Genomic DNA, 115,343 nt, shown 5'->3' with positions numbered 1-115,343 from the left:
CGGTCGTGGGCGACCCGCGCGGCCCACAGCGACCCGAACCGCGCCGGGCGCAGCAGCAGGGCGCTCGCCGCGCGCGCCGCGATGGCCTCCTCCAGGGCGGAAACCGAGTGGACCTCGACGGCGACCGCGGACGACACCCTGCCCTGCAGCTCGGCGTGCATGGCGAGGTCGGGAGGGCCGTCAACCCCGCCGAAAGGCCGCTCGATCGCCGTCACGTCGTAGGCGTCCAGGGCCTCCAGCGCCGTGACGTCGGTGTACCCGCCGAGGGCGTCCACCGCCAGCGCCAGCGCCGGGTACGCCTGGCGCACCGCCCGCACCGGCTCGACGTCCCAGCCCGGATGCACGTCCAGGGTGACGTGGGCGTATCCGGCGCCCACGTGGCGGTTGACCCGCGCGACCATCGCCTCCAGGGATCGCTCCGCGGGCAGGCGCACGGTGGCCACCACGGACGTGCGGGTGCCGCCGATCGCGTGGGCCAGCGGCACGCCGCGCATGCGGGCCCACAGATCCCAGCAGGCGAGGTCCACGGCGGGGCTCGCCGGGACCGCGGCCAGATCGTTGGGGTGCTCCCAGTCGACGCCGAGCAGCGCGGGCCCGAGGGACTCCTCCAGCGTGGCCCAGGTCTTGGCCAGCACCTGGTCGCGGTCGCTCCGGCCCTCGCCGGTCTCGCGGTCGTCCGGGTCCCGCTCGTCGTCGGCGGCCTCCGCGTGGACGGCCCGCGGGCGGTCGGGGCCCTGCACGACCTCGCCCCAACCGGTCATCCCCCCGTAGTCCGTGAGCTTCACCAGGATGCTCTCCGGGCGCCTGCCATAGGGCAGGACGAGCCGGAAGACCTCGAGCTCGCGGACGCGTGGCATGGAACCCCCTAGTCGGACACCTGCCCTTCCATGGTGCCCGCTGTGCGGATCCAGTCCAAACGCGGGCAGAGGTCACGACCGGTCGCCCCTGGTGAGGGCCTGGCCCGTCGGTCCTCAAGTCACCGCCGGACGCGCCCGGCCGTCACCGTGGCGAGGGCCGCCTGGCCCGCGATCACGCCGAAACAGACCAGGTAGACCCACCAGGCGGTGTCCAGACCGGCGAACACCGCGCCGGTGACCGCGATGACCACCACAGAGAAGACGGACTCGCCGATCTGCAGCGACGAACTGTTCACGCCTTCCTCACCCGGCTCGGACAGCTCCAGAGTCAGCACCGACAACGTCGGGTAGACCAGGCCGATGCCGAACCCGGCGACCAGCCACGCCCCGAGGCCCACGGCCAGCGGCACCACGTCGAAGACCAGCAAGGACGTGCCCGCTATGCCGGAGGCGAGCAGCGCGGTGCCGAGGCGCAGCAGCCTCGTGCGGTCGTAGCGCCCGCGTCCCTGGATCCACGAGGCCAGCGACCAGCTCAGCGCCGACCCGGTGAGGAAGAGCCCGGCCTGCGTCGGGCTCAGCCCGCGCTCGCCGGTCAGCATGAGCGGGACGAACACGTCCGCCGCGAACGACGCGCCCGCGGCCAGGCCGCGCAGCAGGACCACGGCGGGAAAGCCCCGCCCGGCGCGCAGCGTGCCGCGGGGAAGCAGCCGGGGCAGGGCGAAAGCCAGGATCAGCAGGCCGGCCGCCGGCAGGACGAGCCCCCGCCCGCCGAGGCCGCTGCCGTACTGCAACAGGGCCGCGCCCACGGCGACCACGCCGCCCCAGACCAGCCTCATCCCGAACCCGGCGGAGGGAGCGGCGTCCGTCCTGGGCGGCGGGGTGATCCGCCCCGCGAGGCCGCGCCAGAGCAGCAGCGCCGCCGGGGCGACGAAGATCGGGATGCCGAGGAAGACCCACCGCCAGCCGGCGTGCTCGACCAACGCCCCCGTGATCGCCGGGCCCACGACGGACGGAAGCACCCACGCCGCCGCGAGCAGGGAGAACGCCCTCGGATGCATCGCCGGGGGAAAGACCTGGGCGACCACGACGTACAGGGCCACCGAGAACAGGCCGCCGCCGATGCCCTGGACGAACCTGCCGATGATCAAGATGTTCATGGTGGGGGCGAAGCCGGCGATCAGCAGTCCCAGCGTGAACCCGCCGACCCCGGCCCACAGCGGCGCCACCGGCCCCCGGACGTCGCTCCACCGGCCGCCCGCCACCGTGGCGATCACGCTGGCCGCCATGGACCCGCTGAAGGCCAGCCCGTACAGGGATAACCCGTCGAGCGCCTTGGCCACCACCGGCATGGCGGTCGCCACCGCCAGGTACTCGAACGCCAGGAGAAGGACCAGCGCGACCATGCCGATGCTGATCGCCCGATAGGGGCGGCTGAGCACACCGGGAGGAGGCGCTCCGACGGGGGATTCGGTCACCACTGAAGACACGTCCCCAAGCTAAGCCCCCACCCCCATCTCCCACATCAGCCGCCCCCTCCGCCTTTGGTCCTAGGCCACCGAGCCCACTCGAACGCTCACCCCACGCCGACGCCGGCCGTCGCGTGGTCATCACCGGCATCGGCCCTGCCCACGGTCCGCGACCACCCCGCCGGACCATCCGATGGCCCGGCCGATGCTCCGGCCGGGCCCGCCGTCGAAGCCCCGAAGGCGCCCGAATTTCGTCCCATTTGTCACAGGAGCCACGGGGTGAGGCGCCTGACCGGATCTGGCCACGCACGGGATTGCGGCCGATTTCACCCTGCTGAGCTGGGACTTTCTCCCATCTGTAACGGACGCGGCGGCGGCCCCCCGAACGGCCCCGATTTTGTCAGAGGGCGCCGCTAGTGTGCCGCTCGTGATCGAACGTTGGAGCCGTGATCAAGTGCTCGCGCTCGCCCCCGACGCCTCTTCCCAGAAGGGCGCGCAGAGCGTGAGCACGCCGGCGAAGTGGTCGGCGACGGGCGCCGGGCAGGGCGCGCTGTGGGGCGAGTGCAAGGGCAGTGGCGCGTCGCCGTACCGCGCGTGCGTCGACTTCGGCGAGCCCGCCTACCGCTGCTCGTGCCCCAGCAGGAAGTTCCCCTGCAAACACGCGCTCGGCCTGCTGCTGCTCTGGTCGGCCGACGGCGTGCCCGCCGACGAGGCCCCGCCCGCCTGGGTCTCCGAGTGGCTGGAACAGCGCCGTGCCCGCGCCGCCAAGGCCGTCGCCGCGAGGGCGCCCGAGCGATCGGCCGCCGGGTCGGAGGCCGCCGGCGCCCACGAGGCGAGCCCAGGTGACACCGCCGCGGCGGAACGCCGCGCGGCCCAGCGTGAGGAGCGCGTCGCCACCGGGCTGTCGGAGCTCGAGCGGTGGCTGGCCGACCAGATCGGCCAGGGCCTTTCTGGGGCGCGGCAGAACGCCCCGGCCCAGTGGGAGGATCTGACGCGACGGCTGGTGGACGCCCAGGCGCCCGGGGTGGCGGCGACGGTCTCGCGCCTCACCCGGGTGCTCACCGAGGACGACTGGCCGGCCCGCCTGCTCGGCGAGTACGGCCTGATCAATCTCCTGGCCGTCGGCTACCGCCGCTCCGAGGAGCTGCCCGCCTCGCTGCGCGACACCATCAGGTCCCGCGTCGGCTTCCCGGCGTCCCGTGAGGAGGTGCTCGCCGGTCCCGCCGTGCGGGACGAGTGGCAGGTGCTCGGCCTGCGTGACGAGGAGCAGGATCGGCTCGTGTCGCGCCGGGTCTGGCTGAAGGGGCGCTCCCACGGCCGCTTCGCGCTGGTGCTGACGTTCGCACCGGTGGGCCAGGCCATGGACGCGTCCCTGGTCACCGGCACGACGATCGACGCCGAGCTGGTGTTCTACGCGGGGGCGTCCCCGCTGCGGGCGCTGGTGGCCGTGCGGCACGGCGCGGCGCCGTCCGGGGTTCCGGCGGGTTCGGGGGTGCGCGAGGCGCTCGGCCAGGTGGCCGCCGCGCTCGCCGGCGATCCGTGGGCGGACTCCTGGCCGGTGCTGCTGGGCGACGTCGTCCCCGCCGCCCGGGGCGAGCGGTGGCTGCTCGCCGACGCCGGCGGGGGGCCGGGTGACCAGGTGGAGGGCATGCCGCTGCATCCCTCGGCCGGTCCCCCCTGGCGGCTCCTGGCCGTGTCGGGAGGCCATCCGGTGACGGTCGCCGCCGAGTGGACCCCCGACGGCCTCCGCCCCCTCACCACATGGGACGAGCACGGCCAGGTGGTCGTCTTATGACGCCCCCTGCCGCCGGTCCGTCCATCGACCTTGCCCGTCCGCTCGTCCGCGGCGCCTACGCGTCCTCGCGTGGCCGGCGCGGCGTAGAGCGTCATGAGAAAGAGGGGTCCCGGTGACCACGATCGACGAGTGGGAGCGGCTGGTGTCGGCCGCGCTGGTCGGCACCGACCGGCGCCCGCGGCCCGACCTGCTCGGCCAGGCCGCGGCGCACACGGTCGGGGCGCGCGCGGGGCAGCGGCTCCATAGGGGCGAGCCGCTACCCGCCGCGCGCGCCGAAGAACAGCCGCCCGTGCCGCGGGCGGCCGGCGAGCGCGTGGCACGCATCCTCGACGGCGAGCATCCCCGGTTGCTCGCCGAGTGGCTGGAGGCCGCGGCAGGGCGGGGGTATCGCCTGCCGGCGAAGCTCATCCCCCGCGTGCTGGACCATGGCACGCGCGACCGTTCGCTGCGGCCGTCCATCGGCGTCCTGGCGGGGGCCAGGGGCCGGTGGCTGGCCTCGCTCAACGAGTCCTGGGGCTACCTGCTGGAGGAGGCCACGATCTACGTCCGCGAGACCGGCCCGAAGTCCGGGACACCGCCGGAGGCCGTCCCCTCGCCCACGACCGTCAGTGGCGGCGGCGACGCCGTGGCCACCGCCACCCCGGACGACGGCGACCAGGACGGCGGGGCCGAGCCGGAGGTGGTCCACCCGCTCTGGGAGTTCGGCACCCGAGGGGACCGGCTGTCGTTCTTCCGCGGCCTGCGGGCCACCACTCCCGCGAAGGCCAGGGCCCTGCTGCTCCGAGGCTGGGACAAAGAGGCCCCGGAAGACCGCGCGGCCTTCGTCAACGCCCTGGCGGACGGGTTGTCGATGGCCGACGAGCCGTTCCTGGAGGACGCGCTGGACGACCGGCGCCGCGAGGTCAGAAGCCAGGCCGCCGACCTGCTGACGCGGCTCCCGGAGTCGCGGCTCGGGGGCAGGATGTCCGAGCGCGCCGCGCGCTGCCTGCGCGTGGTGGGCGGCCGCCTTCACGTCGAGCCGCCGGAGTCGTGTGACGCCGCGATGGAGCGCGACGGCATCCGTTCCCGTGCCCCGGCGGGCACCGGGCAGCGGAGCTGGTGGCTCCAGCAGGTCGTCGCGCACACGCCGCTCCCGTTCTGGACCGGTCACCTCGGGCTCTCCGTCAAGCGGATCGTCGCGCTCAACACCGGCGACTGGGCGCGCGAGATCAGGCTCGGCTGGGAACGCGCGGCCGTCCTGCAGAACGATCCGACGTGGGCGCGGGCCCTGTTCGCCGTCGAGCCGCTCAGCGACCTGCTCGCCGTCCTTCCTCCCGCCGAGCGTGCGGACAAGGCCGCCGAGCTCGTCCGCGAGCAGCCGGTCGACGGCCAGTTGATCATGATGCTGGGCGGCCTGCCGGCGCCATGGGGGCCGGCGCTGGCCAGGGCGGTGATGGAGAAGATCGTCGACACCGCGGGGCGCCAGCCGTGGAACCTCGCGGAGCTGGTACGCCTCGCGGGCGAGCGCGTCGACCCGGCGATGCATCAGATGACCGCCCGGCTGTCGGCCGAACCGCCTGTCCAGGAGGTCGCCGCCACGCTGCGCTTCCGCTTCGACATGCACGAGGAACTCCGCCCATGACCACCTCCCCCGCCCTCCGGCCCCGTCGATCCCCCTTCGAGGCGTCGCCGCGGCGTGCCGGTGGTCGGCGCAGGCGCTCCTATCTTCCCTTTCCAGTCCTTTCTCGGCCGATGCCGCGCACCGGGCCGGGCACCTGAGAGCGAGCTGAAATCGATATGACCGTTCTGCGCCCCCATGCGGAAGACCAGTACGCCGAGGAGCTCGAGATCCTCGCCAAGTCGGACGACCGGCCGCGGCCGCCCGGGTGGCGGCTGTCGCCCTGGGCCGTGACCACCTACCTGCTCGGCGACGGCGACCAGATCACGCCCAAGTACATCGGCCCCCGCCGCATCGTCGAGGTGGCCGTCGCCACCCTCGCCACCGACCGCGCGCTGCTGCTGCTCGGCGTGCCCGGCACCGCCAAGACCTGGCTGTCGGAACATCTGGCCGCGGCGATCAGCGGCGACTCCACGCTGCTCGTCCAGGGCACGGCGGGCACGGCGGAGGAAGCCATCCGGTACGGCTGGAACTACGCCCGGCTGCTCGCCGAGGGCCCGTCCCGCGAGGCGCTGACGCCGAGCCCGGTGATGCGCGCCATGGACGAGGGGCGGCTCGCCCGGGTCGAGGAGCTCACGCGCATGCCCTCCGACGTGCAGGACGCGCTCATCACCGTCCTGTCGGAGAAGACGCTGCCGATCCCTGAGCTGAACGAGGAGGTCCAGGCCGCGCGGGGCTTCAACGTGATCGCCACCGCGAACGACCGCGACCGCGGGGTGAACGAGCTGTCCAGCGCGCTGCGCCGCCGCTTCAACACCGTCGTCCTCCCGGTCCCGGCCAGCGCCGAGGAGGAGGTCGACATCGTTGCGCGCCGCGTCGCCCAGCTCGGCCGTTCCCTCGAACTGCCTCCCACGCCCACCGGCCTGGAGGAGATCAGGCGGGTCGTCACGGTGTTCCGCGAGCTGCGGTCCGGGGTGACCTCCGACGGCCGCACAACGGTCAAGTCCCCGAGCGGCACCCTCAGCACGGCCGAGGCGATCTCGGTGGTGACCAGCGGCATCGCCCTGGCCGCCCATTTCGGCGACGGCGTGCTGCGCGCGGGCGACATCGCGGCGGGCATCGTCGGCGCCGTCGTGCAGGATCCGGTGTCCGACCGCGTCCTCTGGCAGGAGTACCTGGAGACGGTGGTCCGTGAGCGGCGCGACTGGCGTGACTTCTACCGGGCGTGCCGCGATGTCTCCTGACGAGCCGCGCGCCCCGGCCGCGCCGGGCACCGCGCCGTCCGGCCGGCACAGGAAGGACGGGGGCGCGGCGCCGACGTTCACGGTCCTCGGCGTGCGCCACCACGGCCCGGGCTCGGCGCGCGCCGTGGCGGCCGAGCTGGAACGGCTGCGGCCCGACATCGTCCTGATCGAGGGCCCGCCCGAGGCCGACGATCTCGTGGCGCTGGCGGCCGATCCGCAGATGGAGCCGCCCGTCGCGCTGCTGGCGCACGTGCCGGGTGACCCGTCCAAGGCCGCGTTCTGGCCGTTCGCGACGTTCTCGCCCGAATGGCAGGCCATCCGGTACGCCCTCCGCGCGGGCATCCCGGTCCGCTTCTGCGACCTGCCGGCGACGCATGGCCTGGCCGGCCCGCCGGCCGGCCAGGTCCCCCCGCCCGTCGCCCCCTCCGTGGACGCCGATCCCCCGGGCCCGGCGACCATGCCTGCCGACGACGAGGACGCGGAACGGGCGGACGGGCCGGGGGACCCGGTCGTGCACCGTGATCCGATCGGCGAGCTCGCCCGCGCGGCGGGGTACGACGACCCGGAGCGCTGGTGGGAGGACGCGGTCGAGCATCGCGGCGACACCCCGTTCGAGGTGATCGCCGAGGCGATGGCCACCGTGCGGGAGGGGTACGTCCCGCACGAGCAGGAGGCGCGGCGCGAGGCGTACATGCGCCGGACGATGCGCGCCGCCGTCAGGGACGGCCACCGGCACGTGGCCGTGGTGTGCGGCGCCTGGCACGTCCCGGCGCTGCTCGACCCGGGCCCGGGCGCGCCCGACGACCGCCTGCTCAAGGGGCTGCCCAAGGTCAAGGTGGAGATGACCTGGGTGCCGTGGACGCACGGGCGGCTGGCCTCCTGGAGCGGCTACGGCGCAGGCATCACCTCGCCCGGCTGGTACGACCACCTGTTCTCCGCGCCGGACAAGCCGATCGAGCGCTGGCTGGCCTCGGCGGCGGCCGTCCTGCGGGACGAGGACCTGCCGGTGTCCTCCGCCCACGTCATCGAGGCCGTCCGCCTGGCGCACAGCCTCGCCGTCGTGCGGGGGCGCCCGCTGGCGGGGCTCGGGGAGGTCACCGAGGCGGTCCGCGCGGTGCTGTGCGAGGGCGACGAGTTGCCGGTGGAGCTGATCCAGCGGCGCATGGTGGTCGGCGAGCGGCTCGGGAGCGTGCCGGACAGCACGCCGATGGTCCCGCTCCAGCGCGACCTGCGCGACCGGCAGCGCCGCCTGAAGCTGCGTCCCGAGGCGCTCGACCGCGAGCTCGACCTGGACCTGCGCAAACCCCTCGACCTGGACCGCAGCCGCCTGCTGCACCGTCTCGGGCTGCTCGGCGTGCAGTGGGGGACGGCGCGCGAGGCCCGGGGCAAGGGCACCTTCCGCGAGTCGTGGACTCTCGCCTGGCGGCCGGAGTTCGACATCGACCTGATCGAGGCGAGCGGGTACGGCACCACCGTCCCCGCCGCCGCGACCGCCCGGGTGCGTGAGCTCGCCGATCCGGGTTCCCCGCGGACGGCCCGGCACGCGGGGCCCGGGCCGTCCGCCGCGCCCCCGGCGAGGACGCTCGCCGAGCTCACATCGGTCGCCGAGCGCTGTCTTCTGGCCGACCTGCCGGGCGCGCTCCCCCACGTCCTGTCGTCGATCTCCACCCGGGCGGCCCTGGACAACGACGTCACGCACCTGATGGCGGCCCTGCCCGCCCTCGTGCGCACGCAGCGGTACGGCGACGTCCGCGGCACCCCGGCGGCGGGCCTGTCGGTGATCGTCGACTCACTGCTCGGCCGCATTCGGGCGGGCCTGTCGGCCGCCGTCACCGGCCTGGACGACGACTCGGCGCGCGCGATGCTCGGGCACGTCGACGCGGTGCACGCCTCGGTCGGGTTGCTGGAGTCCGGCCGGGAGGGGTGGCTGGCGGCGCTGCGCGGGGTGGCCGAGCGGCACGACGTGCACGGGCTGATCAGCGGCCGGTTGACCCGCCTCCTGCTCGACGCCGGCACGATCCCGGCCGAGGAGGTCGCGCGGCGCATGTCCCGGGCGATGTCGGCGGGCACGCCGCCCGCGCAGGCGGCGGCCTGGGTGGAGGGGTTCCTGGCAGGAAGCGGCCTGCTCCTCGTCCACGACGCCGGCCTGCTGGGCCTGATCGACACCTGGCTCACCGGCCTGACCGGCGAGGCGTTCGTGGACGTGCTGCCACTGCTGCGACGCACGTTCGGCGCGTTCACCCCGCCGGAGCGCCGCGCCATCGGCGAGCGCGTGTCCTCGGGCGAGTCCGGGCGGGTCGCCGCCCTGGAAGCGGACGAGGAACTCGCCGCGCCGGCCGTCCGCACGGTACTCACGATCTTGGGAAGCGATCTCATGTCCGCGACCACCTCAGACAGGAGCGCGTGATGGACGAGCGGTTGCGCAGGTGGCGGCTTGCCCTCGGCGGCGACGCCGACGGCACGGGGTGCGCCCTGAGCGGGGACGACGCCCAGATGGACGCCGCGCTGGCCGCGCTCTACAACGGCGGGCGCGGCTCGGGGCAGGGCGCGGGCGGTCACGGGGACGCCGAGCGCGGCGCGGGTCTCGGCGCCTCGGCGCCGCGCGTCGCCCGCTGGCTCGGGGACATCCGGTCGTACTTCCCCTCGACGGTCGTCCAGGTCATGCAGAAGGACGCGATCGAGCGGCTCAACCTCACCCGCCTCCTGCTGGAGCCGGAGATGCTGGAGGCCGTGGAGCCGGACGTCCACCTCGTGGGCACGTTGCTGTCCCTCAACCGGGTGATGCCCGAGACGGCCCGCCGGTCGGCCCGCGCCGTGGTCGCCAAGGTCGTCGCCGACCTGGAGCGCAGGCTGGCGCAGCGCACCCGGACGGCCGTCACCGGGGCGCTCGACCGGTCGGCCCGCACGCACCGGCCGCGCCGGGCCGCCGACATCGACTGGGACCGGACGATCCGCGCCAACCTCAAGAACTACCTGCCGGAGCGGAACACGGTCGTGCCGTCCCGCCTGGTCGGGTACGCGCGCCGTCAGCAGGCGGTGATCCGCGAGGTCACCCTGTGCATCGACCAGAGCGGCTCGATGGCGGCGTCGGTGGTCTATTCGAGCGTGTTCGGGGCCGTGCTGGCGTCCATGCGGGCGCTGCGCACGTCTTTGGTGGTCTTCGACACCAGCGTGGTGGACCTGACCGACCAGCTGCACGACCCGGTCGAGCTGCTGTTCGGCACCCAGCTCGGCGGGGGCACCGACATCAACCGGGCCATCGCCTACTGCCAGGGGCTGATCACCCGTCCGTCCAACTCCATCTTCATCCTGATCAGCGACCTGTACGAGGGCGGGGTGCGGGAGGAGATGCTGCGCCGGGTCGCGGCGATGACGGCGGCGGGGGTGCAGGTGATCGTCCTGCTCGCCCTTTCGGACGAGGGTCAGCCCCACTACGACCGCGACAACGCCGAGGCGCTCGCCGCGCTGGGCGTGCCGGCGTTCGCCTGCACGCCGGACGCCTTCCCGGGGCTCATGGCCGCCGCCATCGAGCGCCGCGACATCGCTCAGTGGGCCGAACGCACCCTCGCCGTCCGCACCACATAGCGCCACGCCGTCAGACGCTGGGTCAGACCCCACCGGGAGGCGCCCACCTACATCCTCACGGTCAGCCGACGCGGGCGCCGATCGGGGCTGCGTAGGCTCCGTCGGCCAGGTCGGCGGCCCTGGTCAGCAGGTCGGTGTATACGGTGGGGTCGTCCGCGTCGATGACCGGGAAGCCGATGCCGAAGTCGCCGTTCACCCAGCGGGTCCGGATGCCGGGGTTGGCCATGTTCGTGCCGTCGTGAAGGAACACGTGCGGGCTGCAGTTCACCCGTCCCTCGCGCGACGCCTCGAACTGGTCCATCACCATGCGCCGGGCGCGGCCGTCGTCCAGGGCCGCCGCCAGCGCCTCGACGTCCACGACGCCGGTCCGCGCCGCGACCTCGAGGATCTCGTGCCGCAGGGAGATGCACCGGCCCTCCGCCCAGAACGCCTTCCGAAGTGCCAGGTCGAGCTGCTCGCCGGCGTGCATGCTCTGCGCCTTGGCCGCCTGCACCGCCTCCAGCGGGGGCAGCATGGTGACCGGGTAGGACCAGTCCGGGCCCTGCCAGAGCCGCCACCCGGCCTTGGGCTCCAGGGCCCCGATGACCGCGACCTCGGAGTCGACGCCGGGCCGCTCGTTCACGGTGCGGTTGTACAGCTCCAGCGGGAAGGCGCGGTGGTCGAAGAAGATCCGTCCCTCCAGCCCGAGCCGCCGCCGCGCCTCGTGCAGCCGGTAGACGCCCAGGTGGGCGAACGAGCAGTTGAGGTCGGAGAACACCACGATCGTGTCCGGTGTCGCGGGAAGCCGGGGGTCGAGCGTCATCGGTGGCTCCTTTCGAGCGGCGCGGCCGTGCCGGTCTCCACCTCGGGGGTTCGCTCCTCGGGGAAGAGCCGCCACAGGGCGTAGTACAGGACCGCCGCGGTGACGAACGGCACCAGGCAGCTCAGGTCCACGCCGTTGGCGAGCGAGGCCAGCGGGCCGGTGTAGACGGTGTTGCCGACGAACAGCAGGCCGAGGATCACGGCCGGGACGAACGCGCCGAGGGCGCGCAGGTTGACCCCGCCGGTGAACCAGTACAGGCCCTGCCGCGCGCCGGTGGTGAAGCCGTACAGCTCGTCGGGGACGTAGCGGCCGCGGCGCAGCGAGAAGCCGACCAGCATGATCGCCGTCCAGGGCGAGACCAGGACCAGCAGGATCAGCACGAAGGCCGAGATCGAGTCGATCGCGTCGAAGGCGATCGCGCCGATGTACAGCGTCGCGATGCCGATCAGGGACACCAGCCACGTGACGGTGGCCCGGGGCATGCGCCACAGCATCGAGTGGGCCGACAGGCCCGCCGCGTAGATGCACAGGGCGCCCTGCGGCAGCGTGCCGGCGAAACCGAAGGCGATGACGACGACGCCGAACCACTGCGGCACGACCTCGGCGGTCCCGACGATCCACGGCACCGACATGTCGGTGAACAGGCTCGTGACGTAGGCGCCGACGAGCAGCGCGATCGCGTTGCTCAGGTACATCGCCACGCCGTTGTAGGCCACCGCGGCCCGGTCGCTGGTCGCGGGGGACAGGTAGCGGCTGTAGTCACCCTGGAAGGTGGAGTACGAGACCGGCAGCGTCGCGCTGAACGACACCGCCAGCAGCCAGGTCTTCCAGAAGTCCCCCAGGACGTACTCGCCGCCCTCGAAGCCGAGGGAGAACTTGGGCAGCAGCACGGCGACCAGCGCCAGCAGCACCAGCCCGCCGATCACGGTCATGGTCTTGTACGTCGCGAGCAGGGCCTTGTGGCCGTAGACCGCGAGGACGACGACCGCGACCGCCACGACCGGCATGGTGATCGCGAGCCCGGTGGACCCGGTGGACGTGCCGAACAGTCGTTGCCCGGCGACCAGGATCGCGGTCGCACCCGTCCACACCGCGATCGCGAAGAAGCCCGTGGCGACGACGATCGTGATCACGTTGGAGATGATCCGGCCGCGCACGCCGAAGTGGGCGCCGCTGGAGACCGGGTCGTTGGCGCCGGTCCGCTTGCCGAACCGCACGAGCGGCGCGAACACCGCGGTGCCGATCAGCAGCCCGACCAGCACCGAGCTGACGGTGGCCCACCATCCCAGGCCGAAGGTGATGGGGATGGACCCCAGCACCACGGTGCCGAAGGAGAACTGGGCCGAGTGCCACACCCACATGAACTCGCGGGGCGAGTCGGTGCGCTCGGACTCGGGGATGCGGTCGACGCCGTGCGCCTCGACCCGGCCCGAGCCCTGCGGCTCGGGCGCCGGAGCGTCCGAGGCCGCAGGACTCTTGGGGGTGATCTCGCTGACGGTCATGACGGCTCCTCCTCGCCGCCGGTGCCGGACTGAGGCAGCGGGGCGCCGTCGGGGATCACGTTGACCCCCAGCGACCCGCAGGGCGGGCCGGCGACCTGCCGGCCCGTGACCAGGTCGAACGTGGAGTAGTGCAGCGGGCAGCTGATCCGCAGCGTGCGCGGGTTCACGCGCCCGTAGCGCATGAGCCCTTTCCGGTGGGGGCACTGGGATTGGATCGCGATCCGCTTGCCGCCGACCTCCACGAGCACGAGGTCGTCGGTGAGCTGCCGTAAGGAGGGTTCCTCCTGTTTGACGGCCGGACCGTCGACGGTCGTGGTCATGACGCCTTGGCCTTCCCGATCGCGGCCTCGGTGGCCTCGGCGACGGCCTGGCTGGTCAGCTCGACACCCGTCCACACCTTGGCCAGGTCGACCTCGCGCTCGGTGCCCAGCAGGCGGATGGACTCCTTCATCTGCCGGCTGTGGAAGCTGTCGATGTACAGGTGCTCGGCGTAGTACTTGTCGTTCTCGATGCCGAGCCGCTTGGACGCCGCCGCGTAGGGCTTGAAGGCGTACAGCACGCTGGACTCGAAGTAGGAGTACGCGCCGAGGAAGTACTCGGGGTCGGGCGACCGGTCGGCCAGCCAGTGGAACAGGTTGACGTACGCGAAGCTGGTGTCCTCGACCCGGTCGGCGTAGTACTCGAGGTCGGTGGGCAGGCCGAGCTCGGTCATGAGCTTGGCGTAGATCGCGGAGTGCTCCAAGTCGTCGTTGCCGCAGCCGAATTCGTCGATCAGCACCCGCAGGACCGCCATCCGGGACCTGGACGGCAGCCTGCGGATGATCCCCAGGTGCGACTGCGACTCCACCAGGCCGTCCACGGCGAACTCCGAGACGACCACCTTGAACTGGTCGAGCGTGGCCTCCTCGGCGAGCCACTGCTCGCCGTCGGACGGGTTGGCCTCCTCCTCGTCCAGGCGCTCGCGGAGCGCCTGGGCGAAGTCGGTGCGGGTGTCGAAGCGGGGGGCCTCGGCCTCGAACTTCTCGGCGCGGGCCACCACCCAGTTCTTCTCGATGTCCCAGATCTCGGCGTACTGCTCCGGGGTCGGAACGGAGCGGTTGTACTTGTACAGGCGGCGCTGGGCGCTGTCGGACGGCTGGACCTTCATAACTCCACGCCCTCGACGGCCAGGTCGGTGTCCAGGATGCCGCGCTGGAGCAGCTCCTTCTTGGCGTGGCGGTACCAGTCGTCCAGGAAGAGGCCGTAGCGCTCGCAGGTGGCGTTGATCTCCTTCTGGCGCGCGGCCGAGGGGTCGGCCAGCATCGCGTTGGCGAGCTCGGGCTCCAGGTTGGCCAGCGGGCCGATGAAACCGTCCACGCCCGCGGCCTCGTGCAGCAGGTTCTCCCAGCCCTCGAACACCGGCACCTTGATGCGGGCGGCGATCAGGCTGCGGGTGAACTCGGCCGAGCCGCTGGACTCCTTGATGCCGACCACGTCGGGCAGCTCGCAGATGCGCAGCAGGGTCTTCAGCTCGATCTGGTTGCCCGACAGGGCCTTCTCGTTGTAGATGAACAGCGGGATGAACACGGCCTCCCGCAGGTCGGCGTAGTGCTGGTAGATCTCCTCCTGGCTGAGGTCCGGCTGGAACGGGGTGGTCACCGCGACGGCGGACGCGCCGCACGCCTGGGCGACCTTGGCCCGCTCGATGACCTGCTCGGTGGAGGGGAGCTGGACGCCGGCGATCACCGGGAGCCCGGCGGCGTGGCGCACTGTGTAGGTCACCACGTCGCGCCACTGCCGCTCGGACAGCTTCCAGCCCTCACCGGTGGTCAGCGCGGGCATGAGCCCGCTGACGTGGGGGCGAAGGGAGTCCACCAGGCGCCGCACGCTCGGCTCGGACACCTCACCCGAGGCGGTGAGCGGCGTGACCAGGGGGACGATGGTTCCTGAGTACATTGAAGGGCACCTCAGAGGTCTTGGGGATTGACGCGTAGTTTCAGGGAGGGCTCGTAGAGCCGCTCCAGGTACTCGGGGAACTCGGGCTCCCCGTCGACCGGCTCCACGAAGCTGACCGGCAGGTCCTCGCGGTCCCGCAGCCGGGGGCCGGCGGTGACGACCGTCGCGTCGCGGTTGATCGCCATCGCGACGAGCAGGCGCTCGTGCAGAGGGAGTCCGGCCAGCGACTCGTTCTCCAGGGCGGTCCGCAGGTCCCGCTCCTCGTAGCCGATCCGCTGGATCTTCATGTCGGTGTGGAGGACGTCCATGAAGGGGTAGTAGGCGTCCTGCTCCTCGCGGCCGTACAGCCACACCAGGGCGTCGCACTTGCCGACCTGCTCCTGGTTCAGGACGACCCGCTCGTCGGCCAGGTGCCGGGCGAAGAAGCCCTTGCAGGCCCGTCGCACGTCGTCGTCCTGGCTGTGCATGCCCATGAACAGGGCGGCGTCGATGAAGATCTCACTTGCCATGGCTGAGCAGCGCCTCCCTCATGTGCCGCATCGCGAAGGCGAAGATCTCGGGGCGGCGGGCGAGGGCGATGCGGATGAAGCGCTCACCCTTCTCCGGCTGGTTCCAGAAGAAGTAGGTGCCCGGCAGCACGTAGACCTCGCGCTCGAACAGCTTCGCCTGCAGCTCGGTGGCCGTGAGGTTCTCGTCCTTGATGCGGAACCAGGCGACGCTGGTCTTCACGACCGGCTCGATGTACTCGAGGATCGTCCCCTCCATGGCCTCGATGGCCGCGGAGCGGTTCTGGATGATGACGTCGCGCACCGACCCGAAGTCGTCCTCGATCGAGTCCTCGACGTAGCGGGTGAGCATGTTCAGGACGAAGGGCGAGACGTTCAGCAGGACGGCGGTCTGGATGTTGTAGACCTCTTCCTTGATGTCCTCGCTCACCGTCAGCATGGCGGCCTTGGCGTCCTGGACCGGCCAGGTCTTGCCGGTGTCCTCCAGGGCCATGTAGGTGACACCGGACTCCTCGAGGAGCTTGTAGATGTCGACCCGGCCGATGTTCTTGTCCGCCAGCGCGAAGGAGGCGAAGCAGAAGTCCATCATGAGCAGCTTGTTGTGGTCCTTGCAGTAGCGCACGACCTCCTTGAAGCCCTCCAGGCCGTCCTTCAGGAGGCTCGTGCCGGTCGGGTTGTTCGGGTCGACCAGGTAGAGGGCGTCGGTGTCGAGCTGCTGCAGGTTGGCGTAGATCTCGGAGGGGTTGTGCAGCCACTCCTCGGGGAGCGGGCTGAGCGGGACCTCCATGTGACGGAGCAGGTCGACCAGGTTGTCGAAGCACGGCTCGATGAGGCCGACCGACATCTCACGCTGCTGCAGGTACATGCCGGCGACCATCGTGGAGACGCTGGCCGAGTAGGAGAGCCAGGTCTTCTTCATGGCCCGGGCGGTCGGCTGCTTGTGCAGGCGGAAGAAGGCGTCGATGAAACGCTCCTCGAAGTACGCCTGCTGGTTCTCCTCGGCCTCGTACCAGATCTCGGGGAGCTGGAGCACGATCTTGTCCTGGCTGCCCGACTGGCGCTGGTGGGTGTGGGCGTCGGCCAGGTTGTACCGGGTCTTCAGAGCCTGGATCTCGTGCTGGGTGAGGTCCACGAACGTGGAGACGTCCGGGGTGTCGGAGTTGGAGACGACGGACTCTTCCAGCATGGCGTTGATGCCGCTCACGGCGAACACCTTTCTTTGAAATGACGTGGGATTTCGCTGAAACGGTGGGGCGTGGGGAACTGTGGACCGCCGGGGGGAACATCCGCGTGTGGGTTCGCCATTCCCGGGTCTTTCTCTGGAAACCGGCCCGCGGGCTTTCGCCTGCTTTTCACTGCCTGTAATTTCCAGACGTGAGACATGCTAGGCAGCCGATTCTTCGTGAGTCAACACTCGGTCGAACGGGGTGCCGCCGGCGTTCAGCTGTGGAGTGCGTGGTTGAATGTTCCGGGTCGTTCTTCGGCCCTCGCGTAATCGGGAGACCGCCGCTGTGGGGCGCGCCTTCCACAGTTGGACGCGGGTTCTCGAAAGCGAGGAGCCGGCGGGCATGTGAGGAATTCGAGTGAGGAATTCGTGGGTCCTGCCGAGTCCGCGGGAACGGGCCCGTCGCCCCTCAGGCCGCAGGTCAGGTACGGCCCGAGGAGCTCGGGAGTCACATAGAGGAATCACATGAGGGAGTCACGTGGACGGATCGCCCGAGTGGTCGGGTGGAGAAGTGGCGCGCCGTCGGACGCGATAACACGGATCGCGCGCATGTAATGCCGTCGCCGGAAAGCCGGATCGTTCGACCGAATGGCTGCATCGGCAGGGCAGATGAGGAGAGGGGCGGCGCGGGGCGGCGCGAAATAAGACGCGAAAGAGGGGGCGCGGCCAGAGAAAAGGCAGGAGACGGCCGGGTGCGACCGGCCACAATGGGCGTGTGCGGCCGGTCCTCGGCGAGCTGGGCCGAAACAACTCAGGAGGGTATGGCGGGCATGACGGACAGGGCGACGGTCACCGGGGGACGGTCGCCCTGTCCGTGTGCTGTGTCTTTACCGCGGTGTACGCCGCTCAGGCGGCCGACCGCTTGAGGATGTCCTCGTACACGGCCGGGTCGTCGGCGTGCACGACCGGCCAGCCGATGCCGTACGCGCCGGTCCAGCCCACCTGGATGCCGGGGTTGGCGTGGTTCGTGCCGTCAGGCAGGAAGAGGTGCGGGCTGCAGTTGATCCGGTCGGACTTCGCGAGCGCCGTCTGCTCGGAGAGCGAGTGCCGCGCGCGGCCGTCGTCCAGCGCCTCGTTGAGCGCCGCCACGTCGACCACGCCGGTGGATGCGGCCGTGTCGAGGATGACCTTGCGGTGGCTGATGCACCGCGACTCGGCCCAGAACGCCTTCCGCAGGGCGAGGTCGAGCTGCTCGGAGGCGGCCCATCCCTGCTCCTTGGCGGCCTGGACGGCCTCCAGCGCGGGCAGGGTGGTCGACGGGTACAGCCAGTCCTTGGCCTGCCAGAGCTGCCAGCCGGCCTCGGGCTCGTGGCTCGCCATCCGGCCGACCTCGCTGTCCGTGCCGGGCCGGGGGCTTGGCGCGTCGTTGAGCATCTCCAGCGGGAAGGCGCGGTGGTCGAACTGGACCGCGTCGGTCAGGCCGAGCCGCTCCCGGGTCACGTGGAGCCGGTGGATGGCGATGTGCGCGAACGAGCACCAGATGTCCGAGAAGATGATGATGCGTCCGGGCTCCGGGGTGGGGTTCGCCTCGACGGGATTCACTGTGGTCACGTGTTCACTCCTTTGTGATCAGGGAAAAGGTAGCCACGCGGCGGGTCAGGAGGCCGTGACCTCGGCCAGCGTGTCGTGCGCGGCGAGCAGGGTGGCGGCCTCGACGTCCTCGCCCGGCAGCCACGGCCGCTGGGTCGGGACGGCGCGCACGGTCCCCAGCAGTTCCTCGATGCGGTCCTCCACGGTCAGGCCGTGGGCGCTCAGCACGAGGCGGGGACGCAGGAGCGCGACGCTGTCCAGCAGGGCGTTCCACTTGTTCTGGTCCACCAGCGCGGTCCAGGGGGCGTTCGCCCGGGTGAACATCGACACGCCGTCGAGGTAGTCGGTGCGGGAGACCTCGGCGGCGTTCTCGGCCAGCTCGGGAATGACGGTGCCGAGGCTGTCCGCGCTGAACAGCGCCTCGCTCCGGTGGTCGTACACCGCGAGCGTCGAGGGGGAGTCGAAGGACGGGGGACGCAGCAGGCTGATCTCACGCCCGCCGAGGTCCAGCGTCCGGCCGGGGTTGACCTGCACCACGCGGTGGGCGGGCACGTCCCACTCCTCGCCGAGCCGCGCGACCGACAGGCCGTTGGTGATCAGCTTGGCGTGCGGGGCCGCCATCAGGACTTCCTTGAGATTGCCGGCGTGGTCGCGGTCATCGTGCGTGAGGATGATCCAGCGCAGGTCCTCGGGCTCGACCAGCGACCACAGGGCGTTCTCGAAGTGGCCCCGGTCGATCGCCATGCCGGTGTCGACCAGGATCGGCTGCGCCGAGCGGATCAGGAAGGCGTTCACCGGCAGCCGGCCCGCGCCGGGGATCGGTAAGGACGACGGGAAGGTGAAGACGTCCGGAGCCGCCAGGTAGGTGGCTCGCAGGTTCGAAGGCACGGAGGAGTCCTTTCGGAGTTCGGGGAGTCTCAGGGCCGGGCAGCTGGGATGCCTTCTCGCGCTGAGATGTCTCAGGCCTGAGGGAATCTCAGGCCTGAGGAATCAAGAGGCCGGGTCGGGCTCCGGCTGTGCCGCGTCTATCTGGTGGTACCGCGTCGATCTGGTGGATCCGAGTGGCCCTGGACGGGTCCGGATGGTCCTGGTGCGGTCCGAGCTCGGGGGATCGGCCGAGCAGATCATCCGGGTGATCTCAGGTGAGCTGGACGAGCACCGACCCGGCGATGAGCAGGGCCAGTCCGCCGAGGCGGGGCAGCGTGAGCGGGCGGCGGGGCATCCGGAACAGGCCGTAGTTGTCGACGACCGCCGAGGCCACCTGCTGGCCGGTCACCGTCAGCGCGACCGTGGTCGCGGCGCCGATGGTCGGGATCAGCATGAACGTCGCCGTCACGTACGCGGCGGCGCAGGCGCCACCGAGCCAGCCCCACCACGGCATGCGGCGCAGCGGCTCGAACTTCGGCGCCGGGGTGCGGCGGGTGGCACGCAGGAGGAGCAGGGCGACGAGGATGGTCAGCGTGGCGACGATGAAGCTGAGCATCGCCACGGTCACCGGGGCCTGCAGATCCTTGCGAAGCTGGGCGTTGATCGCGCCCTGGATGGGCAGCACGGCGCCGGCGATGAGGCCGAGGATGATCCAGCCTCCCTGGCCGAGGCCGGAGCGCTTCGGAGCCGGGGCGGGCGCGGCGGGCCTGGTGGCCGTCGCGACCGAACCGCCGCCGCCCACGGTGACCGCGACGGGGGTGGCGACCGCCGGAACCTTCTGGGCGACGAGCTGGCTGCGGATGATGACCGTGATGCCGACCAGGACCGCGATGGCGCCGACGACGATGCCGGCGCTGATCGGCTTCTGCTCGATGCCGATAAGGCCCAGCAGGTCCAGGCCCAGGGAGGCGAACATCTGGCCCGTGACGAACAGGCCGACCGCGGCCAGGGCGCCGAGGCGCGGGAAGAGCAGGATGCCGCTGGTGATGTAGAGCGGGCTGGCGAGGCCGCCGAGCAGGTGCCAGAACGGGACGTCCGGCACCAGGTCGACCGCGGTGATCGTCCCGACGGCGACGGCCAGGACCGCCAGGAGCGCGGTCGCCACGCTCAACTGGAGGGTGGAGGCACCATACGGGGTGCCGACGGCCTTGTTGAGCTGGAGGTTCACCGAGGCCTGCACGGCTAACAGGCAGCCGATCAGCAGTGCCGAGGCGAGGAGGAGGGCATGCATTTCGGAATCCTCATCGACGGAGAAGTGGACATTGGGTCCGGTTAGCTGTCCCCAACAGTACGACACAAGTGGACGCGATGTCCACATGACTCAGTTGAACGCCCTACGATGGGGGTATGAGCGAATTGCATAACGGTGCCGACGGGAACTCGGCGAAGAAGGAGACTCCGACACGTCAGATCGGGTCGGTGCTCGGTCCCGCCCTCCGTGAACTCCCTTTACTCCAGTTTTCTTCCACCGAACAGGCCAGCCCTCCGGTTCAGGAGCGCGCGGACGCCGCGCGCAACCGGGCACGGGTCCTGGAGGCGGCGGAACGGCTGTTCGCGACGATGGACGCGCGCGACGTGACCATGGAAGAGATCGCGCGTGCCGCCGGCGTGGGCCGCGCGACCCTCTACCGGCGGTATCCCGACCCCGCGTCCATCTGCATCGCGCTGCTCGACGAGCACGAGCGGCGCCTCCAGGAGGATCTGCTGCGTGGCGAACCGCCGCTCGGTCCGGGCGCCCCGCCCACCGAACGGCTCGTCGCCTTCTACGAGGCCTCCGTTGACCTGCTGGAACGTCATCTCCACCTCATCCTGGGCGCGGAGACCGGCAGGGCCAGGTTCGTCACGGGTGCCTACGATTTCTGGCGCGTGCACGTGCGCATGCTGCTGGTCCACGCCGAGGCGCCGGACCCGGACGGGGCGGTGGACCCCGTCCTGGCCCCGCTGGCGCCCGAGGTGTACCGGTTCCAGCGGCGCACGCTGGGACTTTCGAAGGAACAGATAACCGAATCGCTGATCTGGATGGCGCGCCGTCTGACGGACCGCGCGTGACGCCGCTTTCCGGCCCGGCCCCGGGAAACCTCCCGCTCAGAGCCGGGCCGTGCGTCCCGCCCCTTCGGGCATCGGATTCGCCGATGACCGGATTCGGGACGTGAATGGGTTTCTGCGGAGGGACATGAATCACTTCTATGGGCGAGCGGCGGGCATCGAGTTCGCCTATGACCGCCTATGGAATGTGAATACGCCGGCCGCCGGTCAGCCGTCCGCGGAAAAGGCGTGGAAGCGGACGTGCAGCGGGCGCGCGTCCGGCGGGGCCTCGCCGGGACGGCGGACGTACTTCATCAGCAACGCCGTGTAACCGCTCCCGGCCGGCACGTGGCAGGCCGCCCGTCCCGCCGGGGACGAGGGCGTCCTGGTGAGCTGCGTGGCGTCGCCCGGTTTCGACGTCGCCGGCTTCCGGGCCCTGCGACGCCTGACCTTCGGTGTCCTCGACGGAGCGCGCGCCCCGGTAGCCCGCGGGCCGGAGGCGCGCTCCCGGCGGCGGGGCCGATCAGTTGATCCGCTCCAAATAGCCGTTGTCGACCAGCCACTTCACCGGGACCTCGTCCCGCGTCTGCGGCGCCTCGGCGATCAGCCTGCTGACCAGGTGGTACTGCGAGCCTCCGCCCGGCTGCTGGAACGCCGACGCGATGGGGCCGAAATCGGCGGCGAAGTCCCGGCTCACCCGGTAGGCACGGTAGTTACAAGGATATTCCGGGGAATCCGGGAACGTGTCCAGGTTGGTGGGCGGAATGCTCCGTTCGGCGTACGGCGTGCCATAAGGGGCGAGGAAGGCACCGAATTCGCTTCCGAAGCGGTCCACCCGCTCGCCGATGCGCAGCGTTTTCGAGGCGATGAGCGGCCTGCCGTTGGAGTAGCCGCCGGAGTGGGCGAATCCGAAATCAGGCGGGTAACGGTACGAATTCTTTCCCCAGTCCCAGTACCGGTTCAGGAACTTCTGCGGAGGAAGCCCGCCGAGCGGCTCGTAATCGGCCAGAATCCTGCCCAGGATGCCTTTTCTCGGCAGGCTCATCGGCCCGAGCCTCGGATCCTCATTGATGTAGGGGGCCGCGCAGACCGGCTCGTCGGGAGTGGAGGTCCCCCCGGCGGACTGCGACACCGCCACGTCGGCGGCGTCCCCACCGGGCGCGTGGACAGCGTGAGCCGACGCGACGGGCGCAACAGGTACGGCCGTGTGAACGGAGGCCGTCCTCGTCACGGAATCGGTTCGGGTGCCCGCCTGGGCCGGCACGCCGGCGAGGGAAAGGGCGGTGATGCCGATGGCGGCGGCCAGCGACGCGCGTCGGCGAAAATTTCGCAACGGATCCTCCTGATCGATGGGTGCGAATTCGGGCACGCCTCCCTGGATCCATCGATCGCGACGGATCAGGGGAAACGGGTTGATTGACGAGATCCGCCTTGTTCGACCTGGAGGGTTTTCGCCCGTTTCTCCGGCGGCACGGCACCGGCCGCCCGGAATTCGGCCCGCTCCAGAAAGCGGTGACAATCGATCTCGTGCGTACCCGTATCTTGATCAGGAGTTTCGCGAGCACGGCAATGAAACGACAAAGATCGGACGCCAAAGCGCGCGATCCACTTCAATGTCAGTCACATTCGGAAATGCCGAGTGCGGCGTCTTTCACACCGGCCTCGGGACGATGGGTGTGGTTGCCCGCCTCGTCCCGGGCCGTGCTCACCGGCGGGACGCCTCCGTGGTCCATCCGCCTCCTGGACCCCGGGCGGCCGCATCGCCTGGCCTGGGAGCGCAGCGCTGCCCGGCCCCGCCGACCACCGCCGAACCCTGTTCGCGAGGTTCGTGACGACCGTCCCTGTGGACGACGCGAAGTTGTCCACAGATGGCGGGGGGCGTGTTGGGGAAAGCCGGTTCAGGCGGAAGAATGCTGGCAAGAGCCCACGTGAGGAGGTCAACGGTGACCCGCCAGATCAGCTCCGTCATCGGTGGCAAACCGGCCGACGACGCCACCGGCCCGGCCTATGAGTCGGTCAACCCGGCACGCACGTCCGAGACCGTGGCCAAGGTCCGGCTCGCGAGCGAGGCGACGTTCGCCTGGGCCTGCGGCGTGGCCTCGGCCGCCCAGCGCGAGTGGGCCGCCGTCCCCGCGCCGGTGCGCGGCCGGGTGATCGCCTCGATCGGGCGGCTGGTCGAGGCCAACGCCGAGGCGCTGGCGCGCCTGGTGACCGCCGAGATCGGCAAGCCGTACGCCGAGGCGCTCGGCGAGGTCCGCGAGATCGTCGACACCTGCGACTTCTTCCTCGGCGAGGGCCGCCGCCTCTACGGCCAGACCGTTCCGTCAGAGATGCCCGACAAGAGCCTCTTCACGTTCCGCGTCCCCGTGGGCGTCGCCGCGGTCATCACCGCGGGCAACTTCCCGGTCGCGGTGCCGAGCTGGTATCTCGTCCCCGCCCTGCTCTGCGGCAACGCCGTGGTGTGGAAGCCCGCCGAGCACGCCGCGGCCTCCGCCCACGCGATGTACCGGCTGTTCGCGGCGGCCGGGCTGCCCGACGGTGTGCTCAACATCGTCTTCGCCGACGGGCCCACCACCTTCGCCGGGCTGGACATCGCGCTCGGCGAGGGCACCGTCCAGAAGGTCGGCTTTACCGGCTCCACCGCCGTCGGGCGGCGGATCGGCGAGCTGTGCGGGCGTCACCTCCAGTCGCCGTGCCTGGAGCTCGGCGGCAAGAACCCCATGGTGATCATGCCCGACGCCGATCTCGACCTGGCCGTCGAGGGCGCGCTGTTCTCCGGGTTCGGCACGGCCGGGCAGCGATGCACCTCGCTCGGCACCGTCCTGGTGCACGAGTCCGTGCACCAGGAGTTCGTCGGCAGGTACGCGCGGGCCGTGGCCGGAGCGAGCGTCGGCGACCCCGCGGGCGACGTGCTGTACGGCCCGATGCTCGACCAGCGGTTCGCCGACCGCTACGAGGACTACCTCGGCTGGATCGAACCGCACCACACGGTCGTCACCGGTCCCACGGGGCGGATCACCGCCGACAACCCCCGCGCGGGGTTCGACGGCGCGGGCGGGCTGTACTACCACCCGGTCGTCGTGGACGGGGTGCGTCCCCAGGACCGCCTGTTCCTGGAGGAGACATTCGGCCCGATCGTGGGGGTGACGTCGTTCGCCGGCCTGGACGAAGCGGTCGAACTCGCCAACCGACCCGGGTACGGGCTGTCGTCCTCCATCTACACGACCGACCCGAAGTCCGCGTTCCGGTTCCGGGCCGGCATCGGGGCCGGCATGGTGAGCGTCAACAACTCGACCTCCGGCGCCGAGGCGCACCTGCCCTTCGGCGGCAACGGGAAGTCGGGCAACGGCAGCCGCCAGTCCGGGCAGTGGGTGCTCGACCAGTTCACCCGCTGGCAGGCCATGAACTGGGACTACTCAGGCCGCCTGCAGAAGGCCCAGATGGACGTCGCCGAAATCATCCCCGACCTGGACTTCAAGCTTTGACTTCCTCCCCACGCCTAAAGGCGGGGGAGTCCAACCTTCACAGGTCGGGGTTCCTGCTTCCCAGGCGACCGCACCCGGGAGGGCCCGGAGTGTCTGACGTCACCTCCACAGGCGGACACGGCAAGACCTGCCGCCAGGATGTTCTTCGCGGCGTTGACATCCCTGTCGTGCCGGGTGCCGCAGCCCGGGCACGTCCAGTGCCGGGTGGACAGGCAGTCTCCCGTCACCCGGGGGAATAGTTGAATCATCAACTTCTGTTGTGAGGAGTATTCTACGCCAGAGCGGCGCCACACCGGGAGGCCCACCCTCGCGGCCCACGCCGCCATCCCGAAGGAGGGACCATGCCTGCCGTAACTGTCGACAACCCCTTGACCCTGCCGCGCGTGGCCGCGTCGGCGGATGCCGTGGCTCGTCCCGTGCTGGCCGTGACGACCGCGCCGAGCGGATTCGAAGGTGAGGGTTTCCCCGTCCGTCGGGCGTTCGCGGGGATCAACTATCGGTACCTGGACCCGTTCATCATGATGGACCAGATGGGTGAGGTGGACTACCAGCCTGGGGAGCCGAAAGGGACCCCGTGGCATCCCCATCGTGGCTTCGAGACCGTCACCTACATCATCGACGGGATCTTCGACCACCAGGACTCCAACGGCGGCGGCGGCACCATCACCAACGGCGACACCCAGTGGATGACGGCCGGCTCCGGTCTGCTCCACATTGAGGCGCCGCCGGAGCACCTCGTCATGTCGGGTGGTCTCTTCCACGGTCTGCAACTGTGGGTGAACCTCCCGGCGAAGGACAAGATGATGGCCCCGCGGTACCAGGACATCCGCGGCGGCCAGGTCCAGCTGTTGACCTCCCCCGACGGCGGGGCGCTACTGCGCGTCATCGCCGGTGAGCTGGACGGCCACGCCGGTCCCGGCATCACGCACACGCCGATCACGATGATCCACGCGACGCTGGCGCCGGGCGCGGAGATCACCCTGCCGTGGCGCGAGGACTTCAACGGCCTCGCGTACGTGCTGGCCGGGCGCGGGTCGGTGGGCACTGAGCGGCGTCCGATCCACCTGGGCCAGACCGCTGTCTTCGGCGCCGGCTCCTCGCTGACCGTCCGCGCGGACGAGAAGCAGGACGCCCACACTCCGAACCTGGAGGTGGTCCTCCTCGGCGGGCAGCCCATCCGCGAGCCGATGGCGCACTACGGCCCGTTCGTCATGAACACCCAGGAAGAGCTTCAGCAGGCGTTCGAGGACTTCCAGAAGGGGCGACTGGGCACGATCCCGGCCGTGCACGGGATGTCTGAGGGCGGACTGTAGGGCTCGCCAGGACCATATACGGACGAGTCCCGTCAGGAATCGGGAGCGGCTAGTCTGCCCCCATGCCTACCGCACTCATCACGGGCGCGACCGCCGGTCTCGGCGCCGCCTTCGCCCGCAGGCTCGCCGCCGACGGCTTCTCGCTGGTCCTGGTGGCCCGAGACGGCAAGCGCCTCGACGCGACGGCCCGCACGCTGCACCGCCGGTACGGCGTGCGGGCCGACGCGCTCGCCGCCGACCTGTCGGACGAGAAGGGCGTCGCGGCGGTGGAGGACCGGCTCGGCGAGGGCGTCGACCTGCTGGTCAACAACGCCGGGTTCGCGCACGGCGGCGAGGCCCTCGAGGTGCCGGTGGCCGAGGAGGTCACGATGCTGCGCGTGCACTGCGAGGCGGTGCTGCGGCTCACGCTGGCCGCGCTGCCGGGCATCCGCGCGCGCGGCCGCGGCGGCGTCATCAACGTCGCCTCGGTGGCGGCCTTCATCGCGGACAGCACCTACAGCGCGTCCAAGGCGTGGGTGGTGAACTTCAGCGCGGGGCTGGCGGCCAAGGTGCCGGAGCCGCGCGTGCGCGTCATGGCGCTGTGCCCCGGCTTCGTGCGGACGGAGTTCCACGAGCGGGCGTCGATCGACACCTCCGGCATCCCGGACTTCCTGTGGCTGTCGGCCGACCGCGTGGTGGACGCCGCCATGCGCGACTTCGCCCGCGGCGTGACGGTCAGCGTGCCCGACGCGCGGTACAAGGTGATCTCGGCGGTCGCGCGGCACGTGCCGCTCGGCGTGATCGACCGCGTCTCCTCGCTCATCGGCCGCTGAAGCCGCGTCGCCCAAAGCGTCGCCCAAAGCGCCACACAAGCGCCGGCCAACCACCACCCAGGCGCCGCCGCCACGCCGTCCGGACATCACCGCAGGTCATCACGGGTTCTCCCATCACGCGGGCGACACGCGCGCACGCGGCGAATGATCGTCGCGGCGCGCGCGGACGCCTACAGTCTGGCCACGTAGCCGAACTACGGGGGGTCCTGACATGGGCGACAAACTGGTGGTGATCGGACAGGGGTACGTCGGCCTGCCGCTCGCCATGCGCGCGGTGGAGGCGGGGTTCGACGTCGTGGGGCTCGACGTCGACGCCTGGAGGGTGAAGCGGCTAAACGCCGCCGAGTCCTACATCGAGGACGTCGGCGACGACGTGCTGGCGGAGGCGCGCCGCTCCGGCCGGTACCTCGCCGCAACCGACTACTCGCGGGCGGCGGACTTCGACGTCTGCGTGATCACGGTGCCGACGCCGCTGCGCGACGGCGTCCCGGACCTGCGGCACATCACCGAGGCCGGCCGCTCCATCGCGCCGTTCGTCCGGCCCGGGGCGACGGTCGTCCTGGAGTCGACGACGTATCCGGGCACGACGGAGGAGCACCTGCGCGGCGTGCTGGAGGAGGGTTCGGAGCTGCGCACGCCCGAGGACTTCTCGCTCGGGTACAGCCCCGAGCGCATCGACCCGGGCAACCCGCGCTGGCGCCTGGAGAACACCCCGAAGATCGTCTCGGGCATCGACCCGGCGTCGCTGCGCAAGGTGCAGGACTTCTACGAGCGCATCGTGGAGCACGCCGTGCCGGTCTCCTCCCCGCGGGTGGCCGAGCTGTGCAAGCTTCTGGAGAACACCTTCAGGCACGTCAACGTGGCGCTGGTGAACGAGCTGTCCATCTTCGCCGAGCAGCTCGGCATCGACGTGTGGGAGGCCATCGACGCGGCCTCGACCAAGCCCTTCGGCTACATGCGGTTCACGCCGGGGCCGGGCGTGGGCGGGCACTGCCTGCCGATCGACCCGTCGTACCTGTCGTGGAAGGTCAAGCGGAGCCTGGGGCACAACTTCCGGTTCGTCGAGCTGGCCAACGACATCAACGACCACATGCCGGACTACGTGGTGCACCGGCTCTCGCTCTCGCTGAACCGGCAGGGCAGGCCGATGCTGCGCAGCAAGATCCTCGCCCTCGGCCTGGCCTACAAGAAGAACACCGGCGACATCAGGGAGTCCCCGGCGATCGAGGTGGTCAAGGCGCTGATCAAGCTCGGCGCGGAGGTCAAGGCCGCCGACCCACACGTGGACGCCCATCCGCTGCCCGGCGGGCTCTCGCTGGTCGAGGCGACGGCCTGGGAGATGGCGCAGGCGGACATGGTGGTCGTCCTCACCGACCACGACCGCTTCGACTACGAGATGGTGCAGCGGGCCGCCGCGTATGTCTTCGACACGCGCAACCGGTGCAGGGGCCCCAACGTCGAGCGCCTGTGATCCTGCGGGCGGGCGGGTACGGCGCGGGATAAAAGGCCGGTAAGAAGATCGCCGCCTGAGGGCGTCCGGGCCTGTTCCGGCAGGTCAGGACCCCTAGCTTTCGCCCATGACGACGAATCCGCCGGCCGGCGCCACCGCGCGCGGCCGGATCGCGCCGGCCGGTGGTCCCTCACCGGCCGGCACCGTGGCGCCGCCGCGGCCCGCGCCATCGGGCCCTCCGGCCGCGCCTTTCTCCCGGCGAGGGCGCCTGGGAGGTCCGGCGCGCCGCCTTCTGACCTCCCGATGGGTCCCCGGCGTCGTGGCGGGCGGCTTTCCCCTCGCGGTCCTCGCCCACTACGGCGTCTCGGCCCGGGACCTGGCGTTCTTCTGCGTCTATCTGGCCGTGTGCGTCGCGGTGCCCGGGACGCTGCTGGTGCGGGCCGCGTACCGGGGACGCCGCACGCTGCCCGAGGACCTCGCGCTCGGCCTCGCGACCGGCTACGCCGCCGAGATGTTCGCCTACGTCCCCGCGCGGGCGTTGGGCGCGCCCCTGCTCGTCCTGGCGTGGCCGGTCGCGGTGTACGCCGCGTTCCTGCTGGTCCCCCGGCTGCGCCGGTTCTGGAGGGCGTGCCCGCGCCGGGACGCCGCACCGTGGCAGCGGTGGTTCGCGGCCGGGACGGTCGTGTACCTGACCGCATGGAGCGCCTTCATCTGCTTCCGGGTCACCGCGCCGACCTGGCCGGAGGCGGGCTGGTCCCACGTCGACCTGCCGTTCCATCTGTCCCTGGTCGGTGAGCTGAAGCATCACATGCCGCCACAGCTCCCCATCGTCGCCGGCGAGCCGCTGAACTACCACTGGTTCGCCTACGCCCACATGGCGGCGTCGAGCTGGATCACCGGGGTGGAGCCGCTGACGCTGGTCACGCGCCTGTCGGTGCTGCCCATGCTGGTGGCCTTCGCGGTCATCGTCGGCATGACGGGCCGCCGGGTCATCGGCTCGGCGACCGGGGGCGCGATGGCCGTGGCCGGGACGCTGCTGGTGGCGGCGCCGAGCCTGTACGTGAACGCCAACGGCCTGATGCGCTGGACCGGCGTGCTGCACGTGCCCTGGAACAGCCCGACGCAGACCTTCGGCGCCCTGCTGTTCGCGCCCGTGATGCTGCTGCTCGCCGACCTGCTCGCCCGTCCGGGAGGGGGCCGTGCCCGGTGGGCGCTGCTCGCCGTGCTGCTGGTGTCCGTCGCGGGGGCCAAGGCTCCGTACCTTCCCCTGCTGGCGTCGGCCCTGGCGTTGGTGACGGCCGCCGAGGGGGTGCGGTCGCGCCGTCTGCCGCGCACCGCGCTCACGGCGCTCGGCATGACGGCGGGCGCCCTGGCGTTCGCGCAGGTCGTGCTGTTCGCGGGGGCCCGGGGGGGGATGACGATCGACCCGCTGTCGGTGGTCCGCGCGACGTGGGCGGAGCTGGCGGGACGGCAGGCCACCGCCGGGCTGGTGGCGGGGTTCGCCCTGGTGTACGTGATGTGCTGGGGCGTGACGTGGTGCGGCGCGCTCGGGCTACTCGCCCGGCCCCTGCTGCTCCTGCGCCCCGCCGTGACGCTGATGCTCGGCCTGTCGGCGGCGGGGGCCGCGCTGATGCTGCTGCTCGGCAGCGCGGGCGACCTCAACCAGGGGTACTTCCTGCAGTCGTGCTACCCGTACCTGGCTGTGCCGGCCGCGTACGGCCTGGTCACCGCCGTACGCAAAGGCCGGCCGGGCATCCGGGCGATCGTCGTCGCGGCGGTCGCCGGGACGACCGTGGCGAGCGTGGTCCGCGTGGCGTGCGGCGTCCAGGTCCCGCTGCCGCCCGGAGAGCGGAGCGTCGGCCTGTTCCTGCCGTTCGCCGTCCTGCTCATCCTGATCGGCGCCGCGTCGCTGGTGGCCGCGTCCCTGACGGAACCGAGGCGCGCGGCCACCTGGGCACTGCTGGTCGTGGCCGTCTCGGCGGCCGGCGTGCCCGCCGCCTGGCAGGCGCGCGTGCTGACCCATCTGAGCCACGGCGCGGACAGCAACCTGAACGCGGCCGACCACCCCACGCCCGAGCAGATCCCGCGCGGCGCGCTGCGGGCGGCGCGGTGGCTGCGCGCGCATTCGGGGCCGGGCGACCTGGTCGCCACGAACGCGCACTGCCGGTGGGGGTACGAGCGGCCGTGCGACAGCCGCCACTTCTGGGTTTCGGCCCTGACCGAGCGGCGCGTGCTCGTGGAGGGCTGGGCCTACACCGCCGCCAACCTGGACCGGGGAAGGCTCGACCTGCCGTTCACCGAGCGGCCCTTCTGGGACGCCGCGCGCCTGCGGGCCGGCGACGCCGTCTTCGAGGCGCCCTCGGCGCGGGCGGTCGCGGCGCTGCGCGAGCGGTACGGCGTGCGCTGGCTGGTCGCCGACGAGCGGCTCCTGGGCCGTCCGGAGGAGGTCGGGCGCTTCGCGTCCCTCCAGGTGCGCTACGGCGACTACGCGGTCTACCGGATACCGGGCTGAGGGCCGTCAGGCACGCCCTCCCGAGCGGCGCTTCAGCGGCCGCCACCACGCCTGGTTGGCCCCGTACCAGCGCACCACCTCGGCGAGCCCCTGGTCGAACCCGGCCAGGGGCTCGTACCCGATGGACCGGATCTTCCCGCTGTCGACGGCGTACCGCCGGTCGTGCCCGGGACGGTCCTCGACGTGGTCCACCATGTCCCAGCCGGCGCCGCAGGCGTCCAGCAGCCGGCCGACCAGCTCGCGGTTGGTGAGCTCGACGCCGCCCCCGACGTTGTACACCTCGCCCGGCGACCCCTTCTCCAGCACGAGCTGGATCGCCCGGCAGTGGTCGTCGACGTGCAGCCACTCGCGGACGTTGAGGCCGTCGCCGTACAGCGGCACGCGGTCGCCGTCGAGGAGGTTGGTGACGACCAGCGGGATCAGCTTCTCGGGGTACTGGTAGGGGCCGTAGTTGTTGGAGCAGCGGGTCACCCGCACGTCCAGGCCGTAGGTGCGGTGGTAGGCGCGGCACAGCAGGTCGGCGCCCGCCTTGGCGGCGGAGTAGGGCGAGTTGGGCAGCAGCGGCTCGTCCTCGTCCCACGCGCCCTCGGCGATCGAGCCGTACACCTCGTCGGTGGAGACCTGCACGACGGTGCGCACCCCGGCGTCCAGCGCGGCCTGCAACAGGGTCTGGGTGCCGAGCACGTTGGACACCACGAAGTCCGCCGCGCCGGTGATCGAGCGGTCGACGTGGGTCTCGGCGGCGAAGTTCACCACCACGTCGTGCCCCGGGACGACCCCGGCGGTGACGCGCGGGTCGGCGATGTCGCCGTGGACGAACGTGAAGCGCGGGCTCGCGGACACGGGGGCGAGATTGGCCGGGTTGCCCGCGTAGGTGAGCTTGTCGAGGACGGTCACCCGCGCGTCCTCGTAGCCGGGGTAGGCGCCGGTCAGCAGGTCGCGCACATAGTGGGAGCCGATGAACCCGGCCCCGCCGGTGACGAGGATCTTCACACGCTCACCTTCATTTCGCCCGCGTCCCTCCGCCGAGCCGGCGACGGGACGCCCGTCCCGATCATGACGGGCTCAACCTACGCCGGGGCGGAACCGCGGGCCCGCGCCCTCTCGCGCCTTTGCCGAAACGCGTTCGACACCTTGCCGCGCCCAGGGGTGGGTACAGGGGTGGGCCCAGCGGTGGGCACCGTCAGCTGGTGCTGAAGAGCACGTCGACCCAGTAGTTGGTCATCTGGAAGGTCTGGGTGGGGAACACGTTCGTCGAGCTGTACGCGTAGACGCCGTTCGGCCCGTCCGTGCCGCTGGCGAGGGCGGTCAGCGGGGGGTTCACGTACGACGTGGTGAAGAACGGCCGGTTCGTCGCGTAGTTCCCCGACGGCGCGAGGTAGGAGGCGACGTAGGTCGTGCCGGCGGTGATCGGGACGGGGTTCGCGAAGGTCACCTGCTGCCAGCCGGACGATGTCTCGTTGGTGAAGGTGGCGCTGGCGAGCAGTTGACCCGTGTTGCTCCACAGGCTCCCGATGTGCGTCCCGGTGTTCCCCGCGCCCTTGTAGAACCGGATGCCCTTGATCACGCCGTTGACCGATGACCGGATCTTCACCCCGAGCACCACCGACTTGGGGTCGGGCCAGGACGGGTTCGCCGGGACCGTCGAGTCGTTCCACAGGCTGCTGGTCACGGGCTGCACGAAGATGACGTCCGTCCAGTAGTTGGTCGACTGGTAGGTGCTCGTCGGGAAGGTCGTGCTCGCCGCGTACGTGTACACCCCGTTGCCGCCGTCCGTGCCGTCCGCGAGGGCGGTGAGCGGCCCGTTCACCACCGCCTGGGTGAAGTACGGCGTGTTCTTGGAGTACATGCCCTGCGGGGCGAAGTACGACGCCACATATGTGGTGTTGGGGGTCACCTGCACGGGAGTGGAGAAGACCACCGACTGCCACCCGTTGCCCGTCTCGTTGGTGAACGTCGCCCGCGCGAGGAGCTGCCCGGTCGAACTCCACAGGTTGCCCACATGCGTGCCGATGTTCCCCGCGCCCTTGTAGAACCGGAGGCCGTTGATCGTGCCCGCGGTCGAGGTGCGGAACTTCACCCCGATCTCAACCGAATTCGGGTCGTTCTGCGCCGCGATGGCGGGCACCGTGCTCGGCGACCAGATGGAGTTGGTGAAGAGCACGTTCACGTTCACCGAAGCCGGCGTCGGCTGGATGTTCCCGCTGTCATCGATCGCCCGCGCCATGATCGTCGCCGGTCCGGCCACGGTGGGCGTCCAGGTGAACTGCCAGGTGTCGCGCCCGATCGCCTGCCGCCAGGTCGCGCCGCCGTCCAGCGACACCTCCATGGCCGCCACGACGCCGCCCCCGGTGTCGGTGGCCGTTCCCTGGATGACGGTGGACACGCCGCTCAGCAGGGACGCGCCGCTCGCCGGGCTCGTGATCGTCGCCACGGGAGGCGAGGTGTCCGTCGAGGGCGTGGCGATGACCAGGCCGGGCTGGATGCTCGCGGGCTGCGCCCCCATGTCCGCCAGGATGTTGACCGTGAACTGCTGCATATCGATGTCCGTGGGGGTGCCCGGCCGGTCGTGGACGGCGTCCAGGCCCCAGGACCATTGGGTGGTGCCGGTGCCCAGCACGAGCGCGCCGCTGCTGTGCTTGTAGAGGGTGAGTTTGTTGGTCGCCACCCCGGCCCCGTAGACGCTGCCGAAGTTCAGCAGGTACCTCTCCGACAGGGCGATCGTGGTCGAGGACATGTTCACCAGCCCGGGGGGCCGGGTGGCGTTGTCCGGCGCCTCGTCCCATTCGTAGCCGAGCACGCCCGCGGGGAACGTGACCATCTGCCCGGGTTGCAGGTTGGCGACGCTGGTGTTCTTCCACTCCCGCAGGCTCGCGAAATCGGCCGGGACGGTGGTCGCGTCGTTGGCGATGCCGTTGACCATGAAAAGGGTGCCGGTCAGGGCGTTCTCCGGCCGGCCGCCGTCCGACGGCGGGGAGAAGCGGGGGTCGCGCCAGGTGCCGGTCCACTGCGGGCTGGGATCGATCTTGGCGTTGGCCAGCGTCTCCTTGTAGCAGACCATCGTGCGGAACGGTGTCGACGTCCCGTCGATGCTGGGCTCCCACCGCGTCTTCCAGAAGATCTCGTTGCCGGAGAAGAAGGCGAGGTTGACCCCATTGTTCCGGGCGTTCTCCACGTTGGTGCGCATCTCGTTGGACCAGTACTCGTCGTGGCCCACCGACATGAACGTCTTGTGCTCCAGCAGCTCGGCCGGGCGCGAGGCGGTGTCGATACTGGTGGTGTAGCTGACGTCGTAGCCGTTGGCCTCCAGCCAGCGGACCATCGGGTACTCGGAGTTGTAGAAGAAGCTCTGCGGCGAGACGTTGGGGTCGCGGGTGAGGATCGGCCGGTCGTAGCTGACCTTGTAGGCGCGGCCGGCGGGCTGGCCGGCGTACAGGCTGTTGCCGCCGTAGGTGTTGTAGGCCTGCCAGGTGGCGTCGGAGGTCTGCATGAGCAGGACGGACCCTCGCGCGTCGTCCCGCACGACGAAGATGATCTGGCTCGCCCCCCCAGTGTCCTGCCGTACCAGTTTGGCTATGTAGACGCCGGAGACGGCGGTCGGCGGCACCACCCACGAGGCCGAGACGGCCCAGTTGCCGCAGTCGACCAGCCCGGTGGTGGAGTCGCTCACGCAGGTCGGCTGCCTCTGCGGCAGCGGGACGGACGGGTTGACCGTCGTGATCTGCCGCGCGCCCATGCCGCCGTAGTAGCCGATGCGGTAGATGTCCAGGCGGTAGTCCGACGAGGTGGTGGCGATCTTGAAGTTCACCGTCTCGCCGTGGTTCACGCTCATCTGGGTGGCGTAGCCCTGGATCGAGGGATCACCCGCGCCGACGATGTCCCACTGACTGGGAGGGTTGCCGGGCAGGCTGTTCTCCAGGCAGATGACCGAGGTCGGCGGGCAGACGGCCGCCGAGGCCGGGCGCCCGCCGTGCGAGCCGGGCGTCACGGCCCATGCCGCTCCGAGCGGGCCCGACGTGGCGAGGACGACCGCCTGGAAGGCGGCCAGCGCCCCGCGAAGCGTCCAGCGCCAAGGCCTTGACATTCCACCAGCATGATCCGCCACGAGCGCTCCCCCTGCGACGATCCGTGGCCGCCCCCGCGGGCCACGCGAAGCCCGTGAGCATGAAGGACGGACACGAAAGCTCGGGCTTCGGCAGGATCGTAAGGTCCCGCACCCGGGTGAACGTCGACGTACTTTCCGTGTCGAGGCAGGTCAACCGATGTTTATCGGTACCACTCCGCCCCTTGACCGCGGCGCCGGAGTTCACCGCAAAAGAAATTCACCGCCCTTTACCGGAACACCGGGCGTGCCCCGCATATCACCTCCAGGGGACGTGATCACAATCAGTGACGGCGGCTACTTATTCATAAGCCGCATCACTCCACATTGGGGATAAAGGATCAATTCATGATACACAGAACTCGTTTTCGGGTTCCGCGGCCGAACACCGGTCGTACCTGGCTGACGGCGGCGCTCACGGCCGTCCTCATCGCGACACCGCTCACCGCGAACGCGGCGCGGCGGGCGCCGGTGAACCTCGGCACGGCCGCCACGTTCGCGGTCCTCGCCGGCACCGCGGTCAACAACAACAACTTGACCGCGGTCACCGGAGACCTGGGCGTGAGCCCCGGCGGCACGGTGACCGGTTTCCCGCCAGGCACCGTGACCGGCACGATTCACGCCGGTGACGCCACCGCCGCCACGGCCAAATCCGACATGGTCGCCGCCTACAACGACATCGCCGGCCGGACGCCGGTCACCACGGTGGCCGCCGAACTCGGAGGGACCACTCAGGGGCCGGGCATCTACACGCCGACCGGCGGCGCGTTCACCATCACCGGGACGCTCACCCTCGACGCCCAGGGCGAGCCGGACTCGGTCTTCATCTTCAGGTCGACCACGCTCACCACGGCGACGGTGAGCAACATCACGCTCATCAACGGCGCGCAGGCCAAGAACGTCTACTGGCAGGCGACCGACTCGGCGACCCTCGGCGTCAACTCCACGTTCCGCGGCACCGTCATGGCGGCCAACACCGCGAGGGCGTTCCCGGGCGCGTCCGTCTTCGGCCGGCTGTTCACCATCAACGCCAACGTCATCTTGGACGGCACCACCAACGGCCCGGCGACCCACATCGCCCTGCCCAACGACCCGCAGACGACGACGGCGCTGACGTCGTCGGGCAATCCCGTCGCGCGGGGCCAGGTGGTGACCTTCACCGCCACGGTGAGCGCGGTCGGCGGCTCGCTGACCCCCCAGGGCCAGGTGCTGTTCAAGGAGGGGACGACGACGCTCGGTTCCGGCTTCCTCGACCCCTCGGGCGTGACCACCTTCAGCACCTCGTCCCTGTCGGTCGGAACCCATCCGATCCAGGCCGTCTACCTGGGCGGCGACGTCTTCGCCAGCGAGGCGCTCGTGCACTTCGCGCCGAGCAAGTCGGGCATCCTCAACCAGAACATCTCCGCGAGCCTGTGGGACAGCACGGCTACCCCGGCGGTGGCGTCCTATCAGGATCCCAAAGCGGTCGCGCTCGGGGTGCAGTTCCAGGCATCCTCGGACGGGATCGTCAGCGGCATCCGTTTCTACAAGGGGGCGCAGAACACCGGGACCCATGTCGGGAGCCTGTGGACGAGCAACGGGACGCTGCTGGCCAGCGCGACCTTCACCGGCGAGACGGCCTCCGGCTGGCAGCAGGTGAACTTCGCGGCGCCCGTCGCGGTCACCGCGAACACCACTTATGTCGCCAGCGTCACGACCCCCGCGGGGCACTACTCGGTCACGCGCCCGTACTTCACCCTCCAGTACAACAACAATCCGCTGGTCGCACCCGCGAACGGCGGCGTCTACGCCTACGCCGCGACCAACGCCTTCCCGACCAGCACTTTCCAGTCGTCGAACTACTGGGTCGACGTGGTCTTCACGCCCGCCGCCACGTGAGTCGGAGCGCACACGGATGAGCCCGTCCGGTCCCCTTCGCACGAACGCGGCCGGACGGGCCCGCGCCGGCCGACCGGGAGGTCCCCGGCCGACCGGCGCGCCCGATCCCGGCCGGATCTCAGACCTTCACCTGGATTCTGCTGTGGTCACCGACCATGAGTTCGTGGGTGTTGGCGACACCGGCCGCGCGGCTGACCTGGACGTTGCGCCCGATCAGCGAGTGCGCGATCCGCGAGACGCCGTCCACGGAGGAGCCGTCCAGGATGATCGAGTACTCGATCTCGGCGTTGCGCAGCTCGCAGCCGCGGCCGATCGACGTGAAGGGCCCCACGTACGATGAGACGATCTTGGTGTCCGCTCCGATCACGAGGGGCCCACGCAGGACGGAGTTCTCCACCACAGCGCCGGGCTCCACGACCACCCGTCCCGACGTCTCGCTCAGCGCGTCGATCGTGCCGGCGATGTCCGGTTCGACCGCCTCCAGGACGATGCGGTTGCACTCCAGGATGTCCTGCAGCCGACCCGTGTCCTTCCAGTAGCCGCTGACCAGGTGGGAGTGGACGCCGTATCCGTTGTCCACGAGCCACTGGATCGCGTCGGTGATCTCCAGCTCGCCCCGCGCGGACGGCTTGATCGCCCGCACGGCGTCGTGAACGGCGGGAGAGAAGGTGTACACGCCCACGATCGCCAGGTTGCTACGCGGGTGGTCGGGTTTCTCCTGCAACGCCAGGATCTCTCCCTGCGGCCCGAGTTCCGCGACCCCGTAGTACTGCGGCTCGGCCACCGGCGTCAGAAGGATCTGCGCGTCGTAGCCGCCCCGCCCGAACGCGTCGACCAGTCCGGTGATCCCTCCCACCAGGAAGTTGTCCCCGAGATACATCACGAAGGGGTCGTCGGCCAGGAACTCCCTGGCGATCAGGACGCAGTGCGCCAGGCCGTGGGGCGCGTCCTGGGGGATGTAGGTGACCGCGAGGCCGAAATCCGACCCGTCCCCCACGGCCGCCCTCACCTCGTCACCGGTGGTTCCGACGATGATGCCGACATCGGTGATGCCGGCGTCACGGATGGCCTCCAGCCCGTAGAACAGCACCGGCTTGTTGGCGACCGGGACCAGTTGCTTGGCCGAGGTGTGGGTGAGCGGCCGCAGCCGCGTCCCCTTGCCTCCGGCGAGTACGAGTGCCTTCATCGCTCATCGAATCCTTAAGTCACGACCGCCCGCGGTCACGAAACGCCCACAGGCGATTCATCGCATAATTCAGCGGCAGGCTCGTCACCATCAGGATGAACTGCGCCGCCAGTATCGGCAAACCGGCCCATTCCACGAGAACAGGAAGCCCCGCGAGGGACCACGCCAGGAATCCGATGCCCACCGCATAGAAGCGGACATAACCGGCGATCCAGGATTCCTTTCCGCCGGGAAAGACTACCAGCCGGTACCACGGATATACCATCACCACGGTCAGGAAATGGCTTGCCACCACCACGTACAGATAGGGAACGGCGCGACCAAGAAGTCGCAATCCGGCGACCAAGATTACGTAGTAGAGCAGAGCCGTGAGAGCGCCCCCCGCGAGGTATGTGATGAGGTGGCCGCCGGGCATACGGACGAGCCTGGCTATTTTGGGAACGGCACCCCGGTCGAGGCCGATCCGCTGTCTGGTTTCGACCATTCGGATTCCCCCGAACCGATGACGGACGGTCGCGTCCCCAACATCGTAATCGTTATGCGCATCGTGAACGCCGAACAACGGGGGAATTCAATGTCAGTGTCGGTGGTCGTTCCGTGTTATCGCTCCGCGCGCACGCTGCCGAAACTCCTCGACAGGCTCATGATCGTGCTGGACGGCATGTCCGTGCCGTACGAGGTGATCCTGGTGGTGGACGGAAGCCCGGACGACACCTGGGACGTCGCGGCGAGGCTCGCCGACCGGTTCGGGCCCGTGCGCGCCCTTCACCTGTCCCGCAACTACGGCCAGCACAACGCGCTGCTCGCCGGGGTGAGAGAGGCACGGCTGGAGGTCATCGTGACGCTGGACGACGACCTGCAGCATCCACCCGAGCAGATTCCGCTCCTGCTGGCCGCCCTCCACGGCGACCGCCTCGACCTCGTCTACGGCGTGCCGCACGAGGAGGAGCACGGGCCGCTGCGCAGCCTCGCGTCCCGGTCGGTCAAGGCCGCCATGGCGGGCGTGCTCGACGTCCGCACCGCGCGCATGATCAGCGCCTTCCGTGCCTTCCGCACGCACCTGCGCCAGGGATTCGAGGGGCTCACCGGACCGTACGCCTCGATCGACCTCGTGCTCTCCTGGGCCACGACCCGGGTCGGGTCGGTCAAGGTGCGCATGGACCGGCGTGACCACGGGCCCTCCAACTACACCCTCCGCATGCTGTGCCGTCACACCTCCAACATGCTCTTCGGTTACAGCTCCCTGCCGCTCCGCGTGGCCAGTTACCTCGGCTTCCTGGTCGGGGTCGTCGGACTGGTCCTCGGAGCCACCGTCCTGTGGAGCTTCGCCGTGGGCGCCACCACGGTGGCCGGGTTCACCAGCATCTGCTCGATGATCACGCTGTTCTCCTCGGCGCAGCTCATGTCCATCGGCGTCCTCGGGGAGTACGTCGGCCGCATCCACACGAGCGGGATGGGACGGCCGACGTACGTGGTCCGCGAGCGGATCGGTTCCGGCGCGGCGGCGAGCGTCCCGTCTCCGGCGGGCCCCATCGGGCTCACGAGGACGGGATCAGCCCCTTCCGCACCAGATGAACGGTGAGCAGGGTTCGTACCGGCTCGAATCCGTACCTGGCCCAGGCGCGCTGCACACCGGTGTTGTGGCCCTGGGTGGAGATGACCACCTCGGTGCCGCCGCGGGCACTCGCCCGCTCCTCCACGGCCGCGAGGAGGTGCGCGTACCGGTTGCGTCCTCGCTCCCCCGGCACCACGCCGGCCAGGAGGATCTCCGTCGCCGGCCCGTCGTCCGCCACGGTCGCCAGCCCGATCACGCGGCGCTCCCCTTCCCCCGGCCCCGGGCCGTACAGGGCGAGGCAGTCCCCCGCGGCGACCGGCCCCCGGGTCCAGTCCGCGTAGCACTCGCGCAGGTCATACGCCTCGAAGAGCGGATCGGCCCCATAGTGATTGCGGTACCCGGCGAAGATCTCGCCGACCAGCGCGCCCGCCGCCTCCGGGTCACGAAGCTCCCCCGTCCGCAGGCCCGGCGCCTGCGGCGCCCCTCGCCCTCGTCCCACGGCGAGACGCCAGTAGACCAGGGAGTCCGCCAGCAGAACGGTGCGGCCGGTGGTGAGCAGCTTCGCGAACCAGTCGATCCGCTCCGCCGGGTACCGAAGGACGATCACATCGGCTGCCGACTCCAGGATCGCCGCGCGCACCGGCGCGAACGACGGGTCGCTCTCGCCGCGCACCGTCAGCCGCTCGACCGGCCGTCCGAAGCGCGCGGATTCGAGCGGGGACGCCAGCGTCCGCACCGCCAGTACCTCCCGCGGGCCCATCAGGAGACCCGGTAGGAGGTCACCGCGTCGATCACGCGCCGCAGTTCCCGTTCCTCCAGGCCGGGGTACAGCGGGAGCCGGACCTGCCGGTCGGCGACGCTCTCCGCGACCGGGCAGCCGCCCGGGGCCGTCCGCCCGTACCTCTCCCCGGCCGGCGAGTTGTGCAGCGGGAAATAGTGGAAGACCGCCTGTACGCCGTGCCCGGCGAGGTGGCTGATCAGCGCCTGACGGTTGGCCATGTCCGGAAGCAGTAGATAGTAGATGTGCGCCGGGTGGGCGCATTCCGGCGGGACCACCGGGCGCGCGACCCCGTTGTCGTGAGCCCACGCCGCCAGGCTCTCGTGGTAGGCCCGCCACACGTCCTGCCGCCGCCGCTGGATCTCGCCGAACGACTCCAGCTGTGCCACCAGCTGTGCCGCGAGCGGCTCGGCCGGCATGAAGTTGGAGCCCACATCGACCCATCGGTACTTGTCCACCTGGCCGCGGAAGAACTCCCGCCGGTTGGTGCCCTTCTCCCGGATGATCTCGGCGCGCCAGGCGAGGTCGTCGTCGGCGACCAGCAGCGCGCCTCCCTCGCCGCACTGCACGTTCTTCGTCACGTGGAAGCTGAGCGCGCCGAGGCTTCCGAAGGTGCCGAGCGGCCGATCCCGGTAGGACCCACCCAGTCCGTGCGCGTTGTCCTCGACCAGCGCCAGGCCGTGGCGCTCCGCGAGCTTGGTGATCCGGTCCATCTCACAGCCGACGCCGGCATAGTGCGTGACCACGATGGCGCGGGTCCGCCCGGTGATCGCGGCCTCGATCCGCTCCTCGTCGATGTTGAGGGTGTCGGGACGGCAGTCCACGAACACCGGGACCGCGCCGCGCAGCACCCACACGCTCGCCGTGGACACGAAGGTGTACGACGGGACGATCACCTCGTCGCCCGGGTCCAGGCCGAGCAGGAGCGTCGACAGGTCCAGGGCCGTGGTCGCGGAGGTGGTGAGGACCACGTGCCCGGCTCCCGTGATCTCCCGCAGCAGCCGGGCGGCCCTCTCTCCGAACGGCCCGTATCCGGAGGACAATTTTCCGTGCATGGCCTCCGTAACATAGCCGAGCTGGTTTTCCGCGACGAATGTCCGGTGGTACGGGATCGCCGTCATATCTGTTGTGCTCACGAAAAACAATGAACACCGAGGCGGGCCGGAGTCGCACCGCCGAATGACCGCGCTTTGGCAAGTCCTTGCTCAAGCAGTCACCGGCCCTTCCACGCGGTGTCCGCCGGCCAAGTGACAGCGAACGGGCATATCACGCGTCGCACTCCAAAAGGCCGAATGCGACGAACGGCCGGAGGCGCCGCACCGGAGCGCGGCGGGCCGGTATCGGCGCGCCATTTCGATATGCTGGCCGAATTCAGGCCCGATGCCCTCGCCGAAAATACGGCTCGGCACGTCCGCATCGCGGTCGACGCGAGCCGGAGGTCGGAAATGAGCACCAGCCCGGGCGGAGTGGCGGCCGCCGGATGACCGGCGCGGCGAGGGCCCTGGTCCACACCATCGCTGCCCGGGGGGTCGTGACCGCCTCCTCGGCCGTGATCAGCGTGATCACCGCGCGCACCCTGCTCGCCGAGGGGCGGGGAGAGTACGCGGTGCTGATCGCCATCGCCTGGGCCGGCCTGGTACTCGGCGGGCTCTCGGCCGAGCAGGGGCAGGTGGTCCTGTGGGCCGACGCCGGGCTCCGTCCCGCGCTGACGGCGAACGCCCTGGTGCTCGGCATCCTCATGGGCGTGCTGACCGCTCCGGCCGTCGGTGCCGCCATGCTCCTTTCCGGATGGAGCGGCTCCTGCGCCGCCGTCATGCTGGCGGCCGTCCCGATCCTGATCGTGTGGGAGTACCTCTGCGGCATCGCGTTGCTGCGGGACAGGGCCCGCATCCTGAACAACGGCACGATGATCGGCTGCCTGGTGTGGTGCGCCTCGGTGATGGCCGCCGCGATGGCGGGATGGCTTACGGCCAAGGTGGCCTTCGCCCTGTGGGCGGCTTACGAGCTGGTCACCGTCGTCTACTTCGTGCACGCGCTCCGGCCGCGGCTGAGGGATTTCGACCACAGGCCGGCCCGTCGCACCGTGGGCGTCGGGCTGCGTTACCACCTCGGCCTCGTCTCCACGCAACTGCTTCCCCGGGTGGACGTGCTGATGGTGAGCGCGTTCTCCTCCACCGGCCAGGCCGGGCTCTACGCCGTCGCCACCACGCTCGCCGACCTGGCGCGCATACCGGTCGAGGCCCTGGTGAAGGTCGCGATGCCACGGCAGGTGGAGGGAGACCACGAGCGCGCGGTGGAGGTGACGCTGCGCGCGGTGCGCGCGGCCTTCGTCATGGCGCTGGTCACGGCCGGCGGCCTATGCGCGCTGGCGTCCGCGCTCGTCCCGCTCGTCTACGGGGACGCGTTCCGCGGAAGCGTGCTCCCCTTCCTCTGCCTCGCGCCCGGGATCGTGTCGGCGAGCGTCGCGCGGCCGATCTGGATCTTCCTGCTGCGCCTGGACCGGCCCTGGGTGGTCACCTCCATGTCGGTCGGGGCGCTGGTGCTGGACGTGACGCTCAACGCGCTGCTCATCCCCCGCTGGGGCGCCACGGGGTGCGCGGCCGTGACCGGCGTCGTGCTGACCGTGCTGGCCGGCACGCAGTGCGGGTGGTTCCTGCGGGCCACAGGAACGCCGGCGCGGCGTCTGCTCCCGCGGTGGCCGGAGATCGCCGTCGCGCTGTCGGCGGCGGCACGGGCGGCCGGCGACACCCCTCTCGCCGGGCGCGTCCTGGCCGGCCGGCGCGCCTCACGGGTGCGTGAGCCGGACGCTCACGAGCGGTCCGGCAGCCGGTAGACGGCGTAGTCGCCGGACCGGAACCGCAGGCCGGCGAGGGCGTCCAGAGAAGAGCCGGGACCGGTGAGGCGCAGGTCGACCAGCAGCCAGCGAACGTGGTACCGGTCGCGCAGCAGGCCGAGGGAGGCCGCGGTGGGGGTGTTGACGGCGGCGTCGTTCAGGCGCAGCAACTCCTGGTCCCAGAAGGGCGGGTACCGGTAGTCCTGGCCCGGCCGCCACCGGTCGTTCGCCCGGGTGGTGTAGCGCCAGCCCTCGACCAGAACGCGCCGCTCCGTAAGCGCGGCCGCCCAGAACTGACCGGCGTCGCACGGGTCCCGCCGTCCCCAATGGCAGTGGGAGTTGGTGGCGACCAGGTCATCGGGGGCGGAGTGGTCGCGCAGCCAGCGCGCCGCGGCCAGGGCGCCCTCCGGCACCGCGTCGGACTCCGACGCCACGGCATGGCCGACCTTGCCGAGGCCCTTCGCCGCGACCTTACCGGGAAGCCACAGCATCAGGCCGTATCCGCAGGCCGTGAGGCCGACGCCGGTGGCGGCGGCGGTCAGCAGGGCCGTGGCGCGAAGCCGTCCGATGGTCACGGCCAGCACGGCGCCGGCCAGGCCGATGCCGGCGAGCACGGTGAGGTAGGGCAGGAACAGGGTGATGGCGGGCCGGCCGGGAGCGAGGGGGACCGTCACGTGCCAGGCGAAGGCGACCAGGCAGACGCCCAGGACGGCGGTCACCAGGGCGCAGGCGGTCGCCCACGCGGGAACACGCGCGCGGCGCAGCAGGACGCGGGCGCCGTAGACGCTGACGATGACCAGGTAGGGGTAGACGGCGAACAGGAAGAAGAACTGGCTGTAGCCGGGGTGGTGGAAGAGCAGGGTGACCGCGTGCCCGGCGGCGGCCATGGCGAGCATGAACACCACCGCGGGCCGGGCGAGCAGCCGCCGGTCCGCCAGCAGCCCGGCGGCTCCGCACCAGGCGAACGCCAGGCACAACGCCAGCAACGCGCCGACGCCGAGCAGCCAGAGCGGGCCGGCGCCGGGCTGCCCGCCGAGTTCCTGCCAGCGCTGGCGCATGGCGGAGACCGGAGACAGAAGGATGCCTTGGCGGGCTTGCCCGAACAGCACGAGTTGGGCGTAGACCGTGCAGGCCAGGGTCATCGCCGCCGCGAGCAGGCCGGGCCACCGGGGCCCTCGCCGCAGCGCGGCCCCGACCGCGATCATCGCGACCAGCCCGGCCAGCAGCAAGGGCAGGAAGACCGCCTTGGCCCCCATCACGGCCACCATCAGCACGGCGGCCACCGTCCAGAGCCCGGCCCGCGACGGTACCCTCAGCGCCTGCGGCCCGGCTCGCCCGGTCAGCTGGTCCAGAACGAGAACGGCCAGCGCGGCGAACAGCAATGCGCCGAAGGTCTGCGTGGGACTGCGCCAGGCGGTCGACTGGACGCCGCCCCAGCCGAAGACCATGGTGGAGCTGAGGTACAGGCTCGGCGTGCCCACGAACACGGTGCCGGCCAGCACCGGCGCGGTGATCCCCCATGACCCGGCGACCCGCCGCGCCGTCATCGCGATCAGCACCAGGAACGCGGCCAGCATGGGCAGCACCGAAAGCCGCAGCACCAGGACGACAAGCTCCACCCCGGTGACCCAGCTCGATGCCGCGACGTGCGCGTAGGCGAACCAGTGATACAGCAACGGCTCGCCCGCCACCATCGGCGTCCGCGGCGGCACGTGGTGCTTCAACTCCGCCGCCAGCGCGAGATGGAACGGCTCGTCGTAGTCGCCCGCCCCCATGGCCGGCCAGCTCAGGGGGTTGTTACGGAAGAACGGGACGGCGCTCCACACGGTGAGCCCGGCGAAGGCGGCCGCGATCGCCCATGATGACCGGAGCGGCGCGCGGACCCGCGCGCCGCTCCGCCAGAACCGCCGCAGCCCGGGAACCAGGAGGAAGACCAGGTAGGTGGCGACCGGCCATGCCAGGACGAGCCGCGGCGCCCCGAGCGCGCGGGCGGGGATGTAGGTGAGGACCTCGAGGGCGTATCCCACCACCAGGCCGAGCGCGACCTCCTCGGCCACCGTACGCCGGCCCCGGTAGACGGCACGGACCACCAGCGTCCCCGGCAACGCGACACACAGCGCCAGGTACGCGCAGAACACCGCGATGTCCCGGCCCGGGGTCCCGAACCACGCCGCCATGGCCACGGCCACCAGTAGCCCGAACAGAGCCGGCGACCACACCCGCACCCGGGACGGCCGTTTCGGTGACGGCCCGCGCCCGCCCGGGCGCACCTCCGTCGGCGCGGTGTCGACCAGAAACTCCGACCGGCTCTCGGAGCCGGGGAACGACGAGGTATGGGCCATGCGGCAATTCTGGTCGGCGGGCTCCCGGGGACGCCCTTTCGAATACGCGCCCGACGGTATTGTTGCCGGTTCTTTGCCCGCGACCGCGAATGCCGCCGAAAACGACCGGTCACCGGTGCAGGCGGCAAGACGTTACGGGCGGATTCGGGAGCGCGCGCGGCGAATGGACGGACTCATCACGGAGGAACGGCCGGGGACCGGACGATACTGGCGCCGGACGATCTGGGCCGTCCGGTCAACCGCGACTATGAACATGGCAGCGATTCGGAAACTCGGCCGAAGCGCCGCGGACGGTCGTCCGGTGTGGGTGTACCTATGTTTCTTCGAACGTGCAGCCGCCGTGACACCGGGAGATCGCGTAATGGAAAACAGCCGCTCCATGGCGCGGAGCCAGGTCGCGACGGTGAATCCCGTCGATCCGCCCGGGAGCCTGAACCTCTCCTTTCTCCTCGGCACGGGGCGCTGCGGTTCCACGCTGCTGTACAAGGTGCTGACCCAGCATCCCCTGCTCGGTTTCCCGACCAATCTCGACGATCGGTACGGACGCCTCACGCCACCGCTCCGGCGGCTGGCGGCGGCCGTGCACCGGTGGTCGCGGCCGGGCTTCCCGCCGAAACGGGTACGGCCGAGCGAGGCGCAGGCGGCCCTGACCCGGGAGGTGTCGCCGCTGGTCGTCGACCCGTTCCGCGAGCTGGTGGCGGCCGACGTCACGCCCTGGCTGGCACGGCGGATGAGCTCGTTCTTCGAGGAGCGGGCCGTGCGCGAGGGGGTGGACCACTACGTGCACAAGTTCACCGGCTGGCCGCGCGCCGGCTTCCTCCTTGAGATCTTCCCTCAGGCTCGCTTCGTGCACATTCTGCGGGACGGGCGGGCGGTCGCCAGCTCGTGGACGCGGATGCCGTGGTGGCGGGGGCATCTCGGCCCCTGCGGCTGGCACTACGGGCCGCTGCCGGACGCGTACGCCGAGGAATGGGACCGCGGTGGGCGGTCGATGATCCATCTGGCCGGGATCGGCTGGAAGATCCTCATGGACGCGTACGAGCGCGCCCGGGCGACCGTTCCCCCCGACCAGTGGCTCGAGATCCGCTACGAGGACCTGGTCGACGATCCGCGCAAGCACATGATCATGATCCTTGAGTTCCTCGGCCTGCCGTGGACCTCCCGTTTCGACCACGGCTTCGGCCGTCACAGGTTCGAGAGCAGGCAGGTGGACGCCTTCCGCCGCGACCTCACCCCCGCCCAACTGGCGCTGTTGAACCGTTCTCTCGGCCCGCACCTCGGTGAACGGGGTTACGCGTTCTGACCGCGATATCGGATGTATGCAGGGGGCTCATGATGCAGACCACAGTGAAAAGGCTCAACAGGAAGATCGAGGTCGCGCGACGGCACGGAGCCGACAACGTCGCCAAGGCCCTCGTGGGAAAGGCGGTGCAGTTCCCCCTGTCGCTCATATTCGGCGGCGACCGATGGCACCTGCGGGGATTTCACACCACCAACTACAAGAAGATGGCGGTCGAGCTCGCCCGGACGGTGCCCGGACGGCTGGACGTCGTCGCCGAGGTGGGGTGCGGCCTCGGCGAAATCCTCAACCGGGTTCCGGCCGGACGCAGGCTCGGCTTCGACATCGACCGCGGCGTCATCGCCTGGGCCCGGTTCCTGCAGCGGTCGCGCCGGCCGAGGGCGGAGTTCGCCGTGGGCAGCTTCGACGCGCTGATCAAGCACGATGTCCGGGAGATCGACCTTCTGATCGCGATGGGCTGGTTCCATTACATGCCCGACGAGTGGATCGAGCACCAGACGCGCGCGCTGCTCGCCCTCAAGCGGGTCAGGTACGTGATGGTCGACGAGTTCCCCGAGCAGAAGGGCCGGATCGAGCGCATCTTCGACGGCTTCGGCGTCCGGGTGGACAGGCGTCACGACTGGCAGGACGACAAGCACCTGCTGCTCTACCGCTGCGATGTCTGATCCCCGGCCACCGGCCTCCGCGGCGGGGACCGGACGGAGCGACACCGGGCCGCGGCGGCCCGCCTTCATCATCACGATCGACGTCGAGGAGGACGACGCCTGGAGCGGCTCCGCGACGGGCACGACGCGGAACGCCGCCTTCCTGCCCCGTTTCCAGGCGCTGTGCGACAGGTACGGCCTTCCTCCCACCTATCTGGTCGACTGGACCATGGCCACCAGCCCGGCCTTCCAGGAGTTCGGCCGCGCGGTGCTGGAGCGCGACCGGGGTGAGCTGGGCATGCACCTGCACGCCTGGACCACGCCTCCGATCCTGCCGTTGACCGGGGCGGACCACCGGTACAAGCCGTTTCTGACGGACTATCCGGAGCACGTGATGGCCGCGAAGGTGACGACCGCGACGAGGGTCCTGCAGGACACCTTCCAGATCGCGCCGGTGAGCCACCGTGCCGGGCGGTGGACGCTGGACGAGACCTACGCGCGGATCCTCATCGAGCACGGGTATCTGGCCGACTGCTCGGTGACGCCGCACATCTCCTGGCGCGGCACCTCCGGGGCGCCCGGCGGGCGCGGCCCACGGGACTACACGGCCTTCCCGGAGAAGCCGTACTTCGTGGACCCGGGAGCGCTGCACAGAGCGGGTGGGTCGCCGCTGCTGGAGGTGCCGATGACCATCGTGCCCCGCCGCTACGGCGCCCTGGTGGAACGCACCCGCGCCCTGCTGTCCCGCAGCGGCCCGGCGGGACGCGTGGCGGGCAGGCTCTGGCCTTCGACGACCTGGATGCGCCCGAACGGCAGGAACCGCCGCGAGATGATCGAACTCGCACGGCGCGCGGTGCACTCCGGGCACGATCACGTCGAGTTCATGCTGCACTCCTCGGAGCTGATGCCGGGCGGCAGCCCGTACTTCCGGACCTTCCGGAGCGTCGAGGCGCTCTACGACGACATCGAGTCGCTCTTCGCGTTCGCCGCCGGCGCGTTCGAGGGGCTGACCCTCGCCGGATACCGGGCCCGGTTCGCCGCGAACGCGGGGCGGCCGCCGGAATCCGCGGCCGGGCCGCGACGGACCACATAGGCCACATAAGGGACAGAGGGAGACGCCGTGCGCCCCGTGCACGTCTGCGAAGTGATCAAGTCGCTCGCCAGGGTGGGCGGTGCCGAGGTCCTGCTCACCCGCCGACTGTGCGCGGCTCCCCCGGGCAGGCGCTACACCGTCGTGTGCCTGGAGGCCACCCCAACGCTCTTCCTGGAGCGGCTCCGGCGGCACGGCGTGGCCGTCGTCGACCTCACCTCCTGCCCCCGCCCGCTCAGGATGGCCCGGCTGGCGGCCGTGGTGCGGCGGCTGCGCCCGGACGTGCTCAACGTCCACTCCCCCCTGCCCGCGTCGGTGCTCCGGCCGGCCTCCCTCCTGTGGCGCCACCGGCCGATGCTGGTGTCCACCGTGCACAGCGTCCGGTTCCGCCTGCCGACCCTGCTCCTCGACCGCGCCACCGGGTGGCTGGACCACCACACCGTGGCCGTCTCCCCCGAGGTCGCGCGGAGCGTGACGACCCTGGGCGCGCGCCGCCTGTCGACCCGCGTGCACGGTGTCGACGTGGCGGAGCAGCGCCGCTGGGCGGCGGAGGCGGCGCTGATCAGGAAGGAGTGGGACGTGCCCGAAGACGCCTTCCTGATCGTGCACGCCGGCAACTTCCGGGCCGTCAAGAACCACGGCTTCCTCATCGAGGCGGCGGCCGAGCTGGCGGCCTCTGGGGAGACGCGCGCGACGTTCCTGCTCGCCGGATCGGGCCCGCTGTTCGCCGAGACGGCGCGGCGCGTCGCCGATCTGCGGCTCCCCCGTGTGCGCCTTCTCGGCCACGTGCCGGACGCCGCGCGCCTCATCGCCGCCGCCGACCTGCTGGTGCTCTGCTCCACCTACGAAGGGCTGCCGGTCGTCGTCATGGAGGCGCTCGCCGCGGGCGTTCCCGTGGTGTCCACCCGCGTCGGCGGCATCCCGGACCTCGTCGAGTCCGGCCGCAACGGCCTGCTCGTCCCGCCGGGCGATCCCAAGGCGTTCGCGGGGGCGATCCTGCGGGCGATGCGGCCGGACGTGCACGCCCGCTTGCGCGAAGGCGCGCGCGAGAGCGCGGGGACGCTCGACATCGGGGAGACCGCGAAGTGGTTCGACCGGTTGTACGACGAGGCGCCGCGCCGATCTCAGGTCAAGCCCGCCGGCTGAGCGGCCCGCTCCATCTCCGGCGGGGCCTGCTCCTCAGGAGGCGTCCGCGTCCACGCGAGCGCGCACAGCAGGCTCGTCACCATGACCAGGGGCATCCGCTGGCGGGCGATCAGCCCGATGTTGGCCATCGTGGTGGCGTAGACGAGGGCGCCGGGGATGACGAAGAGCAGGAGGATCAGCAGCATCCTGCGGTCGCCGCGCCACAGCCGGCGGGCGCCGGCCACCCCGAAGAAGAGCAGCACGTACCACACGCACGTGTCGATCTTGCCCAGTTGCAGCGCCAGGCTGCCGGGGGTCCACGGGAACGGGGAGAGCAGCGTGTAGACCAGCTTGGGGCCGAGCGCGCCCCACGCGAGGCCGCCGTCGTCGAAGGCGATGCCCGACCCGTGCCGCCACCCCGACAGGCCGGCGTTGGAGTTCTGCGCGGCCGGCGACTGGGCGTACTCCAGCTGGTTCCGCATCGCCTCGACCGGCTCGCTCTGCATCACGAACTCGAACTGGAACAACACGACCATCGCCAGGGCGGTGAGGGCGACCAGGCTCCGCACCGAGACGACGTGCTTCAGCCCGCTGATCCCGAGGGCCAGCGGGAGCACGCACATGAAGGCCATGTAGGGGCGGACGTTCCACAGCGCCCACAGGAGCGGCACGAGCATGAGCAGCCTGCCGAGGCTGAATCGTCGCGTGAGCGAGACTCCGACGGCCAGGGAGGCCACCACGAGCAGCGCGTTCAGGCCGTCCTTGTAGGTGTCGGAGGTGTGCAGCAGGAAGGCCGGCATGAAGGCCACCACGACGAGCAACCAGAACGCGGCCCGCTCGTCCGCGCCGAGCATCCTCGCGAACCTGTACATGACCACGCACAGCACACAGGCCATCAGGGCCATGAGCGCCGCGGAGGCCAGCGGGGCGGGGCCGTCGCAGATGTATCTGATCAAAGCCAGCAGGTTGCAGTGGAGCGCGGCCCCGTAGAGCCGCCCGGCGCCGCTGACCGTGACGTACGAGATGCCGTCCCGCCTCCACTGGTCGGCGATCTCCTGTGCCCACAGGTCGTACAGGACGTTGTCGCCGCCGTAGTCGAAGAGAGCGCCTCCCCTCAGCGACATGTGGGCGGCCAGGCGGGCCATGAAGGCGACCAGCAGCACCGGCAGCACCCGCTTCGCCGCCGTCGCGTCCAGACCGGCGCGGACGGCCAGGACCAGCGTCGCCGTGATCGCGACGACGATGAGAAATTCCATGAGGACCGGCTCCCCCCGCGCGGTTCGAGATCACACCCGGGGCCGACGGTCGCGGAACGCCCTGGATGAAGGCACTTCGCACGACGCTAGTGCCGGAGCGAGGCGGGAGATCGCCGCGGTCGCCTCGCCTGGCACGACGATGACCCGCACCGTGCGGACTTTTTCCCCCGCCCCGGCGGCCTTCGCGGACCCCGAACGGCTATTTCCCCTTCAATCCACAACTGTGCCACCGCCGGGTCATACGGCGGACAAATACGAAAACCACTGGAACGGATACTCCATCGAGCGGATCGCACCCGCTCCGCCACAAACCGGCCATGAGTGAGTACCGAATAAGGAAACACTTTTGCGGCCACCGCGACGGTGCGGCGAACGGAATAAATGGCGAGCTAGCTTCTTCGACGTGACCAGGCCCACCGCCAAGGAGCGCGCGTGAAGTCAGACGACCGGATCCGAGTCATGGAGATAATCGCGCGGTTGAACGTCGGCGGGCCGGCGACCCAGATATCCGGGTTGATCGAGCGGCTGAACCGCCGTGAATTCGACCACCGCCTGTACACCGGGTACGTCGAGGAGGACGAGGCCGACCATCTTCGGCTGAGCGGCTTCCCCGGGCACCCGGGCGCCCCTCCTGCCGAAGGTGAGCCGGACGGCCCGGCCGCGCGGGTGCACCGGGTTCACGGGCTCGGCCGGGCGATCAGGCCGTCCGACGACCTTCGCGCCCTGGCCCACCTCGTCGCCGCCATGCGCCGCTTCCGGCCGCACGTCGTGCACACCCGGACGGCCAAGGCGGGGGCCCTCGGCCGTCTCGCCTCCCTGTTGTCGGGGGTCGGCTCGGCCCGGGTGCACACCTTCCACGGTCACCTGCTCGACGGGTACTTCACCGGGGTCAAGCGCGCGGCGTACGTGCGTTCCGAACGCCTGCTGGCCTCGGTGTCGCACCGGCTGGTCACGGTCGGGGACCGCGTCCGCGAGGACCTTCTGGCCGCCGGGATCGGCACGCCGGGCCAGTACGTCGTCATCCCCCCTGGTGTCGGCGTCCGCGCGCTGCCGGCCCGTGAGGAGGCCCGGCGGGCCCTGAACCTCCCCCCGGACGCGCCCGTCGTGGCCTTCGTGGGGCGGCTGACCAAGGTGAAGCGGCCCGACCGCCTGCTCGCCACGGCACACGCCGTCCTCGGGTGGATCCCCGGCTGCCGGTTCGTGGTCTGCGGCGGTGGCGAGCTCCGCGAGGAGGTCGAGCTCGCCGCGGCGCGGCTTCCCGGGCCGGTCGTGTTCACCGGCTGGCGCGGCGACACCGGGACGGTCTACGCGGCCGCGGACGTCGTCCTGCTCACCTCGGACAACGAGGGCACGCCGCTCACCCTCATCGAGGCCGGCATGGCCGGCGTGCCGGTCGTGTCGACCCGCGTGGGCAGCGTCGGGGAGGTGGTGCTGGACGGCCGTACCGGTCTGCTCGCCGGCCGTGACCCCGCCGAGCTGGCGGGCCACGTCGTGCGGCTGCTCACCGATCCCGGGCTCGCCCGGACGATGGGCGAGTCCGCCCGCCGGTGGACCACCTCGGCCTTTCCCACCGAACGCCTGGTCTCCGACACCGAGGACCTTTACCGGTCGGTCGCGCGCGGCCGCCGGCCAGAAACCACGGAGGTAGACAGATGAGAGTGCTCGTGACCGGCGGGGCCGGGTTCATCGGCGCGAACCTGTGCCGGGCGCTGGCCGCCCGGCCCGACGTCGAGCGGATCACGGTCCTGGACGACCTCAGCGGCGGGGACCTCGTCAACCTCGCCGGGGTCGACGCCGAGTTCGTGCTGGGAAGCGTCCTGGACCGGCCGCTGCTGGCCGAGCTCGTCGCCGGCGCCACGACGGTGATCCACCTCGCGGCCATACCGTCCGTGCCCCGGTCCCTGAAGGATCCGATGACCTCGCACGCCGTCAACGCCACCGGCACCGTGAACGTGCTGGAGGCGTGCCGGCGCACCAGGCCGCATGTGATCGTCGCGTCGTCGTCCTCGGTGTACGGGGACAGCCCAGAGGCGTTCAAGCACGAGGACCTGCCCACCCGGCCGCTCAGCCCTTACGGCGCCGGGAAGCTCGCCGCCGAGAGCTACACGCTGGCCTACGGGCAGAGCTACGACCTGCGGGTGCTGGCGTTCCGGTTCTTCAACGTCTACGGGCCGCTGCAACCGGCCGACCACGCCTACGCGGCCGTCGTGCCGGCGTTCGTCTCGGCGGTCCTGCGCGGCGAGCCGGTCCCCATCTACGGCGACGGCACGCAGGCCCGGGACTTCACGTACGTCGAATCCGTGACGGGAGTGCTGGCCGACGCGGCGGCCCGGCGCGTGACCAGCCCCGTGCCGGTCAATCTCGCGTTCGGCACGCGCGTCTCCCTCCTGGAGCTGAAGCACACGCTCGCGACCGTGCTCGGACGTCCAGTCGAGGCCACCCTCCTGCCGCCCCGGACCGGCGACATCCGCGACTCGCGATCCTCTCCCCGGCTGCTCGGAGAACTGTTCCCGGACCTGCCGCCCGTCCCGCTGGAGGAAGGGCTCCGCCGGACGGTGGCCTGGTTCCAGACGTTCCTGCGCCCGGTGACGGGCCACGAGATCAACGCGGCCATCTGATGGAACACGGCCACCGAATCGACCACCAAGCACGTCCTCGCACGCTCACAGGAGAAGCCGTGAACGACTCGCCAGGGAAGACCTACCTGATAACCGGCGGGAGCGGGTTCATCGGATCCCATCTGACCGATTCCCTGCTCGCCCGGGGTGACTCCGTGTTCATCCTGGACAACCTGTCGACCGGGCGCCTCGCCAACATCGAACACGTCATCGGCCATCCGCGCCTCCGGTTCGTCCAGGGGTCGGTGCTGGACGAGCTGATCGTCGACGAGCTGGTGCACCGGTGCGACGTCGTCGTCCACCTCGCCGCGGCGGTCGGCGTGAAACTGATCGTCGAGCATCCGCTGCGGTCACTGACGACCAACATCCGCGGGTCCGAGATCGTCATCGAGGCGGCGCACCGCTACCGCCGGAAGATCATGATCACCAGCACGAGCGAGATCTACGGGAAGAACTCCGGCGGCCCGCTCTCGGAGCTCTCCGACCGCGTGCTCGGCAGCCCGGCGGTGGTCAGGTGGGCCTACAGCACGGCCAAGGCGGTCGACGAGATCCTCGCCAACGCCTACCACAAGGAACGCGACCTGCCGACCGTCATCGTGCGGCTGTTCAACACGGTCGGGCCGCGGCAGAGCCCCGCCTACGGGATGGTCATCCCGCGCCTCATCCGGCAGGCGCTCGGCGGCACGCCGCTCACCGTCTTCGGGGACGGCACGCAGACCCGGTGCTTCGCCCATGTGGCGGACGTGGTGGTCGCGCTGCAGGAGCTGCTGGACCGCGAGGAGGCGATCGGCGAGACGTTCAACGTCGGCGCCTCGCACGAGGTCACCATCCTGGAACTGGCCAAGATGATCATCGAGCTGACCGGGACGACCAGCGGGATCGACAACATCCCGTACGCCGAGGCGTACGAGACGGGCTTCGAGGACATGACCCGCCGGGTCCCCGACACGGCGAAGCTGCACGCCCTCACCGGATGGACGCCGCGGCGCTCACTCCTCGACATCCTGCGGGAGACCATCGTCGAGGCCCGCGGCGAGCTGGTGACGTCGCTGAGATGAACGCGTTGACCATCCTCGTGACCGGGCTCGCCGGTTTCCTGCTCACCACGCTCGCGACGGGGCCGCTCGGCCGGCTCGCGACGCGCTGGGGACTCACCGACCGCCCGGGCGGATACAAGGCGCACGCCCGCCCGATCCCCTACCTCGGGGGAGTCGCGATCATGCTGGGCACCATCGCTCCCGTGATCGTCATCGTCGGCCTGAACGATTTCACGCTGGCCGTGGTGATCAGCGCCGCCGTGGCGGTGGCGCTGCTCGGCCTGATCGACGACATCGCGCCGCTCTCCCCCCTCACCCGGCTCGGCGTCGAGTCGGTGGCGGCGGGCGGGGTCGTGCTGAGCGGGATCCAGGCCCCCGTCACGGGCGGCTGGCTGGACGTCCCTCTGACGATCCTGTGGATCGTCCTGATCACGAACTCGTTCAATCTGCTGGACAACCAGGACGGCGCGCTCGGCGCCATCACGACGGCGGGGGCGGCCATGCTCGCCGTCACGGCCTTCGCCGCCGGCCGGCCGATGATCGGCATGCTGCTGACCGCGCTCTGCTGCGCCGGACTGGGATTCCTGCTGCACAACTGGGCGCCGGCCAGGGTGTTCATGGGCGACTCCGGCTCGCTGTTCATCGGCTTCGTCCTCGCCTGCTCGGCCACGGCGGTGGTGACGGACCACGGCCTCGACCAGGTGATCGGCAGTCTGCTCCTGCCCACCTTCGTCGCCACGATCGACACCGGGGTGGTCCTGCTGTCCCGGGCGCGCGCCGGACGTCCCTTGCTGCTCGGCGGCACCGACCACCTGTCCCACCGCCTCAACGCGCTCGGCTTCGGCGTCCGGCTCACGGCCGTCGTCCTGGCCGGCGCCGCGGCCGTGTCGGGCGCGCTCAACCTGGCGATGACGCTGAATCTCACCTCGCCCCTCGTCACCACGGTCGCCGCCGTCGCCGCGGCCATCGTGCTCATCGGAATCCTGCAGAAAGCGCACAGCCCGGTGCCGGGCCACGCCGGCGAACCTGCCGTCAGCATCACTGAAAGGCGTTAATCAGGTGCAAGGTCTCTACTACCTCCGGCTCATGCGCGCGCATTGGGCGGTCATCGCGCTGACGCTGATCGTCTCCGCCGCCGCGGCCATGGCCATCACCGCCAACACGCCGCCGAAGTACGAGGCACAGATCAGCATGCTGGTGACGGGGTACGACAAGGAGGGCAGTCTCGCCACCGCCATCCAGGCGGGCGCGCTCTCCCAGCAGCGGGTGCAGTCGTACGCGAACCTCGTGCCCAGCCGGCGGGTGGTCGGCCAGATCACGAGCCCGGACGACGTCGGGCGCGTCCAGGCCGCCGTCAAGGCCGAGGCCATTCCCATGACCACCCTGATCAGGGTCACCGTCACCGACAAGGATCCCGCCCGCGCGGCACTGCTGGCCAACAAGCTGGGCGTGGCGTTCCCTCGGGTGATCGGCCAGCTCGAGCGCCCCAGCCGGTCGAGCCCTTCCACGGTCAAGGTGACGGTGGTGGACCAGGCGAGCGTCCCGGCGAGACCGATCAGCCCGCGCCCGCTGACCAACCTCGTCATCGCGGAGCTGATCGCGCTGATCGTCGTCTTCGGGGCGCTGGTGCTGCGCGATCGCATGGACACGACCATCAAGACGGCCGAGACGCTGCAGGCCGTGTCGAAGAGCCCGACCATCGGGGTGATCGGGCGCGAACGTGACGCGCAGCGGCATCCCCTGATCCTCCGCGACCGCGGCAGATCGTCCAGGGCCGAGGCGTTCCGGGCGATGCGCACGAATCTGCAGTTCATCAGCGTCGACCGGCGGCCGCGATCGCTGGTGATCACCAGCTGCCTCGCCGGGGAGGGGAAGACCTCGATCGCCGTCAACCTCGCCATCGTGCTCGCCCAGGCCGACTGGCGGGTCATGATCGTGGACGCCGACCTGCGCCGCCCGCGCGTCGCCGACCACCTCGGCCTCGAAGGGGCGGCGGGACTCACCGACGTGCTCATCGGCTCGGCGTCGCTGGAGGACGTGGCCCAGACCTGGGGACCGCCTTCCCTCACCGTGCTGACGAGCGGTCAGATCCCGCCGAACCCCAGTGAGCTGCTCAACTCCCAGGGGATGTGCAAGCTGCTCGGCACGCTCACCGAAAAGTACGACATCGTCATCATCGACACCCCCCCGCTCCTGCCGGTGACCGACGGAGCCTCGCTGGCCGCCGTCTGTGACAGCACGCTGCTCATCGCCCGGCACGGCAAGACACGCGCGGGGCACATCGCGCGCGCGACCGAGATGCTGTCGTCCATCAACGCGCGCGTCGTGGGAACCGTGCTGAACTTCGTGCCGACCAAGGCCGACGGCTCGTACGGCTACGAGGACAAGTACGAGCCGGATGACGGCGCTCAGCGGATGCCGGTCGAGGTCGGGGCGGCCCCGGCGGTCAGCGTCGCGAGCGGGGCCGACAGGCCGGCGACGATCAGCCGGGCGGCCGACCTGTAGGCGAGCATCGAGCCGCCGAATGGGTCGGGGACGTCAGGGGCCTCCACCCGGACCAGCCCGCGCAGCGGCCGCGCCCGGGCGAGGAGGGCGTGTGCCCGCCGCGCCGGGTCCCCCGCCTGGGCGATCTCCACCGCTGACCGGGGCCGCGCGAGCACGGCCCCGGTCAGCGCGCCGAACTCGACGATGGTGAAGACCCGGCCGGCGATCCGCGGACGGCCCTGCACCACGAGGCCGCGATGCGCGGTGGTGGCGGTCAGGATCAGGTCGGCCTCCTCCACCATCCGCGAGGTCAGCCGGCGCGAGGCGAACCCCGAGGGATCGCCGCCCAGCTTCTCCAGCACACGCGCCGCCCTGCGCGTCATCGGCCGTCCGGAGACGGCGCGCACGCCGGCGCTCTCCACGACGACGGGCGAGCACGCGCCCAGCACGGCACGGGTGTACCGCTCGGCGATGGCGGAGCGGCAGATGTTGCCGGTACAGACGAACAGCAGGCGGAACCGTCCCTCACGTGGCGCGATACCGCCCGGATCAGGGCGGGCAGCCATTCCGGTCCTGGGTGATCCGGGTGTCCTGCGAACGGGCCAGGGGCTGCACCGGGACCACGGGGGACGCCCCGGAACCCGGTTCCACGAGGTCGAGTTCCCATGTCCTGGACTGCCCGGGGGCCAGCTCCAGGAGGGTGGAGTAGACCGGGTGGGACCTCTCGGCCTCCTTGATGGCCGTGACGGGGCGGCCGTCCAGGCGGGCCCCGGTGAGCTCGGTGCCGAGCCCGGCGTACAGCGACACCCACAGCAGGTTGGACCCGGGCACGTGGGGAATCCCGGGGCTGTCCAGCCTGCCGGTGACGTAGGAGGGCAGCGCGACGCGGGGCACGTCGTTGGTGAGCCGGATCCGCACGCGCGTCTGCCGCCGGCCGCCCCGGCAGGGGCCCAGCGTGTACTCCAGGGAGCGGTTCAGGTAGTAGTCCAGCTTGCCACCGGCCGAGTTGTTGACCACCAGCCCGGCGTACGGTCCCGGCAGGCGCGGCAGCACACCGCCGAGCGCGGTGGCGGACAGGCGCCGCTGCTCGGCGTCGCGGCGGCTCCATATCTGGAGCCTGCGCTCCTCGGCCATGGGCTTGAGCACGGGCAGCACGTGGGAGGGCCCGGGGAAGGACTTGGGCAGCGCCTCGCCGACGGCCGTGGCGATCGCGATGAGGAAACGCTTGCGCCTCACCGGGTCGGGATAGCGGGCGTAGGCCGCGCGCTCGGTCAGGTCGACGACGTTGGAGGTGGTCACCTGCTCCCCGCCCGGGAGGGTGACCGGCCCGACCAGGCCGAGCACGTAGGACAGACCCACCGGGTCGATCGCGATGGCGCCGTCCAGCCGCCGGCCGGTCTGGCGCTCCCACATCGCGGTCCAGGTCTTGGCGGCGTAGGGGAAGTGCGGGGAGAGATTGGAGACCGAGAGGAGCCGGGCCGCGCCGTCGCCGTACCGCGCGCGAAACGCCGGGCCGTGGTCGGTGACGGGGCGGGCGCTGGAGCTCAGGTCGTTGTCGGCGGCCAGCCGCGTGACGCGGACACGGCCCCGGTCGGCGGAAAGGATACCGAAGGCGCCGACGAGGCCGCCGGTCCCCCGTGACTCCGCGTTGGTCTGGAAGGCCAGGAAGTAGCGGCGCGGGCCGTCATCGCCCAGCATCGGAGGGATCAGGTCCGCGGCGGTCGCCGCACCGCCGACCCAGCCGCGCAGCCGGTCCAGCTCGTACAGGACCTTGCTCCGCGTCTCGTCCACGGAGGCCACCCGGGTGCGCGCGGGGGTGGCCGCCAAACGGTCCCGCGCCCGCGTGAGCCGGGCGGCGGCTCCGTGCAGAACCGGAGCCGCCCCCCTGAGACCGGCCAGGAGCCGGTGAGCGTCGTCCGCGGAACCGGACTCGGCCGTGAGGATGGACGTGCCGACCCCCTGAAGGCCGGTCAGCACGCCGGTGATCTCGGCCGCGGACTCGGCCAGCCCCCTCACGGTCATGGCGCCGTCACCCATCACCGGCAGGTGGGTGAGCAGCGACCAGTCCGCCCCGCCGGTGAGGCGCCGCGCCTCGGCCGCGTGGCGGTGGGCGTCGGCGAGCGTGACGGCCACCCGGTCGAGATCACGGGCGCTCATCACCGCGCGCAGGTGCATCAGAGCGTCCCTGGTCGCCTGCAGGTGGTCGCGCACGCTGAGCCCGACATACGCCGACCAGCCCCCGTACGACGCCACGACGAGCACCGGCACGAGGGAGCCGGCGACGAGCCACCGGCGACGTCTAGCGTGCACCAGTGGATCGGCGGCGCCGCACGGAGATCAGGACACCGGCGGCTCCGGCGACCAGCAGGGCGCCACCGACCCCTGCCAGCGCGGTCACGGGCGCTCCCGTGAACGGGAGCTGCTTCCCGGCGTGCTGTCCGCCCGCCTGCTTCTCACCGGCAGGCTGGTGACCACCGGCCGCGGGCGCTTCCGCACCCCCGCCTCCAGGACCACCGTGCCCGCCGTCGTGGCCGACATGGCCATGGTGGTCCGAGTGGTCACCGCCTCCGCCGCCGTCGTCGGCGTTCTCCAGGTGGAGCAGCTTGTCGGCCTTGATGATTTCCTGATCACCATCTGAATCGTGGTGGTTCCTGTCGGCCACCGTGGCGACATGGTCGGCATGGTCATCCTGCTCGGCGTCGGGCTCGTTCGTCACGGCGTCGTCGTGCTCCTTGCCGTCCTCGTCATGGCCGTGCTCCTTGCCGTCCTCGTCGTGATGGTGGTGGTGGCACTTCTTGCATTCGCTGGCGTCGCGGGTGACGATGTTGCTCGCCGCCGACTCGTTACCCTGGGCGTCCCGCGCCCTCACGAAATACGAGACCGTGTCGCAGCACCGGCGCTTGTCGATGTATGTCAGGACATTGCCGGGCACCGTGGCGATCAGGTGGAACGACGGATCGCCGGCGTAGATGTCGTAGGCGACCACGCCAGGGCGCGGCGGGTAGCCGTCCTCGGGCGGGTCCCACTTCAGCTTGATGAGTTTCTTGGTGATCTGGAAAAGTCTCAGATTCCTCGGCGCGTTCGGCTGCCGGATCTCAAGGCGGAAGGGCTCCGCACGCACGACAGGCGTCGAAGCGGTCGGCCCGGTCGGCGCGGTCGCGGCCACCGCCGCGGCACCCGTCCCCGACCCCACGGCACCGGCCAGGACCAATGCCAAGAACGTAGGTATAGTGCGTTTCCCAGCCATTCAGGACTCTCCGATGGGCGCGGTTCCGGCTGCGGGAGACATCGCCCGTAAGCCGAGCGGGATGTCGACGCAACCGTTCTACGCACCCAAGCGGAAAGGCGGACACCCGGCGCACCGCTTTTGCGGAACCATCACATGCCATTCCTCCTTCCTTGACCGCGAAAAGCCGTGAAACGCGAAAAAGCCCCCGCCGTGGGAGGGGTGCACGGCGGGGGCTTCTCGCCCGGAAGGCTGGTTCGCGGGGGGCGCGGCGCCGCGAGGGGCGCCGCGCGGGACCTCAGCGGCCGACGTTGACCGGGTGGCCGATGGCCAGACCGCTGTCGGTGTCGAAGAAGTGCAGGTTGTGGGTGTCGACCGCCAGCTCGATGTTCTGGCCGGGGCGGACGTGGCTGCGCGCGTTGACACGGGCCGTCCACAGCGACTTGTCGCCGACCAGGGGCAGCGCGGCCTCTTCGTCCTCTCCGGAGTCCTGCGCGGCGACGGTGTCCTTGTGCTCGACCGGCGGGGCGTCGATGAGGAACAGGACGTTGATCTCGCTGCCGAGTTCCTCGGTGACCTCCGCGCGGGTCGGGATGCGGGCCCAGCCGCCGGAGCTGCCGTTGGCGGCCGCGGCGTCCTCGAAGTCGGAGGGGCGGATGCCGAGGATGAGCTTCTTGCCGAGGTACTGGTCCAGGCCGGGCTTCTCGGCGAACGTCGAGTCCGGCACCGGCAGCTTGTAGCCGGCGAAGGCCACGGCGGCGCCGCCGTCGCCGCGCACGAGCTCGGCGTTGACGAAGTTCATGGACGGGGAGCCCATGAAGCCCGCGACGAACAGGTTGACCGGGCTGTCGAACAGGTTCTGCGGGGTGTCGACCTGCTGGAGCAGGCCATCGCGCAGGACGCAGACGCGGTCGCCGAGGGTCATGGCCTCGACCTGGTCGTGGGTGACGTACACCGTGGTGACGCCGAGGCGCTCGTGCAGGGTGTTCAGCGAGGCGCGCATCGACACGCGGAGCTTGGCGTCCAGGTTGGACAGCGGCTCGTCCATGAGGAAGGCCTGCGGCTCGCGGACGATGGCGCGGCCCATGGCGACGCGCTGGCGCTGGCCACCGGACAGGGCGGCGGGCTTGCGCTTGAGGTACTGGTCGAGGCCGAGCATCTTGGCGGCCTCCTGGACGCGCTTGGCGATCTCGGCCTTGGGCATCTTCCGCAGCTTCAGGCCGAAGGCGAGGTTCTCCTCGACCGTCATGTGCGGGTACAGCGCGTAGTTCTGGAAGACCATCGCGATGTCGCGGTCCTTCGGCGGCAGGTGGTTGACCACCCGGTCGCCGATGGAGATCTCGCCGCCGCTGATGTCCTCCAGACCGGCGACCATGCGCAGCGCCGTGGACTTGCCACATCCCGACGGGCCGACGAGCACCATGAACTCGCCGTCCTTGATCTCCAGATTGAGGCCGTTAACGGCCTTCACCCCGCCGGCGTAGATCTTGTCGACGTTGCGCAGAACGATTGATGCCATGGCAGTCCTTCGTGCGTCCGGGTGCCCGCCGGATGTGGATACGTTTTCATGAATCTCATCTGAACCGGACATCTCTGTCAAGCCCCTGTGAAATATAAGCTCTTCACACTCTTCGGATAGGGCCGCGGCCTGGACGATCGATGAAACCCATGATGGAATCGTTTCCATGAAGATGAGCGAGCAGCGCCGCACGACCATCAAGGACGTCGCCGAGGCGGCGGAGGTCGGAGTCGCGACCGTCTCACGCGTGCTGTCCGGCACCGGCTCGTCGAGTCCGGCGACCCGCGAGAAGGTGCTGGCCGCCGCGGCGCGGCTCGACTACCGGCCGAGCGCGCTCGGGCGCAACCTGCGCCGGCGGCGTACGGGCGGCATCGGCCTGCTCATTCCCGACATCACCGACACCTTCTACGCGCGGCTGGCCGACGGCGTGCTCGCCTGCGCGCAGTCCGCCGGCGAGCCGGTGATGATCGGCACCACCGGCGACGACCCCGAGCGTGAGGCCGAGCTCATCGGTTCACTGATCGAAGAGAGCGTGGAGCGCGTGATCGCGGTGCCGTCCGGCGACGGCGAGATGTGGGGCCCGGCGTTCCGCGCCGGTCTCGACGTGGTCTTCGCCGAACGGCCCGTGCGGGGACGCGAGGACGTCCCCGCCGTCGTCACCGACGACCGTTCGGGCGTGCGCACGGCGGTCGAGTACCTCGCCGCGCTCGGGCACCGCCGCGTCGCCTTCCTGGCGCGCCACGGCCAGGAGCAGCGCGTGCGCGCCTTCCGCGAGGCGATGGGCACGCTCGCTCTGCCCGTCGACGAGGAGCTGATCGTACGGGCGCGCGCGACCCGCGACTCGGCGTACGCGGCCGCGGCCGGCCTGCTGCACCACCGGTCCGACCTGACGGCGGTGCTGGCGGGCGGCAACCTGCTCGGCGAGGCCGCCGTCCTCGCCGCCCGGGAGCTCGACGTGCGCGTGCCGCGCGACGTGTCGATGATCATGTTCGACGACGTGCCCTGGGCGGAGCTGTGCTCACCACCGCTGACGGTGATCTCCCAGCCCGCCCAGGACATGGGCTACCGCGCGGCCGAGCTCGTCCTGCGCCAGGGCCGCCGCACGCGCGGGGTGACCCTGCCGACCGAGCTGATCGTCCGGGGTAGCTGCGGCCCGCGCCGCTAGCCGATCGCCTTCTCGATGGCGCCGGTCACGGCCGGGTCCTCGGGTTCGGTGCGGGGACGGAAGCGCGCGACCACCGCGCCCTCACGGTCGACCAGGAACTTCTCGAAGTTCCACTGGATGTCGCCGGCCTCGCCCTCGGCGTCCGGCGCCTCCACCAGCTCCGCATACAGCGGGTGGCGGTTCTCGCCGTTGACCTCGGTCTTCTCCAGCAGGGGGAAGTCGACGCCGTAGTTGGTGGCGCAGAACTCCTCGATCTCGGCCGCCGAACCGGGCTCCTGCCCCATGAACTGGTTGCAGGGCACGCCGACGACCGTGAAGCCGCGGTCGCCGTACCGCTCCTGCAACCGGACGAGACCCGTGTACTGCGGGGTCAGCCCGCATTTGGACGCCACGTTCACCACGAGGACGGCCTTGTCGCCGGCGAGCCGGCCAAACGTTGTCGGCGCGTCGTCCAGCGTGCGCACCGGAATATCCCTAAGACTCATGAAGCCACCCTAATCAGGCGTCCGCCTCGCGCGCGGCTCGCCGTGTGCGAAACCGCCTCCGTCCTTGCTCCACGGGGCCCTCGCCGCGAAACCTCAACCGCGCGGCATTTCCGGATCACGCGGTGATCATCCCCGGCGCGACGCGCGCCAACCGGGTCCCGCGAGACGGCAGAGATGTCCCACCTCGATGGCAAACAACCGTCCGTAGCGTGTCGCGGAACGCGGGCGCCGGGCGGGCCACCTATTAGAAACCGCCGTAGAACACGTCGCGGCGCCTTCCGGGAGACATCTCTGTCTTCAACCGACTCCGGAAAGGCCACGCGGACGTCGCGGCGCCCGAGCCACGGGCGCGCGACGAGAGACGGCCGCCTCGCGCGGCCCCCTCCGCACGCGACCCGATGAATAGGACAGAATTGGACAGTAAACGCGCTATTCATGGCGCCGTCGCGGCCCTCATCGTCACCGCCGTCCTGAACGCGGCGGCAGGTGCGGCACAGGCCCTCACCCGGGCGGACAGCACGGCCGACGCCGTCACGGAGACGGCGGAACCGACGGGCGCACTCGCGACGGCGGCCCACGCCACCACCGGCACGCCGGCCGAAGCGCAGGCCGGCTCACATACCGAGGCGCGAGCCCGCGCGCAGGCCGACACGCAGGCCGACACGCAGGCCATCGTCACGGCGCCGGCCGTCGTGACGCCGGGCGGCATCGGCGCACGGGCCACGGAGGCGGTGAGCGCCGTCACCACGGCCCCCGTCACGTCCGCCCAGGCCGCCCACCCGGCCCAGACGGCCGGAACCGCGTCCCCGGTCCACCCGGTCCACCCGGTCTACGCCGCCTACTCGGCGTACGTGGCCCCGATGACGCAAGGGGCCCAGGCGCCCCACACGTCCGACACATCCGGCGCGATCGGCGCGATCGACACGGTCGGCGCGATCGACACGGTCGAGAACGCCATCGGCGCGGCCGAGAACGCGCCCGTCCCGGCCATCGCGGCGGCGCCCGCGAGCGTCCCCGCGGCCCACCCGGCCTGGACGCCCGTCCGGCCGGTCTGGACGCGGGCGGGCGCGGTACGGCTACCGTCCGCCCCGGCCCGCGGGCAGGCCGCGCACGCGAGGCTGAGGTCCAAGCCCGCCGCGAAGACCGCGGCGAGGACGCCCGCCAAGGCGAGGGCGGCGAGAAAGACCGCGGCGAAGGCCATGGCAAAGGCCGTGCCGAAGGCGGCGGTCGCGCGGAAGGCGGTGCCCTACCGGGTGCACAGCCGCCTCTGGACGACCTCGGCCCGCCCGGCCGTGCGATCGTGGATGCCCACGACGCCCAAGGGCAGGAACAAGGCGATCGCCTATCGCATGGTCACCCAGCGATCCTGGCCGGTGACCCAGTTCCACTGCCTCGACAGCCTGTGGACCAGGGAGAGCAACTGGAACCACAAGGCGCAGAACCCGTCGTCCGGGGCCTACGGCATCCCGCAGGCGCTGCCGGGCGACAAGATGGTCGGCGTCGGTCACGACTGGCGCGTCAACCCGGCCACCCAGATCCGATGGGGGCTCAAGTACATCCGGGGCCGCTACGGCTCGCCCTGCGGCGCGTGGGGCCACTTCCAGTCGCACAACTGGTACTGACCACGAGCGGGAGTGCCCAGGGGAAGGACGCACTCCAGGCGCCCGGGGGGGGGGATCACCCCCGGGCGCTTCCGTTTCCCCCGCTACCCGCGCTTCCCCCGCTCCCCCCGAGCTCGGCGCCACGGGCTGACCCCGCCCGGCGGCTCGGGACGTGAGCGGGTCGGGACGTGAGCGCGGGACCTCAGGACGTGAGCGTTTCAGGACGTGAGCACGAAGGCGAGCGCGCCCGCCGCCACGGCCAGCACGCCGAGCCAGGCGAGCACCGCGTCCGCGCGGGCGTCCAGGGGAAGGCCCTGGCGCAGCGCCCGGTCGACGCGGTGGTAGCGCACGCCGGTCCGCGCCAGCAGGATCGCGCCGCACAGCGCGGCGAGGACGAACGGGACCGCCGCGCCGCCGTGCCCGAACTGCTCGAACTGCCGCCCGGCGACGCCCGCCGCGCCGAGCCCGCCGGCGGCCAGCGTCGCGGCCGTGCGGATCCACGCCAGCAGGGTGCGCTCGCCGTGCAGGCCCGGACGTTCCTCCACCCCGCCGCTCATCTCACGGTCTCCCCCCGCGCCTCAGCCCGCGACGACGATGAGGACGAGCGCGATCAGGGCCACCGCCGCGACCCCGTACCCGAACACGGGGGCCAGCGCGAGCCCGGGCAGCGGCGCCTGGTGCCGCAGGGCCCGCTGGACGTTGCGCCAGCGCGGGTAGGCCAGCACCGCCGCGACCGCGGCGAGGACGACCAGGATGACGGCGAGGGCGGTGCGCATCCAGGGGATGAAGATGCCCCTCGGCACGGCCGCCATCGCCACGCCGCCGGCGCTGAGCGCGAGCGAGGTGCTGAGCCACGTGAGGAACGTGCGCTCGTTGGCCAGCGTGAACCGGGGGTCCGGCTCCCTTCCTTCGACGTCCATGGAAATGAGGCTAATTCATGCACATTTCCCCTGGACAAACAGGGTTTTCAGCCTGGGATCAGGTGCATTCCTCGGCGATGGTGCGCACCGTCCGCGCGGTGTCCGTGGCGACCTTCTGCGCCGCGGCCGCCGCCTCCTCGGGGTTGTCGATGTTCAGCTTCTTGAGGCTGTCCGCCAGGCTCTGCAGGGCCTCGTTGAGCGTGGTGTTCCCCGCCGTGCCGGCGACGTCCTCCAGCTTCGCGGCCCCGTCCTTCAGGGCCTTCTCCATCGCCGCGGGATCGCCGGCCACCTCGGTGATCTTCGCACCCATGTCGGCGAGCGTCTTGTTGGCCTCGATGCACGCCTGGGCCTTGTCGACGGTGCTACATCCCGTCAGCACGGTGAATCCGATCGCCGCAACCGCGGCCAGGGGGAGGAATCGCATACGAACAACCCTATCCAAACCGCCTGACAGGGAGGGCTACGCGAAGAGTACGTCCGTCCGAGTGCGACCGGCCCGATCGGTCAACTATTCCTGATCATTTTGTCGCCGCCCAGGGCCAGCAGGAGGAACATATCGAACTGGTGGAGGTTCGACTTGTCCATGCGTTTGATGGCCTCGATGCCGGACCGGGCGGTGTTGATGTGGCCAAGAGCGCTCAGGCGCGTGGCATCGAACGCCGGGTCATAGTCGGCACCGTGCCTGGCTTCCTGAAGCTCGCTGAACGCGCTGGCGAGCACTTCGAGATCAACGGGCACTTTTCCGGTGACCGGGTCGACGAGCAGGAGCCTTACTGGATTGGGGGGTGTACGACCGGCTGCGATGTCCTCCACCCATCGGGCGGCCTTCTTGAAGTTGCCGTGGGCGTACCAGCGGCCGATCGCCTGCTGGTGCTCGATCGGCCCCGTCCTGGCGGCGCGCTTCGCGCCATGCTGAACCAACTCGTGGAACAGGGCATAGTAGGCGGTCGACGTCGCACGCCGAAGGTAGGCCGTGCGAGGACGCCCGCGTCCAGCGATACGGCCCGCGAGCATGCCCGCCAGGTGCAGGTAGTCGTCGGCCTTGAAGTCTCGCCTCACGACCCGTCCTGCTGCTGGTCCCGGATCAATGCCTGGTCGATGTCGCTCGTACCGAAGCCGTCCAGCGGTTCGTCCGCACCTGTGCGGGCCTCGTATTCCTCTTCTGTGAAAAGGGCGACGTACACGTGCTCGTCGAGATCGCGTTCGGCGGCGAGCTTGTTCACCTGTCCGCGCAGCGTGTGTGTGAACTCTGCCGACCACCCACCTTCTTCGGGTGCGTCCAGGACGATGACCGCCTTGAGCGCGGGCTCGCCGTCCGCGTCCACATACGGCTCGACCGATGCGTTCTGGATCGCCGGTGAACCCGGAACGGTCACGCCCCGTATCGCTTCGGCCAGCTCGTTCAGGACTTCGTCTCGCCGGTTGACGCTCATGATGACCATCTTCGCACTCCCTGGTGCGCTTGGAGAGGAGGGCGACTAGAGGTTCGCCATCCTGCCATGGCTCTCCCTGACTCGTGGCCTCTTCCCAGGCATTTCCGGACGCGGAGCGAGGAACGCCGGGAGGCGCCGCCGTCGCGCTCCGCGGCCGAACTCCCGGGCAGAGGCCGTCAGTCGCGGGCCAGGGTCGCCTCCTCGTAGTCCAGCTCGCGGGTCACGCGGCGCAGCACCTCGTCGTCGATGCGCCGCTCGTCGCGCATGCGCACCAGCACCGCGCGCTCGGCCTCCAGCATGGCCCGCCGCAGCCTGCTGTACATCGCGCTCGGCGTCTCCTCGCCCTCCGGGCCGGTGCCGCCGCCGAGCCGTTCCCAGGCGCCCATCGCGCGGCGCTCGGCGTGCGCGCGCAGCCGGTCGACCACCTCGGCGTGCGTCTCCAGTACACCGTCGCTCGTCAGCTCGTCCAGCCGGGCCAGCGCCGCCCCGGCCGCCGCCTGCTGCGCCGCCGCCTCCGAGAGGTTGTCGCGGTAGACCTCGGTCTCGCTGGAGACGCGCAGGCGCCGGATCAGCCACGGGAACGACAGGCCCTGCACCAGCAGCGTGCCGATGACGACGACGAAGGTCAGGAAGAGGATCAGGTCGCGGCCGGGGAAGTCGGACGCCAGCGTGAACGCCGCCGCCAGCGACACCACACCGCGCATCCCGGCCCAGCCGATCACCATGATGTGCGAGGCGGGCGGCCGCTCCTCCCGCTCGCGGATCCTGCTGGAGAGCATGCGCGGCAGGTGGGTGCCGGCGAACACCCAGATGACGCGGGCGACGACCGCCGCGGCGAACACGACCACCGCGTACCCCGCCACCCGCCACGGGTCCTGCCCGGCGAGCCCCTTGAGGATGAGCGGGAGCTGCAGGCCGATGAGCAGGAAGACCACGGTCTCCAGCAGGAAGTCGAGCACCTTCCACACCGAGTACGACACCACCCGGGTGCCGTACGTCGTGCGGTTCATCCGGTGGCCGATGTAGACCCCCACCACCACGACGGACAGCACCCCCGAGGCGTGCACGGCCTCGGCCGCGAGGTAGGAGGTGAAGGGGATCAGCAGCGAGATCGCGTTCGTGATCAGCGGATCGCGCACCCGCTTCATCAGCCAGCCGAAGGCGAGCGCCAGCACCAGGCCGATGACCAGCCCCACCCCGGCCGCGTACAGGAGCTGCCCGGCGGCGCTGAGCAGCGTCACGCCCACCCCGCCGGAGACGATGCCCACCCCTCCGACGGCCGCCACCGCGACGCGGAAGGCCGTCAGCGCGGTGGCGTCGTTGAACAGGCTCTCCCCCACCAGGATGGTGATGAGCTTGCGGGGCAGGCCGAGCCTGCGGGCCACCGCGACCGCCGCCACCGCGTCCGGCGGCGCCACGATCGCGCCCAGTGCGAAAGCCGCCGCCAGCGGCAGGCCGGGCACCATGGCGTACGTCAGCAGGCCGATCACCGCGGCGCTGAACAGCACCAGCCCGACCGACAGCAGCGCCACCGGGCGGCGCAGGTCGCGCAGGCGCAGGTAGGAGCTGTCCAGGGCCGCCGAGTACAGCAGCGGCGGCAGGAAGACGAAGAGCACGATCTCGGGGTCCAGCTCGTACTCGGGCATGCCGGGGACCCGCGCCGCGATCAGCCCGATCACGAGCCCGGCGAGCACGAGCAGCAGGGGCACCGACCAGCCCCGCCAACGGGCGAAGGCCGCGACCGCCACCGCGCACGCCGGGAGCAGCACGAGCTGGAGGACCGTCGTTACATCCATGATCCGAAGGATAAGTGGGAATCACGGGCGGGACAGCTCGTCATCAGGGCGACGGCCTCGTACGGCCGCACGCCCCCGCGCCGCACGCCGTCAGTGGGCCGGCGAGGAACGCGCCCCTCTCACCGGCCGGGCCGCGCGCGCCCGCGGGCGCCGCTCACCACTCACGGCCCTTCTCCTCGGAGTACGGGCGCCCGCTCTCGTCCGGCCGGGGACGGCCCGCCTCCGGGCGCGCCCGTTCCCCCGTGCTGTTCATCGCGTCGGGGACGTAGGGCCGCGAGAGCTGCGGATCCGTGTGTTCCATGGGGTGCTGGCCGATCGCGCCGAGCCCGAGCGGGTCCGCCGGATCAACGGGCACCTGGCCCTGCCGCGGGGTCCCCCAGCCGTATCCGGAGGGGTCCGCGGGCGCCTGGTAGCCCGGGTCCGGGTGCCCGCCGGGCGGGGATCCGTAGGGCAGGGAGTCGTTCACGATGAGGTTCTCCCTCGGCACGACGTCCCCCGGGTCGGCGCCGTAGCGCGCTCCGCCGTACTCGGTGGAAGGCGGGTACTCCGTCGAGTCGGCGTAGCCGGGGCGGCCCGAATAGTCGAGCGGAGGCGTGCCGTAGCCGCCACCGCCGAACGCATCGCCGGGCTCGCCGCCGTAGCCGCCGGGCCGGGACTCGCCCGCCGCGCCGTACCCGGCCGGGGGGTAGTCCTCCCGGGGCGCGTACTCGCCCGTGGGGCCGTACTCGCCCGTGGGACTGTACTCGCCCGTGGAGCCGTACTCGCCGCGCGGGGCCGCCGGGCCGGGCGTGAGCTGCTCGGCCGGGAAGGTGTAGCCGGTCGGCGGCGTGAAGTCGGGGTTGACCCCGGTGTCGGACGAGGCGCCCGGGTCGGGGTACCGGGCTCCGTACTGCGGGGAGCCCGCGTGGTCGGGACGGCCGCCGTACTGGGCCGGTCCGCCGGGCTCGGGGGCGCCGCGGTACTGCGGAGATCCGTAGTCCGAGGGCGCGGCCGGGTCGGGGTACGCCGGACGCGCGCCGTACTCGGGCTGCGGCGCGGCGGCCCCCCGGCCGTACTCGGGCGCGCGGCCGTAGTCGGCGGACGGCTCGTACTCGGAGGCGGGCGCGCGGCGGGCCTGGGGCTCGCCGTACCCGGGCGGGACGCCGTAGTCCCCCACGCCGGGCGGGATGGCCTGCGGGCCGGTGGTGGGCATGGGCACGCCCCCGGGGAACTCGGCGGGCGACGGCGGGGCCTGCGGCGGAACGGGGTGGGCGGCCCGGTCACGGAAGTCGGCCTGCGGGTGCTCGCCCTGTGGCGGGACGTCGGCGGGACGGCCGCCGGAGGCGACCAGCTTGTCCGGGGCGGGCGCCGCGCCGCGCGCCACGAGGACGTCCTTCGGGCCGTGCGCGGGCACGGGGGCCTCCTGGTCCTGCGGGCCCCCCCTCCCCTGCGCGTACGCCGGGTCGTTCCGGTAGTCGTCCTGGTCGTCGGCGTAGGACTCCTGGTAGGACTCGCCGTAGGAGTCCTCGTAGGCGTCGCCGTAGGACATGGCCTGGGTGTACTCGCCGTCGTCGGGCGCGCCGGCGGGGCGGGCGTACTGCCCGGTGCCCGGGTATTGGCGGTACTCGGCGTACTCGCCGTCGTCGGCGTACTCCCCTTCGTCCCCGTCGTCCTGGTGTCCGGGGTGCTCGCCTTCGTGGCCCTCGGCGTATTCGCCGCCCGCGTCGGCGTACCCCTCGTCCAAGGTGTCGAGGAGACGTCCGACGTCCTCCATGGGCATGCGGAAACTGGCGGTGCACATCTCGCCCCGCCACAGGCTGAGAACGAGCGTGCCGTCGTGCCAGGTGACCCGGAGGACACGCTCCTGGCCCCGGGCGTCGAAGAACACCTCACCGAACGATGGCAGTGGGACAACTTCCGACATGGCAGACATCGTGCTTTAACCAGCCTTTATTCGTCCACTCAACCTCAAGAAACCCTACCGAACCGTGAACGCCACCGTCATGGCAGACCCCATGGGCCACTCTTGGCGCATGTGCCGCCGGAACGGAGGCGTATGGTAGATCGTCATTGACCCCCCAGAACCGGTGCGGCAAGTCTGCCACGCGGAGAGCCGTCCGGCTTCCGGAATGCCGAGATGCACCCGGAACGCACCGCGGGTCGCGGGACCGGTCCAGGCGCCGCGACCCCTCCGGGGCGGGTAGCGTTGCGTGTCGTGCTCGACGACTCCCTCGACCCCGTGGACACCTCGGATCCCTCGGACATCTCCGGCGCCTCAGGCACCGCGGCCGCGACCCGCTCGGCGTACGACGCCGGGGACGGCCACGATGACCTCGACGACGAAGGCGCCTTCGAGGACGACCTGGAGGAAGAGGAAGAGCTTCCGCCCGTCGAGCAGTTGCTCGCCGCGGCCGTCACGGGGGTCGGCGGTGCCGAGCGTCCCGGCCAGGTGAAGATGGCGCAGGCCGTGCGGCACGCCATCGAGAGCGACGAGCACGTCGCCGTCCAGGCCGGCACGGGCACCGGCAAGTCGCTGGCGTACCTCGTGCCCGCGATCCGCCACGCCATCGAGTCCGACAGCGCCGTGGTCGTCTCCACCGCCACCATCGCCCTCCAGCGCCAGCTCGTCGACCGCGATCTGCCCCGCCTTTCGGAGGCCCTGGCCGATTACCTACCCCACGAACCACAGTTCGCCATCCTCAAAGGCAGGCGAAACTATCTATGCCGCTACAAAATCACCGCCGCGTGGCCGGACGACGAGGACGACCAGCTCTTCGACCCGCGCGAGGTCAGCGCCACCGGCCGCATGGTGCAGCGCATCCAGGAATGGGCCGAGGAGACCGAGACCGGCGACCGCGATGAGCTCGTGCCCGGGGTCAACGAGCAGGCGTGGCGGCAGTTCTCCGTCACCGCCCGCGAGTGCCTCGGCGCGCAGCGCTGCCCGAGCGGCGCCGAGTGCTTCGCCGAACGCGCCCGTGAGCGCGCGGGCCAGGTCGACGTCGTCGTCACCAACCACGCGCTGCTCGCGATCGACGCCATGGAGGAGTTCGCCGTCCTCCCCGAGCACGACGTCGTCATCGTGGACGAGGCGCACGAGCTCGTCGACCGCGTGACGAGCGTGGTCACCGACGAGCTGTCGGAGGTCTCCGTCGCGACCGCCGTCCGCCGGGTCGGACGGCTGATCGAGCAGGCCGTCGCCGACCGCCTCCAGGAGGCCGGCGAGGACCTGAAGGCCCTGCTCGCCGCCGCTCCGCCCGGCCGCATCGACCAGATGCCCCAGGTGCTCGGCATGACGCTGTCGCTGGTGCGGGACTCCGCGTGGGCGTGCATCACCGCGATGGGCCCGCGCGGCGGCGACATGTGGGGCGGCGGCAAGAACGACGACCCCGAGAAGGCCGGGCAGCGCAAGGCCGCGTTCACCGCCCTGGACGAGGTGCACGACACCGCCGTCCGCATCCTGGAGGCGTTCGGCGGCGACTCCGAGGTCGACCGGGCCGAGGTCGTGTGGCTCGACGGGGCGACCGACCGCCGTCCCCCGGTGCTCAGGGTCGCGCCGCTGAGCGTCGGCGGCATGCTGCGCGACAAGCTCTTCGCCGACCGCACCGTGATCCTCACCAGCGCCACGCTGGCCCTCGGCGGCACGTTCGACGGCATGGCCCGCCAGTGGGGTCTCGGCCCCGCCCGCGCCGACCAGGCCGACCATGCCGATCATGCCGCCCCGGCCGAGAAGACCGACTCCGGGCAGAAGCGCAAGCCGTGGACCGGCCTCGACGTCGGCTCGCCGTTCGACCACGCCCGCAGCGGCATCCTCTACATCGCCAAGCACCTGCCCCAGCCCGGGCGCGACGGGCTTCCCAAGGAGTACCTGGACGAGATCACCGAGCTCATCGAGGCGGCGGGCGGGCGCACGCTTGGCCTGTTCTCGTCCATGCGCGCCGCCAAGGCCGCCACCGAGGCGCTGCGCGACCGCCTGGACACGCCCCTGCTCTGCCAGGGGGACGACTCGACGTCCCTGCTCGTCAAGCAGTTCGCCGAGGACCCGGCCACGTGCCTGTTCGGCACGCTGTCGCTGTGGCAGGGCGTCGACGTGCCCGGCCCGGCCCTGAGCCTGGTGATCATCGACCGCGTGCCGTTCCCCCGGCCTGACGACCCACTGGCGTCGGCCCGGCAGCGGCACATCGCGGCCAGGGGCGGCAACGGGTTCATGGCCGTCGCCGCCACCCACGCGGCGCTGCTCCTCGCTCAGGGCGCGGGGCGGCTGCTGCGCAGCCAGAACGACAAGGGCGTCGTCGCCGTCCTCGACCCCCGCCTCGCGACCGCGCGCTACGGAAGCTTCCTGCGCGACTCGCTGCCGCCGTTCTGGACCACCAGCGACCCGCAGAAGGTGCGCGCGGCCCTGCGCCGGCTGACCTCGGCCGCCTCGTAGGACGGCCAGGGCGCGCCGGGCGACCCGGGCGTGCACGTCGGGGGGCTAGGCCGCGTCGGGCGGGCACCGGGCGTGCGCGCCGGACGGCTAGGTGCGCGCGTCCCCGGGCGGGGTCTTCGCGTCGGCCATGGTGAGATACGGCCCGAGCGAGGGACGCTTCGGGTCCACCGCGTCGCCCGAGGACCTGCCCCGCAGCCGCCGGCCCACCCACGGCAGCAGGTGCTCGCGCAGCCAGAGCCGGTCCTCGCGCAGCTTCACCCGGCGGTCTACACGCTCGCGCGGCGGCCAGGTGTAGCGCCAGTCGTCCTCGGACGGGACGCCGAGCACCTCGCACACCTTCGCGGCCACCAGGCGGTGACCCTCGGCGTTCATGTGCAGGCGGTCCTCGCTCCAGGCACGCCAGTCGCGCAGGGACTGCATCGACCACTGGTCCACCACCCGGCACCCGTACAGGTCGGCGATGGAACGTACATGCAGGTAGAACGTGGCGCAGCGGCCCCGGACGTGGCGCATCAGCGGCGTGTCGCGCGGGTCCACGCCGGTGAACAGCACGACCTCGGCGCCCGTGGCGCGCAGGTCGCGGACGGCGCGGGCGAACGTCTTGGCCATGCGGTCCGGGTCGCCGCCGGGGCGCAGCAGGTCGTTGCCGCCGGCGCAGAAGGTGATCAGATCCGGCTTCAGCTCGACGGCGGCCGGCACCTGGTGCTCGACGATCTGCTCCAGCAGCTTGCCGCGCACGGCGAGGTTGGCGTAGTGGAAGCCGGGCTCCAGCGCGGCCAGGCGCTCGGCGACCCGGTCGGCCCAGCCGCGGAAGTGCCCGTCGTGGCCCGGGTCGTTGAGGCCCTCGGTGAAGCTGTCGCCGATCGCGACGTAGGAGGTGTACGTCACGCGCCCTCCTCGGCGATGGCGCGCAGGGCCAGCTCGTAGGAGCGCAGGCCGAACCCGGCGATCGTGCCCGACGCCACGGCCGCGACCACCGAGGTGTGGCGGAACTCCTCGCGGGCGGCCGGGTTGGAGATGTGCACCTCGATCAGCGGGGCCGTGCGCTGGGCGATCGCGTCGCGCAGCGCGTACGAGTAGTGGGTGAAGGCGGCCGGGTTCAGCACCACGGGGATCACGCCGTCGGCGGCCTCGTGGATCCAGCCGACCAGCTCGGCCTCGTCGTCGGTCTGCCGGACGTCCACCGACAGCCCGAGCTCCCGCCCCGTCCGCCGGCACAGCGCCTCGAGGTCCTCGAACGTCTGCGCGCCGTACACATCTGGCTCGCGCGTCCCCAGCCGCGACAGGTTGGGGCCGTTGAACACGAACACTGTCCTCATCGAACCGTCCTCATCGAACCGGGCCTCACCGAACCGGGCCTCACCGAACCGGGCCTCATCAAACCGGGCCTCACCGCACCGGGCTCATCGCGCCGGGCTCATTCAACCGGGCTCGCCGCTCTTCTCTCCCCCACACGGCCGTCCGAGCGCCGTGCCCGTCCCTGCCGCCGGCGCGCTTCCGCGGTCACCGGGCGATCTGGCCGTAGGCCGCCTCCAGGAGTTCCTCCGGCGGGTCCTCCAGCCGGGTGACCTTCGCGACGTCGTCCAGGATCACGAACCGCCGCTTGGCGCCGCGGTTCTTCTTGTCGACCCGCATGTGGTCGCGCAGCTCCGGCCAGGCCTCGCGGCGGTAGGCGGTCGGCAGGCCCACCGACGTCAGGATCGAGCGGGTGCGCTCGACCAGGTCCGCCCCGGCGTGCCCGGCCAGCCGGGACAGCTCCGCGGCGTACACCATGCCGATGGACACGGCCTCGCCGTGCCGGATGTGGTAGTTCTCGACCCGCTCGATCGCGTGGGCCAGCGTGTGGCCGTAGTTGAGGATCTCGCGCAGGCCCGACTCGCGGAGATCCGCTCCGACGACGTCGGCCTTGACCTGGATCTTGCGCTCGATCAGGGCGCGGGTGTGGCGGCCCTCGGGCAGGCGGGCTCCCTCGGGGTCGTCCTCGATCAGGAGCAGGATCGTCGGGTCGGCGATGAAGCCGCCCTTGATGATCTCGGCGAGCCCGGCCACGTAGTCGTCGCGCGGGACCGACACCAGGGTCGCGAGATCGCACAGGACCCCGGCGGGAGGATGGAACGCGCCGACCAGGTTCTTGCCCTCGGCGGTGTTGATGCCCGTCTTGCCGCCCACGGCGGCGTCGACCATGCCGAGCAGCGTGGTCGGCATCTGGACGACCTCGACCCCGCGCAGCCAGGTGGCGGCGGCGAACCCGGCGAGGTCGGTGGTGGCGCCGCCGCCGACGCCCACCACGGCGTCCGACCGGGTGACGCCGTAGCGGCCGAACGCCGACCACAGCTCGGCCGCGACCTCGACGGACTTGGCGGCCTCGCCGTCCGGCACGGGCAGCTCGACCACGGTGTACCCGGCCGACCGCAGGACGCCGCAGACCGGGCGGGCGATCTCCGGCAGGCCGGCGGGGTGGACCACCGCGACCGTGCGCACGCCCGCGCCGAACAGGCCGGGCAGCTCGGCGAGCACGCCGGTGCCGACGACCACGTCGTACGGACGGTCGCCCTTGACGGTGATGCGGGTGCTGGTCACGCCTGGAGCCCCTTGACGATCTCGTCGGTGATGTCCTCGGGAGTGCGCCGGTCGGTCGCCACGATCAGGGACGCCAGCCGCTCGTAGATGGGGCGGCGCTCGTCCATGAGCTGCTTGAGGCGGCTGCGGGGGTTCAGCACCAGCAGCGGGCGCGCCTGGGCGAGCCCGACGCGCTGCACGGCGTCCGCGAGGCCGACCCGCAGGTAGACCACCGGGTGCCCGGCGAGCAGGCCCTGGGTGGCCTCGCTGAGGACGGCGCCGCCGCCGAGCGACAGCACCCCGGCGTGCTCGGCGAGCGCACGGCGCACGGCCTCGGCCTCGAGCTCGCGGAAGCGGTCCTCGCCGTCGTCCACGAAGATGTCGGAGACGGGCTTGCCGGCCGTGGCCTCGACGTCGGCGTCGGTGTCGCGGAACGACGTGCCGAGCCGGTCGGCCAGCAGGGCGCCGACGGTCGACTTGCCCGACCCCGGCGGGCCGATCAGCACCGCCCTGGGCGTCGTGCGGTCGTCGCCGGGTGCAGGAGAGGTCACTTGATCACCATAGACGAGAGGTAGCCGGACACGTTGCGGGCGACCTCCTCCACGGAGTCGCCGCCGAACTTCTCGACGGCCGCGTCGGCGAGCACCAGCGCGACCATCGCCTCAGCGACGATACCGGCGGCCGGGACGGCGCACACGTCCGACCTCTGGTTGATCGCCTTGGCGGGCTCTCCGGTGAGGACGTCCACCGTGGACAGGGCGCGGGGCACCGTGGAGATCGGCTTCATGGCGGCGCGGACCCGCAGCGGCTCGCCGTTGGTCATGCCGCCCTCGACGCCGCCCGCGCGGTTGGTGACGCGCCGGACGCCCTCGGCGGTGTTCTCGATCTCGTCGTGGGCCTGCGAGCCCCGGCGGCGCGCGGTCTCGAACCCGTCGCCCACCCCGACGCCCTTGATCGCCTGGATGCCCATGAGGGCCGCCGCGAGGCGCGCGTCCAGGCGCCGGTCCCAGTGGACGTAGCTGCCCATGCCGGGCGGCAGCCCGTACGCCACGACCTCGACGACGCCGCCGAGCGTGTCGCCCTCCCTCTTGGCCGTGTCGATCTCTTCGATCATGGCGGCGGCGGCCTCGGAGTCCAGGCAGCGGACGGGACTCTCGTCGATCGCCGCCAGGTCGCCGGGGCCCGGGATCGCGTCGGGGGGCGCATCGACGGAGCCGATGCCGATCACGTGGCTGACGATGTCGACGCCGAGCGCCTGCTTGAGGAAGTTCCGGGCGACCTGGCCGAGCGCGACGCGGGCCGCCGTCTCACGGGCGCTGGCGCGGTCCAGCACGGGGCGGGCGTCGTCGAAGCCGTACTTCTGCATGCCCGACAGGTCTGCGTGGCCGGGGCGGGGACGCGACAGCGGGGCGTTGCGGGCCTGCGCGGCGAGCAGGTCGGGGTCGACCGGGTCGGCCGCCATCACCGTCTCCCACTTGGGCCATTCGGTGTTGCCCACGCGGATCGCCACCGGGCTGCCCAGCGTGCGGCCGTGGCGGACGCCGCCGACGATGGTCACCTCGTCCTGCTCGAACTTCATGCGCGCGCCCCGGCCGTACCCCAGCCGGCGCCTCGCCAGAGCGTCCTGAACATCGGCGGTCGTCACCGCGACTCCGGCGGGCAACCCTTCGAGGATGGCGACGAGCTCGGGGCCATGGGACTCGCCTGCGGTCAACCAGCGCAACATGATGACAAGTCTTCCATGCACCGCCTACTGCCCTCACCCACCTCCCGGCGAACCCGGCGCCCTGCTCCGGGGCGGTGCCGGTGGCCGTTCCGGCTAGCGGAAGGTGGCGGCCAGGGCCCCGAGGAGGATGAACGGGCCCAGGGGGAAGTGGGTCTTGGCGGTGGCGCGGCGGGTGAGGAGCAGGGTGACGGCGTACAGGGCGCCGAGGAACTGGCCCGCGAGCGCGCCCACGAGCCACGCGTCCAGGCCGAGGGCGCCGGTGAGCATGCCGACGAGCCCGGCGAGTTTCACGTCCCCGAAGCCGAGCGCGTCGGGCCGGACGAACCACATGATCGCGTACGCCCCGGTCAGCGCCAGGCCGCCGAGCAGCCCGCCGACGAGGTGCCCCGTGGGGACCAGCAGGACCGCGAGGATCGGGTAGGACGGCAGCGTGATCGCGTCCGGCAGCCGCCGCGTACGCCAGTCGATCATCGCGAGCGCGCACCCCGCGAGCGCCGCGTACAGCCAGGCGGCCAGCTCCCACGAACCCGCGAACCTCCAGGCCACCAGCGCGCAGACGACGGCGACGCCCGTCTCGGCCACGGGCGGCCACGCGGGCCGGGGGACGGCGCGCACCATGCCACGGAACGCGCGCCGCGCCTCTTCCCTGGAGGCCCGCCGCGTCGCACCATGATCGAGCCGCGCCACGTCCCGGTGTACGTCCGCCGGATCCTCCGGGGCGAGGTCGGCCGCTTCGTGCCGGTCCGCCTCAGGGCCCTCCGGCGTCGGCTGGGCCGGGGTCCGGACGGTGAGGTCTTCGGACGGGGCGAAGCCGTTCGCCAGGGCGCGGACGTAGGGCCCGGCGAGGAAACCCAGGAGGGCGGCTCCGGCGACGATGAAGCTCACACGCCGACCCTAGCCGCCGAGGCCCCTGGCGATCAGCCGTTGTCGCGGCGCAGGCGGCGGAACAGGCCGCGCCTGGCGGTGGGGATGCGCGCGACGGTCACGTCGGCGTGCGGAGCCAGCCCGCGCAGCAGGGCCTGCACTCCGTCGCCGTCCCCGGCGGTCCCGCCGATGGAGGCCAGGGCGCGCAGGACCCCGCCCTCGATCGCGAACGGCACCGGACCGGCGACGTCGATCATCACGGCGGCGGCGTCCTCACCCAGCGCGGCCCGGCAGACCTGGGGGGTGACCGCCTGGATCGGCCGCGCGTCGGCGCGCCACAGCCGGAGCGACTCGGCCCCCGTGAACGCCGGCACCGCCTTCCTGCCGTCGGCGCCCACCAGGACAGGCAGCGCCATCTCGCTTTCCTTCTCCCGCCGGAGGCCGTTCTCCGCGACCTCCGACTCGGTCAGGAGCGCCACCACGGGGACGAGCAGGCGCGCGGTGCTCAGGGCGGTCGCCACCTCGGCGGCGCCACCGGTCCCGGCGGCGAACGCGGCCAGCGCGGCGGCCACCGACGGGTCGGCGCGACCGTCGTCGTCGGGAAGCAGCGGCTGCGGAATGCTCGGCACGACCCGCGAGCCTACCCGCCGCCACGGAACCCTCACGCCACGAGACCCGCCCGGTCTCCCGTCAGCTCAGGTCGGCGATGGCGGCCACGGGGCCGCCGCCCGAGGGGCCCTGGTGGACGGCGGCCACCGAGACGAAGACGGCCGGGTCGCCGGTGACGCCGGCGGCGACGCCGCCGACCGTGGCCTTGATCTGGCGGTGCCAGTGGACGTCGGAGTCGTCGAGCATGATGTTCCTGCGCCCGCGCACCCGGCCACTGGGATCGGCCTCGCACTTCATGAACACGTTGACGAGCCGGCCGCCGAGGTCGCTCGGGTGCGGGCGGTCGGGCAGGTCGATGCCGCTGGCGCGGATCGCCTCCCAGATGCCGTCCGCGTCCAGGGCGTCCTTCATCACGCTGTGCCCGATCCGGTACCGGCCGCCGATGCCGCGGACGTTGCCGACGACGACGATCTGCGCCCGGTCCAGCTCGACGCCGGACGAACACGAGGCGACGCTGGAGTAGAGGGAGAGGTCGCGGTGGATCTGCTCGGCGCTCGGCATCTCGATCTCGCCGAGCGCGACGGCGATGCCGAGGGCGGTCGTGGAGTTGGAGATGTCCATGGAGGGGCCGGTGTCCTCGATGACGACGTCCTGCCCGCGCGACTTGGCGTCGGTGATCGTGGCGAGGGTGAGCAGCGGGGTCTTGGTCTGCACGTAGTGGACGTCGGCCGGGTCCTCGATCCCGGCGATCTTCATGGCCTCCCGCACGCCGGCGGCGACCTTCTCGACCATCGCGGGGCGGCCGATGTCCTCGGGGAGGATGACGTCGCTCATCGCGACGCCGACCGAGACGCGCGGCTCCTCGGACGGCTCGACGGTGGCGGGGTCGACGGAGGCGAAGATCGTGGCGTGCGGGCTGAGCACGCCGTCGGTGCCGCCCGACCACACCAGCGGCACCTGCGCGACCTCCTCGGGCTTCCGCGTCCCCTTGGCGATCAGGACCTCGCGGAAGGCGCGGTCGGCCAGGATGCGGGTGTAGTCGTTGACGCCGCCGTTGCCCTCGGTCTTGCCGATCACGGCGAGCACGCGGTCGGCCTCGATCACGCCGTCGTCGATGAGCTTCTCCAGCCCGGAGGCGTCGGTGACGCTCTCGATGGCGACCTTGCGCACCTCGATCGGATCCGGCATATCTCTTTCCTCTCCTGTCTCCCGGTCACCGCCCGGTCACCGCGCGCGGGGCCGGTCGTTCCTTCACGGCCGGACGTTCCCGGCCGGCATGTCCATCACTCCCGTCGCGGGCTCCGGGCTCGGGGACGCGGCTCACGGCCCGGTCCCGTCCACGATCGTCCCGGCCCGAAGCTATCCACACCGGAGTCCGGCCTCATTGGCCACTATTGCCCACTGATTCCGGTTTCTTCAGAGCATTTCGCCGAAAAAGACCCGGCAATACCACCGCGTACCGCCCCGCACGCCCGCTCGTTCATCTCGATTCGACGGAGACGCCGCCCGGGGCGCGGATTCCTCGCGCCCGCGGGGCGTCACGATGCAGAATCGGGGGCGTGGAGTCCCAGAAACTGGAGCGCGACGAGGTCGCCGCCGCCATGTCCGCACGCCGCGAGCTCGGCCCCCAGTACGAGCTCGAACTGGCCGAATCCCTGGTCGACCGAGTGAACGCGGTCATCGACGCCAGGCTGGCCGCCCGGCCGAGGCGCCAGGGTCCCGACTGGGCGCAGATGGTGCTCGGCCTCGGGTCGCTCGCGCTGTCGGTGCCCCTGACGTTCGCCGTGGTGCTGAACACCTCGGGCGCTTTTCCGCTCCTGCTCGTGTTCGCGCTCATCGCGGCCGTCAACTTCGCGTACGCGATCACCAGGACCGGCGGGCGCGACAACAGAAAGTGACGGCCGTTCCGCCCGGGCGCACCCCCATCCCTTCACCCCCTGAGCGCTAAATCGTTCCACATCCCATTATGTCGCCAAAGTCCGACTTTTTCTGAAAATATTTCGCGACGGGAGGCAACCTCCCGTCGCTTTTTCGTGTCTGATCGGGTTGACGGGTAGTAAACAATCCGCAAAGGACGACGATGAAGCGAAAAGTCGCAGCAATCGCCCTCGCGGCCGTGACCACGCTGGGCGTGACGGCGGGGCCCTCGGCCGCCGGCACGGCCACGGCACAGCCCGGCGGGAAACAGCCCGGTACCGGGCAAGGCGCGGCGAAGGGCGTGTCCGGCACGGTAACCCTCATCACGGGCGACCGGGTGACGGTGTCCGGGTCGCCGGGCGACGCGAAGGCGTACCAGGTCCTGCCGGGGGCCGGGCGCGAGGCGTCCTTCTCGATCCAGAAGTACGCCGGGCACGTGTACGTGATCCCGTCGGACGCGGCCCCCCTCATCGGCAAGGGCCTGGTCGACCGGCGGCTGTTCGACGTCACGCAACTTCTGGCGTGGGGCTACGACGACGCGCACCGCGCCGACATCCCGATCATGACGCAGGGCGGCGCCGCGCCGAAGGCGGCCAAGGCCGGGCGCACCCTGGACGACCTCGGCCTGGCGGCGTCCCGCGTGCCGAAGGCGCAGGCCGCCACCGTCTGGGACGGCCTGCGGCCCGGCACGGCCGCCAAGTCGCTCACGGCGGGCGTGACCAAGCTCTGGCTCGACGGCAAGCTCTCCTACTCGCTGGACAAGAGCGTCCCGCAGATCGGCGCGCCGGAGGCCTGGAAGTCGGGCCTGACGGGCAAGGGCGTGACCGTCGCGGTCCTCGACACCGGCTACGACGCCAACCACCCCGACCTCAAGGGAGTGGTCACCCAGTCCGCCAACTTCTCCGACGAACCCGACACCAGCGACGACGTCGGCCACGGCACCCACGTTGCGTCCATCATCGCGGGCTCGGGCGCGGCGTCGGGCGGCAGGTACAAGGGCGTCGCGCCCGAGGCCAAGATCGCCGTCGGCAAGGTCGGCGGGGCCTTCGGGATCGCCGAGTCGGCGCTGATCGCCGGCATGGAGTGGGCCGCGACCGAGGTCAAGGCTCCGGTGGTCAACGTCAGCATCGGCGGGCCGGACGGCCCGGACGTCGACCCGGTCGAACAGGCGGTGAACACGCTGAGCGAGCGGACCGGCACGCTGTTCGTCATCGCGGCGGGCAACTCGGGCGTGCCCGGATCGGTCGGCAGCCCGGGCACCGCCGACGCCGCGCTCACCGTCGGCGCCGTCGACGGGAACGACCGTCTCGCGGAGTTCTCCAGCCAGGGCCCGCGCGTGGGCGACCGCGCCGTCAAGCCCGACATCACCGCGCCGGGCGTGGCGATCACGGCCGCGGGAGCCGCAGGGACCACGCCGGAGCAGTACGTGGCCAAAAGCGGCACCTCGATGGCGACCCCGCACGTCGTGGGCGCCGCCGCGATCCTGGCCCAGCAGCACCCGGACTGGACGGGGGCGCGCCTCAAGGCCGCGCTGATGGCCTCGGCCAAGCCCGGCACGGACCTGACGCCGTACCAGCAGGGCACCGGCCGGGTCGACGTGGCCAAGGCCGTCACCCAGACGGTGGTGGCCGACACCCCGAACGCCTGGGCCATCGTGCGCTGGCCGGGAAGCGGCCCGGACGTCACCAAGGAGATCACCTACACCAACACCTCGTCCGCGCCGGTGGACCTCGCGCTGACCGAGGACGGCCCGTTCACCCTCTCCGCCGATCACCTCGCGGTCCCCGCGGGCGGCAGCGCGTCGGTGACGCTGACCCTGGCCTCCGGGCTGACCACCGGCGCCTACCCCGGCGTCGTCACCGCGACGGCGGACGGGGTGACCGTGCGCGGCCTGGCGGGCGCGTACGTCGAGCCGGAGTCCTACGACGTGACGCTGAAGGCGACCGGCAGGGACGGCAAGCCCGCCGACGACGCCTTCGCCACGTTCTACAACCTCAAGTCCGGCGATTTCAACGATCTGCGCTTCACCGGCGGGGTCGCCACGGCCCGCCTGCAGCGCGGCGAGTGGAAGCTCATCGCCGAACTGCTGGAGGACAACGCCTACACCTTCACCCACCGCACGGTGACGGTCGGCACGCATGACGAGACCGTGGACCTGGACGCCCGCAAGGCGAACCCCGTCACGTTCTCGCTGGACGACCCGGCGGCCACGCGCTCGAACTTCTTGCAGATCAACACGCGCATGAAGGACGGCGACCAGGCGTACGAGAGCATCTTCACCACGTCCGGGGATCCGCAAGGGTGGAACGCCTACCTGCTGCCCTCCCGGGAGCCGAACCTCGACTACCTGTCGCGAACGGTGTGGGAGAAGGGCTCGCCCGTGACGAGCCGGTACGACCTGGCGGACTACCGCAAGGGCGGCCTTCCCGCCGACCCGGGCGGCCGGTTCAGGAAGGCGGACCTGGCGAAGATCACGACCACCTTCCGCGCGCAGGACGTCGCCGCCCCCGCCGAGTTCGACCGGGTCGCGAACCTGCCCGGCCAGTCGTTCATCCTCCGCGGGCTGTCGTCGTCGGCCGTGACGGTTCCCGGCAAGCTCACCAACTACGTGACCCCCGGGACCGAGATGTCGTGGAACGGCGCCCTCGCGCACGACCTGGGGGCCTACATCCTCGCCGACGCGGCGGCACACATCGTGCGGCGCGGGAACGCCTCCGAGGTGTGGAACGCCGCGGCCATCGGCCCGTCCGCGCCTCAGGTGCTGCGGTTCGAGGACGAGATACTCTACGTCCTCGACGGCCTGTTCAGCGACCGCGCCGCCGGCCGCCGGGGCTGGGACAGGAACGTCACGGGCACCGCGAGCCTCAGCAAGGACGGCACGGTCCTGCAGAGTATCAAGCTGGACGGCTGCGTCTTCGGCGGCATGTGCGCGCTGCTGACGACGGTCCCGGCCGCCGAGGCGACCTACACGGTGAACGTGTCGGCCCGGCGCTCGGTCCCGTACTCCACGCTGGCGACGGCGGTCGACGCGTCCTGGACGTTCAGGTCGGCGCACACGGCCGACGTGTCGGCGCTCCCGGTTCCCGCCGTGAAGCACGACCTGGTGGGGGTCGACGACCACAACCGGGCGAAGCCCGGCTCGGTCACCGCGATCGGGATGACCGCCGAGGGTGGCGCGCTCTCGTCGCTGAAGGTCGAGGCGTCCTTCGACGACGGCAAGAGCTGGCGGCCGCTGCGGGTGAACCGGGTCGGCGACAAGTGGGCCGCCTTCGTGGCCAACCCCGCCTCCGCCGGCTTCGTGTCCCTGCGCACCACGGGCGCCGGCCCAGGCGGCGTCGAGGTGAAGCAGACGATCACGCGGGCCTACGCGGTCAAGCGCTGACCGTGCGCCGGGCGTGGCGGCGGATCCGGGAGACCGGCCGCCGCCGCGCCCGGCGCGAGCCGTACGGCGCGGCGTCAGCCGTTCAGGCGGGCCAGCCGGGCCACGGCCTCGTCGATGACCTCGTCCTTCTTGCAGAAGGCGAACCGGACGAAGTGCCGCCCGAGGTCGCGGCGGTCATAGAAGACCTGGGTGGGGATGGCGACGACGCCGGCGAGCTCGGGCAGCCGCCGCGCGAGATCCAGGCCGTCGGTGAAGCCGAGCGGGCGGATGTCGGTCTGCACGAAGTACGTCCCCGCGGGCCGGTACACCTCGAAGCCGGCCGACGTAAGCCCGGCCATCAGGCGGTCGCGCTTGGCGGCGAGCCCGTCCCGCAGGCCGCCCACCCAGGCCAGTTCCTCGCGCAGGCCGTGGGCGACCGCGAGCTGCCACGGGGCGCCGGAGGTGAACGTGAGGAACTGCTTGACCGTCTGGACGGCGGTGACCAGCCCGCGCGGCGCGCAGATCCAGCCCGTCTTCCAGCCGGTGACCGAGAAGGTCTTGCCCGCCGAGGAGATCATGACGGTGCGCTCGCGCATGCCCGGCAGCGTGGCGAGGGGGGTGTGCTCGACCCCGTCGTAGGTGAGGTGCTCGTACACCTCGTCGGTGACGGCCACCAGGCCGTGTTCCCGGACGACGTCGGCGATCACCGTCAGCTCGTCGTAGGTGAAGACGGTGCCGGTGGGGTTGTGCGGTGAGTTGACGAGGATCGCCCGGGTGCGCGGACCGGCGGCGGCGCGCAACTCGGCGGGGTCGAAGGTGAAACGGCCGTCCACGGGGCGCAGCGTGACGGGCCTGCGCACGGCGCCGGCCAGCGAGATCGCGGCGGCGTAGGAGTCGTAGTACGGCTCGAAGACGATGACCTCGTCGCCGGGCTCGCACAGGGCGAGGACGGCGGCGGAGATGGCCTCGGTCGCGCCGACGGTCACCAGGATCTCGCCGTCCGGGTCGTAGTCGAGGCCGTAGTGCTGCTTGCGGTGCTCGGCGACGGCCTGCCGCAGCTCGGGCAGCCCCGGCCCCGGAGGGTACTGGTTGAAGCCGTCCCTGATCGCGGCGACGGCCCGCTCGAGCATGGCCGGGGGGCCGTCGGTGTCGGGGAAGCCCTGGCCGAGGTTGATCGACGCCGTGCGGACGGCCAGCGCCGTCATCTCGGCGAAGACGGTGGTGCCGAACTCGCGCATGCGCGCCACCAGAGGTTCGCTCACACCGGCAGCCTATCCGGCCGCCGGGCATTAGCCTCGTCGGATGGACGCCTGGATTGCCCCCTTATGCGGGTCATGTGAGCGGCGGCGGCGCGGGTGACGCGGATCCGGGAGCTCGACACGCTGCGCGGTTTCGCCGTCTGCGGCATCACCGTCGTCAACACCTGGCAGCACACCGCGGGCGCGCTGGAACGGCGTGTCCCCACCCCCGCCGACTGGATCGTCGAGAACCTCCTGCAGGGCCGCTTCTACCCCGTCTTCTCCTTCCTCTTCGGCGTCAGCTTCGTGCTGTTCCTGCGCTCGGCGGCGCGCAGGACCCCGCGTCCGTGGTGGCCGCTGCTGCGCAGGCTCGGCGTGCTCGCCTGCCTGGGCCTGCTGCACCGGTTCGTAAGCCCCGGAGAGGTGCTGCTGCCGTACGCGATCGCCGGGGCGCTCGTGCTGCTGCCCGCCTCCTTCCTGCCCCGATGGCTGGTGCTCACCGCCGGGGTGGGCGGCACGCTGTGGGCCGTGCTCGCCGAGGCCGGCGGCATCTGGCTGGTCCCGGGGCTCTTCCTGCTCGGCATGGCCGTGATCGAGTACGCCCCGGGCCCGCGCGCCCTGGCGCCCGCGTTCGCGGTCAGCGCTCCCCTGGCCGTCGCGCTGACCGGCGCCTGGGTGTACCTGTGGGCGCACCCGGAGACGTTCCGCTTCCCGTACACCGTGTCCGTCTACCCGCTCGCCGGGCTCGCCGCCGCCGTCGCCTACTGCACCGGCGTCCTGCTGCTCACCCGGCGCGCCCCCGGCGTCGGCGCCTTCCTCCAGCCGCTCGGGCGGATGACCCTCACCGCCTACCTGGCGGGCAGCCTCTCGGCCGCGGCCCTCGCGCCGCTGCTGGCGCGGGACGGCACCAGGCTCGGCGCCCTGGCCGCGGCCGCCGCCGTCCTGGCGATCCTCGCCGGATTCGCGCACTGGTGGCTGGCGCGTTTCCGCCACGGACCACTCGAATGGGCCTGGCGGTGCCTCACCTGGGGAGAGCTCGTCCCGGCCCGCCGCTCCCCCGATCCCGCGCCGCCGGCGACCGCGCCCCGCGACCTCTCCGGCGGACCGGCGCCGCGAGATCTCGGCAACTGAGGCCCTCCCCGCTTACCCTGGTGGGGTGACCCGCATCGCGCTGTGCCAGATCCCGGTGTCCGAGGACCCGAAGACCAACCTGGAACGCGTCCGCGACGCGCTCGGCCGGGCCGCCTCCAAGGGCGCCGCCCTGGCCGTGTTCCCCGAGGCGACGCTCACCCGCATCGGCAAGCGCGTCACCGACTTCGCCGAGCCGCTCGACGGTCCCTTCGTCACCGCCGTGGCCGACGCCGCGCGCACGCACGAGGTGGCGGTCGTCCTCGGCACGTTCGAGCCGGTGGAGGGCCGGGTCTTCAACACCGCCGTCGCGCTGGACCGCCGCGGGCGGCGCGCGGGGGCGTACCGGAAGATCCACCTGTTCGACTCCTTCGGCGCCCGCGAGTCCGACCTGGTCGCGCCCGGGGACGCGCCCGTCGTCGTGGAGCTCGCCGGCCTGCGCCTCGGCCTGATCACCTGCTACGACATCCGCTTCCCCGAGCACGCCCGCGCGCTGGTCGACCTAGGCGCCGACGCCTTCGCCGTCATCGCCGCCTGGGGCACCGGGCCGATGAAGGAAGAGCACTGGACGACGCTCGTCAAGGCGCGGGCCATCGAGAACACCATGTGGACGATCGCCGTAGGCCAGGCCCCGAACCCCGAGGCCCTGGACGGTTTCGGCGTCGGCAGGAGCATGCTGGCCGACCCGATGGGCGTGGTCCGCGCCGACCTCGGGCCCGCGCCGTGCGTCCACGTGGCCGAGATCGACCTCGCCGAGACCGAGCGCGTGCGCGCCACGCTGCCCAGCCTCTCGCACCGGCGCGCAGATATTTATCGCGCCGTGCCAAAAGCCGAGGTCGGCAGATCGTAAAATACCGAGTGTGAGCGAGCCGGCGCCAAGAACGCAGATGCAGAAGGTCATCCCTCCTCGGCTGCTGGTTCCCTACCTCGCGGGCCAGCGCACGATCATCTCGGGGTACGTCTACCGCGTGCAGGACTGCTCGCGCCTGTCCACCCCCGAGCAGATCATCTCGGCGCTCGACCTCACCTTCGAGGGCTCGGAGCTGACCCCCGAGGTCCCCGAGCTGTACATCCTGCGGTGGCTCTCGCGCGAGACCGACGTCTACGTCGTCCCCTACGGCCCGCACATGGGCGGAGATTGGAACGATTCGCCCCCCTTCGCGGGCAACGGCTTCACCACCTCGCGCCAGCACGTCGTCCCCCAGTTCCACACCACGCCGATGCCCATCCCGGCGGGCGCCGAGATCCACCACCTGACCCCGCGCGGTGAGCGGCGCTTCGCCGAGTATGACGGGCTGACCTGGCGGTCGGCGGCATGAGCGAGATCGAGCCCGTGGGGCTGGGCTTCATCGCCCGCCGTCACGACCAGACCTACGCCGCCGCCCTCGGCCCCGGCCCCGGCGACGTCGTCCTGTTCAGCGAGGAGCCCCGCGAGGGGTTCGACCAGGTCGGCGGCTACTGGCGGCGGCGGGTCCGGCGCGACGAACTGCAGTGGCTGGTGCTGCTGCGCACGGTCGGCGCGTTCGGCGGCGAGCCGTGCGTGGTCCTGGACGAGGACGAGGACGGCCTGCACATCGCCTACACCGGCCACAGCGGCCCCAAGGCCGAGGCCCTCGGCTACTGGATGGTCGACCACGGCGCGTACGAGGTCGTGGTGCCGCACGAGGAGGTCCACTCGATCCGGGTCGAACGCATCCCTGTGCCGAGTCAACCGGCCCAGGGTGCAGGTGTCTCTCGTATGTGACCCAAACCCCGACCGTCTCCCGCGAGCGGCCCACGGTCGCCGAGATCTTCGCCGCGCACTACCCGGCGATGGTCCGGCTGGCCGGGCTGCTCGGCGCGGACGATCCCGAGGACATCGCGCAGGAGGCGTTCGCGCGCCTGCACCGAAGACAGGGACGGCTGCGCGATGACGGCGCCGCCGTCCCCTACCTGCGCGCCATCGTCTGCAACCTGACCCGCAACCGCGTCCGCCACCTGCGGCTCGCACGCCTGCGCCGCCCGGACCCGCCGCCGCCCGTACCGAGCGGCGAGCCGACGCCCAGGGCAAGGTCGTCCAGTGGGTGGCGAACCCGTTCTACCCGAACTTTCCCGATCCGGTGGGCGCGTCCAACGCCAAGCGGGTGGGGCCCGTGCTGGACCTGCCCGGCGGGCCCGAGGCACGCATGTACGACGACGGGTCGTTGGTGTGGCGGCTCGGCGACAGGATCGTCGGCGCGGATTTCGCGGGAAATATGGCGATATCTCCACCTGATGGGCACCTCTCGAACGGGGTGACCGACGTCCCGGTCGCCTCGCACTTCGACGCCGGGCGGTGGTTCGGCTACGCCAGGGCCCGGACGGCCCGGGTGGAGGTCACGTTCGAGGACGGACGGACGGCCCGCGCGCGGACCGTCCAGGACCCGTGGAAGCAGGGCGTGGTCCTGTTCTCGGTCCCCTTCGAGCCCGCCGGCGACGTGTACGTCTCCGGATACCGGGTGACGGGGTTCGACGCGCGGGGCAAGAGGCTATGGCGGCACGACGAGCCCCCGCACCCGCCGCTATGGCAGGAGACCCCCGCGGCCGGTCAGGCCGAGCCGCCTCCCACGCCTAGTCGGCGGTAGCGGGCGAGGCGGGCGGCCAGGCGGTCCTCGGCCGGGCGTTGGAGCAGACCGATGATCTCGTACTCCAGCGCCCGGGCCACCCGCTCGCAGAAGGGCCGGGGTTCGTAGGCCGCATCCGGAAATTCCGGAATTATGCGGTCGACGATCCCGTCCCGCTGAAGGTCGGCCGCCCGGACGCCCTGGGCCTTGGCGATCTCCGGCGCGAAGTCGATCGTCCGGTACAGGATCGCCGAGGCTCCCTCGGGCGGCAGCGGGGACAGCCAGCCGTGCTGGGCGCACAGCACGCGGTCGGCGGGCAGCAGGGCCAGCGCCGCGCCCCCCGCGCCCTCCCCCAGCAGCAGGCAGACGGTGGGCGCGTCCAGCACCACCAGGTCGGCAAGGCTGCGGGCGATCTCGCCCGCCAGCCCGCCTTCCTCCGACGCCCTCGACAGCTCCGCCCCCGCCGTGTCGATCACGGTGACCAGCGGCAGCCCGAGCTCGGACGCCAGGCGCATGCCCCGGCGCGCCACCCGCAGCCCCGCCGGGCCGAGACTGCGCCCCTGGCGCCTGCGGTCCTGGCCGAGGACGACGGCGGGCGCCGCGCCGAACCGGGCCAGCGCCAGCAGCACCCCCGGATCGCTCTCTCCGACGCCCGTCCCGTTCAACGGCGTGACGTCCGACGCGCCGAGCTTCAGCAGCGCCCTGACGCTCGGCCGGTCGTCGCGCCGCGAGCGGCTGATCGCCTCCCACGCCTCCACGTGCACCGGCCGCTCGACCGGTTCCGGTCCGCGTTCGAGCTCCGGCCCGGTCGGCGCGCACAGCACGGCCAGGGCGCGGATCGCGATCTCCCTGGCGTTCCCGGCCGACACCACGGCGTCGACCAGCCCGTGCTTGAACAGGTTCTCCGACACCTGCACGCCCTCGGGGAACGCGTAGCCGTACAGCGACTCGAACACCCGCGGGCCGAGGAAACCGATGAGTGCGCCCGGCTCGGCGGCGGTGACGTGCCCGAGCGACCCCCACGAGGCGAACACGCCACCGGTCGTCGGGTGCCGCAGGTATACGATGTACGGCAGGCCCGCGGCGCGGTGGGCCGCAACGGCCGCGCCGATCTTGATCATCTGGACGAAGGCGAGCGCGCCCTCCTGCATGCGGGTGCCACCGGAGGCGGGGGCGGCCAGCAGCGGCAGCCGCTCGGCCGTCGCCCGCTCGACCGCGCGGACCAGCCGCTCGGCGGCGGCCACCCCGATGGACCCGGCGAGGAAGGAGAACTCGCAGGCCATGACCGCCACCCGGCGCCCGGCCAGCAGGCCCTCGCCGGTGACCACGGACTCGTCGTAGCCGGTCTTGGCGCGCGCGGAGGCGAGCTCCTCGGCGTAGGCGGACCCGGGCGGGGCCGGGTCCAGCGGCGGCTCGTCCCACGACTGCCAGGAGCCGTGGTCGAGGACGGTGTCGATGAGCGTACGGGCGTCAGGCCGTTGCGGGCTCGTCGGCGACATCGGCGACACGGTCGGCCAGGTCACCCTTCCCGCTCGGCCAGCCAGCCGAGCACGGCCCGGGTGTCCTGGCCGAGCTCCGGCGGGGGCGTGTGCTCGGCGGGCGGCGCGCCGTCGAACCTGAGCGGCGACCCCGGCAGCTCGATCGTCCCGAGCACGGGATGCTCCACGGTGACGACCAGCCCCTGCGAGCGGACCTGGTCCCAGGCGTAGACCTCGTCCAGCGAGCGGATCGCCCCGGCCGGGACGCCGAGATCGGCGAGCACGGCCAGCCAGTGCGCCCGGTCGTGGGCGGCCAGGGCCTTCTCGATGTCGGCGATCAGCTCGTCGCGGTGGGCGAACCTCTGCCGGTTGACCGCGTACCTCGGGTCGGCGGGGTCGATGCCCAGCACGGGCGCGAGCCTGCGCCACTGCGCGTCGTTGGCGACGGCGATCTGGATCATCCCGTCGGCGCAGTGGAACGCCCCGTACGGTGCGATCGAGGTGTGGTGGTTGCCCGCCGCGGCCGGGACCTTGCCGCCGACCGTCCACGCCGTCCCGTGGTAGGAGTGCACGCCCACCACCGAGGCCAGCAGGGACGTGCGGACGACCTTGCCCTGGCCGGTGCGCTCGCGCTCGTACAGGGCGGCCAGCACTCCGTACGCGCCGTGGATGCCCGCGAGCAGGTCGGCGATCGACGCGCCCACGCGGTACGGCTCGGCGGGCGAGGGGCCGGTGAGGCTCATCAGGCCCGCCTCGCCCTGGGCGATCTGGTCGTAACCGGGCCTGCCGCCCTCGGGACCGTCGTGGCCGAAGCCCGTGATGGAGAGGATCACCAGGCGGGGGTTCAGCTCGCGCAGCCGCTCCATGGAGAAGCCGAGGCGGTCGAGCACGCCGGTGCGGAAGTTCTCGATCAGGACGTCACTCTGTCTCACCAGGCGGGCCAGCAGATCGGCACCCTCGGGGGACTTGAGGTCGAGGGTGATCGACTTCTTGTTGCGGTTGGCCGCGAGGAAGTACGTCGAGACGTCACCCGCGGGGCCGGCGAACGGCGGGCCCCAGCCGCGCGACTCGTCGCCGCCGTCGGGATGTTCCACCTTGATGACCGTGGCGCCCAGATCGCCCAGCATCTGCGCTCCGTGCGGCCCGGCGAGCGCCCGGGACAGGTCGAGCACCACGATGTCGCTGAGAGGTCCCTGCAAGGTCAGCCTCCACGGGGGTCGGGGGGAGAATCATAGTCCCCACCGGCAAGCCTGCCAGGTCCGGCCGTCCGGTCCACACTCAGGTCGCCCGGCGTTTCCGTGTCACCCTGTGTCGCGTTATGTTGCATTGTGTCGCGTTGTGTCGCGGCCAGTCGTCCAGTGGCGTCCTGTACCGGCCTGTGCCGCCGTCGTCCGCGCCGTCCCGTGCCGTCACGCCGGCTCCGGTGGCGCCGCCCGGCGCGTTCCAGGCGGCGCCGGCCACCCATGCCGGACGGACAGCGGGATCGTGGGGGTCCGGGGCCGCCGTCACTCTCGCGTGGGTCCTAGTGGGTCGTCTTGCGCGCCCGCCAGCGGTCCACCAACTCGCGAAGCTTGCGCTGGTTCTGCGGGTCACGAGCCATCGTCTTCGCCTTCTCGACGTTCTCGCGGCCCTTCGCGCTACGCAGGTACTCCTTGATGCGCTCAACCATGGACGCCATATTCTTCACCACCATCTGTCGGTCACCGTTTCCACTGAACGGCTACCCTCGACATCCCCCGTCAATCACGCATTGTGCCCACTACCTGCAAAAACAGGACAACCAGTGACGATTGCGGGATAGAACCACAAGGTTCGCGCGATCACATCGTGACGAATCAGGTTCGGCCCGGCGTCACGCTCCGCGCCTTCGCCGGTGCGTTACCGTGGTCACCCGTACGGCCAGGAGTGGAACCGGCGGGGAGGGCGCGCGACTTGGGAGCCCCGCGACGCGTCACCGGGAGGACCCCCTGAACGGCAGCGACGACCCGGCCTCGGCGAAGATCATGGAGCGGGTCCGGCGCCTGCTCGACCTCGCCGAGCACCCCGCCACCGGCGAGGAGGAAGCGGCCGTCGCCTCCGCCCACGCCGCCGCGCTCATGCTCCGGTACGGGCTCGACGCCTCCGCCGTACGCCGCGGCACGACCGGCCGGGCCGAGACGATCGACGGCATCGAGTTCGAGGTCTCCAACCGCGGCGGCCACGCCCGCGAGCGGTGCTGGGCCCTCCACCTGGTGTGCGAGGCGCTCGACTGCAAGATCGCCCAGCACTGGACGGGGGTCAAGGGCCGCGGCATCCGGGCCGCCACGCGCGTCACCGTGACCGTCGTCGGGCCCGAAGCCGTCCTCGACGGCCTGCGCGTCCTGCTGCCGTCCCTCGCGCTCCAGATGGAGAACCAGGTCAGGCCCGCGCTGCGGCGGTTCGCGGCGGCGGCACTGGAAAGCGTGACCGACAAGGACCGGCGCGCCAAGGTCTCCACCGACTTCCGCCGCGCCTTCTACGTCGGCTTCGGCACAGGCGTGTCCGCCAAGCTGCGCGAGCGGGTCGCCGAGGTCGCCGGCGAGGTCCGGGGAAGCGGTGCGGAGCTCGTCCTGCTCGACCGCGTCGCCCTCGTCCGCGAGGAGTTCGACCGCCGCTTCCCCGGCCTGAGGCCCGCCCGCAACACTCCCCTGCACCACGACGGCTTCTACACCGGCCGCGAGTCGGGCCGCCACGCCGACCTAAACGACCGAACCCTCCCCGACCCCCTCGCCGCACAACTGCCCGCCCCACGCGACGACCGGCCATAGCGTCCCGCGCCGCGACGGCGTTCAGGCATGACGAGCCAGCGAGGCGTACGCCTGCTCTGGGGTGAAATCGTGACGGAACCACCGGCTCCGACGCCCGTTCTCGCGAAAGAGGCGCCCTCGTGAACGTCCACGGCCGGTGAAGGCCGCCAGGCGACAGAACTATGGAGGGCCGGTAGCTCCTCACGCTCGCATATCGGTGATTACCTGGAAACGCCCCCTTTTCGATGGATCCGTAAGGAGTCGTCCCCAGTGCGAATCCGCAGATTACAAGCCGCAGCGGCACTCGCCGTGGCGGTGAGCGCGGGCGCCCTCGCCACCGCCGCACCTGCCGTCGCCTCGGCCTCCACCCATGTGTCCGCCTCCAGCCACGCGCCCGCCTCCGCCGAGGGCCGCCTGGCCCCGCTGCCGCCGGACTGGTATCGCCAGGGCCCCTATCCGACCAAGGCGGCCTGCGATGTCGGCCTGTTCGACGCCGGCGACGACGGATACACCGGGTACAGCGCCTGCTACTACTACAACGGCGACCGCTCCTACGCACCGGGCTACTACTTCAACGTGTACATCCCCTGAGCGTCCTCTCCCCCTCATCGTGATCGCCCCCGGTCGGGCATGCCACCCGGCCGGACCGGGGTGACCTGCACGAGGCCCATGGACACGACCTCGGTGTCCATGGGCCTCACCGCTGTATGCCGGTGTCAGAAGGTGGCGACGTTCAGCAGTTTCTCCGGAATGCCGGGAACCGGGACGGCCGCTGCCTGGAGCGACATTCTGACGGACGCCGGAGTCGCGGCCGGGTGCGTGGCCTTCCAGAGCGCCGCGCCGCCCGCCACGTGCGCGCTCGCCATCGAGGTGCCGGAGAGGGTGTTGTACGAGCTGTTGATCCAGGTGGAGTAGATGCAGAGGCCCGGAGCGATGAGGTCGACGTCGGCACCGAAGTTGGAGGTGGGACTCCGCGTGTCGTCGGGAGCGCTGGAGCAGCCCGTCGCCCCGCCGCCGGGAAGCCCGTTGTAGTCGGCCAGCGCGCTGACGGTGATCACCTCGTCGTAGGACGCCGGCACGAAGCCGGCCGCGTTCGAGGCGCTGTTCCCGGCCGCCACCGAGATGGTCACACCCGCCCGGACCGCCGCGCAGATCGACCTGTGCAGGGCGTCGTTGTTGCTGTTGCCACAGTTGCCGTCGTCACTGCCGGACCCGCCGATGCTCATGTTGGCGACCTCGATCTCCGAGGCGTGGGCCGTGACGTAGTCGACCCCGCAGATCACCTGCGACCACGAGCCGCTCCCGGCGGCGTTCAGAACCCGTACCGGCCACAACCGGGCTCCGGGCGCGACGCCGACGACGCCGATGGTGTTGTCGGTCGCCCCGATGATGCCGGCGACGTGCGTCCCGTGGCCGTTGAGGTCGTTGGCGCTGGTGCCGTCGTTGCAGTTCTTGGCGCCCGTCGTGTAGACGTTCAGGTCGGGGTGGGTGTGCTGGATTCCCGTGTCGATGACCGCCACGTCCACATCGACCCGTTCGCCCGGGCCGTCGACGTTGTTGATTCTGGCGGTGGGGCTGAGGTCGGCGTCGACCCGGTTGACGCCGGTGGGCAGCATCTGGGCGGCGATTGAGACCGTCCTGTCCGGCTGCACCCACTGCACCAGCGGGTCCTTGGTGAGGGCCGCGGCCGCCTCGGCGGTCATCTTGGCCGAATAGCCACTGAGCGCATGGCTGTAGACGTAGTCGACACTGATGGCCCGGGAGCCCGCCGGCGAGTTGCGGACGAACGAAGTTGCGTCGGTCCCGTCCCTCAGCACGACGATGTAGTCCCCCACGGGGTCGGGGGCGGCGACCCCGGCCGCGGCCGGAATCGTCGCCACGGCCAGGGAAGCGGCGAAAAGCGCCGCGAGAAGCGTTCTACGCACGGGGTTCCTCCACTCAGTGGTACACAGGGCCCGGAGAACTTCGAACCGGCGGCCGGGGCCAGGCGCCGGTCGCGCACCACGCGAGGCGGGCGACCGGGTCCCGCGAGCTCCACTCGCGAAAAGGACCCACGGGGATCTGATCCCCGTGGGTCCTTCACTTCTTCACCCCGGCCTTCCGAACAAGGACGGAGGGCTCAGACGGCCTCAGAACGTCGCGACGTTGAGCAGCTTCTCCGGGATACCGGAAACGGGGACGGCCGCGGCCTGGAGCGCGGTCTTGACGGCCGCCGGCGTTGCGGTCGGGTGCGTGGCCTTCCAGAGCGCCGCCCCGCCCGCGACGTGCGGGCTCGCCATCGACGTGCCCGAGATGGTGTTGTACGAGCTGCCGGTCCAGGTGGAGTAGATGCAGACGCCCGGAGCGATGAGGTCGACATCGGCACCGAAGTTGGAGAAGCCGATCCGCGTGTCGTCGGTACCGGGGTAGCAGGTGGACGGCGCCCCGCCACCGGGCAGGCCGTTGTAGTCGGCCAGTGCGCTGACAGTGATGACCTCGTCGTAGGCCGCCGGCACGAAGCCGGCCGCGTTGACCCCGCTGTTGCCCGCCGCCACGACGAAGGTCACGCCCCTGGAGACCGCGGTGCAGATCGACTTGTGCATGGCGTCGTTGTTGGTGTTGCCGCAGTTGCCGTCGTCGGTGCCGGCTCCGCCGAGGCTCATGTTGGCGACCTCGATCTGCGAGGCGTTCGCGGCGACGTAGTCGATGCCGCAGATCACCTGCGCCCAGGTGCCGGATCCGGCCGCGTTCAGGACGCGCACCGGCCACAGCCGGGCACCGGGGGCGACGCCGACGACGCCGGCGGCGTTGTCGATCGCGCCGATCGTGCCCGCGACGTGCGTTCCGTGGCCGTTCAGGTCGTTGGCGCTGGTGCCGTCGTTGCAGTTCTTGGCGCCCGCCGTGTAGACATTCAGCTCGGGGTGAGTGAGCTGGATGCCGGTGTCGATCACGGCGACGTCGACGTTCACGCGGGTGTCGACACCGTTGATCGCGGCGGTCGGGCTGAGCTCGGCGTCCACCCGGTTGATGCCGGTGGGCAGCGTCTGCGCGGTGGTCGAGACCGTCTTGTTGGGCTGCACCCACTGCACGAGCGGGTCCTTGGCGAGGGCCGCGGCCGCCTCGGCGGTCATCTTGGCCGAATAGCCGCTGAGCGCGCTGCTGTAGACGTTGTCCACGCTGATGGCTCGGGAGCCCGCCAGCGAGTTGCGGACGAACGATGTTGCGTTGGTTCCGTCCTTCAGAACGACGATGTAGTCGCCGACCGGGTCCGGCGCCGCCATCGCGGCCGTGGCCGGGATCACCGGCAGGGCCAGAGCGGCGGCGAACAGGGCTGTGAGGAGCGTTTTGCGCACGGGGGGGATCCTCCACTCTTCGGTCCATCCGTGTTGTGGACCGCCAAAGAGGAGATTGACGCGCCTTCTCGCCTCATTCCAGAGCAGATGCCAATCTGTTATCTGGAATTAACAAAATACGGTCACCTGAGTCTGAAGTGACAGAAAACATGCTTTGAAACTGAAAGGTGCCGACACTGCGGCGGATTCCGGGAATACCTAAACCACGATCGACCATAGGACGATGTGCATAGTCCGATAAAATATGCCCGCCCGACAAAATGGCCAGAACAAAAATCCCCGTCCCCGCAACCCGTCCATCCGTTACAGATCCCCCATCTCCCGCCGACTTACGATGATCGACCTTTTCGCCGGCCTTCCTGCGTTACGTTGGTACATCCGGCACCACAGGAACGCCGCACATCCGGCGAGCGGAGCCCGACAGGATGTGCCCGGCCAACGGGAAGAGACCGCACGGGGACGGGCCGGACGAAGCGGCCGGGCCGACGGGGACGGATCGAGCGGCGCCGGCCGGGCGGTACGCACACCGGCCGCAGGGACGTGAGTGAGAACAGGGGACGTGAGCAGATGAGCACAGGGGGCGTGATCGCATGAGCACCGTGCCACCAGGCACAGGACCACTGTCACCCGACTTCACGGGCATCGACCCGAACCTGATGGACGGCCTCATCACCGAACTGGAGAAGGCCCGCAGCGTCATAGGCGAGCACACCGAGGCCATCCGCCGCGTCTACGCCTCCAACGCCCTCCCCGCCACCTCTCTCACCCCGATCGCCGAGATCGAACACTGGATAGACCAGAAACTCCCCGACCTCCGCCGCCGCACCCACCTCGCCCGAGCCACAGCAAACCTCCCCAACTGGTCCCCCGGCACCGCGAGCGCCCTCATCCCCTACGAGGAGAAGCCCGCCCTACCCCCCGCCGAAGCCCGCCGTCTCGGCACCGACCTGGCCTCCCAGTACAAGAAGATCGACCCGGACGCCCTCTTTCAATCGGGCCGTCCAGAGATGTGCGCGAAAGTACTGCAGACCCTCGCGGCTCACATTCACGACCCGGAGTACACTGCCTCCTTCTTCGCGGCCCTCGGGGTGGAGGCCGCCCTCCGACTCCCGGTGGTCTTGCGAGACCATCTTCAGCCCGGCGAAGAGGCCACCCTAGCCCCACCTCGGCCAGGTGACGAAATACTCCACACAATTAGCCAGGCGTTCGCCACCGCAGTGTCTGCCGGAACGCATGTACCCAGATTCTCATCGATTTATGAGAAATTACGTAACTCTGGACTATCCATGCGGCAGCAGTTCGGAGCCAGCCTCCTGCTTAGCGGAGCCAAATATCCGACCGAATGGCTGGCACAGGTCGCGCTTAAAAATGGTTTTGGATCACCCCGCAAGGTCAACCTTGGGTTCGTTTACGCCCTCGCAAATAACCCCGCCGCCGCACGGCTGGCAATCACCCAAGCGACCGGAGGCGACACCGCAAAGCTCAAAAGTCTCCTAAAGGAGTTCAGTGAACGCAGCACCGGTATATACGCAACCGCTAGCGATGGGGATGCTTTCGGCCGCTTGCTGCCCGCCGCCGCGGGAGTCTACGATGAACAAGACGGCATGCACAGTAAGGAATCAGCACTATTCGCCTTCACCTTAATGTCGACAATTAATGAGTTGAAGATCGCCCCCGAGGTGAAACCCTACCTCTCACAGATCGCCGGCTCCTACGCGACGGAAATGGTTGAGGGGGCAGACTTCAGCAACTCAAACCACCTTCTCCCCAGCGCGTTCGGGGAGGTCAAGTCCCACATTTTCGGACTAAAACCCGCTTTTCGTCTGAGCCCAGAGGACACCTACAGGTTCATCAAGCTCTTCGCCGACAACCTGGACGATCAGATGCCATTTCAAGCGGGCATGGAGGCTTTGACCACTCGCCTGATCGTTTCTGCCGTACCCGACATGATGCACAGTAAGAATCCAGAGCGATTGGATGGCATATTCTCCGCGCTAGGCAGCGTCCGCGGAGTTCAGTTAGCCGCGCGAGAAAAACTAGGTCAACTCAAGGACGACGCCGCCGAAGAGCGCAGTAAGCTCGTGAGCTTACTGCTCGGCACGGGAATGGGTGTAGTAGCGATCAAAGGACCGATCGCGGACATTCCAATCTGGTGGACAGTCATAAGTGCCGGCTGGTCCAGCGTCGATACGTACAAGCAAGAGGACGAAAAGGAGGTGGATAAGATCCGCACTGCCACCGAACTCGATACACTCGGCCGCCAGCACACGATAGCCCAAGCATTGCTCGCCGCAGGGTTCAAAACGAAGATTTCACCTAAGGACTATCAAGCCACATGTCCACCCGGCGTCAGTATTACTGACGCTCACGGCCAACTGCGTCCATTCACCGATATCCTCGAGTCCGGCAATAAGGGTCTCGACGCTCTTGACCGATGGTTGCTGCTGAACGGCATGGGAGGCCCTGATACATCCTCTCTAGGGACCGCTTCGGATCGCTTGGCAAGCACCTTCGAGGGGCGAATGATTCGCGCGAAGGTTCGAGCTTCTCAGTTCGAAAAAGGGTCATGATGCAGGCAGGCATTGGGTCTGGCCCCGCACATCAATCCGGCCGTCCAAAGAAGAACTGAGGTACAACACGGTAGCCGCTTCGGTGTTCTCCAACCTAATAGGTCCGTCATCGAACCCGTCTGTCACGATTTTGTACGGTGCCACGCGCCCCAAAGCAGAGACCAGTCCGTCCTTGACTATCTGAGACTTGGCCTTGGGCTCACTGTCAACAGCTGAAGCAGCAAAGGTCTGCCTGACCTTACTATCGGAACAGGACAGATTCTTGCCGCCAGGGTCCGTTATAGTCACATTCTTAGCATTGCTCTCCTTCAGTAGCTGAAGAATGTGATATTTCAGAGTCTGACCGGCTTGGGTGGCGGTGGGACCCGTGTCGGCTGCACATGCTGTCAACACCACAGGTGTGAGCAATACCAGGACGACGGTCATAAGGCGGAGCCTTGCGGGACTGGACAGGACGAGCATCGTCTTCGCCTCCACGTCTGGCTGGGACCTGGTCGCGCCCCACATACTCTCAGTGAGAACCGCTGCGCCACCTAGTATCTACATTCTGGCCGACGCTTTCACCACAGCAGGAGTCCGACGTTGCCCATCGACGATGATCTGGTGCCCAATCCCAGGCATCAAGATCTGGAAGCAGCTCTTGCCACTGTGCGTGCACACGCCCACGTACTGGAGACTGTTCTCGACCCGGCATGCGCTCAGTTCGGCGGTCAGGCAGTGTGGGTCGGGCCTACCGCTCGGGCGTTCGGCGAGGAGTTGAACGGCCGCCGGGCGCGGATGAAGACGGCCGTACAACATGTGGTCGCCGAGTTGGAAGCCGAGTTGCGGTCCACCCCAAACAAGGTTTCACGGGCGGTCGCAGCAGGCATGAGCGGCTGGTCCTAGCCGACGTGCAGGCGCAGAAGGCACCCACTCGTACAGTCGTGTGCGAACCGTTGCCCCCCGGTGGCTCGGAGTTCAGGTTTGCGGCGACATGGGCGGCAGTGCCGTTGCGCCACGTGCCCGGAGCTCGGACAATGCCTCACACCAGTCGCTGGTCGTTGAGCCTGAAGCAGCAAGTACGGCATCGAATTCGTGTGCCCGTACAACGACACTGACGATGGGGAGAGTGTGGGGGTCGCGCAGAGCTGCGGTAGCAATGCGGCAGGCCTCTTCGATTTCTCTCGCTTTGACAAGAGCAGTGGCATGCGCGAAGCGCACCAAGGCCGGATCGCTCGTCGCTGTGGGATCGTAGGCCGCGAGTGCCCGAGTCGTCGCGTCTCCCGCACCTTCGGCGTCGCCGAGGTCAGCCCAGCCACGCGCCTCGTAGAAGACCTGTCTCTCGGGTTGGAAGGACAGGACGCCTGGTTGCACCGCCTCAGGAGCGCAACGGTCGAGAGTGGTTCGGCACCTGTCTATCGCCCGCTCGAATGCGAGACGGTCACCAAGGGACGCGTGTGCGAGGGCGGCGAAGCCCCACATCCAAGCAATTGCCGGATTAGCTCCCACGACCTGTTCCAGTCTGGGCGTGACCATCGCCAGGGCTCCGGACGGGTTCCCTGAATAGGTCGGTATAAGAGCTGTACTGGCCAGCGCAAGATCCGACAGGTACCGGTCGCCAGCCTCATGCGCAGCGCGAGTCGCGACCGCATACCAACGTCGAGCCTGCACGAACTGGTCAGCGTTGAACAGAATCTCTCCAGCGATGATCGAGAACTTGGCGCCGACGCGAGCCAGTCGCTGTTGCGCTTCCATGGGCTGCCGGTGCGTCAACAGTTCTCGCACGCTGGACAGGTGCAACAGCGTCTCGGCCAACAGAGTGGTCGGTGGCACCCTTTCGAGCTGTTGGCCCAGCCGGTCGGCTTCGGACTCCAGGTAGAGGAGACGGGCTTCGCCGACGTTGCCAGCGTCCAGCACTTGTTCTAGCAGGTCGGGGCCGCGCCAGATGCTTTCTGTCAGGCCGAGGGCCATGGTGGTGGCGCCGAGTTGGAATACCTCTCGCCGGTTCGTGGCCGCCTCCCGGGGGTCGGGGCGCGTCTGGGGAACGCCGGAGTCCTTGTTCCCAGGGTCGTACGGGGCGAGGAGTTCCGCAACGGTGTGGCCCGGAAACATGCGCTCCAGGACCCGGCAGTGATCCGCCAGCGGCTTGGTCTTCAGGTGACCCTTCAGCCACCGCCCGAACGCCTCCCGACTCGGCGACGAGCCGATCAGGCTCCGGTCGATGCTCCGCGCCACCTTGTCGTACTCTAGGCAGAACGCCCGATGCGTTTCCTGATGACGCTTCATCAGCAACACCTTCAGCAAGGTCTGCCGACCGGACATCGACTGCACCTACCCTTCGCTATCGGATGACTACGTACAGCAACTCCCTGCTCACAGTAAAGTCCTCGGCCACCGAGTTCAGCGGTTTTCCCACGACGACACAGACAAGACACACCGGCGACCGCCGGTGACTCGGGCCCGAGAACCGAAACGGCAACCGCCAGGCCTCACAAGGCGGACCATGTGCCACCAAAGCCACTTGCTGGATCCGCAGAGAAGGGGCACATCTTGTCCCCGGACGCGAACCCCTGCGCATGACGAGCAGCAGCAACGTCTGGCGGATCGCACGCACAACCATCTCGACCCCTCCGGGTAACGCCGATCCGCCTTGGCGGCGGATCGGTTTTTCCTGCCCCGCTACGCGGGACTGAATCACGTGTTGATGCGATCGACCACCGCTTTTGAAGACGTTGCCCACAAGACACTCATTGCGGTACGGTCCCATCGACACAGCATGGGCGACCCGAGGAGCTGAGGTGGGCAGGGACGTTCAGGTCACCGCGGCGGACATTTCCCGGATGGGCGATGTGGGGCGCGCGGCGGTGAGCAACTGGCGTCGCCGCCACGACGACTTCCCTCAGCCCACCGGCGGCACCGCGACCAGCCCTGTGTTTTCTCTGAACGAGATCAAACAGTGGCTGCGTTCCCACGCCGAAGGGAAGGAGCTCCCCCTCCGCGAGTGGCTCTGGCAGGACTTGCGCGCCAGTGCGACCGAGGAGCAACTGACGGATCTGATCGCCGACCTCGGGGCCTTTCTCGTCTACCTCGACAGCACCGAAGACTGGGGGGATCTGTCGGTTCAGGGGGACACCGCCGTGGCAGCCGGCCTACCTGAGCGGATCCCGTTGGAGACCTCGGGCTCACTGACTCCGGCGAGAATCCCTCTTCTACGGCAACTGGCCGATGTCGCCAGGCGAGACGGGGTGAAGCCGACCTTCGCCTTCCTCCGCGACCGCTACTTCGAACTGCACACCAAGCGGACCTACACCACCCCTGAGCCGGTCGCGCGATTGATGGCCGCCCTCAGCAATCCCCTCGCCTCGACCGTCCTGGATCCGGCCTGCGGCTCCGGGACGTTGCTCCAAGCGCTGCACGACCGTCCCGGAAGCAGCGTGCAAGTGCTCCTGGGTCAGGACATCGACGAGGCCAGCGCCCGGCTGACCACGGTCCATCTCACGCTCCACGGGTGCGAGGTCGACATCCAACCAGGTGACTCCCTCCGCCGGCCCGCGTTTCCTGGCACAGCGGTGGACGCGGTGGTGGGCAACCCGCCGTTCAACGACCGCGCCTGGGGCTACGAAGAACTGGCCGCCGACCCGCGGTGGGAGTACGGACTGCCGCCCCGGACCGAGTCGGAACTCGCCTGGGTCCAGCACTCCCTCTCCTACCTGCGTCCCGGCGGCACCGCCGTGCTGCTGATGCCACCGGCCGCCGCCAACCGCCGCTCCGGCCGCCGCATCCGTGCCCAGCTCATCCGCCGAGGCGCGCTCCAAGCAGTGATCGCGCTCCCGCTCGGCAGCGTCCCCAACACGGCGGTCGCCCTGCATCTGTGGGTGCTGGGCAAGCCGCGCGACTCGCGAACTCCGAGGCACGTGCTCATGGTCGACACCTCCGGCTGCCACGAGGCATTCGTCCAGGCGGCCTCGGCCGCCTGGGGACGCTTCGAGCGGGGTGACGACGTCGGCGAGCCGACGGTCAGCCGGGCCGTGCCGGTCATCGACCTGCTGGACGAGGACGTCGACCTCACTCCGTCCCGGTATCTGTCGGTGTCGGCCGAGGACCTGTCACCCGAGCGGGTCACCGGTCAGCGCGACCGAATGGCGGATCTGCTCAGGCTCGCCGCGACACTGGTACCGGCGGTCGAGTCGGCCACCGAAGAGGAGGAGCTTGTACTGGTGCCGCTGACGGAGCTGGTACGGCGCGGCATGCTGACCGTCGAGCACCAGAGCCTGCTGAAACCTGGCGAGGCGTCCGACGTCCCGGACGGGTTGAGGGTTCTCATGCCCGAAGACATCCTCGACGACCGGCCGCCCACCGGCACCACTCCGGGTGTTCCCGTCCATCACGAGATCGTCGTACGGCGCGGCGACGTGGTCGTCCCTCACATGGTGCACCGGCCGACGGCTCGTTTCGTCGTGGAAGGCGGAGCGATCCTGGGGCCCCGGGTCTCCCTTCTACGCACAGACCCCGAGCAGTTGGACCCTCACTTCGTGGCGGGGTTCGTGGCAAGCTCCATCAACGCCCGCCACTACACCACACTGGCCAGCCGGGCCCAGGTGGACGTGCGCCGGGCCGACATCCCGCTCCTGCCGATCGCGGAGCAGCGCCGGTACGGCGAGGCGTTCCGGCGACTGGCGGAGTTCGAGGCTTCCCTGCGCCAGGCCGCGGCGCTCGGCGAGGATCTGATTCAACTGATTTCCGACGGTCTGACGCACGGCAGCGTCCGGCCCGCTTCCGAGAAGGGTGCACGGTGAGCGTCAACCACCAGAAGTACGCGGACTTCATCTGGTCCGTGGCCGACCTGCTCCGGGGTGACTACCGCCAATCGGAGTACGGCAAGGTCATTCTGCCGTTCACCGTGCTGCGCCGGCTCGACTGCGTGCTCGAAGGCACCAAGAACGCCGTCCTGGCGATGAACGAGGAGCTCAAACAAGGCTCCCTGCCCGCCGGAGCGAAGGATCGCAAGCTCAGGGACGCCGCCGGCCAGACCTTCTACAACACCAGCGCGCTCGACTTCAAGAAGATCGCCGGTGCGCCGGAGAACGTGGCGCGCAACCTGAGCGCCTACATTGGCGCCTTCTCCCCCGGCGCGGTCGAGGTCTTGGACAAGTTCCGCTTCGACGAGCAGATCAGCCGACTTGACGAGTCCAAGCTGCTCTACCTGGTGACCTCGAAATTCGCCGCCATCGACCTGCACCCCGACAAGGTCGACAACCACCAGATGGGCTACATCTTCGAAGAACTGATCAGGAAGTTCTCCGAAATCTCCAACGAGACTGCTGGTGAGCACTTCACGCCACGCGAGGTCATCAAGCTGATGGTCAACCTGCTGATGGCCCCCGACGACAAGGACGTGATGGTGCCCTCGGTCATCCGGACCGTCTACGACCCGGCCTGCGGGACCGGCGGCATGCTCTCCGCGGCCGAGGAGTACATCACCCGGTACAACACCAAAGCCACGGTGAAGGTGTACGGGCAGGAGCTCAACCCCGAGTCGTGGGCGATCTGCCGGTCCGACATGATGCTCAAGGGCCAGGACCCTACGAAGATCGCGTTCGGTAACTCCTTCACGCAGGACGGACACCCCGCGGGGAAGTTCGACTACCTGCTGGCCAACCCACCGTTCGGCGTGGAATGGAAGAAGGTCCAGACCGAGATCCTCGACGAGGCGGAGAATCGCAGCTGGGCCGGCCGGTTCGGCGCCGGGACCCCCCGGATCAACGACGGGTCGTTCCTCTTCCTCCAGCACATGATCTCCAAGATGAAACCGGTCGAGGACGGCGGCTCCCGCATCGCGATCGTCTTCAACGGCTCGCCACTTTTCACCGGAGCCGCCGGGTCGGGCGAGTCGGAGATCCGCCGCTGGATCCTGGAGAACGACTGGCTGGAGGCGATCGTCGCGCTCCCCGACCAGCTCTTCTACAACACCGGCATCTCCACCTATTTCTGGATCCTGTCCAACCGCAAGGCCCCCGCGCTGCGCGACAAGGTGATCCTGCTGGACGCCCGCGAGCACTGGGCCAAGATGCGCAAGTCCCTGGGCGATAAGCGCAAGCTCGTCCCGGACGACCAGATCGGTGAACTCACGCAGCTCTACAAGGAAGCGATCACCAGCGGGACCACCGACCCCAAGGTGAAGATCTTTCCTCGTCACGCCTTCGGCTACCAGCGGATCACGGTCGAGCGTCCGCTCCGCCTCCGTTTCGAGGTCACCGAGGAGACTGCCGAGGAACTGGCCGAGGCCAAGGCCGTGCAGAAGTACGGGCACAAGGCCGCGCTGCTCGACGCCATCCGTTCGCTCTCCGGTACCACGTGCGCGACCCGGAAGGAGATGGAGGCGGCGCTCATCGAGCACTTCACCAAGCACCAGCTCGGCGCGCATGGAAAGGTCGCCGCCCCCGTGATGAAGGCGGTGTGGGCTGCCGTCTCCATCAGCGACCCCGAAGGCGAGCTCCAGACCGACTCCAGGAACGACCCGCTTCCCGACCCTGATCTCCGCGACAACGAGAACGTGCCGATCACGTCGATGAACTCGACCCCGGCGGAACGCCTGGCCGAGATCGACGAGTACATGAAGAACGAAGTCCTGCCTCACGTCCCCGACGCCTGGGTCGACCACTCCAAGACCAAGCTCGGCTTCGAGATCCCGTTGACGCGACACTTCTACGTCTACACCCCTCCCCGTCCGCTGGAAGAGATCGACGCCGAACTGAAGTCTCTGGAGGCCGAGATCCAGAAGCTCCTCGGCGAGGTGATCCGATGAGTCTCACCGAGCTTGCTCCTTGGCTGGAGCAGTCGCGCTGGCCCACGGTCCCGATCAGATATGTCGCTTCTCTCGGAACGGGTCACACTCCCAGCCGTCAGCATCCCGAGTATTGGGAGAATTGCACTGTTCCCTGGATCACTCTCGCTGACGTCTGGCAGCTCCGTGACGGCACCCGGGACACCATCACCGAGACCAAAGAGAAGATCAGTCGACTCGGGATGGCCAATTCTGCGGCCGTCCTTCACCAATCCGGGACCGTGATTCTGTCTCGAACAGCGTCGGTCGGCTTTTCGGCAATCATGGGACGCGACATGGCAACCAGCCAAGACTTCGCGACGTGGACATGTGGCCCACAGTTGGATCCACGCTTCCTTTTGCAGGCATTGCGCGCGATGGCCCCCGATCTGCGGAGAGTAGCCGCCGGGTCTACCCACAAGACCATCTACATGCCCGATATCGAACAGCTCAGAATTCCCCTTCCGGCCATGGAGGAGCAGCGGCGCATCGCCGCCTTCCTTGACGCCGAGATCGCTCGAATCGCGCGGATGGAGTCACTTCAGCAGGCCGTTTTGGCAAAGCTGACTGAACGGGACCTAGCGGTCATTGATCTTGAACTTGATCGACTAAAATCCCAATTTGACACTGCACCTCTTCGCCGCTCAGTCCGTCGTATCGAACAAGGCTCCAGCCCACAATGCGACAACTTCCCGGCCGGGGAAGGTGAATGGGGCGTCCTCAAGATCAGCAGCATAAAGAATGGTACGTTCTTCTCCAAAGAGAACAAGCGACTACCGGCGGATCTGTCCCCTGATCGCCGGTTCATGGTCCACCCTGGGGATCTGCTCGTGACGCGCGCTAACACCCCTGAACTGGTCGGAGACGTCGCCGTTGTGACTGAACACAGTGAACGACTGCTACTCCCAGACCTTATCTATCGTATACAGCTTACGGAATCGCTAATTCCCGAATTTGCGGCGCTAACCTTAAGAGGCAGTAAAGTACGAAGCCTTGTCCGGGCGACAGCGCGCGGAACGTCGCAATCGATGGTCAAGCTTCGAGGTGAGGACATTCGCGAATGGCCGATCCCCCACGCTCCAACGAGTCGGCAGCGCGAAGCGATTGACACAGTGACCCGACACAAAACCCTCACGGCAACCCTCAAAGCGCAGGTGTGGCGGCAACTGGAACTACTCGCCGAGCGGCGACAAGCGCTGATCACGGCTGCGGTGACCGGGCAGATCGATGTGGCGACCGCTCGTGGAGTCGGGGTATGACGTCCAAGCGGTCGCGTTCCGCGCCGTCCAGCGCGAGCCGTACTCGTACTCGAGGGAAGGGGAGGTGAGAAGGATGGCGGGACAGCGGCTTTCCGAATTGCGTGTGGAGAACTTCCGCAGCCTGGGGCGGGTCACCTTGCCCCTCGGGCCGGTCAACATACTGATCGGACCGAACGGGGCGGGCAAGACGAATGTACTGGAAGTCTTCCGCTTTCTGGCCGACGTCGTTCACAGCGACCTGTGGCCCGCGCTGGAGGAGCGGGGGGGCTTCGAACGCCTGGTGTTCCGTGGCGGCGAGGCCGTGCCGACATGGATCCGCATCGGCATTCGGGGCAATTGGTCCCCCTCATACCAAGGGGATGATGCCGACGAGTACAGTCTGACGATCCACGGCACTCCGCTGGCCAGGGAAGAGCGCTTCCGGATGGCGAACCAACAGCACCGACTCCTGACCATCACCGTCGAGGACGAGGTGGCCAGGGCCCTGCCGCGCGACGCAGGGGACACCGTCGAGGAGATCGGAATCCAACCGCTGAGCAGTGGGTTGTCCACTTTGCCGCGGCTGCGAACGTCCGGATTCAGCCTCAGCCCGATCCACTTGGCCAGGCTCCTCGGTTCCTTCCGGATTTTCGATGTCGATGTCGCCCAGGCTCGAATGCCGGCGCGGGTACCGAAAAGCAAGGCCGAAGGCATCGCGGACAACGCGGCCAATCTTGCGGGGTTCCTCCTCTGGCTGCGCGACCACGACGCGGATGCCTGGAGTCGTCTCCAGGCGGATGCCATCGAAGTTCTCCCTCAGCTTGAGGCTCTTGAGTTCGAGCATCCGTCCGGCGCCGCGCACACGGTTGTCGTGGTCCTTCGGGAGCGTGGGCTGCGCGAGCCCACGTCCCTGCTCGACGCCTCCTATGGAACGATCCGCCTGCTCGGTCTGCTGGCCATGTTGTACGACCCCGATCCTCCCGCGCTGACCTGCGTCGAGGAGATCGATCACGGTCTGCACCCGCAGGCGCTGGAACTCCTGGTGGAACGGGTCCGTGAGGCGAGTGAGAAGACGCAGTTCATCATCGCCACCCACTCCCCCGCCCTCGCCGACCGGCTCAAGCCCGAGGAGATCGTCGTCTGTGAGCGCGGCGACGACGGCTCCTCGCTCATCCCGGCGATCTCCACGGCCAAGGTCAAGGAGATCGTCGACGCCAGCGAAGGGCTGCCGCTGGGCGAGCTGTGGTTCTCGGGCGCGTTGGGCGGTGATCTGTGAGCCGACGCGGAGGCACCCGCATCCGGCCCACGAAGAAACCGGTGGTGGTGCTGGCGGGTGAGGACCGCACCGACCGGCTCGCTCTCCGGGTACTGCTGGAGGAGTTCTGCCCGGACATGCGGGGCAGGATCGTGGAGATCAACGACAAGGTACGTCTGCATCAGGCGACCGGAGCCACGCTGACGGCCCGTGCCGAGACCCTGGCGAGCAAGGTACGGGCGCGAGCCGTTCGGGACGACACCTCGGTGGCGTGCGTCTTCGTCCACGAGGACCTCGACAAAGCAGACAGCGACGACTATCCCGTCATCCGGGAAAGGGTCCAGAAGGCGTTGGAGGCCGCTCTCGGCGCTGCGCACTACGCGCTGAGCGTGTCGGAGATCGAAGCATGGTTACTGCTCTTCCCGGACGCGCTGTCGGCCCTCGCTTCGTCCTGGTCGGTCCCGGCCAAGCACCGGGGTAAGGACACCGGGCGGCTGCCCGACCCCAAGAAGATCCTGATGAACGAGGTCAGCGGGAGCGGCCGCCGCTATCGCGAGTCCGACGCCCCTGACGTCCTCGCCCAGGCGGTGAAGCTCGGCCTGCTCGCCAAGCCCGTGGGCCGGAATCGGTCATTCGATCAGATGCGCACGGACGCCGTCCAGTGCTGTGCGGAGCATCTGAAGCAGAAGGGAACGTGAGCATGCCCCCCGTGCATCACGAGAAGGTTTTCGAGGACGCCATCGAGTCCGCCCTCCTCGACCGGGGTTGGCTGAAGGGCTCCAATGACCTCTACGACCACGCGCTCGGGCTGAACCCCACCGAGTTGCTGCACTTCGTCCGGGCGACTCAGCCCAAGGAGTGGGCACGGCTGGTCACCGCGCAGGCCGGTGACGAAACGGGGGCGGCACGGCGCCTGGCGCAGGTCGTGGCCACGGCGATCGACGCCGACGGGGCGCTGGAGGTGCTTCGTCAGGGCGTGAAGGATCGGGGCATCACCTTCCGGATCGCCTACTTCCGGCCGGCGCACACCATCGCGGCCGACGCGCTGGAGCCGTATGGCAAGAACATCCTGAGCGTGGTGCGGCAGTTCCGGTACTCGGCCGCGGGAAATGACTCGGTCGACCTGGCGCTGTTCGTCAACGGCGTTCCGGTCACGACGGCGGAGTTGAAGAACAACCTCACCGGGCAGACCGTCGAGGACGCCAAGGTGCAGTACAAGGCTCGCGATCCGAAGGAGCCGGTGTTCGCGAGGCGAGCCTTGGTCCACTTCGCGGTGGATCCCAAACTGGTGTTCGTCACCACGCGACTGGCCCGGGAGAAGACGCGTTTCCTGCCGTTCAACATGGGCACCGGCGGGCCGGGGAACAAGGGCGGCGCCGGCAACCCGGAGATCGGTGAAGGGGGCACCTACCGGACCGCTTACCTCTGGGAGCAGATCTGGGACTCGCACACCTGGCTGGACCTGCTCAAGCGGTTCCTGCACGTGGAGGACGAGGACGTTAAGAAGGGCCGGGGGCGCAGGCCGTACCCGGGAAAGGCCCACAAGCTGCCGCTGATCTTCCCGCGTTACCACCAGTGGCACGCGGTGCGGGAGCTGACCGCGCACGCCAGGCGGTACGGCTCTGGGCACAACTACCTGGTCGAGCATTCGGCCGGGTCGGGTAAGTCGAACACCATCGCCTGGCTCGCGCACTCCCTGTCGACCCTGCACACCTCCGACAGGGTGATGGACCTCGCGCCGGAGGCGGTGGAGAAGGGGTACCAGCCCAACCAGCCGGTGTTCGACAAGGTCATCGTGATCACGGACCGGGTGGTGCTGGACCGGCAGCTGCAGGAAACGATCTACCAGTTCGAGCACACGCCGGGAGTGGTGCAGCGCATCGACCAGGACTCCGCACAGCTCGCCGAGGCGCTGCAGGGCGAGACCGCGCGGATCATCATCACCACCCTGCAGAAGTTCCCCAATGTCTTACAACGGGTCGAGGACCTGCGCGGGAAGCGCTTCGCGGTGATCGTGGACGAGGCGCACTCCTCACAGTCGGGTGAGGGCGCCGCGGCGCTCAAGCGGGTGCTGCGGCGGCTGGGCAGCGACGAAATCGACGAGGACGGCAACCTGCTGACCGCGAGCGCGCTGGCGCGGGGCAGGCACGAAAGTCTGTCGTATTTCGCGTTCACCGCGACGCCGAAGGCGAAGACGCTCACCCTGTTCGGCACGCCCGGCGCGGACGGCAGGTCACGCGCCTTCCACACCTACTCGATGCGGCAGGCGATCGAGGAGGGCTTCATCCTCGACGTGCTGAAGAACTACGTCACCTACAAGACGCTCTGGCGGCTGATGAGCCAGGAGCCGGACGACCGGCAGGTGGAGCGGCGCAAGGGGCAGGAACTGCTGGCCAGATTCGCCGAGTTGCACCCGACCAGCATGAGCCAGCGAGCACAGATCATCGTCGAGCACTTCCGGCGGCACACCGCCCCGCAGATGGGCGGCCGGTCCAAGGCGATGGTGGTCACCCGCTCCCGCGAGCACGCCCTGCTGCTCGGCCAGGCGATCCGCGACCACGTCGAGCTGAACGGATACACCGACTGCGGAACGTTGATCGCGTTCTCCCAGAAGCTGACGGTCACCGACGAGAACGGGGTCGAGCACGAGTACACCGAGGCCGGGGTGAACGGGTTCGGCGAGAAGGAGTTGCCGGAGCGGTTCGCCTACTGCCGGGCGGACGACAACTCACCGACCGCGACAGAGAAGGCCGAGTACCGGATCCTGGTGGTCGCCGACAAGTACCAGACCGGGTTCGACCAGCCGCTGCTGACCACGATGTACGTGGACAAGAAGCTGACCGGTGTGGCAGCGGTGCAGACGCTGTCGCGGCTGAACCGCACCCATCCGCTCAAATCGCAGGGCGACATCTTCGTGCTGGACTTCGCCAACGAGGCAGAGGCCATCCAGGCCGAGTTCCAGCCCTTCTTCGAGGGCACGGCGGCCGAGGAGATCGACCCGAACCTGCTCTACCGGCGGGCGGCGGCCGTACAGGGACACGCCCTGCTGGTGGTGTCGGAGATGCAGGCCCTGGCCGAGGCCTACCTGCAAGCGCAGCGCACGTCGGCGACCCAGCGCGACTGGGAGAGGGCGCACACGGCGCTGTACCGGTTCACCGAGCCCGCGGTGCGGCGGTTCGAGGAACGGCAGCGGCAGGACGCGGCGACCGGCGACGACTCGGCCGAGCAGTTCCGTGCCGATCTGCGCGGCTACGTGCGCCTGTACGGCTTCCTTTCGCAGGTCGTGCCGTACACGGACGACGATCTGGAGCGGCTGTACCTGTTCGGCAGGTTCCTGCTGAACAGGCTGCCACGTCGCGAGGACCCGGCGGTGGACATCGGCGAGATCGACCTCACCCACCTGAGGATCAGCAAGACCGGCGAGCACGATGTCAGCCTGGCCCCCGTACCCGGCGGGGAGGTGACGCTGCCCGCTCCGTCGGGAACGAGTTCCGCCTCGGCCGAGCCGGAGATGACCTCGCTGCACGCGCTGATCGCCGCGGTCAACGACAAGTACGGCCTGGGCCTTTCGGAAGCCGATCAGATCTGGGTGGAACAGCAGTTCCAGGAGGCGGTCGCCAACGACTCGCTGAAGGAGGCTGCGCTGGTCAACGGCGAGGCCAACTTCGGGGAGGCCTTCGCCGACCACCTGGAGAAGGTCGTCGTCGACCGGCACACCGGGAACACCAACCTGGTGGACCGCTTCTTCGACGATTCGCTGTTCCGCTCCCGCATCACCGAACTTGGACGGAAGCAGGTTTACCGGATGATCCGCGAAAGGAACGGCATCCAGTGATATAAGCGTGATCGTGGACTCTGGGACGGTCGTCGGCGGACGGTACCAACTCGTTTCGCGCCTGGGCGAGGGCGGCCACGGCGAGGTCTGGAAAGGATTCGACGAGTCGCTGGACCGGCATGTGGCCGTCAAGTTCATCCGCACCGAAAGGCTCTCCGGGCCGGAGGAGTTCAAAGAGGCCGAGCAGCGGTTCCGCAGAGAGGCCCGGGTCACCGCGAAACTCCGGCATCCGGGCGTACCGATCGTCTACGACGTCGGCATCCATGGCATGTCGCTGTTCCTCGTGATGGAGCTGGTCGAGGGGTATCGCATCGATCATCTGATCGACGCGCACGACCCGTTGCCTGTGGCCTGGGCGGCGGCCATCGCCGCCCAGGTGTGCGCGGTGCTGACCGTCGCGCATGCTCAGTCGGTGATCCATCGGGATCTCAAGCCGGTCAATCTCATCCTGTGCGCGGACGGCACGATCAAGGTGCTCGATTTCGGCATCGCCGCCCTGCTGGTTCCGGGAGCGACGGTGATCACCCGGCTGGGGTACGGCGTGGGCACATTCTGCTACATGGCACCCGAGCAGGCGGTGACCGGCAAGGCGGACGCCCGCAGCGACCTGTACTCCCTGGGATGCGTCCTGCACGAGTTGCTGGCCGGTAGGCGGGTCTTCGAATCGGCCCTTCCTCAAGCCGAGATGGCGCGACACTACTCGGAGGCACCGCCACGGCTCGGATCGCTGCGACAGGGTGTCCCTGACGATCTCGAACAGCTCGTGCTGTCGCTGCTCGCGAAGAACCCCGCCGACCGGCCCCCCTCGGCGGAGGTGGTCTACGAGCGGCTACTGCCGCACGTCGTCGCGCTGCCCCCGCTCCCAGGTGCGACGGCGGCGGCTCCATCGCCGAACCCGGGCCGGATGTACGCGATCGTGGCCGAGCGGATCGCGGAGACGGCGCTGGGCGGCGTCCAGATCCCGAGCGCGTCCCCTGCACCCGCTCCCCGCCTGTCGAGGGACGCCCTGATCGAGGCCAGGGCTCGGGCCGAGGATCTCGCCATCGACGGACGGCTCACGCAGGCGATCGAGGTGCTCGAAGAGGCCGTCACCGCGTGCGCGAGCCTGCCGGCAGAGCGTGAGTTGCTGTTCGCGTTACGCATGGACCTGGCCAACGCGCGCTTCGGGGCACGAGACTACGCGGCGGCGCTGAGCGAGTTCGAGGACGTGATCCCGAAGCTCGCCGCCATGCTCGGCGCCGACCACCGCGCGGTGCTGGACTGCAGATACAACCAGGCGTTGAGCGCGGCCGCCCTGGGACTCGACGAGACGGCGCTGGACCAGATGACCGTCCTGCTCACCGACGTCGAGAACGCCCTGACCGCATCCGATCCGCTCGCCCTGCTGATCCGCCGGGAGATCGCGGCACTCCTCGTCAAGCTGGACGATCCTCGGCAGGCCAGGATCGACCTCCGCGCGTTGGTCCCCCGGATGGAGGCGATCCTCGGCGTGGACGATCCGGAGACCAGGCAGGCCCGAACCCTGCTGGAGAATCTCGAGCGACTCGACGACCATCGACAACATCCCACTATTTAGTGGACATCTCAGGACTTCGCGCGTTGCTCCGGTCCGTTCAGGGGCGCGACGTCTGGACGCGGGAGAGGCGACGCCCGCGCGCCCCGCGACGACACGGTCCGGCGACGCCGACGACCTGCGGAGCCGTTTAGCGTCCGGGGTGATCACGAACCAAGGCGGGCAGGGGCTGAACCGGCGTTTCGGCGGTGAGCCGGGCCGGTTCACGCGGCACCCCCTTGAGGTTCTCCCCGATACGAAGGCGATGTCCTCACATGTCCGACGGTGCGGCTCTCCGCGATTCCTTCGACGCCGTTCAGCGCATCCGGTACGCGGTCTGGTGCGTGGGCCTGTCCCTCATGTTGCTCTTCACGAGCACGCGCCCCTGGTTACGTCACCGGGGACCAGGGTCTACGGACTCGGCCATGTCGCTGTGGGATCTGCCGAGTTCGAACGCACAGGCCATCAGTGACCACGGCGTCAGCGCATCCGGCATGCTGATGCTCACGCTCTTCCTCACCCTTCTCACCGCGCGCTGGCCGCACCGCCCCGTGGTGCTCGGCACGATCCTCGCGGCCGGGATGAGCTTCCTGAACACGATGCACCTGCATCAGACGTTCGGCGGGCCCGCTGCCGCCGGCGTGGCCCTGGCGCCCGGCGTGGCCTCCACCCTCGCCGGGACCGCGGCGCTCATCCTCGGCCTCGGCCTGCTGGCCCTGGTGGACTCGTCGGACGACACCGACATGGCGCGGCAGGTCCCGTGGTCGTCACGCTCGCGGCCCGTGACCTCCCCATGGTCCCCGGACATCGCCCGCCGGTTGGCCCGGGCCGCGCAGGGGGTCACCCTCGCCGCTCTCCTCGTGGGCATCGGCATCCTGCCCTGGACCGGTCTCCACCAGGACGGCGTCCGGTTCGAGCACCTGTCGCTCTGGGACCTGGCCGGCTCCTCGTACAGCGAGGAGGTGACCTCGGCCGGGGAGCTCACGCTGACCCTGCTGACGCTCTCCTGCCTGCTCGTGCTGGTCGTCGCGTGCGAGCCGCACCGATTCACCGCGTGCTGTGTCGCCGTGTGTCTCGCCCTGACGCTGGCGTCGGTCTGGCGGCTTCACATCGTGGTGAACCAGCTCGCCGCCCACCGCGCCGCACCGGAGCCGTCCACGCTTCCGGGCCAGGTCGTGGCGATCGT

Annotated in this window: 93 protein-coding genes and 4 pseudogenes (2 of these 97 cut by a window edge); 47 read left to right on the top strand and 50 right to left on the bottom strand. The window is 70.4% G+C overall.

Features of this window, described 5'->3' with window-relative positions; all coding sequences use genetic code 11:
• Together AB0M95_RS04825 and AB0M95_RS04820 are read right to left on the bottom strand one after the other, a co-directional pair.
• Nucleotides 1–857, bottom strand: the 5' portion of a protein-coding gene (locus tag AB0M95_RS04825; RefSeq protein WP_363759545.1) for an enolase C-terminal domain-like protein. The gene continues 265 nt to the left of window position 1, outside the view; only the first 857 of its 1,122 coding nucleotides appear in the window; it begins with the start codon at nucleotides 855–857; its stop codon lies beyond the left edge, outside the window.
• 119 nt (nucleotides 858–976) lie between these two features.
• Nucleotides 977–2,344 carry an MFS transporter gene (locus AB0M95_RS04820; RefSeq protein ID WP_363759542.1) on the bottom strand — a complete coding sequence of 456 codons (1,368 nt, stop codon included), beginning with the start codon at nucleotides 2,342–2,344 and terminating at the stop codon, nucleotides 977–979.
• Between the two features lie 406 nt (nucleotides 2,345–2,750).
• Here AB0M95_RS04820 and AB0M95_RS04815 point away from each other — a divergent pair, with 406 nt between their 5' ends.
• The 5 genes from AB0M95_RS04815 to AB0M95_RS04795 all read left to right on the top strand — a co-directional run bounded on the left by AB0M95_RS04815 (nucleotide 2,751) and on the right by AB0M95_RS04795 (nucleotide 10,544).
• Nucleotides 2,751–4,118: an SWIM zinc finger family protein gene (locus tag AB0M95_RS04815; protein ID WP_363759539.1), complete on the top strand. Its 1,368-nt coding sequence runs from the start codon at nucleotides 2,751–2,753 to the stop codon at nucleotides 4,116–4,118.
• Nucleotides 4,119–4,230: 112 nt separating this feature from the next.
• Complete coding sequence (locus AB0M95_RS04810; protein WP_363759536.1) at nucleotides 4,231–5,739, top strand: DUF5691 domain-containing protein; 1,509 nt, start codon at nucleotides 4,231–4,233, stop codon at nucleotides 5,737–5,739.
• A 155-nt stretch (nucleotides 5,740–5,894) separates the two neighbouring features.
• Complete coding sequence (locus AB0M95_RS04805; protein WP_363759533.1) at nucleotides 5,895–6,959, top strand: AAA family ATPase; 1,065 nt, start codon at nucleotides 5,895–5,897, stop codon at nucleotides 6,957–6,959.
• Entirely contained in the window at nucleotides 6,949–9,366 is a 2,418-nt protein-coding gene (locus AB0M95_RS04800) for a DUF5682 family protein (RefSeq protein ID WP_363759530.1), read from the top strand. The genes AB0M95_RS04805 and AB0M95_RS04800 overlap by 11 nt, the downstream gene beginning before the upstream one ends.
• Nucleotides 9,366–10,544, top strand: coding sequence for a VWA domain-containing protein (locus AB0M95_RS04795; protein ID WP_363759527.1), 1,179 nt, complete (start codon nucleotides 9,366–9,368; stop codon nucleotides 10,542–10,544). Before AB0M95_RS04800 ends, AB0M95_RS04795 begins: the two co-directional genes overlap by 1 nt.
• 61 nt (nucleotides 10,545–10,605) lie before the next feature.
• On the opposite strand, the gene AB0M95_RS04790 is transcribed toward AB0M95_RS04795, so the two are convergent.
• From AB0M95_RS04790 to AB0M95_RS04745, 10 genes are all read right to left on the bottom strand, one after another.
• Nucleotides 10,606–11,346, bottom strand: a complete 741-nt coding sequence (locus tag AB0M95_RS04790) for a DsbA family protein (protein ID WP_363759524.1) — start codon at nucleotides 11,344–11,346, stop codon at nucleotides 10,606–10,608.
• Entirely contained in the window at nucleotides 11,343–12,848 is a 1,506-nt protein-coding gene (locus AB0M95_RS04785) for a cytosine permease (RefSeq protein WP_363759521.1), read from the bottom strand. The genes AB0M95_RS04790 and AB0M95_RS04785 overlap by 4 nt, the downstream gene beginning before the upstream one ends.
• Nucleotides 12,845–13,168: a Rieske (2Fe-2S) protein gene (locus AB0M95_RS04780; RefSeq protein WP_363759518.1), complete on the bottom strand. Its 324-nt coding sequence runs from the start codon at nucleotides 13,166–13,168 to the stop codon at nucleotides 12,845–12,847. Before AB0M95_RS04780 ends, AB0M95_RS04785 begins: the two co-directional genes overlap by 4 nt.
• A complete protein-coding gene (locus AB0M95_RS04775) occupies nucleotides 13,165–13,995 on the bottom strand; it encodes an iron-containing redox enzyme family protein (RefSeq protein WP_363759515.1) in 831 nt (276 codons plus the stop codon). Before AB0M95_RS04775 ends, AB0M95_RS04780 begins: the two co-directional genes overlap by 4 nt.
• Nucleotides 13,992–14,783, bottom strand: a complete 792-nt coding sequence (locus tag AB0M95_RS04770; RefSeq protein WP_363759512.1) for a dihydrodipicolinate synthase family protein — start codon at nucleotides 14,781–14,783, stop codon at nucleotides 13,992–13,994. The genes AB0M95_RS04775 and AB0M95_RS04770 overlap by 4 nt, the downstream gene beginning before the upstream one ends.
• A gap of 11 nt (nucleotides 14,784–14,794) precedes the next feature.
• Nucleotides 14,795–15,292, bottom strand: a complete 498-nt coding sequence (locus tag AB0M95_RS04765; RefSeq protein WP_363759509.1) for a DUF6190 family protein — start codon at nucleotides 15,290–15,292, stop codon at nucleotides 14,795–14,797.
• Nucleotides 15,282–16,493, bottom strand: a complete 1,212-nt coding sequence (locus AB0M95_RS04760) for an aminotransferase class I/II-fold pyridoxal phosphate-dependent enzyme (RefSeq protein ID WP_363759506.1) — start codon at nucleotides 16,491–16,493, stop codon at nucleotides 15,282–15,284. Before AB0M95_RS04760 ends, AB0M95_RS04765 begins: the two co-directional genes overlap by 11 nt.
• A gap of 867 nt (nucleotides 16,494–17,360) precedes the next feature.
• On the bottom strand, nucleotides 17,361–18,065 hold the full coding sequence (locus tag AB0M95_RS04755; protein WP_363759503.1) for a DsbA family protein: 705 nt from the start codon (nucleotides 18,063–18,065) through the stop codon (nucleotides 17,361–17,363).
• Between the two features lie 45 nt (nucleotides 18,066–18,110).
• Nucleotides 18,111–18,932 (bottom strand): MBL fold metallo-hydrolase, encoded by an 822-nt coding sequence (locus AB0M95_RS04750; protein ID WP_363759500.1) that lies wholly within the window; start codon nucleotides 18,930–18,932, stop codon nucleotides 18,111–18,113.
• Between the two features lie 250 nt (nucleotides 18,933–19,182).
• A complete protein-coding gene (locus tag AB0M95_RS04745) occupies nucleotides 19,183–20,202 on the bottom strand; it encodes a DMT family transporter (protein WP_363759497.1) in 1,020 nt (339 codons plus the stop codon).
• 116 nt (nucleotides 20,203–20,318) lie between these two features.
• On the opposite strand from AB0M95_RS04745, the gene AB0M95_RS04740 reads away from it, so the two are divergent.
• Complete coding sequence (locus AB0M95_RS04740; protein ID WP_363759494.1) at nucleotides 20,319–21,020, top strand: TetR/AcrR family transcriptional regulator; 702 nt, start codon at nucleotides 20,319–20,321, stop codon at nucleotides 21,018–21,020.
• Nucleotides 21,021–21,345: 325 nt separating this feature from the next.
• A pseudogene (locus AB0M95_RS04735) lies at nucleotides 21,346–21,417 on the top strand (cupin domain-containing protein); the annotation flags it as partial.
• A 102-nt stretch (nucleotides 21,418–21,519) separates the two neighbouring features.
• Here the strand turns inward: AB0M95_RS04735 and AB0M95_RS04730 are convergent.
• Nucleotides 21,520–22,365, bottom strand: coding sequence for a TNT domain-containing protein (locus tag AB0M95_RS04730; protein ID WP_363759491.1), 846 nt, complete (start codon nucleotides 22,363–22,365; stop codon nucleotides 21,520–21,522).
• 574 nt (nucleotides 22,366–22,939) lie between these two features.
• Between AB0M95_RS04730 and AB0M95_RS04725 the strand changes: the two genes are divergently transcribed.
• The gene (locus AB0M95_RS04725; protein WP_363759488.1) at nucleotides 22,940–24,481 is read left to right on the top strand and encodes an aldehyde dehydrogenase family protein; all 1,542 of its coding nucleotides are present in this window, start codon (nucleotides 22,940–22,942) and stop codon (nucleotides 24,479–24,481) included.
• A gap of 14 nt (nucleotides 24,482–24,495) precedes the next feature.
• On the opposite strand, the pseudogene AB0M95_RS04720 reads toward AB0M95_RS04725, so the two are convergent.
• Nucleotides 24,496–24,693 (bottom strand): annotated as a pseudogene (locus AB0M95_RS04720) (zinc ribbon domain-containing protein); the annotation flags it as partial.
• Nucleotides 24,694–24,822: 129 nt separating this feature from the next.
• On the opposite strand from AB0M95_RS04720, the gene AB0M95_RS04715 reads away from it, so the two are divergent.
• From AB0M95_RS04715 to AB0M95_RS04700, 4 genes are all read left to right on the top strand, one after another.
• Nucleotides 24,823–25,794 (top strand): pirin family protein, encoded by a 972-nt coding sequence (locus AB0M95_RS04715; protein WP_363759485.1) that lies wholly within the window; start codon nucleotides 24,823–24,825, stop codon nucleotides 25,792–25,794.
• Nucleotides 25,795–25,856: 62 nt separating this feature from the next.
• Nucleotides 25,857–26,606, top strand: a complete 750-nt coding sequence (locus tag AB0M95_RS04710) for an SDR family oxidoreductase (RefSeq protein WP_363759482.1) — start codon at nucleotides 25,857–25,859, stop codon at nucleotides 26,604–26,606.
• Nucleotides 26,607–26,817: 211 nt separating this feature from the next.
• Complete coding sequence (locus tag AB0M95_RS04705) at nucleotides 26,818–28,077, top strand: nucleotide sugar dehydrogenase (protein WP_363759479.1); 1,260 nt, start codon at nucleotides 26,818–26,820, stop codon at nucleotides 28,075–28,077.
• Nucleotides 28,078–28,183: 106 nt separating this feature from the next.
• Entirely contained in the window at nucleotides 28,184–30,568 is a 2,385-nt protein-coding gene (locus AB0M95_RS04700; RefSeq protein WP_363759476.1) for a hypothetical protein, read from the top strand.
• Nucleotides 30,569–30,574: 6 nt separating this feature from the next.
• Here the strand turns inward: AB0M95_RS04700 and rfbB are convergent, their stop codons facing one another.
• Entirely contained in the window at nucleotides 30,575–31,561 is a 987-nt protein-coding gene (gene rfbB / locus AB0M95_RS04695) for a dTDP-glucose 4,6-dehydratase (protein ID WP_358509630.1), read from the bottom strand.
• Between the two features lie 190 nt (nucleotides 31,562–31,751).
• Nucleotides 31,752–34,652, bottom strand: coding sequence for a DUF4082 domain-containing protein (locus AB0M95_RS04690; RefSeq protein ID WP_363759471.1), 2,901 nt, complete (start codon nucleotides 34,650–34,652; stop codon nucleotides 31,752–31,754).
• 366 nt (nucleotides 34,653–35,018) lie between these two features.
• Here AB0M95_RS04690 and AB0M95_RS04685 point away from each other — a divergent pair, with 366 nt between their 5' ends.
• On the top strand, nucleotides 35,019–36,548 hold the full coding sequence (locus AB0M95_RS04685) for a DUF4082 domain-containing protein (protein ID WP_363759468.1): 1,530 nt from the start codon (nucleotides 35,019–35,021) through the stop codon (nucleotides 36,546–36,548).
• Between the two features lie 118 nt (nucleotides 36,549–36,666).
• On the opposite strand, the gene AB0M95_RS04680 is transcribed toward AB0M95_RS04685, so the two are convergent.
• The gene (locus tag AB0M95_RS04680) at nucleotides 36,667–37,734 is read right to left on the bottom strand and encodes a glucose-1-phosphate thymidylyltransferase (RefSeq protein WP_358509639.1); all 1,068 of its coding nucleotides are present in this window, start codon (nucleotides 37,732–37,734) and stop codon (nucleotides 36,667–36,669) included.
• A 19-nt stretch (nucleotides 37,735–37,753) separates the two neighbouring features.
• Nucleotides 37,754–38,218 (bottom strand): GtrA family protein, encoded by a 465-nt coding sequence (locus AB0M95_RS04675; RefSeq protein ID WP_363759465.1) that lies wholly within the window; start codon nucleotides 38,216–38,218, stop codon nucleotides 37,754–37,756.
• A 102-nt stretch (nucleotides 38,219–38,320) separates the two neighbouring features.
• Here AB0M95_RS04675 and AB0M95_RS04670 point away from each other — a divergent pair, with 102 nt between their 5' ends.
• Complete coding sequence (locus AB0M95_RS04670) at nucleotides 38,321–39,316, top strand: glycosyltransferase family 2 protein (protein ID WP_363759462.1); 996 nt, start codon at nucleotides 38,321–38,323, stop codon at nucleotides 39,314–39,316.
• Here the strand turns inward: AB0M95_RS04670 and AB0M95_RS04665 are convergent.
• Both AB0M95_RS04665 and rffA read right to left on the bottom strand, forming a co-directional pair.
• Nucleotides 39,273–40,049 (bottom strand): GNAT family N-acetyltransferase, encoded by a 777-nt coding sequence (locus AB0M95_RS04665; RefSeq protein ID WP_363759459.1) that lies wholly within the window; start codon nucleotides 40,047–40,049, stop codon nucleotides 39,273–39,275. The two genes, AB0M95_RS04670 and AB0M95_RS04665, sit on opposite strands and share 44 nt — an antisense overlap.
• Nucleotides 40,049–41,203 carry a dTDP-4-amino-4,6-dideoxygalactose transaminase gene (gene rffA, locus AB0M95_RS04660; RefSeq protein WP_363759456.1) on the bottom strand — a complete coding sequence of 385 codons (1,155 nt, stop codon included), beginning with the start codon at nucleotides 41,201–41,203 and terminating at the stop codon, nucleotides 40,049–40,051. The genes AB0M95_RS04665 and rffA overlap by 1 nt, the downstream gene beginning before the upstream one ends.
• 344 nt (nucleotides 41,204–41,547) lie before the next feature.
• On the opposite strand from rffA, the gene AB0M95_RS04655 reads away from it, so the two are divergent.
• The gene (locus AB0M95_RS04655; RefSeq protein ID WP_363759453.1) at nucleotides 41,548–42,900 is read left to right on the top strand and encodes an oligosaccharide flippase family protein; all 1,353 of its coding nucleotides are present in this window, start codon (nucleotides 41,548–41,550) and stop codon (nucleotides 42,898–42,900) included.
• Here the strand turns inward: AB0M95_RS04655 and AB0M95_RS04650 are convergent.
• The gene (locus AB0M95_RS04650; protein WP_363759450.1) at nucleotides 42,876–45,242 is read right to left on the bottom strand and encodes a hypothetical protein; all 2,367 of its coding nucleotides are present in this window, start codon (nucleotides 45,240–45,242) and stop codon (nucleotides 42,876–42,878) included. The genes AB0M95_RS04655 and AB0M95_RS04650 overlap by 25 nt on opposite strands.
• A 361-nt stretch (nucleotides 45,243–45,603) precedes the next feature.
• Here AB0M95_RS04650 and AB0M95_RS04645 point away from each other — a divergent pair, with 361 nt between their 5' ends.
• The 4 genes from AB0M95_RS04645 to AB0M95_RS04630 are packed head-to-tail and all read left to right on the top strand — an operon-like array spanning nucleotide 45,604 to nucleotide 49,422.
• Nucleotides 45,604–46,545: a sulfotransferase gene (locus AB0M95_RS04645; protein ID WP_363759447.1), complete on the top strand. Its 942-nt coding sequence runs from the start codon at nucleotides 45,604–45,606 to the stop codon at nucleotides 46,543–46,545.
• A 29-nt stretch (nucleotides 46,546–46,574) separates the two neighbouring features.
• On the top strand, nucleotides 46,575–47,207 hold the full coding sequence (locus AB0M95_RS04640; RefSeq protein ID WP_363759444.1) for a class I SAM-dependent methyltransferase: 633 nt from the start codon (nucleotides 46,575–46,577) through the stop codon (nucleotides 47,205–47,207).
• Nucleotides 47,200–48,279, top strand: a complete 1,080-nt coding sequence (locus AB0M95_RS04635; RefSeq protein ID WP_363759441.1) for a deacetylase — start codon at nucleotides 47,200–47,202, stop codon at nucleotides 48,277–48,279. The genes AB0M95_RS04640 and AB0M95_RS04635 overlap by 8 nt, the downstream gene beginning before the upstream one ends.
• A gap of 27 nt (nucleotides 48,280–48,306) precedes the next feature.
• The gene (locus tag AB0M95_RS04630; protein ID WP_363759438.1) at nucleotides 48,307–49,422 is read left to right on the top strand and encodes a glycosyltransferase; all 1,116 of its coding nucleotides are present in this window, start codon (nucleotides 48,307–48,309) and stop codon (nucleotides 49,420–49,422) included.
• On the opposite strand, the gene AB0M95_RS04625 is transcribed toward AB0M95_RS04630, so the two are convergent.
• Entirely contained in the window at nucleotides 49,401–50,657 is a 1,257-nt protein-coding gene (locus AB0M95_RS04625; protein WP_363759435.1) for a hypothetical protein, read from the bottom strand. The two genes, AB0M95_RS04630 and AB0M95_RS04625, sit on opposite strands and share 22 nt — an antisense overlap.
• Before the next feature lie 432 nt (nucleotides 50,658–51,089).
• On the opposite strand from AB0M95_RS04625, the gene AB0M95_RS04620 reads away from it, so the two are divergent.
• From AB0M95_RS04620 to AB0M95_RS04600, 5 genes are read left to right on the top strand one after another with little or no spacing between them, the layout of a single operon-like run.
• Nucleotides 51,090–52,313, top strand: a complete 1,224-nt coding sequence (locus tag AB0M95_RS04620) for a glycosyltransferase (RefSeq protein WP_363759432.1) — start codon at nucleotides 51,090–51,092, stop codon at nucleotides 52,311–52,313.
• Complete coding sequence (locus tag AB0M95_RS04615; protein WP_363759429.1) at nucleotides 52,310–53,275, top strand: NAD-dependent epimerase/dehydratase family protein; 966 nt, start codon at nucleotides 52,310–52,312, stop codon at nucleotides 53,273–53,275. The genes AB0M95_RS04620 and AB0M95_RS04615 overlap by 4 nt, the downstream gene beginning before the upstream one ends.
• A gap of 59 nt (nucleotides 53,276–53,334) precedes the next feature.
• The gene (locus tag AB0M95_RS04610) at nucleotides 53,335–54,333 is read left to right on the top strand and encodes a GDP-mannose 4,6-dehydratase (RefSeq protein ID WP_363759426.1); all 999 of its coding nucleotides are present in this window, start codon (nucleotides 53,335–53,337) and stop codon (nucleotides 54,331–54,333) included.
• Nucleotides 54,330–55,367 (top strand): MraY family glycosyltransferase, encoded by a 1,038-nt coding sequence (locus AB0M95_RS04605; RefSeq protein WP_363759423.1) that lies wholly within the window; start codon nucleotides 54,330–54,332, stop codon nucleotides 55,365–55,367. Before AB0M95_RS04610 ends, AB0M95_RS04605 begins: the two co-directional genes overlap by 4 nt.
• A gap of 4 nt (nucleotides 55,368–55,371) precedes the next feature.
• A complete protein-coding gene (locus tag AB0M95_RS04600) occupies nucleotides 55,372–56,817 on the top strand; it encodes a polysaccharide biosynthesis tyrosine autokinase (RefSeq protein WP_363759420.1) in 1,446 nt (481 codons plus the stop codon).
• Here the strand turns inward: AB0M95_RS04600 and AB0M95_RS04595 are convergent.
• The 4 genes from AB0M95_RS04595 to ugpC all read right to left on the bottom strand — a co-directional run bounded on the left by AB0M95_RS04595 (nucleotide 56,721) and on the right by ugpC (nucleotide 61,541).
• The gene (locus tag AB0M95_RS04595) at nucleotides 56,721–57,362 is read right to left on the bottom strand and encodes a hypothetical protein (protein ID WP_363759417.1); all 642 of its coding nucleotides are present in this window, start codon (nucleotides 57,360–57,362) and stop codon (nucleotides 56,721–56,723) included. The two genes, AB0M95_RS04600 and AB0M95_RS04595, sit on opposite strands and share 97 nt — an antisense overlap.
• Nucleotides 57,346–59,106 (bottom strand): DUF4012 domain-containing protein, encoded by a 1,761-nt coding sequence (locus AB0M95_RS04590; RefSeq protein ID WP_363759414.1) that lies wholly within the window; start codon nucleotides 59,104–59,106, stop codon nucleotides 57,346–57,348. Before AB0M95_RS04590 ends, AB0M95_RS04595 begins: the two co-directional genes overlap by 17 nt.
• On the bottom strand, nucleotides 59,096–60,013 hold the full coding sequence (locus AB0M95_RS04585; protein ID WP_363759411.1) for a hypothetical protein: 918 nt from the start codon (nucleotides 60,011–60,013) through the stop codon (nucleotides 59,096–59,098). The genes AB0M95_RS04590 and AB0M95_RS04585 overlap by 11 nt, the downstream gene beginning before the upstream one ends.
• A gap of 307 nt (nucleotides 60,014–60,320) precedes the next feature.
• Nucleotides 60,321–61,541 (bottom strand): sn-glycerol-3-phosphate ABC transporter ATP-binding protein UgpC, encoded by a 1,221-nt coding sequence (ugpC, locus tag AB0M95_RS04580; protein WP_358509695.1) that lies wholly within the window; start codon nucleotides 61,539–61,541, stop codon nucleotides 60,321–60,323.
• Nucleotides 61,542–61,707: 166 nt separating this feature from the next.
• On the opposite strand from ugpC, the gene AB0M95_RS04575 reads away from it, so the two are divergent.
• Entirely contained in the window at nucleotides 61,708–62,706 is a 999-nt protein-coding gene (locus AB0M95_RS04575) for a LacI family DNA-binding transcriptional regulator (protein WP_358509698.1), read from the top strand.
• On the opposite strand, the gene AB0M95_RS04570 is transcribed toward AB0M95_RS04575, so the two are convergent.
• Nucleotides 62,703–63,191: a glutathione peroxidase gene (locus AB0M95_RS04570; protein ID WP_363759406.1), complete on the bottom strand. Its 489-nt coding sequence runs from the start codon at nucleotides 63,189–63,191 to the stop codon at nucleotides 62,703–62,705. The genes AB0M95_RS04575 and AB0M95_RS04570 overlap by 4 nt on opposite strands.
• Before the next feature lie 1,376 nt (nucleotides 63,192–64,567).
• On the opposite strand from AB0M95_RS04570, the pseudogene AB0M95_RS04565 reads away from it, so the two are divergent.
• A pseudogene (locus tag AB0M95_RS04565) lies at nucleotides 64,568–64,813 on the top strand (transglycosylase SLT domain-containing protein); the annotation flags it as partial.
• 197 nt (nucleotides 64,814–65,010) lie between these two features.
• Here AB0M95_RS04565 and AB0M95_RS04560 read toward each other — a convergent pair.
• The 7 genes from AB0M95_RS04560 to AB0M95_RS04530 all read right to left on the bottom strand — a co-directional run bounded on the left by AB0M95_RS04560 (nucleotide 65,011) and on the right by AB0M95_RS04530 (nucleotide 70,844).
• A complete protein-coding gene (locus AB0M95_RS04560; protein ID WP_363759403.1) occupies nucleotides 65,011–65,349 on the bottom strand; it encodes a DUF202 domain-containing protein in 339 nt (112 codons plus the stop codon).
• A gap of 21 nt (nucleotides 65,350–65,370) precedes the next feature.
• A complete protein-coding gene (locus tag AB0M95_RS04555) occupies nucleotides 65,371–65,712 on the bottom strand; it encodes a DUF202 domain-containing protein (protein WP_358509710.1) in 342 nt (113 codons plus the stop codon).
• Between the two features lie 58 nt (nucleotides 65,713–65,770).
• Nucleotides 65,771–66,136, bottom strand: coding sequence for a hypothetical protein (locus AB0M95_RS04550; protein ID WP_363759399.1), 366 nt, complete (start codon nucleotides 66,134–66,136; stop codon nucleotides 65,771–65,773).
• A gap of 80 nt (nucleotides 66,137–66,216) precedes the next feature.
• Nucleotides 66,217–66,771 carry a hypothetical protein gene (locus tag AB0M95_RS04545; protein WP_363759396.1) on the bottom strand — a complete coding sequence of 185 codons (555 nt, stop codon included), beginning with the start codon at nucleotides 66,769–66,771 and terminating at the stop codon, nucleotides 66,217–66,219.
• Complete coding sequence (locus AB0M95_RS04540; RefSeq protein WP_358509718.1) at nucleotides 66,768–67,154, bottom strand: hypothetical protein; 387 nt, start codon at nucleotides 67,152–67,154, stop codon at nucleotides 66,768–66,770. Before AB0M95_RS04540 ends, AB0M95_RS04545 begins: the two co-directional genes overlap by 4 nt.
• Nucleotides 67,155–67,321: 167 nt before the next feature.
• Nucleotides 67,322–68,941 (bottom strand): Na+/H+ antiporter, encoded by a 1,620-nt coding sequence (locus AB0M95_RS04535; RefSeq protein WP_363759393.1) that lies wholly within the window; start codon nucleotides 68,939–68,941, stop codon nucleotides 67,322–67,324.
• Nucleotides 68,942–69,095: 154 nt separating this feature from the next.
• The gene (locus tag AB0M95_RS04530; RefSeq protein ID WP_363759390.1) at nucleotides 69,096–70,844 is read right to left on the bottom strand and encodes a hypothetical protein; all 1,749 of its coding nucleotides are present in this window, start codon (nucleotides 70,842–70,844) and stop codon (nucleotides 69,096–69,098) included.
• Nucleotides 70,845–71,282: 438 nt separating this feature from the next.
• Here AB0M95_RS04530 and AB0M95_RS04525 point away from each other — a divergent pair, with 438 nt between their 5' ends.
• Complete coding sequence (locus AB0M95_RS04525; RefSeq protein WP_363759790.1) at nucleotides 71,283–73,346, top strand: ATP-dependent DNA helicase; 2,064 nt, start codon at nucleotides 71,283–71,285, stop codon at nucleotides 73,344–73,346.
• A gap of 87 nt (nucleotides 73,347–73,433) precedes the next feature.
• Here the strand turns inward: AB0M95_RS04525 and AB0M95_RS04520 are convergent, their stop codons facing one another.
• From AB0M95_RS04520 to AB0M95_RS04485, 8 genes are all read right to left on the bottom strand, one after another.
• Nucleotides 73,434–74,234, bottom strand: coding sequence for an SGNH/GDSL hydrolase family protein (locus tag AB0M95_RS04520; protein WP_363759387.1), 801 nt, complete (start codon nucleotides 74,232–74,234; stop codon nucleotides 73,434–73,436).
• Nucleotides 74,231–74,665, bottom strand: a complete 435-nt coding sequence (gene aroQ / locus AB0M95_RS04515) for a type II 3-dehydroquinate dehydratase (protein WP_363759384.1) — start codon at nucleotides 74,663–74,665, stop codon at nucleotides 74,231–74,233. The genes AB0M95_RS04520 and aroQ overlap by 4 nt, the downstream gene beginning before the upstream one ends.
• Before the next feature lie 184 nt (nucleotides 74,666–74,849).
• A complete protein-coding gene (aroB, locus tag AB0M95_RS04510) occupies nucleotides 74,850–75,926 on the bottom strand; it encodes a 3-dehydroquinate synthase (protein ID WP_363759381.1) in 1,077 nt (358 codons plus the stop codon).
• Nucleotides 75,923–76,456 (bottom strand): shikimate kinase, encoded by a 534-nt coding sequence (locus tag AB0M95_RS04505; RefSeq protein WP_363759378.1) that lies wholly within the window; start codon nucleotides 76,454–76,456, stop codon nucleotides 75,923–75,925. Before AB0M95_RS04505 ends, aroB begins: the two co-directional genes overlap by 4 nt.
• Nucleotides 76,453–77,631: a chorismate synthase gene (gene aroC, locus AB0M95_RS04500; RefSeq protein WP_363759375.1), complete on the bottom strand. Its 1,179-nt coding sequence runs from the start codon at nucleotides 77,629–77,631 to the stop codon at nucleotides 76,453–76,455. Before aroC ends, AB0M95_RS04505 begins: the two co-directional genes overlap by 4 nt.
• 93 nt (nucleotides 77,632–77,724) lie before the next feature.
• Entirely contained in the window at nucleotides 77,725–78,516 is a 792-nt protein-coding gene (locus AB0M95_RS04495) for an A24 family peptidase (protein ID WP_363759372.1), read from the bottom strand.
• 32 nt (nucleotides 78,517–78,548) lie between these two features.
• Nucleotides 78,549–79,124: an SseB family protein gene (locus tag AB0M95_RS04490; RefSeq protein WP_363759369.1), complete on the bottom strand. Its 576-nt coding sequence runs from the start codon at nucleotides 79,122–79,124 to the stop codon at nucleotides 78,549–78,551.
• Nucleotides 79,125–79,185: 61 nt separating this feature from the next.
• Nucleotides 79,186–80,292 carry a ring-opening amidohydrolase gene (locus AB0M95_RS04485; RefSeq protein ID WP_358509744.1) on the bottom strand — a complete coding sequence of 369 codons (1,107 nt, stop codon included), beginning with the start codon at nucleotides 80,290–80,292 and terminating at the stop codon, nucleotides 79,186–79,188.
• Between the two features lie 371 nt (nucleotides 80,293–80,663).
• Here AB0M95_RS04485 and AB0M95_RS04480 point away from each other — a divergent pair, with 371 nt between their 5' ends.
• Nucleotides 80,664–81,002 carry a hypothetical protein gene (locus AB0M95_RS04480; RefSeq protein ID WP_363759365.1) on the top strand — a complete coding sequence of 113 codons (339 nt, stop codon included), beginning with the start codon at nucleotides 80,664–80,666 and terminating at the stop codon, nucleotides 81,000–81,002.
• A 182-nt stretch (nucleotides 81,003–81,184) separates the two neighbouring features.
• Nucleotides 81,185–84,403: a S8 family serine peptidase gene (locus AB0M95_RS04475; protein WP_363759362.1), complete on the top strand. Its 3,219-nt coding sequence runs from the start codon at nucleotides 81,185–81,187 to the stop codon at nucleotides 84,401–84,403.
• Between the two features lie 74 nt (nucleotides 84,404–84,477).
• Here AB0M95_RS04475 and AB0M95_RS04470 read toward each other — a convergent pair whose 3' ends face one another.
• Nucleotides 84,478–85,644, bottom strand: coding sequence for a pyridoxal phosphate-dependent aminotransferase (locus tag AB0M95_RS04470; protein ID WP_363759359.1), 1,167 nt, complete (start codon nucleotides 85,642–85,644; stop codon nucleotides 84,478–84,480).
• Between the two features lie 93 nt (nucleotides 85,645–85,737).
• Between AB0M95_RS04470 and AB0M95_RS04465 the strand changes: the two genes are divergently transcribed.
• The 6 genes and pseudogenes from AB0M95_RS04465 (at nucleotide 85,738) to AB0M95_RS04440 (ending at nucleotide 89,351) form a co-directional block, all read left to right on the top strand.
• A complete protein-coding gene (locus tag AB0M95_RS04465; RefSeq protein ID WP_363759356.1) occupies nucleotides 85,738–86,751 on the top strand; it encodes a DUF418 domain-containing protein in 1,014 nt (337 codons plus the stop codon).
• A 25-nt stretch (nucleotides 86,752–86,776) separates the two neighbouring features.
• Nucleotides 86,777–87,598: a carbon-nitrogen hydrolase family protein gene (locus AB0M95_RS04460; protein ID WP_363759353.1), complete on the top strand. Its 822-nt coding sequence runs from the start codon at nucleotides 86,777–86,779 to the stop codon at nucleotides 87,596–87,598.
• 10 nt (nucleotides 87,599–87,608) lie between these two features.
• Complete coding sequence (locus AB0M95_RS04455) at nucleotides 87,609–88,067, top strand: hypothetical protein (RefSeq protein ID WP_363759350.1); 459 nt, start codon at nucleotides 87,609–87,611, stop codon at nucleotides 88,065–88,067.
• Nucleotides 88,064–88,492, top strand: coding sequence for a hypothetical protein (locus AB0M95_RS04450; RefSeq protein ID WP_363759347.1), 429 nt, complete (start codon nucleotides 88,064–88,066; stop codon nucleotides 88,490–88,492). The genes AB0M95_RS04455 and AB0M95_RS04450 overlap by 4 nt, the downstream gene beginning before the upstream one ends.
• Nucleotides 88,489–88,716: pseudogene (locus AB0M95_RS04445) on the top strand (sigma factor); the annotation flags it as partial. The gene AB0M95_RS04450 and the pseudogene AB0M95_RS04445, both read left to right, overlap by 4 nt.
• Nucleotides 88,717–88,811: 95 nt before the next feature.
• Nucleotides 88,812–89,351, top strand: a complete 540-nt coding sequence (locus AB0M95_RS04440) for a hypothetical protein (protein WP_363759797.1) — start codon at nucleotides 88,812–88,814, stop codon at nucleotides 89,349–89,351.
• Here AB0M95_RS04440 and AB0M95_RS04435 read toward each other — a convergent pair.
• From AB0M95_RS04435 to AB0M95_RS04425, 3 genes are all read right to left on the bottom strand, one after another.
• Nucleotides 89,315–90,829 (bottom strand): carboxyl transferase domain-containing protein, encoded by a 1,515-nt coding sequence (locus AB0M95_RS04435; protein WP_363759344.1) that lies wholly within the window; start codon nucleotides 90,827–90,829, stop codon nucleotides 89,315–89,317. The two genes, AB0M95_RS04440 and AB0M95_RS04435, sit on opposite strands and share 37 nt — an antisense overlap.
• Before the next feature lie 20 nt (nucleotides 90,830–90,849).
• Nucleotides 90,850–92,007, bottom strand: a complete 1,158-nt coding sequence (locus AB0M95_RS04430; protein WP_363759341.1) for a CoA transferase — start codon at nucleotides 92,005–92,007, stop codon at nucleotides 90,850–90,852.
• A gap of 323 nt (nucleotides 92,008–92,330) precedes the next feature.
• Complete coding sequence (locus AB0M95_RS04425; protein WP_358509776.1) at nucleotides 92,331–92,477, bottom strand: hypothetical protein; 147 nt, start codon at nucleotides 92,475–92,477, stop codon at nucleotides 92,331–92,333.
• A gap of 214 nt (nucleotides 92,478–92,691) precedes the next feature.
• On the opposite strand from AB0M95_RS04425, the gene AB0M95_RS04420 reads away from it, so the two are divergent.
• Both AB0M95_RS04420 and AB0M95_RS04415 read left to right on the top strand, forming a co-directional pair.
• The gene (locus AB0M95_RS04420) at nucleotides 92,692–93,594 is read left to right on the top strand and encodes a DUF2786 domain-containing protein (RefSeq protein ID WP_363759338.1); all 903 of its coding nucleotides are present in this window, start codon (nucleotides 92,692–92,694) and stop codon (nucleotides 93,592–93,594) included.
• A 249-nt stretch (nucleotides 93,595–93,843) separates the two neighbouring features.
• Complete coding sequence (locus AB0M95_RS04415) at nucleotides 93,844–94,164, top strand: hypothetical protein (protein WP_363759335.1); 321 nt, start codon at nucleotides 93,844–93,846, stop codon at nucleotides 94,162–94,164.
• A gap of 125 nt (nucleotides 94,165–94,289) precedes the next feature.
• Here AB0M95_RS04415 and AB0M95_RS04410 read toward each other — a convergent pair whose 3' ends face one another.
• Entirely contained in the window at nucleotides 94,290–95,498 is a 1,209-nt protein-coding gene (locus AB0M95_RS04410) for a S8 family serine peptidase (RefSeq protein ID WP_363759332.1), read from the bottom strand.
• A gap of 204 nt (nucleotides 95,499–95,702) precedes the next feature.
• Nucleotides 95,703–96,905: a S8 family serine peptidase gene (locus AB0M95_RS04405; RefSeq protein WP_363759329.1), complete on the bottom strand. Its 1,203-nt coding sequence runs from the start codon at nucleotides 96,903–96,905 to the stop codon at nucleotides 95,703–95,705.
• A 590-nt stretch (nucleotides 96,906–97,495) separates the two neighbouring features.
• Here AB0M95_RS04405 and AB0M95_RS04400 point away from each other — a divergent pair.
• The gene (locus AB0M95_RS04400; RefSeq protein ID WP_363759326.1) at nucleotides 97,496–99,475 is read left to right on the top strand and encodes a hypothetical protein; all 1,980 of its coding nucleotides are present in this window, start codon (nucleotides 97,496–97,498) and stop codon (nucleotides 99,473–99,475) included.
• Here AB0M95_RS04400 and AB0M95_RS04395 read toward each other — a convergent pair.
• Entirely contained in the window at nucleotides 99,470–99,901 is a 432-nt protein-coding gene (locus AB0M95_RS04395; protein ID WP_363759323.1) for a hypothetical protein, read from the bottom strand. The two genes, AB0M95_RS04400 and AB0M95_RS04395, sit on opposite strands and share 6 nt — an antisense overlap.
• A gap of 156 nt (nucleotides 99,902–100,057) precedes the next feature.
• On the opposite strand from AB0M95_RS04395, the gene AB0M95_RS04390 reads away from it, so the two are divergent.
• A complete protein-coding gene (locus tag AB0M95_RS04390) occupies nucleotides 100,058–100,360 on the top strand; it encodes a hypothetical protein (protein ID WP_363759320.1) in 303 nt (100 codons plus the stop codon).
• Nucleotides 100,361–100,432: 72 nt separating this feature from the next.
• On the opposite strand, the gene AB0M95_RS04385 is transcribed toward AB0M95_RS04390, so the two are convergent.
• Nucleotides 100,433–101,776 carry a hypothetical protein gene (locus tag AB0M95_RS04385; protein WP_363759317.1) on the bottom strand — a complete coding sequence of 448 codons (1,344 nt, stop codon included), beginning with the start codon at nucleotides 101,774–101,776 and terminating at the stop codon, nucleotides 100,433–100,435.
• 476 nt (nucleotides 101,777–102,252) lie between these two features.
• Between AB0M95_RS04385 and AB0M95_RS04380 the strand changes: the two genes are divergently transcribed.
• From AB0M95_RS04380 to AB0M95_RS04345, 8 genes are all read left to right on the top strand, one after another.
• A complete protein-coding gene (locus tag AB0M95_RS04380) occupies nucleotides 102,253–104,250 on the top strand; it encodes an N-6 DNA methylase (RefSeq protein ID WP_363759314.1) in 1,998 nt (665 codons plus the stop codon).
• Complete coding sequence (locus AB0M95_RS04375; RefSeq protein ID WP_363759311.1) at nucleotides 104,247–106,259, top strand: class I SAM-dependent DNA methyltransferase; 2,013 nt, start codon at nucleotides 104,247–104,249, stop codon at nucleotides 106,257–106,259. The genes AB0M95_RS04380 and AB0M95_RS04375 overlap by 4 nt, the downstream gene beginning before the upstream one ends.
• On the top strand, nucleotides 106,256–107,536 hold the full coding sequence (locus AB0M95_RS04370; RefSeq protein ID WP_363759308.1) for a restriction endonuclease subunit S: 1,281 nt from the start codon (nucleotides 106,256–106,258) through the stop codon (nucleotides 107,534–107,536). Before AB0M95_RS04375 ends, AB0M95_RS04370 begins: the two co-directional genes overlap by 4 nt.
• Nucleotides 107,537–107,609: 73 nt before the next feature.
• Entirely contained in the window at nucleotides 107,610–108,791 is a 1,182-nt protein-coding gene (locus tag AB0M95_RS04365) for an AAA family ATPase (protein WP_363759305.1), read from the top strand.
• Entirely contained in the window at nucleotides 108,788–109,468 is a 681-nt protein-coding gene (locus AB0M95_RS04360; RefSeq protein WP_363759302.1) for a hypothetical protein, read from the top strand. The genes AB0M95_RS04365 and AB0M95_RS04360 overlap by 4 nt, the downstream gene beginning before the upstream one ends.
• Before the next feature lie 2 nt (nucleotides 109,469–109,470).
• Nucleotides 109,471–112,605 carry a DEAD/DEAH box helicase family protein gene (locus AB0M95_RS04355; protein ID WP_363759299.1) on the top strand — a complete coding sequence of 1,045 codons (3,135 nt, stop codon included), beginning with the start codon at nucleotides 109,471–109,473 and terminating at the stop codon, nucleotides 112,603–112,605.
• A 13-nt stretch (nucleotides 112,606–112,618) separates the two neighbouring features.
• Entirely contained in the window at nucleotides 112,619–114,181 is a 1,563-nt protein-coding gene (locus AB0M95_RS04350; RefSeq protein ID WP_363759296.1) for a protein kinase, read from the top strand.
• A gap of 401 nt (nucleotides 114,182–114,582) precedes the next feature.
• Nucleotides 114,583–115,343, top strand: the 5' portion of a protein-coding gene (locus tag AB0M95_RS04345; protein ID WP_363759293.1) for a hypothetical protein. 76 nt of this gene lie beyond the right edge of the window; the window shows 761 of its 837 coding nt (coding positions 1–761); the start codon lies at nucleotides 114,583–114,585; the stop codon falls past the right edge of the window.

Source organism: Sphaerisporangium sp. NPDC051017 (assembly GCF_040683095.1).
Classification (GTDB): Bacteria; Actinomycetota; Actinomycetes; order Streptosporangiales; family Streptosporangiaceae; genus Sphaerisporangium.
The sequence above is the reverse complement of the archived record's forward strand: the minus strand, read 5'-3'. Positions and strand labels throughout refer to the sequence as shown.

Coding starts and splice junctions, on each gene's coding strand:
- AB0M95_RS04805 (WP_363759533.1), top strand. CDS start 5,895: ATGACCGTTCTGCGCCCCCATGCGGAAGACCAGTACGCCGAGGAGCTC.
- AB0M95_RS04800 (WP_363759530.1), top strand. CDS start 6,949: ATGTCTCCTGACGAGCCGCGCGCCCCGGCCGCGCCGGGCACCGCGCCG.
- AB0M95_RS04795 (WP_363759527.1), top strand. CDS start 9,366: ATGGACGAGCGGTTGCGCAGGTGGCGGCTTGCCCTCGGCGGCGACGCC.
- AB0M95_RS04790 (WP_363759524.1), bottom strand. CDS start 11,346: ATGACGCTCGACCCCCGGCTTCCCGCGACACCGGACACGATCGTGGTG.
- AB0M95_RS04785 (WP_363759521.1), bottom strand. CDS start 12,848: ATGACCGTCAGCGAGATCACCCCCAAGAGTCCTGCGGCCTCGGACGCT.
- AB0M95_RS04780 (WP_363759518.1), bottom strand. CDS start 13,168: ATGACCACGACCGTCGACGGTCCGGCCGTCAAACAGGAGGAACCCTCC.
- AB0M95_RS04775 (WP_363759515.1), bottom strand. CDS start 13,995: ATGAAGGTCCAGCCGTCCGACAGCGCCCAGCGCCGCCTGTACAAGTAC.
- AB0M95_RS04770 (WP_363759512.1), bottom strand. CDS start 14,783: ATGTACTCAGGAACCATCGTCCCCCTGGTCACGCCGCTCACCGCCTCG.
- AB0M95_RS04765 (WP_363759509.1), bottom strand. CDS start 15,292: ATGGCAAGTGAGATCTTCATCGACGCCGCCCTGTTCATGGGCATGCAC.
- AB0M95_RS04745 (WP_363759497.1), bottom strand. CDS start 20,202: ATGCATGCCCTCCTCCTCGCCTCGGCACTGCTGATCGGCTGCCTGTTA.
- AB0M95_RS04740 (WP_363759494.1), top strand. CDS start 20,319: ATGAGCGAATTGCATAACGGTGCCGACGGGAACTCGGCGAAGAAGGAG.
- AB0M95_RS04715 (WP_363759485.1), top strand. CDS start 24,823: ATGCCTGCCGTAACTGTCGACAACCCCTTGACCCTGCCGCGCGTGGCC.
- AB0M95_RS04710 (WP_363759482.1), top strand. CDS start 25,857: ATGCCTACCGCACTCATCACGGGCGCGACCGCCGGTCTCGGCGCCGCC.
- AB0M95_RS04705 (WP_363759479.1), top strand. CDS start 26,818: ATGGGCGACAAACTGGTGGTGATCGGACAGGGGTACGTCGGCCTGCCG.
- AB0M95_RS04700 (WP_363759476.1), top strand. CDS start 28,184: ATGACGACGAATCCGCCGGCCGGCGCCACCGCGCGCGGCCGGATCGCG.
- AB0M95_RS04690 (WP_363759471.1), bottom strand. CDS start 34,652: ATGTCAAGGCCTTGGCGCTGGACGCTTCGCGGGGCGCTGGCCGCCTTC.
- AB0M95_RS04685 (WP_363759468.1), top strand. CDS start 35,019: ATGATACACAGAACTCGTTTTCGGGTTCCGCGGCCGAACACCGGTCGT.
- AB0M95_RS04680 (WP_358509639.1), bottom strand. CDS start 37,734: ATGAAGGCACTCGTACTCGCCGGAGGCAAGGGGACGCGGCTGCGGCCG.
- AB0M95_RS04675 (WP_363759465.1), bottom strand. CDS start 38,218: ATGGTCGAAACCAGACAGCGGATCGGCCTCGACCGGGGTGCCGTTCCC.
- AB0M95_RS04665 (WP_363759459.1), bottom strand. CDS start 40,049: ATGGGCCCGCGGGAGGTACTGGCGGTGCGGACGCTGGCGTCCCCGCTC.
- AB0M95_RS04655 (WP_363759453.1), top strand. CDS start 41,548: ATGACCGGCGCGGCGAGGGCCCTGGTCCACACCATCGCTGCCCGGGGG.
- AB0M95_RS04650 (WP_363759450.1), bottom strand. CDS start 45,242: ATGGCCCATACCTCGTCGTTCCCCGGCTCCGAGAGCCGGTCGGAGTTT.
- AB0M95_RS04645 (WP_363759447.1), top strand. CDS start 45,604: ATGGAAAACAGCCGCTCCATGGCGCGGAGCCAGGTCGCGACGGTGAAT.
- AB0M95_RS04640 (WP_363759444.1), top strand. CDS start 46,575: ATGATGCAGACCACAGTGAAAAGGCTCAACAGGAAGATCGAGGTCGCG.
- AB0M95_RS04635 (WP_363759441.1), top strand. CDS start 47,200: ATGTCTGATCCCCGGCCACCGGCCTCCGCGGCGGGGACCGGACGGAGC.
- AB0M95_RS04625 (WP_363759435.1), bottom strand. CDS start 50,657: ATGGAATTTCTCATCGTCGTCGCGATCACGGCGACGCTGGTCCTGGCC.
- AB0M95_RS04615 (WP_363759429.1), top strand. CDS start 52,310: ATGAGAGTGCTCGTGACCGGCGGGGCCGGGTTCATCGGCGCGAACCTG.
- AB0M95_RS04605 (WP_363759423.1), top strand. CDS start 54,330: ATGAACGCGTTGACCATCCTCGTGACCGGGCTCGCCGGTTTCCTGCTC.
- AB0M95_RS04595 (WP_363759417.1), bottom strand. CDS start 57,362: ATGGCTGCCCGCCCTGATCCGGGCGGTATCGCGCCACGTGAGGGACGG.
- ugpC (WP_358509695.1), bottom strand. CDS start 61,541: ATGGCATCAATCGTTCTGCGCAACGTCGACAAGATCTACGCCGGCGGG.
- AB0M95_RS04575 (WP_358509698.1), top strand. CDS start 61,708: ATGAAGATGAGCGAGCAGCGCCGCACGACCATCAAGGACGTCGCCGAG.
- AB0M95_RS04570 (WP_363759406.1), bottom strand. CDS start 63,191: ATGAGTCTTAGGGATATTCCGGTGCGCACGCTGGACGACGCGCCGACA.
- AB0M95_RS04560 (WP_363759403.1), bottom strand. CDS start 65,349: ATGAGCGGCGGGGTGGAGGAACGTCCGGGCCTGCACGGCGAGCGCACC.
- AB0M95_RS04555 (WP_358509710.1), bottom strand. CDS start 65,712: ATGGACGTCGAAGGAAGGGAGCCGGACCCCCGGTTCACGCTGGCCAAC.
- AB0M95_RS04550 (WP_363759399.1), bottom strand. CDS start 66,136: ATGCGATTCCTCCCCCTGGCCGCGGTTGCGGCGATCGGATTCACCGTG.
- AB0M95_RS04540 (WP_358509718.1), bottom strand. CDS start 67,154: ATGGTCATCATGAGCGTCAACCGGCGAGACGAAGTCCTGAACGAGCTG.
- AB0M95_RS04535 (WP_363759393.1), bottom strand. CDS start 68,941: ATGGATGTAACGACGGTCCTCCAGCTCGTGCTGCTCCCGGCGTGCGCG.
- AB0M95_RS04530 (WP_363759390.1), bottom strand. CDS start 70,844: ATGTCGGAAGTTGTCCCACTGCCATCGTTCGGTGAGGTGTTCTTCGAC.
- aroQ (WP_363759384.1), bottom strand. CDS start 74,665: ATGAGGACAGTGTTCGTGTTCAACGGCCCCAACCTGTCGCGGCTGGGG.
- aroC (WP_363759375.1), bottom strand. CDS start 77,631: ATGTTGCGCTGGTTGACCGCAGGCGAGTCCCATGGCCCCGAGCTCGTC.
- AB0M95_RS04485 (WP_358509744.1), bottom strand. CDS start 80,292: ATGCCGGATCCGATCGAGGTGCGCAAGGTCGCCATCGAGAGCGTCACC.
- AB0M95_RS04475 (WP_363759362.1), top strand. CDS start 81,185: ATGAAGCGAAAAGTCGCAGCAATCGCCCTCGCGGCCGTGACCACGCTG.
- AB0M95_RS04450 (WP_363759347.1), top strand. CDS start 88,064: ATGAGCGAGATCGAGCCCGTGGGGCTGGGCTTCATCGCCCGCCGTCAC.
- AB0M95_RS04435 (WP_363759344.1), bottom strand. CDS start 90,829: ATGTCGCCGACGAGCCCGCAACGGCCTGACGCCCGTACGCTCATCGAC.
- AB0M95_RS04425 (WP_358509776.1), bottom strand. CDS start 92,477: ATGGTTGAGCGCATCAAGGAGTACCTGCGTAGCGCGAAGGGCCGCGAG.
- AB0M95_RS04400 (WP_363759326.1), top strand. CDS start 97,496: ATGAGCACCGTGCCACCAGGCACAGGACCACTGTCACCCGACTTCACG.
- AB0M95_RS04395 (WP_363759323.1), bottom strand. CDS start 99,901: ATGACCGTCGTCCTGGTATTGCTCACACCTGTGGTGTTGACAGCATGT.
- AB0M95_RS04385 (WP_363759317.1), bottom strand. CDS start 101,776: ATGTCCGGTCGGCAGACCTTGCTGAAGGTGTTGCTGATGAAGCGTCAT.
- AB0M95_RS04370 (WP_363759308.1), top strand. CDS start 106,256: ATGAGTCTCACCGAGCTTGCTCCTTGGCTGGAGCAGTCGCGCTGGCCC.
- AB0M95_RS04365 (WP_363759305.1), top strand. CDS start 107,610: ATGGCGGGACAGCGGCTTTCCGAATTGCGTGTGGAGAACTTCCGCAGC.
- AB0M95_RS04355 (WP_363759299.1), top strand. CDS start 109,471: ATGCCCCCCGTGCATCACGAGAAGGTTTTCGAGGACGCCATCGAGTCC.